Raw genomic sequence first — 112085 nt, forward strand, 5'->3', positions numbered from 1 at the left:
CAACCGAGGCGCGCATTCTACAGCAGCCTCATTTGCTGTCAAGTGATTTTTTTAAGAAGTTTTCAAAGTTTCCTTTTTAACTTCAACCACTTGCGCTTCCGATCTCTCGTTAGCGGGAGGCGAATTCTACAGCGTTACACGCTGCTGTCAACACCTCTTTTCAACCGCTTTCGACCGAGAGGATCGAATCGTTAATAAGGCGAAAACTGACTGCCTTACCAACTGCTTCCGGCTTCGATGAACTGAAGCGTAACCGCTATCGAAAACTGCGTAACTCGTTGAATCTCAAGGAGTTTTCCGTTTCGACTGCGCCGGAAGTGGGGCGAATTATAGACCTGTAGAATCTGCCGTCAACAGTTATTTTCATAAATCTGTCATATCGGTCAGAAAAGCCCATAAAAGCAAAGGCCGGCCCCAAGGGGCCGGCCTTTATCGCTTCACTCTTACAGGCTAGGAAAGGCGAACTGCGAAGCTTCGTGGCTGGCGCGTTGCGGCCAGCGCTGGGTGATCGCCTTGCGACGGGTATAGAAACGCACACCATCGGGACCGTAGGCATGCAGGTCACCGAACAGTGAACGCTTCCAGCCACCGAAGCTGTGATAGGCCACAGGTACCGGCAGCGGCACATTGACGCCCACCATGCCCACTTCGATCTCGTCGCAGAACAGACGTGCCGCTTCACCGTCACGGGTAAAGATGCAGGTACCATTGCCGTACTCGTGATCATTGATCAGTTGCATGGCCTCCTCCAGGCTGTTGACCCGGACGATGCATAGCACCGGCCCGAAAATCTCTTCCTTATAGATGCGCATCTGCGGGGTAACGCGGTCGAACAGGCAGCCACCGAGGAAGAAGCCGTCTTCATGACCGGCTACGCTCAAACCACGACCGTCCACCACCAGTTGCGCACCTGCGGCCACGCCGTCTTCTACATAACCACTGACCTTGTCACGCGCCTGGGCGGTAACCAGCGGCCCCATGTCCAGGCCACAGGAAGTACCGGCACCAATCTTCAGCGCCTTGATCTGTGGCACCAGCTTGGCCACCAGGGCATCGGCCACCTGGTCGCCCACGCACACGGCTACCGAGATCGCCATGCAACGCTCACCGCATGAACCGTAGGCCGCGCCCATCAACGCACTGACGGCGTTATCCAGGTCGGCATCCGGCATCAGCACCGCGTGGTTCTTCGCCCCGCCCAGAGCCTGAACGCGCTTGCCGCGCTTGGTGCCTTCGGCATAGATGTACTCGGCAATCGGCGTCGAACCGACAAAACTCAGCGCCTTGACTTCCGGTGCCTCGATCAGCGCGTCCACCGCAGTTTTGTCACCGTGCACCACGTTCAGCACGCCCTTGGGCAGGCCGGCTTCATGCAGCAACTCGGCAATCAGCAGGGTCGAGCTTGGGTCACGCTCAGAAGGCTTGAGGATGAAGCAGTTGCCACAGGCGATCGCCAGCGGATACATCCACAGCGGCACCATGGCCGGGAAGTTGAACGGGGTAATGCCGGCCACTACGCCCAGCGGCTGGAAGTCGGACCAGGCGTCGATGTTCGGGCCCACGTTACGGCTGTACTCGCCCTTGAGGATTTCCGGCGCGGCGCAGGCGTATTCGACGTTCTCGATACCGCGCTTCAATTCGCCAGCAGCATCTTCCAAGGTCTTGCCGTGCTCTTCACTGATCAGCTTGGCAATACGGGCTTCGTTCTGCTCCAGCAATTGCTTGAAGCGGAACATCACCTGGGCGCGCTTGGCCGGTGGCGTATTGCGCCAGGCCGGGAATGCCGACTTGGCCGAGTCGATGGCTTGCTGGATGGTTTCACGGCTGGCCAGCGGCACTTTATGGATCGCCTGACCGGTGGACGGGTTGAATACGTCGGCGCTGCGACCGTTGTCGCTTACCAGCTCACCGTGGATCAGGTGTTGAATCAGACTCATGCGGGGACTCCTGAAAGAGGGAAAGCGCAGGCGCGAAACACTTCGCGCCCGCTTCTATATAAGAAGGATCGAATCAGTCGAGCTTGCTCAGCACTTCGCCAACCGCGTCGAACAGGCGATCGAGGTCCTGCGGCTTGCTGTTGAAGGTTGGGCCGAACTGCAGGGTGTCGCCGCCGAAGCGCACATAGAAACCGGCTTTCCACAACGCCATGCCAGCCTCGAACGGACGCACGATGGCATCGCCATCACGGGGTGCAATCTGGATCGCGCCAGCCAGGCCGAAGTTACGGATGTCGATCACGTTCTTCGTGCCCTTGATGCCGTGCAGTGCATTCTCGAAATGCGGGGCAACCTCGGCCACGCTCTGCACCAGGTTTTCCTTCTGCAGCAGGTCCAGTGCCGCCAGGCCCGCAGCGCACGCCACCGGGTGCGCCGAATAGGTGTAGCCGTGGGGGAATTCCACTGCGTACTCGGGTGTCGCCTGGTTCATGAAGGTCTGATAGATCTCGGAGCTGGCAATCACCGCGCCCATGGGGATCGCGCCGTTGGTGACCTGCTTGGCCACGCACATCAGATCCGGCGTCACGCCGAAGCTGTCAGCGCCGAACATCGCACCGGTACGGCCGAAGCCGGTGATCACTTCGTCGAACACCAGCAGGATGTTGTGCTGATCGCAGATTTCCCGCAGGCGCTTGAGGTAACCCTGTGGCGGCACCAGCACGCCAGCGGAGCCGGCCAGAGGCTCGACGAAGACCGCGGCAATGTTGGAAGCGTCATGCAGTTCGATCAGTTTCAGCAGCTCATCGGCCAGAGCGATACCGCCCTGCTCCGGCATGCCACGAGAATAAGCGTTGCTGGCCAGCAGGGTATGGGGCAGGTGATCGACATCCATCATCGCCTGGCCGAACAACTTGCGGTTGCCGTTGACGCCACCGAGGCTGGTGCCGGCGATATTCACCCCGTGGTAGCCACGGGCACGGCCGATCATCTTGGTCTTGGTCGACTGGCCTTTCAGGCGCCAGTAGGCGCGCACCATCTTCACTGCGGTATCGGCGCACTCGGAGCCGGAGTCAGTGAAGAACACGTGGTTCAGGTTGCCCGGGGTCAGGTCGGTGATCTTCTCGGCCAGCTGGAACGACAGCGGGTGGCCGTATTGGAAGCCTGGGGAATAGTCCAGGGTGCCCAACTGCTTGGCGACCGCTTCCTGGATCTCCTTGCGCGAGTGACCGGCACCGCAGGTCCACAGACCGGACAGCGAGTCATAGATCTTGCGGCCCTTGTCGTCCACCAGCCAGCTACCTTCGGCGCCGACGATCAGGCGCGGGTCGCGCTGGAAGTTGCGGTTGGCGGTATAGGGCATCCAGTGAGCGTCGAGCTTGAGCTGGCTGGCCAGGGACTGAGGGGCGGTTTCCGGCATGTTCATGAGCAAAACCTCGCAAGGCAATGAAGCGGCGTAGGAATGAAAAGCGTTGTTGCAGCTAAGTTGCCACGGCTATAAAGTCGGTGAAATCCAACTTTAATAACCTTCAGTCTGGCATCTACTAAACTATGAGCAGCCGTCGAGCCGACCCGCTGGCGCAAGTCAGCGACTTTGATATCCGCCTGCTGCGGATCTTTCGCAGCGTGGTGGAATGCGGTGGTTTCTCCGCGGCGGAAACCGTGCTCGGCATCGGCCGCTCGGCCATCAGCCAGCAGATGAGCGACCTGGAGCAACGGGTCGGCCTGCGCCTGTGCCAGCGCGGGCGCGCCGGGTTCTCCCTGACCGAGGAGGGCCGCGAGGTCTATCAGTCGACCCTGCAACTGCTCAGTGCCCTGGAAAGCTTCCGTACCGAGGTCAACGGCCTGCACCGCCACCTGCGCGGCGAATTGATCATCGGCCTCACCGACAACCTGGTGACCCTGCCCCACATGCGCATCACCCACGCCCTGGCGCAATTGAAGGAGCGTGGCCCGGACGTGCAGATCCAGATCCGCATGATCGCCCCCAACGAAGTCGAGCAAGGGGTGCTCGACGGCCGCCTGCATGTCGGTGTGGTGCCCCAGGCCAGTGCCCTACCCGGCCTGGAATACCAGCCGCTGTATGACGAACGCTCGCTGCTGTACTGCGCCGTGGGCCACCCGCTGTTCTATGTGGATGACCGGCAACTGGACGACCAGCGCCTCAACGACCAGGACGCCATCGCCCCGACCTTTCGCCTGCCAGCCGAGATCCAGGCCCACTACCAGGCGCTGAATTGCACCGCCAGCGCATCCGACCGGGAAGGCATGGCGTTCCTGATTCTCACCGGCCGCTACATCGGCTACCTGCCGGACCACTACGCCAGCCTCTGGGTGCAGCAGGGCCGGTTGCGCGCCCTCAAGCCCAAGTCACGCTTCTACGACCTGAGCCTGGCATCGGTCACGCGCAAGGGCCGGCGCCCTCATTTGGTGCTCGAAAGCTTTCTGGAAAGCCTGGCGGCAACCCGCTAGAGCGTCTCCACTCACCAGCAAGGCCCCGTATTAAAAGGCCCGCACCGCAAAACAGAAAAAATAACCTGAGCACCTGGACAGCTTTTTGCAAAGACCTCGGCACCTTGAACCCCAGCCCGAGCTCCACGCCATGCAGCCAGATGCTTCCCGCCCCAGCGAACTGATCTACGGCCTCGACGATCGCCCGCAACCCCTGCCCGCGCTGCTGGCAGCCCTGCAGCATGTGCTGGCCAGCTTTGTCGGCATCATCACCCCACCACTGGTGATTGGTTCGGCCCTGGGCCTTTCGGCGCACCTGCCGTACCTGATCAGCATGGCGCTGATGGTCTCCGGGGTCGGCACCTTTATCCAGGCTCGGCGCCCCTGGGGCATCGGGGCCGGCATGATCTGCCTGCAAGGCACCAGCTTCGCCTTCCTCGGCGCCGTACTGTCGGCGGGGTTCCTGGTCAAGCAACGGGGCGGCAGCCCGGAAGACATCCTGGCGATGATCTTCGGCGTGTGTTTCTTCGGCGCGCTGGTGCAGATCGTCCTCAGCCGCTTTATCGGGCGACTGCGCCGGGTGATCACCCCGTTGGTGACCGGCATCGTCATTACCCTGATCGGCATCAGCCTGATCAAGGTCGGCATCACCGACCTGGGCGGCGGCTTCAATGCCGCGGACTTCGGCGCCCCGGGCAATCTCGGCCTGGGCCTGCTGGTGCTGCTGACCATCATTCTGCTCAACCGCAGCAACACCCCGTGGGTGCGCCTCAGCGCCATCATCATCGGCCTGGCCCTGGGCAGCCTGGCGGCCTGGTTCAGCGGCAAGCTGGTGCCCCAGCCGCTGCCGGACCTGCCGTTGATCAGCCTGCCCCTGCCCTTCAGGTACGGCTTCAGTTTCGACTGGAGCGCCTTTATCCCCGTAGCCCTGATCTACCTGATCAGCACCCTGGAAACCGTGGGAGATCTGACCGCCAACTGCATGCTGGCGCGCCAGCCCATCAGCGGCCCTTCCTATATAAGCCGGCTCAAGGGCGGGGTCCTGGGGGACGGCGTCAGTTGCATGATCGCCGCCACCTTCAGCGCCTTCCCCAACACCACCTTCGCCCAGAACAACGGGGTGATTCAGTTGACCGGTGTGGCCAGCCGCTTCGTCGGCCTGTACATCGGCCTGATCCTGTTCTGCCTGGGCCTGTTCCCGCTGATCGGCGCGCTGCTGCAACAGATCCCCAAGCCGGTACTCGGCGGTGCCACCCTGGTGATGTTTGGCAGCGTCGCCGCAGCCGGGGTACGGATCCTCGCCCAGGCCCCGCTGGACCGGCGCAGCATGCTGATCATCGCCACTTCGTTCGGCGTCGGCCTGGGCATCGCCGCGCAACCGAACCTGCTGCACCTGCTGCCCAAGGTGGTGCAGAACCTGTTCGATTCGGCGATCACCAGCGGCGGCCTCACCGCCTTGCTGATGAGCCTGCTGTTGCCGGAAAGCAAGGGCGCGGCGAATGACGCAAATCCGATTCCGGAAAACGACACCCTGAGGGCCCACTGAGGCTTTTGTAGCGCCAAGGCTTGTCTGATCCACGTGGGTGCGCTATCAACGCACAGGTTGCACCCACAGACTTGCTCGGAAACCTCCATGACCTTTGAAGTCCCCGCCCACAGCGCTCCTCACCCCGGCAAACCCGCCAGCCGCATTCGGCAGAAGAATGAAGAGGCCATCCTCCAGGCCGCCGAGGACGAGTTCGCCCGTCACGGTTTCAAAGGCACCAGCATGAACACCATCGCGCAGAAGGCCGGCCTGCCCAAAGCCAACCTGCACTACTACTTCACCAACAAGCTGGGGCTGTACATCGCGGTGCTGAGCAACATCCTCGAACTCTGGGACAGCACCTTCAACACCCTCACCGCCGAAGATGATCCGGCCGAAGCCCTGTCCCGCTACATCCGCGCCAAGATGGAATTCTCCCGCCGCCAGCCGCAAGCCTCGCGGATCTTCGCCATGGAGATCATCAGCGGTGGCGAGTGCCTGAGCGAGTATTTCAGCCAGGACTACCGCGCCTGGTTCCAGGGCCGCGCCGCGGTGTTCCAGGCCTGGATCGACGCCGGCAAGATGGACCCGGTAGACCCGGTGCACCTGATCTTCCTGCTGTGGGGCAGCACCCAGCACTATGCCGATTTCGCCACCCAGATCTGCCGCGTCACCGGGCGCACCCGGCTGACCAAGCAGGACATGGAAGACGCCGGCAACAACCTGATCCGCATCATCCTCAAAGGCTGTGGCCTGACACCTGCACTGAAAGACTGACCCCCATGCCCTTTACCCTGGCCGGCCTTTGCGAATACCGCGAGGAAATTCGCAAAAGCCGCTTCATCACCTTTGCCGCGCCCATCAGCAGCGCGGCCGAGGCCCAAGCCTTCATCCAGCAGTACAGCGACCTCAACGCTTCGCATAACTGCTGGGCGTGGAAACTCGCCGACCAGTACCGCAGCAACGACGACGGTGAACCCGGCGGCACCGCCGGGCGACCGATCCTCGCGGCCATCGAGGCCCAGGACTGCGACCAGGTGGCGGTGCTGGTGATCCGCTGGTACGGCGGCATCCAACTGGGCACCGGCGGCCTGGCCCGAGCCTATGGCGGCGGCGCCAACAAGTGCCTGCAAGGCGCCGAGCGCATCGCCCTGGTCAACCGCGTACCGCTGCGTTGCGCCTGCAGCTTCAGCGAACTGGCGCTGGTCAAGCTGCGGGTTGCCGAACTGGGTGGGCTGCTGGTCCAGGAAGACTTCACCGCCAACGGCGTAGAGCTGCAACTGGCCCTGGGCGAAGAGCAGATCGATACCCTGCAGCAACAGCTGGCGGACCTCAGCCGCGGGCGCATCCTTTTGCAGCGCTGAAGGCACCAACCCGGCCCGGGCCACCTTGTGCATAACCCGCAAGGGCCCCGGGCACTTGCCCACATCTACTGTGCACCCGACTGTGGATAAGCTGAGCACATAGCGCTGTAACCCTTCTGCAACGTGGCTTTGCGGGCTTTGTTCATTTTTTGTCCAAAGCGTCCCCAAGAAGCTTTTTTCCACAGCGAAACAGCCACTTAAGCCGGTTGATCGCAGTTCACGGGCAAGCCAGTGGTGCTGATGCCCAAGCGCCGCTCTTGCACACAATTACTGTGGAGCAAGCTGTGGATAACCCGTGCAAGGCTGCTCCAGCCCCTGATTGCGCAGGGTCTGCAGGCAACTGATCATTTTCTGCGCAACGGCCTGGGGACAAAAACAGCGCCTTTTCAAACACCTTGCCCCGAAGTGGTGCCAGGACCCTGGTCCTGTCAGCCAGGCAGGATGCCGCCCGGGAGCGCTTCACCGGCTTTCCTGACCCACTGGCCAGGAAATTGCTTTATCCACAGGCACAACTCCCAGAAGCCGAGCCTGTCATGTCCAATCACCCTGCACCCAGCAGCCAGGCACCACGCCTGCAACTGCGCCGGATCAGCAAACGCTATCCCGGCTGCCTGGCCAACGACGCCATCGACCTGAACATCGCTGCGGGTGAAATCCATGCATTGCTGGGCGAAAACGGCGCCGGCAAAAGCACCTTGATGAAGATCATCTACGGGGTGGTCCAGGCCGATTCGGGGGAACTGCTCTGGCAAGGACAGCGCCAGCTCATCGACAACCCGGCCCAGGCACGCAGCCTGGGGATCGGCATGGTGTTCCAGCATTTCTCGCTGTTCGAAACCCTCAGCGTGGCGCAGAACATTGCCCTGGCCATGGGCGCCGGCACCGGTACGCCGAGCCAGCTGGAAGGCAGAATCCGCGAGGTTTCCCAGCGTTACGGCATGGCCCTCGAACCCCAGCGCCTGGTGCACAGCCTGTCCATCGGCGAACGCCAGCGGGTGGAAATCGTCCGCTGCCTGATGCAGGACATCCGCCTGCTGATCCTCGACGAGCCGACCTCGGTCCTGACCCCGCAGGAGGCCGACGACCTGTTCGTCACCCTGCGCCGGCTGGCCGACGAAGGCTGCAGCATCCTGTTCATCAGCCACAAGCTCGCCGAGGTGCGCGCCCTGTGCCACAGCGCCACGGTGCTGCGCGCGGGCCGGGTGGCCGGGCACTGCAGGCCGGCGCAGTGCTCGGATCGCGAGCTGGCGCGGCTGATGGTGGGGGACGCGGCGGCGATGATCACCGACTACCCGAAAGCCCGCGGCACGAACGACTTCCTGCGCCTGGACAACCTCAGCTGGGACAACCCCGATCCTTTCGGCTGCTCACTGAAGAACATCGACCTGCGCCTGCGCAGCGGCGAGATCGTCGGCATCGCCGGAGTCGCCGGCAATGGCCAGGACGAACTGCTGGCCCTGCTCAGCGGTGAACAGCGCCTGCCCCGTGGCGAAGCCGAACGTATCTGTTTCGCCGGCCAGGGCGTGGCTCATCTGTATCCCGACGCCCGACGCCAGCGCGGCCTGGCTTTCGTTCCCGCCGAACGCCTGGGCCACGGCGCGGTGCCGGAACTGAGCCTGGAGGACAACGCCCTGCTCAGCGCCTTTCAACAGGGCCTGGTGCGCCACGGGCTGATCCAGCGACGCAAGGTGCGGGAACTGGCCGAGCGCATCATCCAGCGGTTCGGGGTCAAGAGCGCCGGTTCCCAGAGCCCGGCCCGCAGCCTGTCCGGCGGCAACCTGCAGAAATTCATCCTGGGCCGCGAGATTCTCCAGCAGCCTCGCCTGCTGATCGCCGCGCACCCGACCTGGGGCGTGGATGTAGGGGCCGCCGCCACTATCCACCGGGCACTGATCGCCTTGCGCGATGCCGGCGCGGCGATCCTGGTGATCTCCGAAGACCTGGACGAGCTGTTCCAGATCAGCGACCGCCTCGCTGCCCTGTGCGCTGGACGCCTATCGCCCCTCAAGGCCTGCGCCGACACCTCGCCGGTGGAGGTTGGCGGCTGGATGGCCGGCCACGCCGATTCCCTGCCCTCACCCGCTGCCCTGGCGATTTAACGGAGCTGTCCATGCTGCTTTCACTCGAACCCCGTGGCCGCCAGTCGCGGCTGATGCTCTGGTGCTCGCCACTGCTGGCGGCGCTGCTGACCCTGGGCTGCGGTTCCCTGCTATTCATGGCCCTGGGGCATGACCCCTGGCTGACCTTGCACACCCTGCTGATCGCCCCGGTCAGCGACTTGTATGGCGTGTCCGAGCTGCTGGTCAAGGCGCTACCTATCCTGCTCTGTGCCCTGGGCCTGGCGGTGGCCTACCAGGCGCGGGTGTGGAACATCGGCGCCGAGGGCCAATTGCTGCTCGGGGCCCTGGTCGGCAGCGCCCTGGCGGTCAATCTCATCGAACTGCAAAGCCGCTGGGCGCTGGTGCTGATCCTGCTTGCCGGAACCCTGGCCGGGGCCGCCTGGGCCGGGCTCACCGCCTGGTTGCGCACCCGCTTCAACGCCAATGAAATCCTCACCAGCATCATGCTCAACTACATCGCCCTGAACCTGTTGCTGTACGGCGTGCATGGCCCGTTGAAAGACCCCGCCGGGTTCAACTTTCCCGAGTCGGCGATGTTCGGCGACGCCAGCCGCCTACCGCTGCTGATGGAAGACGGCCGGGTCCACGCCGGGGTGTACTTCGCCCTGCTGGCCCTGGTGGCGGTCTGGGTGCTGCTGCAGAAAAGCTTTGTCGGCTTCCAGATCAGGGTGCTCGGCCTGGACCAGCGTGCCGCCGGCTTCGTCGGCTTTCGCCAGAAGCGCCTGGTCTGGCTGGCGCTGTTGACCAGCGGTGCGCTGGCAGGGCTGGCCGGGGTCTGCGAAGTCGCCGGCCCCATCGGCCAACTGGTGCCCCAGGTGTCTCCCGGCTACGGCTACGCGGCCATTACCGTGGCTTTTCTCGGCCGCCTGAACCCCATCGGCATTGTGTTTTCCAGCCTGCTGATGGCGTTGTTGTACATCGGTGGCGAGAGCGCGCAGATGAGCCTCAACCTGCCCCAGGCCATCACCCAGCTGTTCCAGGGAATGATGCTGTTCTTCCTCCTGGCCAGCGACGTGCTGATTCTTTATCGCCCGCGCCTGAACCTGCGTTGGGTGCGCCGTAACGCCAGCGCCACTGCTACCGCCGGAGCCCTGTGATGGATATCGATCTGCTGAGCAATATTCTCTACGCCATGGTCCGCTGCGGCACCCCCCTGCTGCTGGTGGCCCTGGGGGAACTGATCTGTGAAAAGAGCGGCGTCCTCAACCTGGGGCAGGAAGGCATGATGCTGTTCGGCGCGGTGATAGGTTTTATCGTCGCCCTCAACAGCGGCCATTTGTGGCTCGGGGTGCTGCTGGCGATGGCCGCCGGGATGCTGCTGGCGGCGCTGTTCGCCCTGGTGGCCCTGGTGTTCACCGCCAACCAGGTGGCTACCGGGCTGGCGCTGACGATCTTCGGGGTCGGCCTGTCGAGCTTTGTCGGCGCGGCCTGGGTCGGCAAGCCCCTGGCCGGCTTCGAACCGCTGGCGCTGCCGCTGCTGAGCGAAATCCCGCTGATCGGCCGCATGCTGTTCGCCCAGGATTTGCTGGTGTACCTGTCCTTCACCCTGTTCGCCCTGGTGGCCTGGGTGGTGCTCAAAAGCCGGGTCGGCCTGATCATCCAGGCTGTCGGCGAGAACCCCGACGCCGCCAGCGCCATGGGGCTTCCGGTGCTGCGGGTGCGCACGCTCGCGGTGCTGTTCGGCGGCGCCATGGCGGGGCTGGCCGGGGCCTACCTGTCCCTGGCCTATACCCCGATGTGGGCCGAGAACATGAGCGCCGGACGCGGCTGGATCGCCCTGGCGCTGGTGGTATTCGCCAGCTGGCGGGTGTGGCGGCTGCTGCTCGGCGCCTACCTGTTCGGCCTGGCGAGCATCCTGCACCTGGTGGCCCAGGGCCTGGGCCTGGCGATTCCTTCCAACCTGCTGGCGATGCTGCCCTATGCCGCCACCATCCTGGTGCTGGTGCTGCTATCCCGGGATGCCTTGCGCACCCGGCTGTATGCACCGGTGTCCCTCGGCCAGCCGTGGCAGTCGGGACACTAGATGGCTGCCGGGGCCTTACCGGCAGCCGCTCGCACCGCCAGCAACTGGACCACGTACCAGGCCTGCTCGAAGAACAGGATCACCCCGATCAATGCCGTGGCTGCGTGAGCCAGGGCGGGGTCCACATAGATGTCGCTCCATCGATTCAAGGAGCGCGCAGGCCAAAGCCTGGAGTATGCTTCAGGGTCAGCCCTTTCGAGCCCCATGCTTGCACATCGGAGAACCGGGCCAGTTGCGCCCCGTGCTGCAACTGCGACTGGGGCAAGCCTGTCCATTGAATCCGTGATCCTCACTTATCAAGGAACCTCATCATGTCCACGGCAAAAACCGCACTGATCATCGGCGCCTCCCGGGGCCTGGGCCTCGGCCTGGTCCAGCGCCTGCTGGAAGACGGCTGGCAGGTCACCGCCACCGTGCGCAACCCGCACAAGGCCGAGGCGCTGCAAGCCCTGGGCAAGGTGCAGATCGAGCAACTGGACATGGACGATCAGCAAGCGGTGATTGCCCTGAGCCAGAAGCTCAAGGACCAGGTGTTCGACCTGCTGTTCGTCAACGCCGGGGTCAAGGGCCCGGACAACCAGTTGCCGGGGCAGGCGACCCTGGCCGAAGTCGGCCAGCTGTTCTTCACCAACGCCGTGGCGCCGATCAACCTGGCCCAGCGCTTCGTCGGGCAGATCCGCAAGGACAGCGGCGTGCTGGCGTTCATGAGTTCGGTGCTGGGCAGCGTGACCATGCCCGACGCGCCGGAGCTGGCCCTGTACAAGGCCAGCAAGGCCGCGCTGAACTCCATGACCAACAGCTTCGTGACCCAGTTGGGGCAGAAGCTCACCGTGCTTTCGCTGCACCCGGGCTGGGTGAAGACCGACATGGGCGGCGAAGGCGCCGATATCGATGTGCAGACCAGCACCCGCGGGCTGATCGCCCAGGTCAATGCCTACACCGGCAAGGGCGGTCATCACTTCGTCAACTACAAAGGCGAAACCATCCCCTGGTAAGGCCGCGGCTGCCCCAGGCAGCCCTTGCACAGGCCAGCAAAGGCTCTGGAACGGGGGGCAAAATGCAAGTTTTGTCCCCCGGCAAATCTTTCGCTAGACTGCGCACCTCGCCCCTTGCGGCGACCCTGGATCAGCAGACAGGGCATCACTGAGCTGGCTAACCTGAACCCACTTTCAGAGGAGCCGGCAACCATGCCTGCGACCCGTACCTGGTTAAAAAATCCCCTGGCCATCTTCACCGGCAATGCCCTCGACGCCCGTGGCGGCCTGGTGCTGCAAGACGGCCTGATCGTTGAAGTGCTGGGCCTCGGCCAGCAACCTGCAAGCCCCTGCCAGCAGGTCTTCGATGCCCGCGAGCACGTGCTGCTGCCGGGCCTGATCAACACCCACCATCACTTCTATCAAACCCTGACCCGCGCCTGGGCGCCGGTGGTCAACCAGCCGCTGTTTCCCTGGCTCAAGACCCTGTACCCGGTCTGGGCCCGGCTGACCCCGGAAAAACTCGCCCTGGCGACCAAAGTGGCACTGGCCGAACTGCTGCTCTCCGGCTGCACCACCGCCGCCGACCATCACTATCTGTTCCCGGACGGCCTGGAAAACGCCATCGACGTGCAAGTCGAAACCGTGCGTGAACTGGGCATGCGCGCCATGCTCACCCGCGGCTCGATGAGCCTTGGCGAAAAGGACGGCGGCCTGCCACCGCAACAGACCGTGCAGGAAGGCCAGGTGATTCTCGACGACAGCCAGCGCCTGATCCAGCAGTACCACGAGCGTGGCGACGGTGCGCAGATCCAGATCGCCCTGGCACCGTGCTCGCCGTTCTCGGTGACCCCGGAAATCATGTCGGCCAGCGCCGAACTGGCCAACGGGCTCGATGTGCGCCTGCACACTCACCTGGCCGAGACCCTCGACGAAGAAGACTTCTGCCTGCAGCGTTTCGGCCTGCGCACGGTGGATTATCTGGACAGCGTCGGCTGGCTCGGTCCGCGCACCTGGCTGGCCCACGGCATCCACTTCAACCCGGATGAGATCGCCCGCCTCGGCCAGGCCGGTACCGGCATCTGCCATTGCCCGAGTTCGAACATGCGCCTGGCGTCCGGCATCTGCCCCAGCATCGAGCTGACCGATGCAGGGGCGCTGTTCGGCTTGGGCGTGGACGGTTCGGCGTCCAATGACGCCTCGAACATGATCCTCGAAGCGCGTCAGGCGCTGTACATCCAGCGCCTGCGTTACGGCGCCGAAAAGATCACCCCGGAGCGTGTACTGGGCTGGGCGACCCAGGGGTCGGCAAGCCTGTTGGGCCGTACCGACATCGGCGAACTGGCGGTAGGCAAGCAGGCAGACCTGGCGTTGTTCAAGCTCGATGAACTGCGTTTCTCGGGTAGCCATGATCCGGTTTCAGCGCTGCTGTTGTGCGCTGCGGATCGAGCGGACCGGGTCATGATTGGCGGCAAGTGGCGGGTGATTGATGGCCAGATCGAAGGGCTGGATCTGAAAAACCTGATCGCCGATCACAGCCAGGCGGCCCGGCAACTGATCGCCGGCACCTGATCTTTGGCGCCCACGGCGAGGGAGTGTATCCCTCGCCTGTGCGTTGAACGGTATCAGAGGGAGGAAACATGTTAGTTTGCCGCCCTCATCCGAACCGTTATAGGGACATTACGTGAAACAAAAGCACGGACTGGCGCTCTGCGTCGCACTGCTGATTTCGGGCTGTGGGAAACAGGAGGTTGCAGGCCCCGCCAGCAAAGTGCTGTCACCTGAAAAAGTTGCAGACATTGCTTCGACCATCAGCCGCAGATACCCGGACCTGTCCCCGCAAGTCCGCGATGCGGTGCTCAACACCGTCGTGCGTTCGATGGACAACATGGTGCTGATCGAAGGTGGCGAATTCCAGATGGGGGATTTCGGCTGGCCCCGTGGCTTCGACCCACAGGCGTTGTGCCAATGGCCCTGTGGCGTGGACCCGGCCAACATGGAACGGATCAGCCTCGACATCGATGACGACTTCGTTCACCCGGTCAAATTGAGCAGCTACTACCTGTCCTCGCTGCAAACCACCTTGGGCGATTTCGATCTGTTCTTCCTGGCGCAAGGCAGGCCGCAATTCGACGCGGCACTGCGCAAACGCGAAGACATGAAACACCTCTACCAGGAAAACCTGCCCGCCCCGGCGTCTCGAAAATGGCAAGAGGCCAAGGATTATTGTGGCTGGCTTGCAGACCTCAGCGGCTATGCCGTGGATCTTCCGACCGAGGCCCAATGGGAATATGCCGCGCGCAACCGTGGCCAGCCGGTGATGTTCGCGACCGACAACGGCAATCTGGACTATGGCCGCAACTTTCCGGCGCCTGACGACAACGAAACCTTCGCCGTGGACAGGTTTGTGCCTAACCCGCTGGGCCTCTACAACCTCACCGGCAATGCCAGTGAATGGGTCAACGACTGGTACGACAAACACTACTACCGCGAATCTCCCGTGGAGAATCCGCAAGGGCCTGAAACAGGCATTTATCGAGCGCAACGGGGCGCCAACAACAAGTTTGCCAACGACCCGACCTTTTCTCCTTCGGCCAGCACCGTCCGCCGTTGGCGTTGGGGAGCACTCGCGGCCTGGAATGCCCCCGGGGTCAGCTTTCGCTGCGCTATCCAGTCGGCGCAACCCCTTTAAAGACCGAGCAGCGACAGCATGATGAAGGTCGCAAACAGCACGAAGTGAGTCATGCCTTCTATGGCATTGGTTTCACCGTCGTTAAGGTTGATCGCGCTGACGATCAGGGTGATGAACACCATCACCGTTTGCACCGGGGTCATGGCCATCTGGAAGGGCTGGCCGGTGTACAAGGCCATGGCCTCCATCACCGGCACCGTGAGGATCACCGTCGACAGGGAAGCGCCCAGGGCCACGTTGACCACCGACTGCATGCGGTTGGCCAGGGCGGCGCGCAGGGCGGTCAGGATTTCCGGCGCGGCGGAAATCGCCGCCACCAGGATCGCCGTGATCACCGGCGGTGCGCCCGTGCCTTCCAGGCCCAGGTCCAGGGTCTTGGACATCACCTCGGCCAGGGCGCCGATTACCACCACCCCGAACACCAGGATGCCGATGCTCCAGGCCAGGTTGATGGCATGGGGCTGTTCCTGGGCCTCTTTATTGCGGCGTTTTTCCGGGTAGCTGTAGCTGAAGAAATAGCTGTGCGGCCCGACCTGCATGCGCAGGAACAGGGTATAGAGCACCACCATGGCGCCGATGGTGAAGGCCGAGTAGACCTTCCAGTCGGCCTCGGGGATGAACTCCGGCACCACCATCGACACGCCCATGGCGGTGAGGATCATCACGCTGTAGGTACGCGCCGAGTCGTCGTTGTAGGGCTGCTCGCCATGCTTGATGCCGCCCATCAGTGCGGCCAGGCCGAGGATGCCGTTGATGTCCAGCATCACCGCCGAGTAGATGGTGTCGCGCACCAGGGTCGGCGAGGCTTCGTTGCTCATCATGATCGCCAGGATCACCACTTCCACCAGCACCGCGGCCAGGGTCAGGATCATGGTGCCGTAGGGGTCGCCGACCTTTTCCGCCAGCAGTTCAGCGTGGTGGGCGACGCGCATCGAAGCCATGACGATAAAGCCGATCAGCACCAGCCCGGCGCCCAGGGCGATGCCCTGGCCACTGCCCAGCAACAGATGTTCAAGCGGATAGGCGGCCACGGCGGCCAGCAGCGCAAGCAGTAGAAACTTTTCTTGCTTGAGGGAATTGAGCATTGCAGTCCTTTGACGGGAATAAAAACGAGTACAGGAGATGACTGAAAGACTGCACCAAGTCACTAACGTTTCGTTACATGTTAGTGCACCAGCCCCAGGCTCCGCGCACCGGGATGGGTCTTGAACAGCCCTTCGCCGGCAAGCGGACTCCTGCATTCCAGCTCCGTAGGAGCTGCTTGCCAGCGAAAAGCGCGCCCCAAAGCCCCCGTAGAAACCACCTCGCCGGCGCAACGGCCATCTTTGTTGTCCTCTTGGTCAGCTATTTGCATTGCCCTCCAGTGCTTGCCGCCCCAGCCCCCCACAACAAGATGGAGCTCCATTTCATGCATACACGCCCGTTGCACAAGTTGCTCTGCACCCTGGCCGCCGCCATCGGCCTGAGTGCCAGCCTTACCGCCAGCGCCGCCGATCCGCTGAAGGTCGGTTTCGTCTACATCGGCCCCATAGGCGATCACGGCTGGACCTATCAGCATGAACAGGGGCGCAAGGCCCTGGTGGAAAAATTCGGCGACCAGATCAAGACCAACTACGTGGAGAACGTAGCCGAAGGCGCCGACGCCGAGCGGGTGATCCGCAACATGGCCAAGGACAACTACGACCTGATCTTCACCACCTCCTTCGGCTACATGAACCCCACGCTGAAGGTCGCCAGGCAATTCCCCAAGGTGACCTTCGAACACGCCACCGGCTACAAGCAGGACAAGAACCTCGGTACCTACCTGGCGCGCACCTACGAGGGCCGCTATGTGGGTGGTTTCCTCGCGGCGAAGATGACCAAGAGCAAGAAGATCGGCTACGTCGCCTCCTTCCCCATTCCGGAGGTGATCCGCGACATCAACGCCATCCAGCTGGCCCTGAACAAGTACAACCCGGGCACCGAGATCAAGGTGGTGTGGGTCAATTCCTGGTTCGATCCGGGCAAGGAAGCCGACGCCGCCAATGCCCTGATCGACCAGGGCGCCGACGTGATCTTCCAGCACACCGACAGCCCGGCGCCGATCCAGGCCGCGGAACGGCGTGGCGTGTACGCGGTGGGCTATGCCTCGGACATGGCCCACTTCGGCCCCAAGGCGGTGCTGACCTCCATCGTCAACAACTGGGGCCCGCACTACATCCAGGCCACCCAGGGGGTGATGGACCACAGTTGGAAACCCCAGGACTACTGGGGTGGGCTGAAAGAGGGTACGGTTGAACTGCCCCTCAGCGACCTGCTGCCGGCCCCGGTGAAAACCGAGGCCGAACAGATCATCGCCAGCATCAAGAGCGGCGAGTTCCACCCGTTCACCGGCCCGATCAAGGACCAGGCCGGGGTCGAAAAAATCGCCGCGGGGGTCAGCGCCAGCAATGCCGAACTGGCCTCGATGAACTACTACGTCGAAGGCCTGAAGGCGGACATCCCCAAATAATCTGGTCGTCGCTGTCGGAGCATCCGCCAGCGACGACGGACCGCCAATCAGGATGGGAGCATTTTCATGAATCAACTGCCGATCATCGATATCAGCCCGCTGTATCAGGATGAGCAGCAAGGCTGGGACAGTGTCGCCAAGCAGATCGACCGCGCCTGTCGCGAATGGGGCTTCTTCTACATCAAGGGTCACCCGATCAGCGCACAACGCATCGAGCAATTGCTGAGCACGGCCAAGCACTTCTTCGCCCTGCCCAGTGTTGAAAAACTCAAGATCGATATCACCCAGAGCCGTCACCATCGCGGCTACGGCGCCATCGCCACCGAGCAGTTGGACCCAAGCAAGCCCAGCGACCTCAAGGAAACCTTCGACATGGGCCTGCACCTGCCGGCCGAGCACCCGGACGTGCTGGCGGAAAAACCCCTGCGCGGGCCCAACCGCCACCCCGACCTGCCCGGCTGGCAAGCCCTGATGGAGCAGCACTACCAGGACATGCAGGCCCTGGCCCAGACCCTGCTGCGGGCCATGACCCTGGCCCTGGGCATCGAACGTGATTTCTTCGACCGCCGCTTCCAGGACCCGGTGAGCGTGCTGCGGATGATCCACTATCCGCCGCGCCACACCGCCAGCAGCGCAGAGCAGCAAGGCGCCGGCGCCCACACCGACTACGGCTGCATCACCCTGCTCTACCAGGACGCCGCTGGCGGCTTGCAGGTGCGCAACGTCAAGGGCCAGTGGATCGACGCCCCACCCATCGACGGCAGCTTCGTGGTCAACCTCGGCGACATGATGGCGCGCTGGAGCAACGACCGTTACCTGTCGACCCCGCACCGGGTCATCAGCCCGCTGGGGGTGGACCGCTACTCGATGCCGTTCTTCGCCGAGCCGCACCCGGACACCCGCATCGAATGCCTGCCCGGCTGCCAGGACGCGGAGCACCCGGCCAAGTACCCGGTGACGACCTGCGCCCAATTCCTGCTCTCGCGCTTTGCCGATACCTACGCCTATCGCCGGGAGCTGGAGCAGGCCTGACCGCCCCCCCGGTCAGGTTTTGCCGAACATTTGCGCCGCCAGATGTAGAATGGCGGCTTTTTCGGGCCCGGTGAAAACCTGGCGAAAGCCGCAAGCCACAGCCAGTTCCCCACAGAAGGGCACGGCCCTAGCAGCGCATCACTCTCGCAGCGCCCGCCTGCACCTGATGAGACGACACCATGTATGACTGGCTGAACGCCTTGCCCAAGGCCGAGTTGCACCTGCACCTGGAAGGTTCCCTGGAACCGGAACTGCTGTTCGCCCTGGCCGAACGCAACAAGATCGCCCTGCCCTGGAGCGACGTCGAGACCCTGCGCAAGGCCTACGCCTTCAACAACCTGCAGGAATTCCTCGACCTGTACTACCAGGGCGCCGACGTGCTGCGCACCTCCCAGGACTTCTACGACCTGACCTGGGCCTACCTGCTGCGCTGCAAAGAACAGAACGTGATCCACACCGAACCCTTCTTCGACCCGCAGACCCACACCGACCGTGGCGTGCCGTTCGAAGTGGTGCTCAACGGCATCGCCAGCGCACTCAAAGATGGCGAGCAGCAACTGGGCATCACCAGCGGCCTGATCCTCAGTTTCCTGCGCCACTTGAGCGAAGAAGAGGCGCAGAAGACCCTCGACCAGGCGCTGCCGTTTCGCGATGCATTCGTCGCCGTGGGCCTGGACAGTTCGGAAATGGGCCACCCGCCGAGCAAGTTCCAGCGGGTATTCGACCGTGCGCGCAGCGAAGGCTTCCTGACCGTCGCCCACGCCGGTGAAGAAGGCCCGCCGGAGTACATCTGGGAAGCCCTGGACCTGTTGAAGATCCAGCGCATCGACCACGGTGTACGTGCCTTCGAAGACGAGCGGCTGATGCAGCGGATCATCGACGAGCAGATCCCGCTGACTGTGTGCCCGCTGTCCAACACCAAGCTCTGCGTGTTCGACCACATGTCCCAGCACAACATCCTGCAAATGCTCGAGCGCGGGGTGAAGGTCACGGTCAACTCCGATGACCCGGCCTACTTCGGCGGCTACGTCACCGAGAACTTCCACGCCCTGCACACCGACCTGGGCATGACCCAGGACCAGGCCCGGCGCCTGGCACAGAACAGCCTGGATGCACGGCTGGTCAAGCCGTAACGGCCTTCGCCGGCCAGCCGGCTCCTACACGAATCTGTAGGAGCCGGCTGGCCGGCGAACAGGTCCCCCCCGTCTCTATCAGCTCCCCGCCTCGCTCAACTCCTCCAGGGTCTTGCCCCGGGTTTCCATCCCGAACAGCCAGACCACCCCCGCGGCAATCACGAAGCACGCCGCCCCCAGGGCGAATACGCCGCCCTGCCCGGTCAACGGAAACACCAGCCCGGTCACCAGCGGCCCCAACAGCGAACCGATGCGCCCCACCGCCGAAGCGAACCCCGAGCCCGTGGCCCGGGCCGACGTCGGGTACAACTCGGGGGTATAGGTGTAGAGCACCGCCCACATGCCGAACAGGAAAAACTGCATCAGCAGCCCGGTGCCGATCAGCAGGCTGACGTTGCCGCCAAAGACCGCGCTCTGCCCGTAGAAGAAGGCCATGACCCCGCCGCCAAGCAAGGTCACGATGCACACCGGCTTGCGCCCCCAGCGCTCCACCAGCCAGGCGGCCATGAGGAACCCAGGAATTCCGCCCAGGGAAATCAGCACCGTGTAGTACACCGACTGGGTCACCGCAAAACCAGACTGCTGGAGCAAGGCGCTGAGCCAGGACGTCAGGCCGTAGAAGCCCAGCAAGGCGAAGAACCACAGGCTCCAGATCATCATCGTGCGCTGGCGATAGAGCGGCGACCAGATCTGCTTCAGTGCCGAGAAAAAGTGCCCCGGCGCACTCTCGATACGCGGCAGGTGCAGCGGCTCCGGCAATTGCGCCGTGCCCAGGGAAGCGCGCACCTTGTCTTCGATGCCACACAGCACCCGATCCGCATCGGCGTGGCGCCCGGCCTGTTCCAGCCAGCGCGGTGACTCGGGAATGAAGAAGCGGATCACCAGCACGAACACCGCCGGTACTGCCAGCACCAGGAAGATGTCACGCCAGCCGATCAGCGGCAGGAGGAAATACGAGAGCACCCCGGCGGCGACGAAACCCAGGGGCCAGAAGCCGTCCATCAGGGCGATGTAGCGCCCGCGACGCTGGGCCGGAATCATCTCCGAGAGCATCGACTGGGCGATGGGAAACTCCATGCCCATGCCGATCCCCAGCAGCACCCGGAACAGGGTCAGGCTGTCCACGCTCTGGGCGGTGGAACACAGGTAACTGGCCACGCCCCAGAGCACGATGCTCCACTGGAACACCGGCTTGCGCCCATAGCGGTCGGCAAGCATGCCCGACAGCGAGGCGCCCAGCACCATGCCGAAGAAACTGGAGCTGGCCAGCAGGCCGGCCTGGGCCGAACTCAGGCCAAACTCGGTTTTGATCGAGCCGAGGAGGAAGGTCATCATCGCCAGGTCCATGGAGTCGAAGAAAAACGCCAGGGCGATGATGATGAAGATCACCCGGTGATAGCCGCTGATGGGTAGCCGTTCCAGGCGCTCTGCGGCGCTGTATTCCTGTATGCCCATGCCCGTTCCCCCCGGTTGAATGCTTGACCGCCCGAGTGTGCGGGATCGAGGCCGGGGCTGATTGCCGAGGGCGACCTGTTCGCGTCCACCAGCGACGCCGAGGGCACGGTGCCCAGGCTCGCCGGCAAGCCGGCTCCTATCGCGGGCGTTGCGCGCTGATCTGCGCGCAACGCTCCTGGAGCAGGTCACGCAGTAGTTTCACCGGTTTGCTCAGGTGCGCCCGGTGGGTGCACAGCAGGTTCAGCGACGCGCCTTCGCAGCGCAGTTCCGGCAGCAGTATCTGCAGGCGGCCGGCCAGCACATCGGCGGCCACATCCAGCCAGGACTTGTAGGCAATCCCCTCACCGGCCACGGCCCAGCGCCGCACCACATCGGCGTCGTCGCTCAGGCGGTCACCACTGACGGTGAGGCTCACCTCGCGCTTGCCGTCATGAAAGCTCCAGAGGTCATGAGCCCGGCTGTCGAGCATGTACAACAGGCAGTTGTGCTGGGCCAGTTGCTCCAGCTGGCGCGGCTCGCCGTAGCGGGCCAGATAACGGGGGGCGGCGCACAGCACCCGGCGGTTGTCCGGAGCCACTGGCAGCGCCACCAGGCTGGAGTCCTCCGGTTCGCCGTAACGCAGGGCAATGTCCACCGGCTGGCGGAACAGGTCGGCAATCCGGTCCCCCAGCAGCAGGCGCACGCTGAGCTTGGGATGCTCACGCTGGAACTCGTCGAGCCAGGGCAACAGCAGATTGCGGCCAAAATCCGAAGGGGCAGAAAGCTGCAACACGCCACTGACCTGATCCTGACCGCTGGCCAGCAGGCGCCGGCCTTCATCCAGGTTGCTCAAGGCCGCCCGGGCGTATTCGAGAAAGCCCTCGCCCTCGGCGGTGAGCCGCAGGCTGCGGGTGGAACGGGCCAGCAGCCGTGCGCCCAGGTGTTCCTCGATGCGCTTGAGGGCAGCGCTGGCCACCGCAGGCGACAGGTCCATGACCCGGGCCGCCGCCGACAGGCTGCCCAGGTCTGCGGCACGCACGAACAACTGCAGGTCATCGAATCGCAGCATGAGGTCTTCCTGGATTATCAAAAAAATATTGAAAGAGCCTGCTCTTTTAGCCGGTTTTATCCTCGGGAGAAATAGCCAATCATCCCTCCCATCGCCCAGCACCTGAGGAAGCCCACATGTCCCAAGCCTTCACCGCGATTGCCACCCTGATCGCCAAGCCCCAGCAGCAAGACGTTCTCAAGCGCGAGCTCAGCGCCCTGGTCTCGCCCAGCCGCGAGGAAAGCGGTTGCCAGTACTACGAGCTGCACCAGGATGCCGAGCAACCGGGCACCTTCTACGTGCTGGAGCGCTGGGACGATGAAGCAGCCCTGGAGTTTCACAACAACACCGCGCACTTCCGGCATTTCCTCCATCAGACCCGCGAGGCGATCGAGCACTTCGAGCTCAAGCGCCTGCAGTTGATTGTCTGAGCCTTTTTTCCCTACTCATCATCAGGAACTCAACATGAAAGCCATCGCCTATTACGCTTCCCTGCCCATCGACGATCCCAAGTCCCTGCAAGACATCGAGCTGCCCGAGCCCGTGGCCGGCCCTCGCGATCTGCTGGTGGAAGTCAGGGCCATCTCGGTCAACCCGGTGGACACCAAGGTGCGCCAGAACGTCCAGCCCGAAGGCGGCGCAGCCAAGGTGCTGGGCTGGGACGTGGCCGGGGTGGTCAAGGCCGTGGGCAGCGACGTCAGCCTGTTCAAGGTCGGTGACCGGGTGTTCTACGCCGGCTCCATCGCCCGGGCCGGCGGCAACAGTGAGCTGCACACTGTGGATGAACGGATCGTCGGCCACATGCCCAAGAGCCTGGACTTCGCCGCGGCCGCCGCCCTGCCGCTGACCGCGATCACCGCCTGGGAGCTGCTGTTCGAACGCCTGCAGATCAGCCAGGAGCCGGCTGACAAAGGCCAGAGCCTGCTGATCGTCGGCGCTGCCGGCGGGGTCGGTTCGATCCTCACCCAACTGGCCCGTCAGCTCACCGGCCTCAAGGTGATCGGCAGTGCCTCCCGCGAACAGACCCAGGCCTGGGTCCGCGAGCTGGGCGCCCATGCGGTGGTGGACCACAGCCAGCCACTGAGCGCCGAACTCCAGCGCATCGGCATCGACCAGGTGACCCACGTCGCCAGCCTGACCCAGACCGATGCCCACCTCGACCAACTGGTGGAAGCCCTGGCACCCCAGGGTAAGCTGGCGCTGATCGACGATCCGAAAAGCCTCGATGTGACCAAGCTCAAGCGCAAGAGCCTGTCGTTGCACTGGGAGTTCATGTACACCCGTTCGCTGTTCGAAACCGCCGACATGCAAGAGCAGCACGTGCTGCTCAACCGGGTCGCCGAACTGATTGACGCCGGCACCTTGAAGACCACGGTCGGTGAGCACTTCGGCCAGATCAATGCAGCCAACCTGCGCCGCGCCCACGCCCTGCTGGAGAGCGGCAAGGCTCGCGGCAAGATCGTCCTCGAAGGTTTCTGAGGCGTTAACGAACGGCATCCGGCACCGGTAAAAGGTGCTGGCTGCCGTCAGTCCGAGAGTTGATTCCGGTCATATTTGTGACCGTATTCGGGTCTACACTGGGGGCCCTTGCAGCGCAGTCTTTTACCGTTAGGAGGTCAGCAATGAAGATCCTGATAAAAGAATTGGCACACCCCCAGGGCTCTCAATGGCAGGTACGGCTCGACCAGCATGTGGTGACGTTCCGCAGCGAGGCCGAAGCCCGGGCCTTCACCCAGACCCTGCAAAGCCGCCTGCAAGCCCCCCACCCGATTCCCCAGAGCCAGCGCGCCACCGGCTGACTCAGAGCTCGGCAGCCTTCAGCGCCCGGGCATTCTGCAAGCGCCGGGTCATGACCGCCATGCTCACCGCCAGCACACCGCACAGGCTGATGACCATGGCCATCGGCATGGCGCTGCCGTCATGCAGCACACCCACCAGGTATGCCGCCCCTGCCGCCACGCTGAATTGCAGGCAACCGAGCATCGCCGAGGCGCTGCCGGCCCGTGCGCCCTGACCATTCATGGCGCAGGCTGCGGCATTGGGAATGATGCAGCCCAGGCTGGCGATACACACGAACAGCGGCAGCAGCAGCGGCCAGAGCGCACTGGTGTGCAAGGCGCTGACGCCGAGCAGGGCCAGGCCCGCTGCCAGGTAGATCCACACGGTGCGCGCCAGCAGGAACGCCGGGCCACGCTTGGCCAGCAGGCGCGCATTGATCTGCGCAACCAGGATGAAGCCCCCGGCATTGATCCCGAAGAACCAGCCGAAGTGCTCGGCTGGCACGCCGTAGAGCTTGATGAAGACAAAGGGCGAACCGGCAATGTAGGAAAACATCCCGGCAATGGCGATCCCGCCGGTCAAGGCGTGGCCAAGAAATACCCGGTCCGACAGTAGCAGGCCATACTGGCGCAGCGCCCCGGACAGAGGCAGGCGCGGGCGGGTGGCCGGCATGCTTTCCGGCAGGCCCAGGGCCACTGCCAGCCCGGACAGTGCACTGAACACCGTGAGCATGATGAAGATCGACTGCCAGCCGTAGAGGTTGACCAGCAGGCCGCCCAGCATTGGCGCCAGGATCGGGGCCAGGCCCATCACCAGCATCAGTTGGGAGAAGACCTTGGCCGAACCCACCGCATCGCACTTATCGCTGACCACCGCCCGGGAAATCACCATCCCGGCGCATCCGCCCAGGGCCTGGACAAAGCGTGCGCCGATCAGCCATTCCAGGTTCGGCGCATAGGCGCAGGCCAGGGAGGCCAGCGTGAACAGGCCCACCCCCGCCAGCAGCGGCAGGCGCCGGCCAAAACGATCGGCCACCGGGCCATAGGCCAGCTGGCCGATGGACAGGCCGAGGAAGTAGGCGGCCAGGGTCAGCTGAACGTGTTTTTCATCGGTGCCGAAAGCCAGGGCCATCGAGGGGAAGGCCGGCAGGTAGAAGTCGATGGCCAGCGGGCCGAAAGCGCTCAGAGCGCCGAGAATCAGGATTGTGCGGAGGTTCATGGCATCCAAACGAGCGTTGGTCAGCGGTCGCACAGTCTAGCCGCGCTTGGACGCCTTGAACATTCCGATAGGTCGCTAACTATATAAAAAGGCTCAGGCAACCTTGACCGCGTAGCCTTCCTCGCTGATCAGGCTGATCACCTCATCGCTGGACAGGCGGCTCTCGACCCCGACTTCCTTGGCCGCCAGATCCACCCGCACGGTGGCCGCCGGGTCCTTGCTTTGCAGCGCCTGGGTGATGGCACGCACACAGTGACCGCAGGACATGCCTTGAACGTTGAATACTTGCATTGCGTTTCTCCTGTATTGGGTTGGAGCAAGTCTTGTCCTTGCCACCATGGCAAGGTCAAGTTCCGGATTGATCTGCCGGGCTGGAAATCGGCGGCGCGCTCGGCCAAGCTGCACGTCTTACGACATCACAGCGGGAGATTCAGCCATGCGCTGGTCAACTTTCAGCCTCGTCGGCCTCCTGGGCCTGTTCGCGGCAACCCCATCGGCGCTGGCCGCCGGAGAGGACTACGGCGTGCTGATCATTTCCAGGGAGCGGCTGGAAGTCGCCACGTCCTGCGAAATCGGCCTGTACATCCAGGACCAGCTCGCCGGCCGGCTGTTCCAGGAACAGAGCGCCTCGTTCAACCTGCCGCCGGGCAAGGTTTCCCTGCGCCTGAAACTGCTGCCAGGCCAGGCCCCGGGCTGCAATGCCGGGTTGCTTGCCCCGAGTTCCCAGGACATCAGCCTGCGGGCTGGCGATGTGCTGAAGTTCCGCATCGCCATGAACGCCTCGGGCATGTACCTCAAGCCCGCCGCCCTGGAATACTGACACCCCGCCCCCTGCCGAGCTCCCGGGGCCTGTCGTTCGCGCACTGCGAGCAGCCCCTGGGACAAAATGAAGCACCCGTGCGATGCCCCCTTGACCTTGCCTGCGTGGCAAGGTTGATCCTGTAGGCAACATTCACAGGGAGCGTCGCCATGCCTGAATCAACCACTTTCGACCTGCCGATTGCCGGCATGACCTGCGCCAGTTGCGCCGGGCGCGTAGAGCGTGCCCTGGGCAAGGTCGCCGGCATTCGCACGGTCAGCGTCAACCTGGCCACGGAACAGGCTCGGGTCGAAGCACCGCAAGACAGCCTGCCGGCCCTGCTGGAAGCCGTGGAAAACGCCGGCTATAGCGTGCCGGTGCAAGCCGTCGAACTGAGCATCGGCGGCATGACCTGCGCCACCTGCGCCGGGCGAGTCGAACGCGCCTTGAACAAACTCCCCGGCGTCCGCAGCGCCAGCGTCAACCTGGCCACCGAGCGTGCCCATGTCGAACTGCTGGGCCAGGTCGACCCGACGCTGCTGATCAATGCCGTGACCCAGGCCGGCTACTCCGCCAGCCTGTGGCAGGCCGAGCAGAAACAGGGCGACGAGCAACAGCAGAACCTGCGACGCGAGCGCTGGAGCCTGGTGCTGGCCATCCTCCTGGCACTGCCCCTGGTGCTGCCGATGCTGGTGCAGCCGTTCGGCCTGCACTGGATGCTTCCGGCCTGGGCCCAGTTCGCCCTGGCCACCCCGGTGCAGTTCATCTTCGGTGCACGCTTTTATGTCGCGGCCTGGAAGGCCGTGCGCGCCGGCAGCGGCAACATGGACCTGCTGGTGGCCCTGGGCACCAGCGCCGGCTATGGCCTGAGCCTGTACGAGTGGGCCACCGCCGCCGCGGGCAGCATGCCGCACCTGTACTTCGAGGCCTCGGCGGTGGTAATCGCCCTGGTGCTGCTGGGCAAATACCTGGAAAGCCGCGCCAAGCGCCAGACCGCCAGTGCCATCCGCGCCCTGGAAGCCCTGCGTCCGGAGCGGGCGATCCAGGTCATCGACGGCCGCGAACAGGAAGTGGCGATCAGCGCCTTGCGCCTGGGTGACCTGGTGCTGGTCAAGCCCGGCGAGCGCTTTCCGGTGGACGGCGAAGTCATCGAAGGCCAGAGCCACGCCGATGAAGCGCTGATCAGCGGCGAGAGCCTGCCCGTGCCCAAGCAACCCGGCGACAAGGTCACCGGTGGCGCCATCAACGGCGAAGGCCGGCTGCTGGTGCGCACCCTGGCCCTGGGGGCGGAAACCGTGCTGGCGCGGATCATTCGCCTGGTGGAAGACGCCCAGGCCGGCAAGGCACCGATCCAGAAACTGGTGGATAAAGTCAGCCAGGTATTCGTGCCCACTGTCCTGGTGCTGGCGCTGATCACGCTGGTGGGCTGGTGGCTGTACGGCGCACCGCTGGAAACCGCGGTGATCAACGCCGTGGCGGTGCTGGTGATCGCCTGCCCTTGCGCCCTGGGGCTGGCCACGCCCACGGCGATCATGGCCGGCACCGGCGTGGCGGCCCGCCACGGCATCCTGATCAAGGATGCCGAAGCCCTGGAGCGGGCCCACGAAGTCAGTTCGGTGGTCTTCGACAAGACCGGCACCCTGACCTCCGGCACCCCGCGCATCGCCCATATGCAGGCGGTGGAAGGCGATGAAAACAGCGTGCTGCAACTGGCCGGTGCCCTGCAGCGCGGCAGTGAGCACCCTCTGGCCAAGGCGGTGTTGGACCTGTGCCAGGAACGCCAACTGCCGGTGGCTGACGTCAGCGCCAGCCAGTCCCTCACCGGGCGAGGCATCGCCGGCACCCTGGAGGGCCGCCAACTGGCCCTGGGCAACCGCCGCCTGCTGGAAGAAAGCGGCCTCAACCCCGGCGATCTGGCCCAGGCGGCCAGGGACTGGGAACACGAAGGCCGGACCCTGTCCTGGCTGATCGAGCAGAGCCCGCAATCCCGGGTGCTGGGCCTGTTCGCCTTTGGCGACACCCTCAAGCCCGGCGCGTTGCAGGCGGTGCAGCAACTCAATGCACGGCATATCAGCAGCCATTTGCTGACCGGCGACAACCGCGGCAGCGCCAAGGTGGTGGCCGACGCCCTGGGCATCACCGACGTGCACGCCGAAGTGCTGCCGGCGGACAAGGCGGCCACGGTGGCCGAGCTGAAAAAGACCGGCGTGGTGGCCATGGTCGGGGATGGTATCAACGACGCCCCGGCCCTCGCGGCGGCGGACATCGGCATCGCCATGGGCGGCGGCACCGACGTGGCCATGCATGCGGCCGGCATCACCCTGATGCGCGGCGATCCACGGTTGATCCCGGCGGCCCTGGAAATCAGCCGCAAGACCTACGCGAAGATCCGCCAGAACCTGTTCTGGGCCTTCGTCTACAACCTGATCGGCATCCCGCTGGCGGCCTTCGGCCTGCTCAACCCGGTGCTCGCCGGGGCGGCCATGGCGCTGTCCAGCGTCAGCGTGGTCAGCAATGCGCTACTGTTGAAAACCTGGAAACCCAAAGACCTGGAGAACGCCGAATGAACATCGGCCAAGCAGCCCGAAAGAGCGGCCTGAGCGCCAAGATGATCCGTTACTACGAGTCCATCGGCCTGCTCAAGCCCGCCCATCGCAGTGACAGCGGCTATCGCCTGTATGGCGATGACGACCTGCACAGCCTGGCCTTCATCAAGCGCTCCCGGGACCTGGGGTTTTCCCTGGAGGAGGTGGGCAAGCTGCTGACCCTGTGGCAGGACCGGCAGCGGGCCAGCGCCGATGTGAAGGCCCTGGCCCGCCAGCATATCGACGAGTTGAACCAGAAGATCCGCGAGCTGGCAGGGCTGCGCGACACCCTGCAGGACCTGGTGGAGCACTGCCAGGGCGACCACCGCCCGGACTGCCCGATCCTCAAGGAACTGGCCTCGGGCAGTTGCTGCGGATCCTGAGCCTGTGACCTGCCGGCCCATGTAGCCGCTGCCGAGCCCTGGACGAGGCTGCGAAAAGACCCGCCGGGCCTTGCTTGGCGATCTCCCGCCAGACCTCGGCGCCCTCAAGATCCCTGCGTCCCTTCGGGCCGTGCGCAGCCTTCGGCAGCGGCTACAAGATGCAAGGTGCAAGGTGCAAGGTGCAAGGGGCCCAGGGGCCGGGTAGTTTGCGGGAATGAAAAATCCGGCCAAGGCCGGATTTTTTTATGGCATCACTGCATCCAGGGCGGAGGCGGTGGTTCTTCGGATTTGCCCGGCGGCGCATCATCCGCCGCGCGTACTGCCTGGCGACGCTCCTCGTCCAGGCGCGCCGCTTCGATCTCGCGGATCACGCTGCCGACATCCGCCAGTTCTTCGGGGTCGTCGAACTCGCCGGTCAGCACGCTGCCCGGATGCAAGGTGCCAGCCTCGTACAGGGCCCACATTTCCTTGGCATACCGAGTGCCCTTGAGTTCCGGGGCAAAACGCCCGAAATAGGACGCCATGTTGCCGACGTCACGCTCCAGCATGCTGAAGGCATGGTTGTTGCCGGCAGCATCCACCGCCTGGGGCAGGTCGATGATCACCGGGCCATCCGGGGTCAGCAGCACGTTGAACTCGGAAAGGTCACCGTGCACCAGGCCGGTACACAACATCAGCACGATCTGGGAAATCAGGAAGGCGTGATATTCACGGGCCTGGTCCGGTTCCAGCACCACATCGTTGAGCCGCGGCGCCGCATCGCCGTACTCGTCGGCCACCAACTCCATCAACAGCACACCTTCGAGGAAGTCGAACGGCTTGGGCACCCGCACCCCGGCATTGGCCAGACGGAACAACGCCGCCACTTCGGCATTCTGCCAGGCGTCCTCGGTTTCCTTGCGCCCGAACTTCGAGCCCTTGGCCATGGCCCGCGCCTGACGGCTGTTACGAACCTTGCGCCCCTCCTGATACTCCGCCGCCTGACGGAAACTGCGTTTGTTCGCCTCCTTGTAGACCTTGGCGCAACGTAGCTCGTTGCCGCAGCGCACCACATACACAGCTGCCTCTTTACCACTCATGAGTGGGCGCAGCACCTCGTCTACCAGACCGTCTTCGATCAGCGGTTCAATGCGTTTTGGAGTCTTCATCAGCTTTTATTGTGGGTCCCTTGTTACCAAACACGCGAAAGTCACTCGTTATACGGCAATCCTCCCACGACGGGAAAGGGCTGCCGACCACCGAGCGACAGCAATGCACTCAATGTGCCAGATCAATCCATCGACGCCGCCAAGGATCATAGCCGAGACGGCGTCCGCAACCGTCCATCAGTGGCACTCAGGCCAGCCCCTTCGCGGGCCTGCCCTCGGAAGTTTTTTTCTGCCTGCGGCTCAATATTGCCCGGCGCCAGCCGAAGCCCTCAGAGAGACAGGGAGTTTGTCCGACAATCCAATAAAGACGTCAGCCACCGGCCAAGGTTCGATCGCCGCGGGCTCGACTTCACCCCAGGGATGCAATAAGCGTCATCTTTCAAGCTGCCGATAAATCCGCGAGTCGCCTGCACTTCGTGGTCTTACAAAAAACTGGAGCGCGGATGAACATCAAACAGAAATTGACCTGGGCCTTTGCCGTCATCGCCAGCCTGCCCGTGGTGCTGGTAGCCACGCTGGTGGTGATCAACCTGCGCAGCGAGGCCGAAAACACCTTCGTCGACGGCAGCGGCCGCGAGATCCGCCAAGTGGCCAACGCCATGCAGCTGTTCTTCGAAGGCATCAGCCAGAACATCGATTACCTGGCCGCTCAACCCTTGATCACCCAGGCCGGCGACAACCTCAAGACCTGGATGAGCGCCGATGCCGCGAAGGCCCCGGAAGGCGAGCAGGACAAACGAATCTTCGAGCTGTTCGCCGCCATGGCTGCCAGCCATCCTGCCTATTCCTATGTGTCCTATGGCGTGAGCAACGGCGGATACGTCTCCTGGCCCGCCGACCTGAAGCTGGCCAACTACGACCCCCGCGTACGCCCCTGGTACAAGACCGCCCAGGCCAACCCGGGCAAGACCCTGCGTACCGAGGCCTATTACTGGGCCAGCGACGATGCGGTGCTGGTCAGCACCGTGCGCTCGCTGGCCAACCAGTTGGGGCCCCAGGGCGGCGTGGTCGCAGTCGACGTGTCGCTCAAGCAGCTCACCGAGATCGTCAAACAGATCAAGCTGGGCGAATCGGGCTACCTGATGCTGATGGAAAACAACGGCACGGTGCTGGTGGACCCCAAGCAGCCGGAGCACAACTTCAAGGCCCTGGGCAGCCTCGGCGAGGGGTACGCGCAACTGGCCAAGGCCGGCAAGGGCCTGGTGCAGGTGGAGCTGGGCGGCGAGCACTACATGGCCAACGTCTGGCCTTCGGAGCAACTGGGCTGGACCTTCATCGGCCTGATCAAGCAGAACGAAGTCATGGGCGCGGCCACCCAGCTGACCTGGATCATCGCCGGTATTGCCGCGATCCTGGCGGTACTGTTCGCAGTGCTCGGGGCGAGTTTCGCCAGCCTCATCGTGCGGCCGATCCGCGGCGTGGCCAGTGGCCTGGAAGGCATTGCCCAAGGCGAAGGCGATCTGACCCGCAGCCTGAATATCCGTGGCAGCGACGAAACCGCGCAGTTGGCCAACTGGTTCAACCAGTTCCTGGCGGCAATCCGCAACCTGATCCAGAGCATCGGCCAGGCCGCGCAGAAGATCCTCGCCACTTCCCACAGTTCGACCCAGGTCTCCAGCGACATGGCCGAAGCCGCCGGGCGCCAGCGCGAAGCGGTGGACATGGTGTCCACCGCCTTCCACGAAATGGTTGCCACCGCCAACGAAGTGGCCCGCTCCTGCAGCCAGGCCGCCGAGTCGGCGGACAGCGGCCAGCGCCAGGCCCGGGAAGGCCAGCAGCAGATCGATGACGCGGTGCACAGCGTCGATCGCCTGAGCCAGGAGATCGAACAATCGGCGCAGTCGATGCAGCAACTGGAACGCGACAGCACCGACATCCAGTCGATCCTCGGCACCATCCGCTCGATCGCCGAGCAGACCAACCTGCTGGCGCTGAACGCGGCCATCGAGGCCGCCCGGGCCGGGGAGCAGGGTCGCGGTTTTGCCGTGGTGGCCGACGAGGTGCGGGCCCTGGCCAAGCGTACCGCCGACTCCACTGCCGAGATCGACGGGCTGCTGGGCAACCTGGCCAAACGCACCAGCGCCGTGACCCAGCAGATGCACGCCAGCCTGGAAGTGTCCCAGCAATCGGTGAACCGCATCGGCCTGGCGCGCAACAGCTTCGGGCAGATCCGCGAATCGGTGGACGTGATCCGCGACATGAACACCCAGATCGCCACCGCCGCCGAAGAGCAGCATCAGGTGGCGGAAGACATCAACCGGCACATCAGCCAGATCCATGGCGATGCGCAACTGGTGGCGGAACTGGCGAACTCGGCGCGCCTGGACTCCCAGAGCCTGGCGGGGCTATCCAATGAGCTGGACGCCCTGGTACGGCGCTTCAAGACCTGAAGACGCTTTCGCCGGCAAGCCGGCTCCTACGGATGGGCAGTATTTCTGTGTAGGAGCCTGCGTGCCGAGGAAAGCCACGAACCTCAGCGCTCGATGATCGCCGTCACACCCTGGCCGCCCGCGGCACAGATGGAAATCAGCCCGCGCCCCTGCCCCGCCACACTCAGCAGCTTCGCCAGGTTGGCGACGATGCGCCCGCCGGTGGCGGCAAACGGGTGCCCTGCCGCCAGGGAACTGCCTTTGACGTTGAGCCGGGCGCGATCGATGCTGCCCAGAGGTGCCTCCAGGCCCAGCCTGGCCTTGCAGTACTCGGGGTCTTCCCAGGCCTTGAGAGTGCACAGCACCTGGGCGGCGAAGGCTTCGTGGATCTCGTAGTAGTCGAAGTCCTGCAGGCTCAGGCCATTGCGCGCCAGCAAGCGCGGCACGGCGTATACCGGGGCCATCAACAGGCCCTCGGCGCCGTTGACGAAATCCACCGCCGCGGCCTCGCCGTCGCGCAGGTAGGCAAGAACCGGCAGGCCCCGCTCCCTGGCCCACGCTTCACTGCCCAACAGCACCAGCGAGGCGCCATCAGTCAGGGGCGTGGAGTTGCCCGCCGTCAGCGTGCCGCTGGCGCTACGGTCGAAGGCCGGCTTGAGGCTGGCGAGCTTTTCCAGGGTCAGGTCCGGGCGCAGGTTGTTGTCCCGGGTCAGGCCGAGGAAGGGAGTGATCAGGTCGTCCTGCCAGCCTTCGGCGTAGGCGGCGGCCATTTTCTGATGGCTTTCCAGGGCCAGTTGATCCTGATCGGCGCGGGCAATGTTCCAGGTCTTGGCCATCTGCTCGCAGTGCTCGCCCATGGACAAGCCGGTGCGCGGCTCGCCATTGCGCGGCAGTTCCGGCTTGAGGTGATGGGGCCGCAGTTGCAGCAGGGTCTTGAGCTTGTCGCCGGTGCTCTTGGCGCGGTTGGCCTGCAACAGGATCTTGCGCAGGCCTTCGTTGACCCCGATCGGCGCATCCGAAGTGGTATCCACCCCGCCGGCGATGCCGCAGTCGATCTGCCCCAGGGCGATCTTGTTGGCCACCAGCAGCGCCGCTTCCAGGCCCGTGCCGCAGGCCTGCTGGATATCGTAGGCCGGGGTGGTGGGCGAAAGCCGCGAGCCGAGGACGCATTCGCGGGTCAGGTTGAAGTCCCGGGAATGCTTGAGCACCGCACCGGCGGCCACCTCGCCAAGGCGCAGGCCGTGCAGGTTGTAGCGCTCGATCAGGCCCTCCAGGGCGGCGGTGAGCATCGCCTGGTTGCTGGCGGTGGCATAGGGGCCGTTGGAACGGGCGAAGGGGATGCGGTTGCCGCCGATAATCGCGACGCGACGCAGCTGTGTCATGGAAAGCTCCCTATTCTTTGAGTGCGACTGCGGTGGGTACCTCCTCCAGCGTAGGAGGGATCTGGCCGATCGAACGACCCAGGGCCATTCATGGTCCACACTTTGAACCCCAACCTTCGGAGTGCGTTCCATGTCTGACCGTTATATCGACTTCGCCAACTCGTCCATCGGCCAGCGCCTGGTCGGGGCTCTTGGCCTGCCGTCGCCGGTACGCCTGGAGCGCTGGCAAGCCGGTCGCCTGCGGCCTATCGAAGGTGCGCTGTTGCTCGGCGGCGGCGCGCTGGCACAACAGGTGGCCGCCCTGGCGCCGCGCCTGACCGATGGCATCTACAGCTATGGCGCCGACCCGTCCCTGGCCACCCCCTGGATTCCGGGCCACGGGCCCAGGCTCAAGGCCGTGGTGTTCGACGCCAGCGAGCTGCTGCACACAGACCAGCTCAAGCAACTGCGGGAATTCTTCCAGCCACTGCTGAGAAACCTCGAGCCCAGCGCCCACCTGGTCATCCTCGGGCGCGCCCCGGAAACCCTTGACGAGCCCTTCGCCGCCAGCGCCCAGCGCGCCCTGGAAGGCTTCAGCCGCTCCCTGGCCAAGGAACTGCGCAACGGCGCCACCCTGCAATTGCTGTACGTGGCAGCCGGAGCGGAAGAACAGCTGGAAGGCGCCTTGCGCTTCTTTCTCTCGCCCAAGAGCGCCTACGTTTCCGGGCAGGTGATCCGCTTGCAGCCCTGCGCGCCCCAGGTCCAGGACTGGAGCCGCCCGCTGGCCGGGCGCAAGGCCCTGGTCACCGGCGCCGCCCGCGGCATTGGTGCGGCCATCGCCGAAACCCTGGCCCGGGACGGCGCCCAGGTCCTGCTGCTGGACGTGCCCCAGGCCAAGGCCGATCTGGAAGCCCTGGCGGCCCGTCTCGGCGGCCGCGCCATCTGCCTGGACATCTGCGCCGAAGACGCTCCGGCACAGTTGATCGAGCAACTGCCGGAGGGCATCGACATCCTGGTGCACAACGCCGGCATCACCCGGGACAAGACCCTGGCCAACATGACCCCGGAATACTGGGACGCGGTGCTGGCGGTGAACCTCAATGCGCCCCAGGTGCTGACCCAGGCCCTGCTGGACAGCGCACGCTTGCACGACCATGGCAGGGTGATCCTGCTGGCCTCCATCAGCGGCATCGCCGGCAACCGCGGGCAAACCAACTACGCCGCCAGCAAGGCCGGGCTGATTGGCCTGGCCCAGGCCTGGGCGCCGCTGCTGCACGCCCGGGATATCAGCATCAATGCCGTGGCGCCGGGCTTCATCGAGACCCAGATGACCGCCAAGGTGCCCTTCGCCCTGCGCGAAGCTGGAAGGCGCATGAGTTCGCTGGGCCAGGGCGGCCTGCCCCAGGACGTTGCCGAAGCGGTGGCCTGGCTCGGCCAGCCGGGCAGCGGCGCCGTCAGCGGGCAGGCACTGCGGGTCTGCGGGCAAAGTCTCTTGGGGGCCTGAAAATGACTGCACACTGGCACGAACTGAACCTTCCCGCGTCCCTGCCGCCGCTGTTTCTCAGGGCAGCAATGCGCCGACGGATCAACGGCACGCAGTTACCCGAATACGGCCTGCGCTGCTGGATCAGCCTGGCCCCCGGGCAACTGGCGGCTTACCGCAAGGTCTGCGGCTTTGCCGATAACGGCTTGCTGCCCGCGACCTACCCCCATGTGCTGGCGTTTCCCTTGCAGATGCAGTTGCTCACTGCCCGGGACTTCCCATTTCCACTGCTGGGGCTGATTCACCTAGGCAACAGGATTCGTGTGTTGCGCCCCATGGGCAATGTCAGCAGCGTTCGAATCGGGGTCCAGGTGTGCAACCTGCAACCCCACGCCAAAGGCGCAACATTCGACCTGGTGACCACAGTGGACGATTTGCTGGGCCCCCTCTGGGAAGCGCAAAGCCGCATGCTCTGCCGTGGAGTCAAGTTGGCGGGAGAACCTCCCAGCCAACACCTGCCCAAAGCCGACAACCTCGGCGAAGTCGCCTGCTGGCGCGCCGAGCGCGATATCGGCCGGCGCTACGCCAGGGTTTCCGGCGACTACAACCCGATCCACCTGAGCGCCTGGAGCGCCCGGCTGTTCGGCTTTCCCCAGGCCATCGCCCATGGCCTGTGGAACAAGGCGCGCACCCTGGCAGCCCTGAGCGAGCATCTGCCAGCGGCGAACATCGAAGTGACGGTGCAGTTCATGAAGCCCGTGCTGCTGCCCGGCGAAGTGCGCCTGCTGGCCAGTGCCGGGGGTTCAAGCGGAGAACTGCAGTTGCTGGGCAGCGGCGAGTTGCAGCATATGCTGGGCAACTGGCAGCCCATCGCCTGAGGGGCCTCAGCTCCGGCGGATCAGCACCACCCCGACGACGATCAGCAGCAATCCGGCAATCTTGCCGAGGCTGACCGGCGCTTCCCGAAACCCCACCCAGCCAAAGTGGTCCAGCGCCAGAGCCATGCTCAACTGGCCGGCCAGCACCAGCGACATGAATAGCAGGGCGCCGACCCGCGGCCCGGCAAAGGCGGCCGTGGTAATGAAGAACGCCCCCAGCAGGCCGCCGCACCAATGCCACCAGGTCAGGCCCTTTAGGGCTCCCAGGGTCGGCATTTCGCGCTGCAGCAGCACCAGCACCAGCAGCGCCGCGGTGCCGACGAAAAAAGAGATCAGGGCCGCAGCCAGCACCCCGCCGACCTGCTTGGCCAGTTGACCGTTGATTCCGGCTTGCAGGGCGAGAAAGGCCCCGGCAACAAACGGCAGGCACAGCAGCCACCACACAGGCGTCAGCATATTGAGCTCCAGAGAGTTTTGGGCGGCGCAGTATAAACCAGGCCCCCCCAATCCCCCTGCCAGCCACTAAACATCAGCGTGAAAGTGCAAGTACCGCGAGCTCAGCACAAAAACAGCCTATTAATTGTGTGTATATAACTTTAGTTGAACGAGCACTTTCCAAAGACACCACAAAACTTCAAATCATTGTTTTAAAACAATTACTCTCACACTAGAAACGCCAACCAATACTTTGAGACTAGCTACTTGTAAATCAATTAACCGAACAAAATAAGTCATTAATACCAAGTTCATAATTGTTCAATTCATTCCCTGCGCCTTTTATGTAGATAACGGACGAAGGTATCTCCAGCGCAAGAACTGGAGAGCTATCGAAAACAACGAACGTTGTAACAGGTGCAAGGAATACCAGACATGAAAACTCAATTCGGATGGAAAGCGTTAACGGCAATAACCATGATCCTGACCCTCAGCCTGGCAGGTTGCAGCGGCGGTGGTGGCGGTCATAAAAGTGGTGGCAGCAGTTCGCCAGCCGGTGGCGGTGGCGGCACTGGTGGCGGTACCGACGGAGGTACAGGTGGTACCACTTCGACCCTGACCACCAGCTCCCTGGTATCCGACCTGGGCACCACCGTCAGCGGCGTCGGCAATGGCGTGAGTGATCTGGGCAACTCCCTGGCTGCCGTGCCCCTGGTCGGCGGCGTGGTACAAAGCGCCGTCAACACCACCGGCAATGTGGTGGATACCGTAGGCGAAGGCCTGACCAACGGCCTGGGCAAACTGGGCACCGATCCCAAGGCCCTGAGCAAGACCACTGCCACCGTCGGCAATGTGGTCGGCGATGTGGGCACCGGGGTCACCGACCTCAGCGGCAAACTGGCCACCACCACCCAGAGCGTTCCGGTGGTCGGCGGCGTGGTGACCAAAGTTGCACCGGTTCTTGGCGGCGTCGGTACCCGGGTCACCATGCTCGGCAATACCCTGAGCACCGTCACCAGCAGCGGCCCCCTGGGCACCCTGACCGATGGTGTGGGCGACAAGGTACTGGTGCCGGTGGTCAGCCTGGCAGAAGGCGTGACCGGCAAGGTCGGCAGCGCCACGGGCCTCGGGGCACCGGTCAAGGGCCTGCTCAAAGGCGTCGCCGATGCCGTCGATGACACCGGCGATAAAGTGACCGACGCCGGCAACGGCAATCCGGTGACCGACCTGCTGGGCAACGCCCTGAGCAACGCCAGCAACGCAGTGGGCACCGCTGGCGGCTACGTCGACAAATCCGCCGGTGGCAGTGGCAGCGGTAGCGGCACAGGTGGCGGTACTGGCCTTGGCGGCACCGGGCTGCTGGAAGTGGTCGGCGGCGCCGTGGCCAACCTGGGCAACGGCCTCAATACCGGCAACACCAACGGCACCGTCAGCGCCGGCGGCACCACCGGGGCCGCGGCCGGGAACTTGATCGCCTCGGTTGGCGGTGCCCTGGGCGGCAGCGGTACACCCAACCTGGTAGTCACCGCACCACTGGCCAGTGTTGGCGTGAACCTGGGCTCGGCATTGAATCCAGTTACCAGTTCGGTCACCGGGCTGACCCAGCAAGTGGGCGCAGCCAGCGGCCTCGGCGGCCCGGTCAGCGGTCTGCTGAGCCAGGTTGGCGGCGCGGTCAGCAACGTAGGCAGCGGTATCGCCGGCAGCACCGGCGGCAATCAGGTGGGCGGCGCTCTGGGTGGCACCCTCGGTGCGCTGGGCAACACCGTGGCTTCGGTCGGTGGCCTGGTCAACGGCGGCACAGCGCCCAGTGGCGGCCTGCTCGGTGGCCTTGGCACCAGCGCCAGTGGCAGTGCCTCTGCCGGTGCGGGCCTCAATGGCGGCCTGGGTGGCGTGCTCGGCGGCCTGACCGGCGCCCTGGGCGGCAACAAGAAATAATTTGCACCTGGCCGATTCGACGGCCTCACCTACAGCGCCTACGCTTGGTTGAGGGCGAGAGATTCTCATGAGTCTCTCGCCTTTTTGTTTATCCAGAGACAAGCATCCAGAGCCAGATCGTGGCCAAGACCCGAGCGGCAACTGGAGCCAGGAACTTTCTACACCGCTGCGGCTCGACCATGGAGTGTCCTATGCGCACGTTGGCCAGTTTGTTGTTAGTTGGATGCTGTACCTCCGTTTACGCCGACTCCCTTCCGCGCTTTCTCAACAGCAATGACAGCATCAACAACCTGCCCCAACCCAACCTGCCGGTGGATGCCTACCGCCCGGCTACCCCGCAACTGCAACTGCCCGAGCAGCCCACTGCGCCGCAAGGTCAGCAGCCGCTGATGATGGGCACCAAGGTCACGGTGCGCCAGGTGCAGATCGAGGGCGGCACGGTCTACCCCCTGGAAGAACTGGCAGCGATCTACCAGCCGCTGATCGGCCACGAGGCCAGCTTCGGCCAGTTGATCGAAGCCACGCGCAACATCACCCGGCGCTATCAGAATGACGGCTACCTGCTGTCCTACGCCTTCATGCCACAGCAGAACTTCGACCAGGGCGTGCTGCGGGTGGTGCTGGTGGAAGGCTACATTCGGGACTACCAGTTGCAGGGCGATATAGGCCCGGTATCCGCTTACCTGGACAAACTGGTGAGCAAGCTCAAGGCCGAACGCCCGCTGACCCGCAAGACCTTCGAACGCTACACCACACTGATGAGCAAGGTTCCCGGGGTCACCCTGCAGGCGGTAGTGCCGCCACCGGGCACTACCGACGGCGCAACCCAACTGGTGGCCGTGGCCAGCCGCAAGGCCATCGCCACCACCCTCAACAGCACCGACGACAACCGCAACGGCCTGCAGGCCCTGGTGGGCATCACCAGCAACTCGCAGACCGCCTGGGGCGAACAGCTCAGCCTCAGCGGGCTGTTCCCGCCGGGCCACGACAAGGAACACTACTACCGCCTGGACTACAGCCAGTTGCTGGGTTCGGAAGGCACGCAATTGAGCCTCTATGGCGCTCGCTACCGCGCCGACCCACGGAGCAACGTGCAGCTGGACAACGGGATCGAGCTGGAGCCCCATCGGGAGAACGACCGCTTTTCCATCGGCGTCAGCCACCCTTTCATCGCTTCGCCCAATGAAATGCTCACCGCCGGCACACGCCTGTATGCGGTAAATGACAAGACCCGTTATCGGGTCAGCAACAGCCCGCTGACCCTGGAAGAAAAAACCGACATCCGCGCCCTGGCGCTTGAGGCGGACTGGAGCAAGTCCGATCCGCGCCAACTGCGGATTCTCAGCGCCGGCCTGTATCGGGGCCTGGACAGCATGGGCGCCGAGACCAACAACAGCCTCTATGATCTGGATTTCTTCCGCCTGCGTCTGGCCGGGGTACAGAGCGATCGTTTCCTGGACAATTGGCAAGGCGTGCTTTCCGCCGCCTGGTACTGGAGCAACGACAACCTCCCCGACAGCGAGCGAGCGTCCTTTGGCGGGCAGAACTTCGCTCGCGGCTATCCCGATGACCAGGCGACCGGGGACAAGGGCTGGGGCGTGGCCTACGAAGTGAACTACAGTTTCAACCGCGAGGGGCCCTGGGTGCGTGTGCTGCAGCCCTATGTGGTGCTGGACCGCTCCAAGACCTGGTTCAACCAGCTGCCGGTCAGGGGCAGCAGCCTGTCATCCGCCGCGGTCGGTTTGCGTTTCGGTGATGCCAAGCACTACAACATCGCCCTGGAAGCGGCCAAGCCGATGTCCGATGAAGCCCTCGACACCTACAACCGCAAGCCGCGCTATACCTTGAGCTTCAGCTATCAACTTTGAGCATCCGGATGACTGAGACCCGCTTTCGAGCGGGTCTTTTTTTTGCCGCCAGGACAGCACCGGCCAAACCCTGGGGTCAGGGACCAACGATATGCAGCCGGGGTTCGGGAAACAGATTGTTGAGGGTTTCCAGCAGGCGCACGTGGTAGATCGGCTTGCGAAACAGGTCCAGGACCTGCAGCCGCAGCAGGTCGCTGACGTCATCCATGTCGGCATGCCCCGACATGACGATCACCGGCAGGTGCTGGCGAGCGGTGTGCTCGCGCAGGCGCTTGATCAGCGACAGGCCGCTTTCCTCGGGCATGCGCAGGTCAGTGATTACCAGGGCGATATCCGGATGCCGGGTGAGGTGGTCCAGGGCAAGTTTCACCGAGGTGGCAGTGAAGCAGCAGAAACCCTCGCCTTCGAGCAGTTCGGCAAGCTCCAGCAATGCATCCTCTTCGTCATCGACCAGAAGAAGTTGCTGACGTGAGGATGGGGAAGTCATGGACGGTACCCTGGTGTGAACTTCATGCAAGTGGGTGAACGCTGCCAATGCACAGCCGGCCGAGCGGAACCCAACCACCAGCAGGCCTTTGGTTAGGCAAACCACAGGCCTGCACGAGACCCGGATGGCTGGAAGGTCGGGCGATCACAGCCCTGCGGCTGCTCAGCTGGGCCCCTCCATGCTCAAGGGGTAGGACGGGTGACGGTGGCGCCTCCGAGGTTAGTCAGGATGTTGTTGAAAATGGCCAGAACACGATCACCCAGGGGGGTGACGAACGCCACGACCACAACGGCCACCATGGCCACGACAATGGCGTACTCGATGGCGGATGCGCCTTCGGTGCGGTCAAAAAACTGGCGCGCCCTGAGCAACAAGTATTGAAAAATCATCCTAGCTCTCCTTGCGCCGCAAGGCGCCGTTGGAACAGCACCGGGCAAATTCCCCGGCGCCACCTGAGCATTGTCAACAAAGACCGGCCCAGCAACTGTAAGAACTGATTAGTCAGTAAGTATTAATTGGAAGGTAGGCGCCAAAAAACCTGCCCATGTGGACAGACTCATACCTTTGTTAGCTATTTTTGGGTGAGTTAATGGCATTTCGTCCTAGCTCAACTACCTTCACATAGCGAAATAGTTGCATGTTCATAGCTGCCTGATTGCGAAATTAACTCGTTTGGAATCACGGGCTGGTAGTGCAGCAGGAAAGGGAGAGCCTTCATGAACAGTCGCCTCACCATGGGTCTGGCCGGACTTCTTCTGGTAGGTGCGGTGTTTTTCGGTTACTGGGGCCTGGTACTCAGTCGCAAACCCGAACCAGCACCACCGGTTCAACCCGTGGCGCCCAGTGTCGTCGAACCAACCACCACCAGCGCAGAAGACCAGACCCGCCAACCGGTGGTCGTGCTGGTGCGCGATGTGCCGCCCTTCGTGCCCCTAGCCGCCGCCGATCTGGCGCTGGAAAAACTGCGTACCGCGCCGGCCGGCAGCCTCAGCGCCATCAGCCAGGCGGTGGGCCGTACACCCTGGCGGCAGTTGAATGCCGGCACCTGGCTCAATGAGCAGAGCTTCAGTACCGGCGGCGCCCTGGCGCGGATGATTCACAGCGACGAACGAGCCCTGGCGGTCGCGGTCGACGAGGTGATCGGCGCCGCCGGGCAACTGAGCCCGGGGGACTATGTCGATGTCGTGCTGTTCCTGCGCCAGGACACCAGCAACCCGCAGCAGTCGGCACAGATCGCCGTGCCCGCCATGCGCGTGCTGGCTGTCGGCGAACAGCTGGGCCTGGCCAATGACGGGCAGCCCGCCTCCCCCGGGTTGAGCAACGAAGAAAAGCTCAAGCAGGACCAGCGCCGGCTGAATGCGCGCACGGTGGTCCTGGCCGTCCCCGAACAGCTCTTGAGCCGGCTGATGCTCGCCACCCAGGTCGGAGTGCTGCGCCTGGCCGTGCGCAGCAGCGAGGAACAGCGCCTGGCCCATTATTGGGCCGGCAACGAAGAAGCCCGCGAGCACCTCGATGCCGCCAACAGCAACCTGTTCCAGTTCACCCAGCTTGCCCTGGGCAGCGCCCCGCGCGCACCGGCCGCCCAAGGTGGCGCCGCACGGTCGGCGGTGGAAGTGATCCGGGGCAACCAAGTCACTCAACAAACTCCCTGATTGAGCAAGGATGCACTACATGCGCAGTCGTTCCATGCCACTGTTCTCCGCACTGCTGACCCTGAGCTTGGGCCCGCTGCTCTGCACCCAGGCCCTGGCTGCGGCGGTGGCAGGCTGTTCGAGCCTGGCACCGTTGCCCGCGGTGCTGGAGATCGGCGAAGGCTTGCAGCAGGAGCTGCAATCTGCGGTGGCCATCACCCGCCTGGCGGTGGGCGACCCGAAGATCGCGGACGTCCAGACCACCGGCAACAAAGCCTTCCTGCTCACCGGCATGGCGCCCGGCGCCACCAGCCTGATGGTCTGGACCGCCTGCGCCAGTACCCCACGCCAGAGCATGGTGTTTGTCCAGGGCCGGGCCACCGCCGACATGAGCACCGGCCGCCTGCCGGCCAGTGACGATCCACTGCTGCCCAGCCAGGTGCAGACCGACATCCGCTTCGTCGAAGTCAGCCGCACCAAGCTCAAGGAGGCCAGCGTTTCGATCTTCGGCCGCGGGCACAACTTCCTGTTCGGCGCGCCCGGCACCGCCCCCGTTACCAGTGGCACCTCCGGCAGCGTGACCCCGACCTTCGGCGGCCGCCGGACCAACATCCCGCTGGACAACGGCACCTTCAACATCGGCTTCGGCAACGGTCGGGTGCTGACCCTGATCAACGCCCTGGAAGGCAGCGGCTTCGCCTACACCCTGGCCCGCCCGTCCCTGGTGGCCCTCAGCGGCCAGAGCGCAAGCTTCCTGGCCGGAGGCGAAATCCCCATCCCGGTGCCCAGCACAGGCAGCAATAGCGTGACCATCGAATACAAGGAGTTCGGTATCCGCCTGACCCTCACGCCCACCATCGTCGATCGCGGGCGTATCTCCCTGAAGGTTGCTCCGGAGGTCAGCGAACTGGACTACAGCAACGCCGTGACCATTGCCGGAACCCAAGTCCCGGCGCTGACCATCCGCCGCACCGATACCAGCATTTCCCTTGCCGACGGCGAAAGCTTCGTCATCAGCGGCCTGATCAGCACCAACAACAGCTCTCAAGTGAACAAGTTTCCAGGGCTGGGGGACATTCCGGTGCTCGGTGCCTTCTTTCGCGACACCACGATCAATCGCGAAGAGCGTGAACTGCTGATGGTAGTGACCCCGCACCTGGTCCAGCCCCTGGCCGCCGACGCCAAGCTGCCGGCCCTGCCCGGCGAACGGCTGCGCAACTACGACCCGAACTTCTACCGCATGTTCTTCCTCGAGAACGGCAACTTCGACAAGCGCAGCGGGTTGTCGCAATGAACCAGGACCTGAGCCAGACGTTTCTCGCCATCACCCGCAACAGCACCGACCTGGAGTGGCTGCAAGGCGCCCTGGCGCCCCTGGGCCAGGTCGTGGGTGCCGATGGCAGTCTCGACGAGCTGCTGGCACTGGTGGATGTGACCTTCGCCAACCTGGTGTTCGTCGGCCTCGATCGCGAACACGTGGTGGCCCAGGCCGCCCTGATCGAAGGCGCCCTGGAGGCCAAGCCGATGCTGGCGATCGTCGCCCTCGGTGATGGCATGGACAACCAGCTGGTGCTCAATGCCATGCGCGCCGGCGCCCGCGACTTCGTCGCCTACGGCTCGCGCTCCAGTGAAGTCGCCGGGCTGGTCCGCCGTCTGAGCAAACGCCTGCCGGCAGTGACACCCAACACGCAACTGGGCGGCCTGACCGTGCTCTATGGCGCCCAGGGCGATGGCGACGGCGCCCTCCTGGCCAGCCACCTGGCGCTGGTGGTGCAGAAGAGCGGCCAGCAGACCCTGCTGCTGGACCTGGGCCTGCCCCGGGGCGACAGCCTGGCGCTGCTGGGCCTGGAAAGCTCGTTCCACTTCGGCGACGCCCTGCGCCACCTGCGGCGCCTGGATGCCACACTGATCGACAGCGCCTTCACCAGCGCCGAGGCGGGCCTGCGGATCCTCGCCTACGCCAGCCACGACGCGCCTCTGGAGCACACCAGCGCGGCGGAGCTGTACATGCTCCTCAGTGCCTTGCGCCAGCACTTCCAGCACATTGTGGTGAACCTTGTCGGCCAGCCGGACAGCGAGGCCCTGCGTACCTTCGTCAGCCATTGCGACAAGCTGCTGTGGTGCACCGACCAGAATGTGCTCGACTGCCGGCGCAACCTGGCCGTACTCAATCACTGGCGTGAAAAAGGCATGAAACTCGAGCATGCGCGCTTGCTGGTCGACCGCTACCTGCGCACCGTGGCACCGGATTCCGAAACCCTGGGCAAGACCTTCGGCCTGGAGGTGATCGCGGTGCTGGCCTACAGCCCCGAGGTGCGCCTGAACGCCAAGAACCAGGGCGTTACCCTGTTCGAACTGGCCCCGCGCGAGGCCCTGACCCAAAGCCTGCGTACCCTGGGCGAGCGGCTGGCGAAACGCTCCCAGGGCCTGCCCAAGCCCAAGGCCGGCTGGCTCAATCGCATCATGGGGGGCAGATGAGCGGCGAAAAACTCTTTGGCGCACCACCCCGCGCAGGCGCCGGCAACAGCGACCACGAAGGCCTGAAGCTGGTGCTGCATCGCTACATCATCGATGCCATCGAAGAGTCGGGGAAAAACCTGCTGGAAAGCTCCCGGCAGAACCTCTCGCAATTCGTCACCGACAAGGTGGCGGAGTACATCGCGCGCATGCACCTGGCGATCTCGCGCTATGAAATGGAGCGGCTGGCCGAGGAGATCGTCGACGAGCTGACCGGCTTCGGCCCCCTGGAAGTGCTGTTGCGCGATCAGGCGGTGACCGAGATCCTGGTGAACGGCCCGCATCGGGTGTTCGTCGAACGTGAAGGCGTGCTGCACCAGAGCGACCTGCGCTTCATCGACGCACACCATGTGGAGCGGGTGATGCAGCGGATTCTCGCGCCCCTGGGCCGACGCCTCGACGAGTCCTCGCCGATGGTCGATGCGCGCCTGCCGGACGGCAGCCGGGTCAACGCGATCATCCCGCCCATCGCCCTGGACGGGCCCTGCCTGTCGATTCGAAAGTTTCGCAAGGACATGCTCAAGAGCAGCGACCTGATTGCCATGCAGACCATCGACCTGGCGATCTTCGAATTCATCCAGGAAGCGGTGGGCAAGCGCTGCAACATCCTGATCAGCGGCGGCACCGGCACCGGCAAGACCACCCTGCTGAACATCCTCAGCCAGTTGATCAACCCCCATGAACGGCTGGTCACCATCGAGGACGTGGCCGAACTGCAGCTGGGCCACCCCCACGTGGTCCGCCTGGAAACCCGCCCGCCCAATGCCGAGGGGCACGGCGAGGTGAAAGCCAGCGACCTGATCCGCAACGCCCTGCGGATGCGTCCGGACCGGATCATCCTCGGCGAGATCCGTGGTGTGGAAGTACTGGACGTGTTGACCGCAATGAACACCGGCCACGACGGCTCCATGAGCACCGTGCACGCCAACAACGCCCAGGATGCCCTGCTGCGCCTGGAAACCCTGGTGGGCCTGACCGGCCGCCAGATCGCCGAGCGCACCCTGCGGCAGATGATCTGCGCCGCCCTGGATGTGGTGATCCAGTTGACCCGCATGCCCGATGGCCGGCGTTGCGTCAGCGAAGTCGTGGAAGTGGTGGGCATACGTGACGACATCTACGTCACCAACACCCTGTTCCGCCTGGATCGTCGTACCGGCTTCGGCTTCCTGCGCGAGGCGATGAACCCTGCGGGTGACAAACTGCGCCGCGAAAGCGGGCTGGGCGTCAATTGAACCGGCGAGGTGGCCCATGATCGGTCTGCTGTTTACCTTGATCTGCCTGCTTCTGCTGGGGCTTTCCGGCTGGCTGTTCTACCACAGCGTGCGCAAGACCGAGCGGGAACGAGTGCTCAACCGCCTGGCCGAAGGGCAGCCCGACCTGACGCCGCAACGCACCTCCTGGGGTGGCCTGGAGCGCGCGTTCGCCCGGGCCGGCCTGGGCCAGCCCAGCGAGCGCCTGGGCCTGTGGCTGGCGGTGTGGGTGGTGCTGATGCTGCTGGGCTATGTGCTGGCGAGCTGGCTCGGCCTGTTGGGCGGCATCCTCCTGCCACCCCTGCTGCTGCGGCTGTATATCGCCTGGCTGTATCAGCGCCGGCTCAAGCGCATGATCGAACAACTGCCGGCCTTGCTCGATCACAGCGTGCGCAGCCTGAAGTCCGGGCGCACCCTGGCGGACGCCGTGCTGGGTGCCATCGAGGCCAGCAACGACCCGCTGAAGAACGCCATGGGCCGCATCCAGCGCAACGTGCAACTGGGGGTCAACCTGCCGGACGCGGTCAGCGATTTCGCCGAGTTCTACGAGCAGGACGAACTGCGCATGTTCGCCCTGGGCCTGAAGGTCAACCATCGCTACGGCGGCAACGCCAGCGAGTTGCTGGAAAACCTGATCAAGCTGATCCGCGAGCGCGAGCAAGGGGCGCGGCAACTGAGCGCGATGACCGGGGAAACCCGCATGACCGCCTGGGTCCTGGGGACCCTGCCGCTGTTGCTGGTGGGCTACTTCATGCTGACCAACCCGGGCTACATGCTGGGCATGTGGCACGACTCCGCGGGGCAGAAAATGCTGATCACCGCGGTGTGCCTGCAGATCTTCGGCTGCCTGGCCCTTTGGCGCATGTTGAGGAGCATCTGAAATGCTGGTTCTGGCCGCTGCACTGATGTTTCTCGGGGCGTTGCTGCTGCTTGGCAACGGTGTGCTGGAACAGCGCCGGCGCGAGCGCCAGATCGCCCAGCGCTTGCAGGGCAACATGACCCGCGACAGCCGCCTGGGCAACTGGCTGCGACTGCTGGGCGACAGCCGCTTCGGGCAGCGCGCGGTGAGCATGGACAGTGAAACCCAGACCCTGCTCAACCGTCTGGGCTGGCGCCGCGCCAGAGAGCGCTCACTGTTCGCCGCCAGCCAGATCGCCACGCCGGTGCTGGCCGTGTGCCTGGTGATCTTCATCCAGGAAGTGGCCTTTGCCCAGGCCCAGAGCAAGTGGCTGGTGCCCATGCTGGCACTCGGTGCCGGCTACCTGCTACCCAAGCGCGCGCTGGCCTACGCCGCCAAGCGCCGGCAGAAGCACATCGCCCTGGAGATTTCGACCTTCATTCCCTTGCTGCGCATCCTGTTCGAGTCGGGCATGGCAGTGGAACAAGCGTTACGCGTACTGAGCAGCGAAGCGCAAAAGCTGCTGCCGGAACTGACCCAGGAACTGCGCCTGATCCTGGCCCGTGTCGACTCGGGGCTGGAACTGGGCCATGAACTCAACCAGACCGCCACCCTGCTGGCGGTGGACGAGTTCACCGACACCTGCGTGATTCTCCAGCAACTGATCCTGCAGGGCGGCGGGGCAATGAAATCGCTGCAGGCGCTCAAGCAACTGCTGGACGACCGGCGCCTGACTCGCCTGCAGGAATACATCTCGAAAATGTCCGCAAAAATGTCGGTGGTGATGATGCTGTTTCTCTTCCCCGCCCTGTTGATCGTGCTGGCCGGGCCAGGCTTCACCGCCATCGCCCGGGCCTTCGCTTCCTAAGAGGGAACCTGATGAAAGCCATGATTGTCGTTGCCAGCCTGTTGCTGCTCGGAGGATGCGCCAGCAACGGCCAGACGCCCTGGGCGGCCCTGACCAACTCCAGCAGTTGCGCCAAGCTCAGCTCCGAGCAGGAACTGGCAGTGAACCTCGCCGACGAAATGGCCACCGATGGCAAGTTGCACGCCAGCCTGGCCAACCTGCAGAACCTGCCGGACAACCTCGCCGAGGTGCGCGTACGCAAGGCGCGAGTCTATCGGTTGCTAGGCCGCAGTGAGGCCGAACCCTTGTACCGCAGCCTGCTGGGCTCTTGCCTGGCGGCCGAAGGCGAGCACGGCCTGGGGCAGTTGGCGGCGGCCAGGGGCGACAACGGCCAGGCCCAGGCGCACCTGCAACGGGCCGCGCGCCTGGCACCGACCAATGAAAGAATCCGCAATGACCTGGGGGTGGTCTACCTCAACCAGTTGCGCATCGAGGATGCGCGCTTCGAGTTCCTCACCGCCATCGAGCTCAAGCAGTCCGAGCCCCTGGCGGCCATCAACCTGGTGACCCTGTTGCTCTACCAGGACAACTGGCAGCAGGCCGCGCAAGTGGTCAGCCAGGCTAGCCTGAACCCGCAGCAGTTCGCCCAGGCCCAGGCCCGCGCCGAAGAGCTCAAGACCCCGACCGCCCCGCGCGCCAAGGTGACCCAGGTCGCCAGTGGCGCTACCACCTTGCAGCCAGATGCCGCACCCGCCAAGGAGCGCTGATGATGAAACTTCCGATGTTCTATTGCACTGCCCTGCTGACGCTGCCCCTGGCCGCCCAGGCCATCGAGGCCGGCCCTGCTTCGCCCCAGCAGCAGGAAACCGAAGCCTGGCTACTGTTGCAGAACCGCAACCTGGCGTCCTCGCCCCAGCCTCAGACGGCCACGCCCACCGAACGCGAGCTGGCGCTGCAGCGCTGGCTGAAGAAATACAAATACGAGATCCCGGACCTGTACGACCCGGACGCCGGCGGCAAGGTGGAAACCAAGTAGGGGAAAGCCCGCAACCGGCGGCGAACGGCTCGCCGCCGCAGGCTCAGTGGGCAGTCACCCGCTGGCGCAGCCCGGAATTGCTCGGTGACAGGGCCAGGGCCAGCTGTGTGCGGTTATGCATGTGGGTCAGGCGCAGTACCTGGGAGACATACAGCTTGACGGTGTTTTCGGTGATCCCCAGCTCGCAGGCAATCTGGTAGTTGGTCTGGCCCTTGCCCACCAGTCGGGCCACATCCAGCTGCCGTGGCGACAGCTGGTTGAAGATGGCCGGGATCTCGATGGCATCCGCTTCGCCGGCGCCTTCGCCCCGGGGCTCTTCGCTGCGGCTGGTAGCCGGGCTGCGCCGGACCTTGTCCAGGTCCTGGTACAGATCATCGATGGATTCGGAAAGAAACTGCAGCTTCTGGTTGAGGTGCCCCAGGTGCAGGTTCTTCTGCCGCTCCTGCAAGGCGACCTCCTGACGCTGCAGGCCTTCGAGGAGTTCGTCCAGGTCGATGGGCTTCTGGTAGTAGTCGGCGATGCCGGCGCGCAGGGCCTTGATCACGTCCTGCTTGTCGGACTGCCCGGTGAGCATGATGGCTTCGAACACCCGCTGCTTGCCGGCCATCCGTTGCAGTTCCTGGACCAGCTGAATGCCATCCATATCGGGCATGTGCAGATCGCAGAGCACCAGGGAAATTTCCGGGTCCCTGTTGAAGCACTCCAGCGCCTGGCGGCTGGATTGGCAAGGGACACAACGGTAACCGCTGCTTTCGAGGAACTCGCAAAGCTCTTCGACAATCAGGGGCTGATCGTCGACCACGAGCACCTTCATCTGTGAGGTGAGCTTGTTCACGTGCTACTCCGTGCGGGCCAATCGCCGATTGGCCACTCCTGTGCTGCCACGCATGATCCGGGCAGCCACGACTTAAAACCTAGACCTACTTTCCGACTATGTACATAGCATTAATGGGTCCGGCGACTAGTGGATCACGCTCACAGTTAAGACCATTCCAGCCAGGACAAAGGGGGCAAAAGGGTATTTTTTTGACCCCCTCCCAGCGCGTCCTGCCACGGGGGTATCAAGTGCTTGTTTCTGCTGGGGCCAGAGCCTGAGCACAAGCAGCCAGAGCAGGCTGCACAGACCGGCGGCGATGAACGTCCCCAGCAGATACAGGGGGCCGGAGGCCAGTCCCAGGGCCGCCATCAACTTGACGTCGCCGGCGCCCATTCGTCCGCTGGCGTAGCCGGGCAAGGTGAACAGCAACGCCAGCAACAACGCCCAACCGCCCTGGCTCGCGCCGGCCCCCAGCCAGGTCGTGCCGCTCCACAGCAGGTAGACCGTCGCCAAGAGCGCGGCGCCAAGAGTCAAGCCATTGGCAATATGCCGCTGACGCAAATCCTGCAGCGCACAGATTGCCAACCAGACCCACAAAACCCAGAAATGCATCAGCCAGAACGGTCCCTTTTGCCGGAATGGTCCTATGCTCAATGGACATAGTGGTTGTCAGGGTAGACGCACTCATGAAACCGGGCCTCCCTAGAAAGCAGAAAGGCGCTGTGGCGATCGAATTCGCCGCGGTGTTCGTGATCTTTTTCGCGGTGTTCTACGGTCTTGTCAGCTACAGCCTGCCGCTGCTGATGATGCAGTCGTTCCACCAGGCCACTGCCGAAGCGGTGCGTCGCGCGGTGATGGTCGACCCCAATACCCCGAACTACGCCACCACGGTGCAGAACCTCGCCAACAGCGTGGTGCAGACCCAGACCCAGTGGATTCCCCCGCCCTTCAACTTCGCCGCCACCGACTACAGCGCGGTGTACAGCGCCGGGGTGCTGACGGTCTCGGTGAACTACCCCACCAGCAAGCTGAACCAGGTGCTGCCGCGGCTGGTGCTGCCGGGAATCGGCCCGGTACCCAGCCTGCCCACCACCCTGACCGCTAGCTCGAGTCTGCAATTTTGACCTCTGGCGACAAGCTGCTCGGACGTCTACTGGGCCGCCAGGCGCTTCCCGCCGCCCCGCCGCACAGCCCGCTGCCGCCCCAGGCGGTGGGCCTGCAACTGGTACTCGATCAACAGGGGCGCATCCTCAGCAGCCATGGGCCGCTGCGCCACAGCCTGATCCAATTGCCTCCCTCCCACGAGCCACCACACCTGCTGGACTACGTATTGCCCGGCAGCGTCCTGGCCCTTGAGGGCGGCCCTGCCGACTGGAGCGGCCAGGTGCTGGACCTGGACCTGCGCGGCGCCGGCGGCCAGCCCCTGCACCTGCGCGGTTGGGTCCAGCGCTGGGGACAGGAATGGCACCTGCAACTGCTGGATATCGGCGACCTGGTCCAGCAGCGGCAACAGGCCCTGGAGCGCGAGCAGTGCCGGGTGTTTGCCGCCCAGGCCAGCGAACAGTTGCGCCTGTGCAACCTGACCCGCCTGCCGGACGTGCTCCACGACCAACTCACCGACCTGGCCCGCTATTGGCACATTCCCTGTCTCGGCCTGGCCCTGCTCGACGATCAGGAACAGGGCTGGGTGATCCACAGCTGCTACAGCGCCCATGACGCCCCGCGCCTGTGGCAGGAAGGCCAGGCTCTGGGGGCCGGCCTGGACAGCCTGAGCGGCAACACCCCGCAGCACCTGAACCAGATCCAGGGCCTCAACGAACACCCGCGACTGCAAGGCATCTTCGGCCATCGCGAAGGCTTCCTGGTGCCGTACCGGGATGATCACGGCGTCGCCGCCTGGCTCTTGTGCGGCTGCTACGCAGTCCAGCAGCATGCCCCGTACCTGCTGGATCGCGACTGGCTGATGCTCGCCGCAGCCCTGGCCGGGCCCTTGCTCAGCCGCCTGCGGGAGCATCGCCATCACCTGCACCTGGAACGCCTGGAGGCCCTCCAAGGGCTGCTGGGCGCCGGCTGGTGGGAGCTGTGCCCGGACACCGCCGAAATACTGCTGGCCAGCCGCCTGGCCGCCAGCCTGCACCTGCCCGAGGATGGCGCTCGCCTGAGCGTGCAGGCCTGGCTGGAACTGATTCATCCCGCCGACCGCGGCGAACTCAGCAGCCGCCTGCAGGAACTGAAACTGGGCAAGCCGCTGCTGCTCAATGTGCGCCTGCACGAGCCCGACCCCAGCGCCCCCCAGCGCTGGCATCGCTTGCAGGGCCAGGCCCTGGGCCGAGGGGAAAGCCAACGCCTGGTGGGTTTCATGCTGGACATCAGCGACATCAAGAACCAACAGCAGCAGGCCGCCGCCGCCCATGCCCGGCTGGACAACCTGATCGCCAGTTCACCGGCGGTGATCTACGTCCAGCGTTACCAGGAAGGCGCCTTGCAGCCGAGCTTTTTCAGCGCCAGCCTGCAACCCCTGCTGGGCTGGAGCCTGGCGGACTGCACGGCGCAGCCCCTGGCGGAGTGGGTGCACCCCGACGACCGCGACCTGTATTTCCAGCGCTGCCGCCAGTTGCTGCGCGAAGGCAGTGTGCATACCCGCTATCGGCTGCGCGATCGCCACGGGGCATACCACTGGGTGCTGGACGAAGCCAAGCTGCTGCGCGACGACCTGGGGTTGCCGGTGGAAGCCGTCGGCCTGTGGCTGGACGTCACCGAGGCAACCCTGGCCGCCGAGCAGGTGCGCCAGAGCGAAGAGCGCTATCGGATCCTGGTGGAAGATTCGCCGGCGATGATCTGTCGCTATCGCCCGGACCTGACCCTGACCTTCGGCAACCGGCCGCTGGCGGCCTACCTGGAATCCGCCCCCGAGGAACTGCCGGGCAGCAATCTGGGGCAGTGGCTGTCCGCCGAACAGCGTGAAGGCTTCGAGCGCCGGCTCAAGCTGTTGAGCCCGGAATATCCCGTGAGCACCGCCGAGATCAACCTGCAATTGCCCGGGCGCGAACATGCCTGGTGGGTGTGGTCGGATCGCGGAGTGTTCGATGAACAGGGGCAACTGCTGGAAATCCAGGCCGTGGGCCGCGACAACACCGAAGTCCGGCGCGCCCAGCAGCAACTCACGCAAAGCGCGAAAATGGCCACCCTGGGGGAAATGGCCACCGGGCTTGCCCACGAGATCAACCAGCCGCTCAACGTGATGCGCATGGCCATCGTCAACGTGCTCAAGCGCCTGGGCAATGGCGACGTGCAGATCGACTACCTCACCGACAAGCTCAAGCGCATCGACGCCCAGGTCCAGCGTGCGGCCCGGGTGGTGGACCACATGCGGGTGTTCGGCCGGCGCTCGGAAGTGGAACAGCAGCCGTTCAACCCGGCCCACGCCATCGAAGGCACCCTCTCGCTGCTGGCCGAAGGCATGCGTGGCAAGGGTCTGGAGTTGCGGATCAGCGAGCTGGGGTTCGAGGTCCAGGTGCTGGGGTTTGTCGACCAGTTGGAGCAGGTATTGATCAACCTGCTGGTCAATGCCCGGGACGCCCTGCTGGGCAAACAGGAAAAGCAGCACGGTTTCAAACCCTGGATCGCCGTGTACGGCCAGCGCGACGAGCAGTGGGTACGCCTGTGGGTCGAGGACAATGGTGGCGGCATCGACCCGCGCCTGCTGGAGCGGATCTTCGAGCCGTTCTTCACCACCAAGCCGGTGGGCATCGGCACCGGGCTCGGGCTGTCGGTGAGCTATGGCATCGTGCAGAACATGGGGGGCCGCCTGAGCGTCAGCAACAGCCAGGACGGCGCGCGCTTCTGCATCGAACTGCCGATCGCCGAGGCAGATCAGATCACCAGGTAGGCCTTGCCGGTCTGCCCGCAGGTGAGGTTGGCCCCCACTTCCACGTCCATCAGGTTGATCCCCAGCCCCGACAGCAGGTTATTCAGCAGAGGGTCCAGCAGCGGGCTCAGGAGCCCGGTGATCAACGGCGTGAGCAGGTTGCTGACCCCGCTGATGGCCGAAGCCAACCCCGTGACAATGGCCCCCAGCGGGTTGTTGTTGACCGGCTTGTAGACGATCAGGTTGATGCCGGCCAGGGTGCCCGCCAGGCTGTTGACGATGTTCGTGGTCGGGGCCGCCGTCTGGTAAGTCGGGGTCTGGTTGACGTTGGGTGGTATCGGAAACGGCGACGCCGAGCTGGAGAACACCAGATCCTGGGTATTCTGCGCCACGCTGGTGTTGACCATCACCGCGATGCCGCCGCCCGCGTAGTGCACCACCGGGTCGCAGCGCCCCGGCAGGACCAGGAACTGGTAGCAGGTGCGTATGCCCAGGTCCACCAGCGGCAATGGCTTCACCACGGGCTCGGCGGCAGACGAAAAGGCATTGGCCGGGTCGATCTGGCCGACCTTCAAGTCGGCGATGGAACTGATGGCATGGGCGGTCAGGCTCTTGGTCCCGCTGTTGTTCACCGGGCAGCTGTAGTCGGTGACATAGGCAATCGCGCCCCCCGCGTCCAGGCTCAGGTCGATCTCCGATGAGGAGGCGATGGCCGGGTATAGCTGTTCGCACCCCGCCCCCAGCAGGCATAACGCCGAACCCAGGGTCGCCACCAGGTTCAGGCTCAGCAGGCTGTTCAACACCGGGGTCAGCGGCGCCACCAGGTTGCCCACCGCGGTGCTCAACCCTGAAACCAGCGGCAGGGACAGATTGACCCGCACCAGGGTCCGTACCTGCGCGGTGCGCACATAGATCCGGTTGGCGCCCGTGGGATCGGCCTTGGCCAGCGCCGGATTGCCGATGGCCGACAACTGCGGCGGCTCGATGACCTTGGCCTGCACCGTGATATTGGCCAGCCCCAGCACGTTGATCGGCAAGGTCGCCGCCACCGCGCTGTTGCTGTTGGACAACTGGATCACCGCCTGCAACAGCTGGAACAGTTGCAGGTTGGCATCCAGGGCGGTGCTGGGCAGGCCGGTCTGCAACTGCAGGATATCTCCCAGCTTCAAGGGCGCGGCATTGATCGCGGCAACCTGCAGGTTGCCCAGGGCGGTCAGGATGTCGGCCGTGGCGCCATTGGCCTGGACCACGGTGATCGCCGCCTGGATCAACTGCGTCACGCTGGTGGTGGTGTTGAGCAACTGGGTGTAATTGCCAGCGGCCACCCCCAGATTGATCGCCAGTTGGTTGAGGTAGCTCAGCAGGTTGATGTTGGTGTTGAGCAAGCCGTTCCAGCCCGCCGCGCTGAGGCTCAGGCTGCCCCCCAGCATCCCGCCCACCAGTGGGTTGAGAATGCTCGATTGCGCGGTACTGACGGTGCCCAGGGTGCTGCGAATGCTCAACTGCGCCACGGTAGGCGTCGGCGCCGCGGCAACGGCCGTGGCGCTGAGCTGGGTGGTGAGGTTGATCGGCCCCGGTGTGAACAGGGCCGCCACCCCCGATGCCACGCTGATGGGCACGGTATGGGTGGCGATCACCCGTATCGCCACCGCTTGTGCAGGGTTGGCAGTGAAGGTCCGCAGGCCGTTGGCCCCGGTGGTCAGGGAACCGCAGGCAGTGCTCAGGCTACTGCCGGTGGCTACGGTGAAGCCGTTGCGGGTTGCGTTCTGGCCGGCGTAGGCGGCGGCCGTCAGGCCGGCCTGACAGGTGCCGCCACGGCTGACGGCCTCCAGCGCGGCGTTGTCCGCCACGCGCTGCAACTTGCGCTGTTCCATGTAGAGCCGACCGCTGTCCACTACCAGCAACATCAGCAACAACGCCAGGCCGAAGGTCACCGCCGCCATCAGGCCAATGGCCCCGCGCTGACGGGCCGGGCCGTAAAACCGCTTCAGGGGAGACATCGGGGCACTCCTTTACCGGCTCGCAGCCGAGCGCTATCTCCATCGATGAAAGCAGTGTAGTCAAAGGCCGTGGCAGATGCCGGCCGGGGCGCAGGGGCGCCGGACTGGCGGCAGCAGGCAGGGCCGCACACCCTGTGCCGCCCTGCCCGGTCGAAGGTTTCAGTGGGGCGGGTAGTTCTGCAGGATGCGCATCACCGTAGTGCGAACCGCGGCGCTGCGATCTGCCGGGTTGGGCGAGCTGCTGAGCATCTGCTCGTCGCTGCCGCGCCACACCAGCTTGCCGTCCTTGCCGTCCAGCAGGTCGATCTGGATGGTTGCCACCTTATAGGTGATGTTGCGGGTTTCGTTGTACATCGGCCCGCCCCAGTAGCCATTCCACGGCCCACCCCAACCACCGCCATAGTTGGTGGTGACCTGCTGCTGGCGGTCCTCGACGATCAGGTACGCCTGCACATTCAGATCGGCCCGGGCACCGCCCTGGGCCGGACGCAGGCCGCGCTGGTCCAGTTGCTCGGCCACCGCCTGGCGGATGCGCTGTTCGGTCAAGTCGCTCTTGATCCGTGGATCATCCGGCCGGTATTGCAGGGCGGGTTCTTTCCAGTTCCAACTGCGATAGGCGCCAAAGTCCCGGCTGGCGTCGAAGTCATGATTGACCTGGTTGGCGGCGCAGGCACTGAGCAAGGCGGCACACACCAGTAGAGCGATTCGATGGAACATGCTGTTTCTCCGCTTGAAGACAAAAACCGGGGGCGATCCTAACTGGGAGGATAGGTCGCCATTGCCTTTTGCACCGCCTCACGCAAGGCATCGGCCCGCTCGCCGAGGCTGCCGCGGCTGCTGGTCTCGGCGCTGGCGCTCCAGACCGGCTGGCCACTGGCGCCGTCATACAGGTTGACCCGCACCACCACCACTTCCACCTCGTAGGTGCGCACCACCGGCACGCTGCCGTACATGCCGTAGCCCGGGCCATAACGGTTATAGCCGCCGTAACCGCCATACCCGTAGTCGTCCTGGACCTGGCGCAGGCGTTTTTCCAGGTGCAGGTCGGCGCTGACCCACAGGTCCGCCGGCCGGTTGTCATGCACAGGGCGCAAACCCTGCTGATCCAGGGCATTGCTGACTGCCTCGGCAATCTGCGCCGAGTCGGCCCAGGCCGAACCGCTGGGCAGGCGGCCATTGAGCCAGGCCCAGTTGCGGTAGCGGCCATAGTCCCGTTGCGGCGCCGGGTAGGCGCTGCGGTCAAAGGTGTTGGCCGCTTGCGGCGGGGCCGGCGGCAGCGGGTTGGAGCTGGCGACATAGGGGTTGCTGCCCTGACAGGCGGCAAGCCCCGAACACAGGAGGATCAGACCCAGGCGGTGTTTCATTGCACACTCCGTTAGACCGGCCGGCACAGCCAATGCAGATAACGCCCAAGCCCGGCGAAACTTGGGTGTCGACGGTGAGCCAGCTCCATTTCCAGCAGATCCGTCAGCTCGGCACGGGCCTGGAACTCCACCGGCATGTAATCGTGGAAAACCCGCACTCCGCTCTGGCTTTCGACTCGCCACAGGCCCTCAAGTTGCGCCGCCAGCTCGCGAGGATCAAGGGGCTGTTGCGGGGTCAGGCTCTGTTTCTCGCCGGCCATGTCGTTCTTGCGCATCTTGCGGAAGTGGCCCTTGAGCAGGTTGCGGTAGACCAGTGCGTCGCGGTTGTAGAAGGCCAGGGACAGCCAGCCATCGGCGGCGGTCAACTGATGCAGCACCGGCAGGATCGCGTGGGGTTCGGCCAGCCATTCCAGCACCGCGTGGCACAGCACCAGGTCGTAGGGTTCGGTCAGTTGCCCCAGCAGTTCCTGCCAGGGCGCCTGGATGAAGGTGGCCTGCTGCCCGGCGTCGGCAAAGCGCTGGCGGGCGCCTTCAAGCATGGGCGCGGCGGGCTCGGCCAGGGTGACCTGGTGCCCGCGCTCGGCCAGCCACAAGGACATGTGCCCCAGCCCGGCGCCGATATCCAGCACCCGCAGTGGCCGCTCGGGCAGCGCTTCCTTGAGATCGGCCTGAAGCACCGCCAGGCGGATCGCGCCTTTGGCGCCGCCATAGATCTTCTCGGCGAAACGGGTCGCCAACTGGTCGAAATGCCGGTCGCTCATGAGCAGAACCGCCGTTCGCTGTCCGCCAGCTTGCTGCGTACCACCTGGTCCATGTCCAACCCCAGCTCGCTGCACAGCAACAGCAGGTAGAGGACGATATCCCCCACTTCCTGGCCGGCATGGGCCAGCTTGTCTGCTGGCAGTTGCCGCGACTGGTCCTCGCTCAGCCACTGGAAGATTTCCACTAGCTCGGCCATTTCGACGCTGGCGGCCATGGCCAGGTTCTTCGGGCTGTGAAATTGCCGCCAATCGTTGCGGTCACGAATGGCGTGCAGGCGTTGGGTCAGTTGCTCTAGGTTCATCGGGGTCTCCTGAAGGCGTATAGCTTCCGGGGGATGGGCGTGGGACGCAAGAGCGCTTTCGCCGGCAAGCCGGCTCCTCCAGAATGCGCAACCCCCGGCAGCTTCTATGCTTAACAGGGAACTCGCCACGGGTGTTCATGGCCCAAGCTTGAGCTCGGGCACTCGGCCCATCTTTCATCAGGACGCGCACATGCAGGTAGAAAGTTTCTTCGAATGGCTCGGCCAGGCCATCGGCTCGGTGATCCGCTTTATCGTCGACCTGCTCAGCGGGTTGTTCAATACCCTGACCCACGCCGGGGGCAACTTTGTCGACGGCCTGTCCCGCGCCCTGGGCATGGACACCTCGATCGTCAGCATCATTGCCCTGATCATCGGCCTGATGTTCCTGTACTCGGCGATCCGCGCCTTCATGCGAGCCTCGATCATCCTCGGCATCATCTGGCTGGTGCTCGGCCTCTGGCTGCTGAGCTGGATCATCCACTGATCCCCCCGCACTAACCCCCGGCGCCCGCGGGCGCCGGGTACAATGCCCGCTCTCGCAAGGAGCCTGCATGCCCCCCCTGATTTCCGATTGGCGTCACCGCCCCACCCATCGCCGCGTCTGGGCCCTGGCCGCGCCGATGATCCTGTCGAACATTTCCGTGCCCCTGGTAGCGCTGGTGGACAGCACGGTGATCGGCCACCTGCCCCACGCCCACCAGCTGGGCGCCGTGGCGGTCGGTGCCAGCCTCTATACCTTCCTGGCCTGGGCCATGGGCTTCCTGCGCATGGGCGCCACCGGCTTCGCCGCCCAGGCCGCCGGGCGCGGCGACGGGGCGGCGCTGCGGCAGATCCTGCTCCAGGGCTTGATACTGGCCATGGGGCTGGCGCTGCTGCTGGGCGCCATAGGCGTGCCCCTGAGCGGCGCGGCGCTGCACCTGATGCAGCCCTCGGCGGAGCTGGACCAGATGACCCGGAGCTTTTTCCACACCCGCCTGCTGGGCCTGCCCGCGGCCCTGGCCAGTTTCGCCCTGGTGGGCTGGTTTCTCGGTACCCAGAACGCCCGGGCACCGCTGGCCATCCTGCTCAGCACCAACATGCTGAACATCGCCCTCAACCTGTGGTTCGTCCTCGGCCTGGACTGGGGCGTGGTGGGCTCGGCCCGGGCTTCGGTGATCGCCGAATGGAGCGGCGCGCTGGTCGGCCTGGCCATGACCCGGCCGGCCCTGCGGGCCTATCCGGGGCAAATCGCCTGGGCGGCATTGCGCCGCTGGCAGAGCTGGCGCCCGCTGCTGGCGGTCAATCGTGACATCTTCATCCGCAGCCTGGCCCTGCAATCGGTGTTCTTCCTGATCACCGTGCAAGGCGCCCGTCTGGGCGATGCCACAGTGGCGGCCAATGCCCTGCTGCTCAACGGCCTGCTGCTTACCGCCCATGCCCTCGATGGCCTGGCCCACGCAGTGGAGGCCCTGTGCGGCCACGCCATCGGCGCCCATGACCGCCCGGCCCTGCGCCGCTCGCTGGTGGTAGCCGGTGGCTGGTCGCTGCTGGCCAGCCTGGGGTTCGCCGTGCTGTTCCTGCTGGGCGGCCACCTGTTCATCGAAATGCAGACCGATATTCCCGACGTGCGCCAGACCGCCTTTACCTACCTGCCCTACCTCGCCGTACTGCCGTTGATTGCGGTCTGGAGCTACCTGCTGGACGGCCTGTTCATCGGCGCCACCCGGGCCCGGGAAATGCGCAACGGCATGTTGCTGACCGTGCTCCTGCTGCTGCCTTTTGCCTGGGCGCTGCAAGGCCTGGGCAACCACGGCCTGTGGCTGACGTTCCTGCTGTTCATGTTCCTGCGCAGCCTGACCCTGGGCGCCTTCGCCTGGCACCTGCAGCGCCGCGACCGCTGGTTCGCCGAGGCTCGCTGAACCTCGTGCCCGCAGGCCGCACAGCCTGAATTGCGGGCAAAAAAAACCCACCGCAAGCGGTGGGTTTCCAGGGTTCGCCGGGGCTGTCAGGAAGACAGGTAGGACGAACGGGTCAGGCCCAGGCGCAGCGCATCGAGGAACTGAGTGCGCTCGGCGGCACTGATCTTGGCGCTGGCCACCTTGTCGCGGTAGTGAGTCATCAACTCCTCCGGCGACAAGTGCACGTAGCGCAGCATGTCTTCGATGGTGTCGTGGGTCTCGATCCCGGCGTGGTACACGCTGCCGTTGGCCCGCTGGTAGATGTTCACCGAGTCGGTGTCGCCGAACAGGTTGTGCATGTCACCGAGGATTTCCTGGTAGGCGCCCACCAGGAAGATCCCCAGCAGGTAGTCCTCGCCCTCGTTGAGGCCGTGTACCGGCAGGCTGGTCTCGATGCTCTGCTCGTCGACGTACTGCTTGATCTTGCCGTCGGAGTCGCAGGTCAGGTCCTGCAGCACCGCGCGGCGCAGCGGCTCTTCGTCGAGGCGGTGCAGCGGCAGGATCGGCAGGACCTGGCCGATGGCCCAGGTGTCCGGCAGGCTCTGGAATACCGAGAAGTTGCAGATGTACTTGTCGGCCAGCTTGTCGTTGAGCTCGTCCAGCACCTGGCGGTGGGAACGCTGGCGCGCCTTGAGCGAGTTGTGCAGGCGCCGGCATACGGCGAAGTAGCACTGCTCGGCCAGGGCTTTCTCGGCCAGGGTCAGCTTGCCGTCGGCGTACTGGGCGGCCACGTCGCTCATGTAGTGAGTGGCGCGCCAGTAGGTTTCGGTGACCATTTCAATGTCGGTCGGGCCCAGCAGGTCCACCAGCCATTGCACGGTTTCCGGCAGCTCCTGCTTGTTGTCGATCTGCGGCACGTCGTCGTTGTGCTTCTCGACGTCGGTGACCTGCACCACCAGCATGGCGTGGTGGGCGGTCAGGGAGCGGCCGCTCTCGGAGAAAATGTGCGGGTGCGGCAGGTTCTGCGCGTCGCAGAATTCCTTGAGCATGCCCACCACCACGCCGGCGTAGTCGTCCATGTCGTAGTTGATCGAACTGGCGTTGCGCGAGTGGGTGCCGTCGTAGTCCACACCCAGGCCGCCGCCGACGTCGATGTGGTCCACCGGCAGGCCGAGGTTGCGCAGCTCGCCGTAGTAGCGGATCGCTTCCTTGAAGCCGTGCTGGTAGTCCGCCAGGTTGGCGATCTGCGAGCCCATGTGGAAGTGCAGCAGGCGGATGCCCTGGTCCAGGCCGGCGGCGCGGAAGCGCTCCACCACCGACAGCAGTTGCGCCGCCGACAGGCCGAACTTGGACTTTTCACCACCGGTGTCGGCCCACTTACTCGAAGCCAGGGACGACAGGCGCACCCGCAGGCCCACCTGTGGCTTGACCTTGAGGGACGCCGCTTCCTCGATCACCAGGCCCACTTCGGACTCTTTCTCGATGACGATGAACACGTTGTGGCCCAGCTTCTGGCCCATCAGCGCCAGGCGGATGAACTCGCGGTCCTTGTAGCCGTTGCAGACAATGGTGCCGCCCTTGGGCGCCAGGGCCAGGACCGCCAGCAGCTCCGGCTTGGAGCCGGCTTCCAGGCCGATGGAAACATTCTGGGTGGCGATGATGTTCTCGATCACCGCTTCTTGCTGGTTGACCTTGATCGGGTACAGCGCGGTGTACTTGCTCTGGTATTCCAGACGCCCGATGTTGGCATCGAAGGCACCGGTCAGCTGGCGCACGCGGTCCTGGAGGATGTCCGGGAAGCGCACCAGCAACGGCAGGGACAAGCCGCTCTTGCGCAGCTCCTCGACCTGTTCGAACAGATCGATGGGCAAGCTGCTCGGGCCGTTCGGACGAACTTCGACGCGACCGGCGTCATTGATCGCGAAATACCCGGCCCCCCAATGGCGAATCCCGTAGACACTGCGGCTGTCCGCAACTGTCCATTGGCTGCCATCGTCTTTACGTGTGCGTCGTACGGACATCGAAGTCCCCTATAAAGAAGTCATAGAGCGCCGCCCCACTCCAGGGCTGGCGCAGTCTAAAGAATGAAAATGACGATTAGCCTGCAAGCGCAATAGACCGCGCCCGCCGTGCCGAGTTTAGAAACCGTTCATGAACAGGCTCTGTGAAAACCATGGAGACGACGCCGGTGTCCTGAGCGAATCAAGACAGGGTCCGGTCACAGGTGGTTTTCACAGAGGCTGCTAGCCGCCGGACTTCTTCGCCTTGAAACCGTGCTTGACCAGTTCCGCCAAGAGTAGCTCGACATGGTCGCCCTGGATTTCGATGACGCCGTCTTTCAGGGCGCCGCCGGTGCCACAGCGTTTCTTCAGCGTCGTGGCCAGCTCCTTGAGGGCATCTTCGGCCAGGGGCACGCCGGTGATGGTGGTCACCGTCTTGCCGCCACGGCCCTTGCTTTCGCGGCGCACGCGGGCAATGCCGTCGCCGGCCGGGATCACGGTTTGTTTGCAGATACAGGCGGCTACCGGCTGGCTACAGTCCGGGCAATGTCGACCTGCGTCGGTGGAAAATACCAGGCCACCAAGGGCGGCGAAGGATGCGGCTTTTTTGGCCACCGGCAATCCTCTTGGGAGGACAAAGACTGATCGAAGCACATGGCGGTGCCATCGACCGCGAAGCCCCACTCAGGCAGGGGCAGCGCTACTGAACCAGGGCAGCCTGGTTCAGCTTGAAAAGTCGCGCAGTGTAACGGCAAAAAGCCCGGTTGCTAAGAGCCAATCAGCGCCAATTTATGCAACTTTAGCGACGCCGTGCCAGATAGCGCTGCAGGGCAGCCAGGGAGTCCGGGCAATAGGGCTTTTCGTGGATTTCCCGCAGCACCTGATCCAGTGGCATGAAGTGCGCTTCGAGGACTTCTTCCGGCTGCAGGCGCAGTGGACCGTCCCACACGGCAGAGAACGCCGAACACCAGAGACGGTTGCCGGTATCCTCGAAAAAGAAGTGATCATGGGCGGTCAGTTCGACCCCGCTCACCCCCAGTTCCTCTTCCAGCTCCCGGGCGGCGGATTCGGCATAGCTTTCAGTCGCCAGGACCATGCCGCCGGCGGCGACGTCCCAGTAGCCCGGGTAGATGGCCTTGCTCAGGGTTCGCCGGTGCACGCACAGCTCACCGGCGGAGTTGAACAGCATGATGTAGGTGCCACGCCCGATCAGGCCGCGCTCGCGCAACTCGGAACGGACCATGGCACCCAGCAACTGGTCTTCGCCATCGACCCAGGCAATCTGTTCTGCATCGGAGGCGGCGCGGTGGGCCGCCTCTTTGTCGGTTGCGACCATGGATCAGCCTTGATTGAGCAATTGACGCAAGTCGATGACCGCCGCGTTGGCCCGGGAAATATAGTTGGCCATCACCAGCGAGTGGTTGGCCAGCACGCCGAAGCCGCTGCCATTGAGAATCATCGGGCTCCAGACCGGCTCCTGGGACGCTTCCAGTTCGCGAATGATCTGGCGCACGCTGACGGTGGCGTTCTTCTTCGCCAGCACATCGGCGAAGTCCACCTCGATGGCCCGCAGCAGGTGCGACAGCGCCCAGGCCTGGCCACGGGCTTCGTAGAACACGTTGTCGATCTGCATCCACGGGGTTTCCACCACTTCTTCATCAACCTGCGGGCCCTGGCCCGGGGCCGGCACTTCGGTCTTCAGAGCAGTATTGAGCTTGACCCGGCCGACGCTGGCCGACAGGCGCTGGGACAGCGAGCCCAGGCGCGTGCCAACGTCACCCAGCCAGTTGTTGAGGTTGTCGGCGCGGGCATAGAACTGCGCGGTCTTCTGGTTCGGATCGGACAGACGCGCCTGGTAGCGGCTCAGGGAGTTGATGCCTTCCTGGTACTCCGATTCGCTGGACGGCAGGATCCAGCTCTTGTTGTCGAAGTTGAAGCGCGGCTCGGCCTTGGCCAGGTCGGCGTCTTCGGCGGACTGCGACTGGGAACGGGCGAAGTCTTTGCGCAGGGCACGGGTCAGGTCGCGGACCTGGACCAGCACGCCGTATTCCCAGCTCGGCATGTTGTCCATCCACAGCCCCGGTGGAAAACGGTCGTTGGAAATGTAGCCACCCGGCTTGTCCAGCAGGGTGCCGACCACGGTCTTCAGGGTTTCCACGGTGGTGTAGCCCACCACCATCTGTCGGCCTTCCTTCTCGGCGGCGATCTGGGCGTTCTGCTGGACGGGGAACAGCGCCGGCTCCTGGCTCCAGTACCAGCCCAGGGCACCGGTGACCAGCAGATACAGGCCCAGCAAGGTGGCCAGGGCACGACTGAACAGCAGGCCACCGAAATAGCTGCGTGTCGCCGACTTGGGTTCGGCAGCACGATCTGGCGCGCTGCCTGCGCGATTCTTCCAATCCAGCATGGCTATGTCCTTTCAATCACTTGAGTTCATCGGTTCGACCACAACCCTACTCCATCGTGCCTTGCCTTGACGGGATAAATCTTCCGGCAAATGCGCGCCGCGCAAAGATTGCGAATCAGCTGGCCACTATAAATGAAGCACAGTCCGGAGCCTACGCGACCAGTCGGTCAGGAACTGAATAACGTCGCTTTGCACATTATTGACGTACGACACTCATGGGACACAAAAGTGGTGCTAGCATAGAGCCACCAGTCGATCTCAGCATGCACCCTAACTAGTAGTCAGGATATGACCGAGCCAGAAGACCCCAGCCGTGAGCGCCTCAAGCACCACTTTGCCCAGCGGGTAATTCATCAGGCACGTCAGATTCTTGAGATATGGCAGCGTCTGCAACGCAGCGAATGGTCGACCACCGACATGTCGGAGCTGTGCGAGGCCAACCTGCGCCTGCTTCGCTTCGCCGAACGTTTCGAACAACCCGAACATACCCAGCTGGCCCGCAGCATCAGCCAGTCCCTGGAAGCGGTGGACGCCAACCGTGGCCGCCTCAGCAGCAACCTGATCACCGACCTCAACCGCCTGATGCAGCGCCTGTCGCGCACCGGGCTGCGCCACGGCGACCAACTGGAACAGACCTTCCTGCCGCCCCTGCGCAAGCCGATCTACGTGATGCTGCAGGACCACGACCGGGCCGAGCGCCTGGCCAAGCAGTTGGAATTCTTCGGCCTCAGCGCCCAGTCCCTGGACAGCATTCCGGCCTTTCGTTCGTCCATGGTCGAACGCCTGCCGGCGGCCATCGTCATCGATGTGGATTTCTGCGGTGCCGGCATGGGCCTGACCCTGGCCGCCGAGGCCCAGGTCGGCCTGGAGCAGAAACTCCCGCTGCTGTTCTTCAGCCTGCATGAAACCGACACCCCGACTCGCCTGGCGGCAGTACGCGCCGGCGGCCAGGAGTTTCTCACCGGCACCCTGGAAGCCTCCAGCCTGCTGGAAAAAATCGAAGTACTGACCTGCGTCGCCCAGTACGAACCCTATAAAGTGCTGATCATCGACGACTCCCGGGCCCAGGCCCTGCATACCGAGCGCCTGCTCAACAGCGCCGGGATCGTCACCCGCACCCTGATCGAACCGATCCAGGCCATGGCCGAGCTGGCGGACTTCCAGCCGGACCTGATCATCCTCGACATGTACATGCCGGCCTGCACCGGCACCGAGCTGGCCAAGGTAATCCGCCACAACGACCGCTACGTCAGCGTGCCGATCATCTACCTGTCCGCCGAGGACGACCTGGACAAGCAGCTGGACGCCATGAGCGAAGGCGGCGACGACTTCCTCACCAAGCCGATCAAGCCCCGGCACCTGATCACCACCGTGCGCAACCGCGCGGCCCGGGCGCGCAACCTCAAGGCGCGGATGGTCCGCGACAGCCTCACCGGCCTGTACAACCACACCCATATCCTGCAACTGCTGGAAGACTGCAGTTTCCGCGCCCGTCGCGAGGGCAAGCCGCTGAGCTTCGCCATGCTGGATATCGACCACTTCAAGCGGGTCAACGACAGCCACGGCCACCCCATGGGCGACCGGGTGATCAAGAGCCTGGCGCTGTTTCTCAAACAGCGCCTGCGCAAGACCGACTTCATCGGCCGCTACGGCGGCGAAGAATTTGCCATTGTCATGCCCGACACCGACCAGGACGCCGCGTGCAAGGTTCTGGACGAAATCCGCCAGCGCTTTGCCGAGATCCACTACCCGGCCCAGCCCCAGGACCTGTGGTGCACCTTCAGCGCCGGGGTGGTGGAAATGCAGGAGGATTCCGACAGCCTGATGATGGCCAGCCAGGCCGACGAAGCCCTGTACCGAGCCAAGCATGGCGGGCGCAATCGAGTCCAGGCCGCGCGATCAAGTCAAAGTGCCATCTTTTCATCCGAATCCACCGATTCGGTCATAACCTTGTAATACAAACGCAATAAATTCAGGCGCTTACCATTTAAGCCGTTGGTAGAGCCCCGATGCGCCTGAAGCTGCTGACCAATCTCAATACCCTGCTGCTCGTTGCCGTTTGCCTCGCCCTGGGGGCGACGCTGTGGTGGTCGCAACGGGCCCTGGAACGCCCCTATCTATTAATGGAGCGCTACCTGGGGCTGTCCCAGCAGTTTCAGAACCAGGTGGCGCGCAATATCGAAGACTACCTGGCCAGCGGCGATGCCCTGCGCCTGAGCAGTGCGGCCCAGGCCCTGGAAACCCTGCAGGGCGAGCTGGGCGAACTGCCGCCACCGCTGGCGCAAAGCCTGCGCCCGAGCCTGGCCAGCCTCGACGACTTCAGCAAGACCGACCTGCTGGCCGCCGGCAAGCTGGCAGGCGATCCCCAGGCCCTGCTGTTGCAGGCCGAACGCGAGCTGGGCGCCAACCTGGAGCAGCTCAGCCAGTACGCCAGCGGGGCCAGGAGCGCGGAAGCGGCGAACTACCTGCCTTTATTGCTCACCGCCTCCCAGCACCTGGGCAAGCTCTCCCTGGCCCGGGACAAGCTGGTGAGCAGTGGCCGCAGCGAGCTGGCCGCCGATGTGGAACGGGAAGTGAACAGCATCCGCGCCCAGGCCGATCAGCTCGAAGCCCTGCCTTTATTGGGCGTGGCCGCCAGCAGCGAATCGGGCACCGATGATTTCGCCGCCATGATGGGCCTGGAAAACACCGAGAAAGCCGCCGCCGAAGATGCCGGCATAGGCTTCAAGCGTGAACTCAACAGCCTGCTCAGCCGCTATCCGGCAGAACTGCAACGCACCCGCGAGCAGATCCAGAAGCGCGCCGACCTGAGCGCCGCAACCCTGCTGAAGATCAACGCCGTGCGCCAGGCCATCGCCGAACTGGAACCGGCGGTACGGGCCCAGCACGGGCAGATCCAGGGCGAAGTGCGGCTGATGCAGGGGCTGATGATCGGCCTGATCCTGTTGATCGCCCTGGTGATCGACACCTTGCAGCGCAAGCTGGCGCGGGTTCTGACCAACCTCGCCCCGGCGCTGTCGACCTGGGCCGAAGGCGACTTCAGCCGACCGATCCAGCTGGGCAAGACCAACCGCGAGCTGCATGACATCGAGGAATCCCTGAACCGCCTGCGCGCCTACCTGGTGGACCTGGTGGGCACCATCCGCCAGAACGCCGAACAAGTGGCCGGCAGCAGCCGCGCCCTGGCCGACCTGAGCAGCGGCCTGCACAGCGGCGCCGAGCGCCAGGCCGGCGACACCGCACAGATCCGCGATGCCCTGGGCGAACTGGAAGCCACCATCCAGCAGGTCGCCGGGGACGCCAGCCAGGCCGCCGACGCCAGCCGCAGTGCTGGCCTCGCCGTGCAGCAGGGGCAGAAAGTCATAGGCCTGAGCCTCACCGGGCTGCACGCCCTTGTCGGGGAAGTCCAGGGCAACGCGCAGATGATCGAACACCTGGCGCAGGAATCCGCCACCATCGGCGGCGTGCTGACGGTGATCCGCTCCATCGCCGACCAGACCAACCTGCTGGCCCTCAACGCCGCCATCGAAGCCGCCCGCGCCGGGGAAATGGGCCGCGGTTTTGCCGTGGTCGCCGAAGAAGTGCGCTCCCTGGCCCAGCGCACCGCCGGGGCCACCGCGGAGATCCAGACCCTGATCGCCGGCCTGCAGGCCGCAGCCCAGCAATCGGTACAAGGCATGCGCGCCCAGGTCGAACACGCCGAGGCCACCGCCGGCCAGGCCCAGGCCGCCGATGGCGCCCTGGACGAAATCGTCGGGGCGATCCAGACCATCGCCGATACCGCCGTGCGGATCGCCGATGTCACTGCCCAGCAGAGCGGCGCGGTGAGCGAAATCCGCGATCACAGCGAACGCATCCACCAGTTGGGCGGCGACAACCTGCTGCGCATCGGCGAAGGCCGGGCCCAGGGCGAAAACCTGCTGGACCTGGGCGGGCAATTGCATACGGCAGTCCAAGCGTTCCGTGTCTAGGCTCTGAAACGGGCGCGCAAACCACAACCCACCGCCATCAGCGACGAAACGGGCGACAAGAAGCACGCCCCCCTTTCTTGAGGGCAAATGACCGGATTTAATCTGTCGGTCACATATTTTGCGCAAACATCGGTCATCGTGCTGGCTATTGCAGAGAACTGGACAGTCATAAAGTCTTTCCGGCATAGTCGCCGGGTTCTGACAACAGCCCCCGATAACAAGGAACAACCGATGGCCACCCTACTGGTTCTTCACGGACCCAACCTGAACCTGCTCGGCACCCGTGAACCGGGGGTCTACGGTGCAACCACCCTGGCCCAGATCAACCAGGACCTGGAGCAACGGGCCCGTGATGCCGGGCATCATCTGCAGTACCTGCAGAGCAATGCCGAGTACGAATTGATCGAGCGCATCCATGCCGCCCGCGATGAAGGCGTGGATTTCATTTTGATCAATCCAGCAGCTTTTACGCATACAAGCGTCGCATTACGTGACGCGCTGCTGGCGGTGAGCATCCCATTCATCGAAGTGCATTTGTCCAACGTGCACAAACGCGAACCTTTCCGTCATCACTCCTACTTCTCCGATGTTGCGGTGGGAGTGATCTGCGGCCTTGGCGCCAGCGGTTACCGACTGGCCCTGGAGGCCGCCCTAGAACAGCTTGAACGTCAGGCAAACGCTTGAACGACAAGCGATAAACGCCCCTGACCGACCCTTGGGAGTTGATGATTCATGGATATCCGTAAAGTTAAGAAACTGATCGAACTGCTGGAAGAGTCCGGCATCGACGAGCTGGAGATCAAGGAAGGCGAAGAGTCCGTACGCATCAGCCGCCACAGCAAGACTCCAGCCCAGCAGTACTACGCACCGGCTCCGGTTGCCGCTCCAGTGGCTGCGCCTGCCGCTGCCGCTCCTGCTGCCGCCGCCGCTCCTGCAGCACCGGCCGCACCCGCGCTGAACGGCACCGTGGCCCGTTCGCCAATGGTCGGTACTTTCTACCGCAAGTCTTCGCCTACCTCGCCAGCCTTCGTTGAAGTCGGCCAGAGCGTGAAGAAGGGCGACACCCTGTGCATCGTCGAAGCGATGAAGATGATGAACCACATCGAAGCTGAAACCAGCGGTGTGATCGAGTCCATTCTTGTCGAAGACGGCCAGCCGGTTGAGTACGACCAACCGCTGTTCACCATCGTTTGAACCGCGGAGAGTCTTTGATGTTGAAGCCTGCGAAGTTGGAAAAAGTCCTGATCGCCAACCGCGGCGAAATCGCCCTGCGGATCCTGCGTGCCTGCAAGGAAATGGGGATCAAGACCGTAGCCGTCTACTCCAAGGCCGACAAGGAGCTGATGCACCTGGGCCTGGCAGACGAATCGGTATGCATCGGCCCTGCGCAAGCCGCGCAGTCCTACCTGCACATCCCGGCCATCATCGCGGCCGCTGAAGTCACTGGCGCCACGGCGATCCACCCTGGCTACGGCTTCCTCGCGGAAAACGCCGACTTCGCCGAACAGGTGGAAAACTCCGGCTTCGCCTTCATCGGCCCGAAAGCCGAGACCATCCGCCTGATGGGCGACAAGGTTTCCGCCAAGCACGCCATGATCGCGGCCGGCGTACCGACGGTTCCAGGTTCCGACGGCCCGCTGCCGGAAGACGAGGAAACCGCCCTGCGCATCGGTCGTGAAGTCGGCTACCCGGTGATCATCAAGGCCGCCGGTGGCGGTGGTGGTCGCGGCATGCGCGTGGTGCACAAGGAAGAAGACCTGATCGCCTCGGCGAAGCTGACCCGCTCCGAAGCCGGCGCGGCGTTCGGCAATCCGATGGTCTACCTGGAGAAGTTCCTGACCAACCCACGTCACGTGGAGGTCCAGGTGCTGTCCGACGGCCAGGGCAATGCCATCCACCTGGGCGACCGCGACTGCTCGCTGCAGCGTCGGCACCAGAAGGTCCTCGAAGAAGCGCCGGCACCGGGCATCGACGAGACCGCCCGCCAGGAAGTCTTCGCCCGCTGCGTCAAGGCGTGCATCGACATCGGCTACCGTGGCGCCGGCACGTTCGAGTTCCTCTACGAGAACGGCCGCTTCTACTTCATCGAGATGAACACTCGCGTGCAGGTAGAGCACCCGGTATCGGAAATGGTGACCGGTATCGACATCGTCAAGGAAATGCTCAGCATTGCCGCCGGCAACAAGCTGTCGTTCACCCAGGACGACGTCGTGATCCGCGGCCACGCGCTGGAATGCCGGATCAACGCCGAAGACCCGAAAACCTTCATGCCAAGCCCAGGCACGGTCAAGCATTTCCATGCCCCGGGCGGCAACGGCGTGCGCGTCGACTCGCACCTGTACAGCGGTTACGCGGTTCCACCGAACTACGATTCGTTGATCGGCAAGCTGATCACCTACGGGGCCACCCGTGACGAAGCCATGGCGCGCATGCGCAATGCGCTGGACGAAATCGTCGTCGACGGGATCAAGACCAACATCCCGCTGCACCGCGACCTGACCCGTGACGAAGGCTTCTGCAAAGGGGGGGTGAACATTCACTACCTCGAGCACAAGCTGGCCGAGCAACACTGATCGGCACCCGCCACACCGACAAGGCCGCTTTCGAGCGGCCTTGTCGTATCCGCCGCCGCCCTGCAGGAGCGAGCCTGCTCACGAACCGCGCAGCGGCCATTCCCTGATCAACCGTCCTTGCGACCAAGCACAGGGTATCCCCCTCGCTCCCAAGGGGCGTCTCGCGTAAACTTGCGCGCTTCTCGCGGCCCACTAGGCTGCACATCACATATTTTCAAAGGTGCCCGCCATGCCTTGGCTGCAAGTCCGTCTCGCCATCAGCCCAGAACAAGCCGAAACCTACGAAGACGCTTTTCTTGAAGTCGGTGCCGTCTCGGTCACCTTCATGGACGCCGAGGATCAGCCGATCTTCGAACCTGAACTGAACACCACCCCGCTCTGGTCCCACACCCATCTGCTGGCCCTGTTCGAGGGCGGCACCGAAGCCGCCAGCGTACTCGCCCACATGGAGCTGCTGACCGGCGGCCCGCTGCCCGAGCATCACAGCGAAGTCATCGAAGACCAGGATTGGGAGCGCAGCTGGATGGACAACTTCCAGCCCATGCGTTTCGGCCAGCGCCTGTGGATCGTTCCCAGCTGGCACGCCGCGCCGGAGCCCGAGGCCGTGAACCTGCTGCTGGACCCGGGCCTGGCCTTCGGCACCGGCACCCACCCGACCACCGCCCTGTGCCTGGAATGGCTGGACGGCCAGGACCTGAAGGACTGCAACGTGCTGGACTTCGGCTGCGGCTCGGGGATCCTGGCCATTGCCGCCCTGTTGCTGGGCGCCAAACAGGCGGTGGGCACCGACATCGACGTGCAAGCCCTGGAAGCCTCCCGTGACAACGCCGGGCGCAACGGCATTGCCGACGAGCTGTTCCCGCTCTACCTGCCCGAGCAACTGCCCCAGGAGCAAGCCGATGTACTGGTGGCCAACATCCTGGCCGGGCCACTGGTGGCCCTGGCGCCGCAGCTTTCGGGGCTGGTCAAGTCCGGCGGGCGCCTGGCGCTTTCCGGCATTCTTGCCGAGCAGGGCGAGGAAGTCGCCGCGGCTTATGCCCAGGACTTCGATCTGGACCCGATCGCCACCCTTGATGGCTGGGTGCGCATCACCGGCCGTCGGCGCTAGAATGGCCGCCTGCATAATCCGGATGGCCGCATGACCGACAGTTTCGTCACCCAGTGCCCGCATTGCCAAACCCGCTTCCGCGTCAGCCATGCCCAGTTGAGCGTGGCCCGTGGAGTGGTTCGCTGTGGCTCCTGCCTGCAGGTGTTCAACGCCGCACGACAGTTGCTCGAGCAGCGCGCGGCCAAGGAAGCTGCCACCTCGAAAGCCGCTGCCAAACCCGTAGCGCCACCGGCTGCTCCCGCAGCGACCGTGGCGCCGGCACCGGCGGCACCGGAACCGGATCTGCCACCCCCCGCGGCCCCTGCCGCTCCTCAGCGCGCCATCAGCCAGAAGCAATGGTCGGCCGCCGAGATGGACCTGGATCACCTGGACCTCGATGAGGAACTGGCCAAGCTCGAACAGCGCGAAATCCAGCCAGCCAAGGCCTTTGGCCAGGAACGCGAGCACAAGGAAGGCAGCCTCAGCGCCCGGCGCGATACCCAGGACGCCGACGAGGCACACTGGCCGGACGGACTGTTCGGCAGCGCCGCCGAACGGGACGACAGCGAGCCTTCGCCCCCCAAGGTGCAACCGGACGACGCCGAACCCAGCGCCGAACCACCCAAGCCCAGCCGCACCGAACCGTCGCTGTCGTTCAACCTCGCGGACCTGGACGACGAACCCCAGGCGCCCAGGTTGCGCCTGGACGATGACCTGGAACCTCACTCGCCTGCCAACCCGGACGACCAGGACGACGAGCCCGCCGTCTCCGGCAAGAAGCGCCGAGAGCGCAACGAGCCCGGGGTCAAGGAAGAGGTGCTGCTGGACCTGGTGGACGACCCGCTCCACCTCGACTGGCAGAAGCGCCGCTCGCCCTGGGGCAAGCGCCTGCTCTGGCTGCTGCTGATCCTGCTGGCCGCCGGCGGCCTGGTGGGACAATACGTCGCCTATCACTTTGATGAGCTGGCCCGCCAGGACCAGTACCGCCCCTGGTTCCAGCAACTGTGCCCGGAATTCGGCTGCACGGTACCTTCCCGGGTCGACATCGCCCGGATCAAGAGCAGCAACCTGGTGGTACGCAGCCATCCGGAATTCAGCGGCGCCCTGGTGGTGGACGCCATCATCTATAACCGCGCGCCCTTCTCCCAACCCTTCCCGCTGCTTGAGCTGCGCTTCGCCGACCTCAACGGCCACCTGATCGCCAGCCGCAGCTTCAAGCCCGGGGAATACCTGGGCGGTGACTTGCAGGATGCGGCGGAAATGCCGCCGCAGACTCCGATTCACATCGCCCTGGATATTCTTGACCCCGGCCCGAAAGCGGTGAACTACAGTCTGAGTTTCCACTCGCCTGAGTGAATCGGCTGCACAAGTTCACGGACGACTCTGGATTAACGACAGTTTTATGACTGTTTCGCCTGGATTGCTCCCAGGACGTTACAGAAGAACTGTTCAGATTTTATCCAATTCAGCCTTTATCCGGTCATCGAGAGCGGGTATCATGCCAACCCTTTTTCGAACTCTCATGATCCGGCCCCACAACAGGGAAGTCCTATGTCGGCGGTACGCATCGGCCCATATACAGTGCACAACGGTTTGATTCTCGCCCCGATGGCGGGAGTTACAGACCAGCCCTTTCGTCAGCTTTGCAAGCAATTGGGCGCGGGCCTTGTAGTCTCGGAAATGGTCACCAGCGACATGAGCTTGTGGAACAGCCGCAAATCGCGGTTGCGCATGATCCACGAAGGCGATCCCGAGCCCCGCTCGGTGCAGATTGCCGGGGGTGATGCACAGATGCTGGCAGACGCCGCCCGCGCCAACGTCGAGTTGGGCGCACAGATTATTGATATCAACATGGGTTGCCCGGCCAAGAAGGTCTGCAACAAGGCCGCCGGCTCCGCGTTGCTGAAGGACGAAGCCCTGGTCAACGAGATTCTCCAGGCAGTAGTGGCCGCTGTGGATGTACCGGTCACCCTGAAGATCCGCACCGGCTGGGACCGGGAGAACAAGAACGGCCTGACGGTGGCGAAGATCGCCGAGCAGGCCGGCATCACGGCACTGGCGGTCCATGGTCGGACCCGGGCCGACCTGTACACCGGTGAAGCCGAGTACGACACCATTGCCGCGATCAAGCAGGCGATGTCGATCCCGGTCTTTGCCAATGGCGATATCGACTCGCCGGAAAAGGCCCGGCGGGTGTTGCACGCCACCGGCGCCGACGGGCTGTTGATCGGCCGGGCCGCCCAGGGGCGGCCATGGATTTTTCGTGAGATCGAACACTTCCTCAGTACCGGTGAAACCCTCCCGGCACCGGAGCTGTTCGAGGTGGAACGTATTCTGCTAGAGCACCTGGCCGCGCTGCATGCCTTCTATGGAGAGGTCATGGGCGTACGCATTGCGCGCAAGCATGTGGGCTGGTATCTCGCAACCCTGCCGGGCGCCAGGGAGTTTCGCGCCCACTTCAATCGTTTGGAAGATACGGAAGCACAATGCGCCAACGTTCGTGAGTTCTTTGCCGGACGTTACAAGAGCCTGGAAACAGGGGACGGAGAGGGGGTGGCCGCATGACGATGATGACCGAGACTTTAGTGAGTGGAACAACACCCGTGAGCGACAACGTGAATTTGAAACAGCACCTCAATACACCCAGCGAAGAAGGCCAGACCCTTCGCGGGAGTGTCGAGAAGGCGCTGCACAATTATTTCGCCCACCTTGAGGGCGCTGCCGTCACGGACGTGTACAACCTGGTGCTCTCCGAAGTCGAGGCTCCGTTGCTCGAAAGCGTGATGAACTACGTCAAGGGCAACCAGACCAAGGCCAGCGAACTCCTGGGTCTGAACCGCGGTACCCTGCGCAAGAAACTCAAGCAGTACGATTTGCTGTAAGCATTCAATCAAACCAGAAAGGCGCCCGCGTAAAAAACGGTCGCCTTTTTTGCTGACTCCTTTGCTTTTGATGGAAATTGAGATGACCGACCAGACTACCCGCCTGCCGATCCGCCGCGCCTTGATCAGTGTTTCCGACAAGACCGGGATCCTCGAATTCGCCAAGGAGCTGGAAGCCCTTGGTGTGGAGATCCTCTCCACCGGCGGGACCTTCAAACTGCTGCAGGACAACGGCGTGTCCGCAGTGGAAGTCGCGGATTACACCGGTTTCGCGGAAATGATGGATGGCCGGGTGAAGACCCTGCACCCGAAAATCCACGGCGGTATCCTCGGCCGTCGCGGCATTGACGACGCCATCATGAACGAGCACGGGATCAAGCCGATCGACCTGGTCGCGGTCAACCTCTACCCGTTCGAAGCCACCATCAACAAGCCAGGCTGCGACCTGCCGACCGCCATCGAGAACATCGACATCGGCGGCCCGACCATGGTCCGCTCGGCGGCCAAGAACCATAAGGACGTGGCCATCGTGGTCAATGCCAGCGACTACGCCGGCGTCCTGGAAAGCCTCAAGGCCGGTGGCCTGACTTACGCCCAGCGCTTCGACCTGATGCTCAAGGCCTTCGAACACACCGCTGCGTACGACGGCATGATCGCCAACTACATGGGCACCGTGAACCAGGCCGCCGAAACCCTCTCGACATCCGGCCGCAGCGAATTCCCGCGCACCTTCAACAGCCAGTTCATCAAGGCCCAGGAAATGCGCTACGGCGAGAACCCGCACCAGAGCGCGGCGTTCTACGTTGAGGCCAAGCCTGCTGAAGTCGGCATCGCCACCGCGACCCAACTGCAAGGCAAAGAGCTGTCCTACAACAACGTGGCCGACACCGACGCCGCGCTGGAATGCGTGAAGAGCTTCGTCAAGCCGGCCTGCGTCATCGTCAAGCACGCCAACCCGTGCGGCGTGGCGGTCAGCCCGGACGCTGAAGGCGGTATCCGCCAGGCGTACGAACTGGCCTACGCCACCGACACCGAATCGGCCTTCGGCGGCATCATCGCCTTCAACCGCGAGCTGGATGCAGCCACCGCCAAGGCCATCGTCGAGCGTCAGTTCGTCGAAGTGATCATTGCCCCGAGCGTCAGCGAAGAAGCCCGCGCCATCGTCGCTGCCAAGGCCAACGTGCGCCTGCTGGCCTGCGGCCAGTGGTCGGCTGAGCGCGCTGCGGCCTGGGATTACAAGCGCGTCAACGGCGGCCTGCTGGTACAGAGCCGCGACATCGGCATGATCAGTGCCGATGACCTGAAAGTCGTGACCAAGCGCGCCCCGACCGAGCAAGAGATCAACGACCTGATCTTCGCCTGGAAAGTCGCCAAGTACGTCAAGTCCAACGCCATCGTCTACGCCAAGAACCGCCAGACCATCGGTGTCGGCGCCGGCCAGATGAGCCGCGTGAACTCCGCGCGAATCGCCGCCATCAAGGCCGAGCACGCCGGCTTGCAAGTCGCCGGTTCGGTCATGGCCTCCGATGCGTTCTTCCCGTTCCGCGACGGCCTGGACAACGCCGCCAAGGTCGGCATCACCGCAGTGATCCAGCCCGGCGGCTCGATGCGTGACAACGAAGTGATTGCCGCGGCCGACGAAGCGGGCATTGCCATGGTGTTCACCGGCATGCGCCACTTCCGTCACTGATACGACAACGGTCGCACTGACACCGGCATCTGCTGCGTTGGAGCCCACCTCGATGATGCTCATTGCCAACAGGCAACTGCGCTCATCGAGGTGGGCTCCGCCTTGCATCTACCACTGTCATTGCAACCTCCTGAGGCGTCCAGCTCTTCAGGTTCCAAAACAGAATTAGCGTCATCCGAGGTTTTTGAAATGAATGTACTGATCATTGGTAGCGGCGGTCGTGAACACGCTCTGGCCTGGAAAGTCGCTCAGGACCCACGGGTTCAGAAAGTGTTCGTCGCCCCAGGCAACGCCGGCACCGCCATCGAGGCCAAGTGCGAGAACGTCGCCATCGACGTCCTGGCCCTGGAGCAGCTTGCAGACTTTGCTCAGAAGAATGTGTCCCTGACCATCGTCGGCCCGGAAGTGCCGCTGGTGGCTGGCGTGGTCGACCTGTTCCGCTCCCGTGGCCTGGACTGCTTCGGCCCGACTGCCGGTGCTGCGCAGCTGGAAGGTTCGAAAGCCTTCACCAAGGATTTCCTCGCCCGCCACAAGATCCCTACTGCCGACTATCAGAACTTCACCGAGATCGAGCCAGCCCTGGCTTACCTGCGTGAAAAAGGCGCCCCGATCGTGATCAAGGCCGACGGCCTGGCCGCCGGCAAAGGCGTGATCGTGGCCATGACCCTGGCCGAAGCCGAGGAAGCGGTGCGCGACATGCTCGCCGGCAATGCCTTCGGCGACGCCGGTTCCCGCGTGGTGATCGAGGAGTTCCTCGACGGCGAGGAAGCCAGCTTCATCGTCATGGTCGACGGCAAGAACGTGCTGCCCATGGCCACCAGCCAGGACCACAAGCGCGTCGGCGACGGCGACACTGGCCCCAATACCGGTGGCATGGGCGCCTACTCCCCGGCACCGGTGGTCACTTCAGAAGTGCACCAGCGGGTGATGGACCTGGTGATCTGGCCCACCGTGCGCGGCATGGCCGAGGAAGGCAACGTCTACACCGGCTTCCTCTACGCCGGGCTGATGATCGACAAGGCCGGCAACCCGAAAGTCATCGAGTTCAACTGCCGCTTCGGCGACCCGGAAACCCAACCGGTGATGCTGCGCCTGCAATCGAGCCTGGTGCTGCTGGTGGAAGCTGCCCTGGCCCAGGCCCTGGACAAGGTCGAAGCGCAGTGGGACCCACGCCCGAGCCTGGGTATCGTCCTGGCGGCAGGCGGCTATCCTGGTGACTACGCCAAGGGCGCGGCCATCACCGGCCTGGACGCCGCGGCAGCACTGGAAGGCAAGGTGTTCCACGCCGGTACCGCACTCAAGGATGGCCAGGTCGTGACCTCCGGCGGCCGGGTACTGTGCGCTACCGCCATGGGTGACAGCGTCGACGCGGCTCAGCAACAGGCCTACCGCCTGGCGGCCGAGATCGACTGGCAGGGCTGCTTCTACCGCAAGGACATCGGCTACCGCGCCATTGCCCGCGAGCGCGGCCAGGAGTAAGGCTGTCGTTGACCCCGGCAAGGGCACACGCCCTTGTCGTGCGGTCATTACGCCGCGCATAGTTATAATCAGGCATCAACCAACGAAGGGATTTCGCCGTGCGCTGGCTCAGGATTGCCCTAGGCTTCACCGTCACCTTGCTGACCCTGCTCTGCTTGAACCCGGCCCTGGCCGCTCAAGGCAGTGGCTGGGCGGTTTTGCTCGACGAACAGGCCGACCTGCAGCTCAGTGACATCCGCTCCCCGCGCTACACCAACCAGTTCAGCCCGATCGAGCTGGACAAGCTCACCGCCGCCGAGCCCGATGGCGCCCTGTGGCTACGCTTCAAGCTGCAACCGGGAACCCATGAGCAGATCCTGCGGATCTTCGCCCCCGACCTGTCCCACCTGAACCTCTACGTGCTCGAAGGCGACAAGCTGATCGAGCAAGTGAACACCGGCTCCGGCACGTCGCAGGCGCAAAAGCCCCTGCCCAGCAGCGACTTCATGCTGCCGCTGCCGCAAAGCGCCAAGCCACTGGACGTCTATGTACGCCTGGTGTCCGAACACGAGCTGCGCCCCTTCATCACCCTGCAATCGGCGGTGATGGGCGCGGCCGACCAGAGCCAGACGCTGATCTACGGCCTGCTCTTCGGCTGCCTGGCGATGCTGATCCTGCACAACCTCACCCGCTTCGCCTACACCCGTTCGCGCAGCAGCCTGTGGCTGGCAGCCTGCGAAGGGCTGCTGACCCTCAGCCTGCTGATGCTGCTGAACCTGTTCGGGCCCTGGCTCCCGGCCTGGGAAGCCCTGCAGACGCCGGGGGCCTATATCGCCCTGCTGCTGACCGCGCCCTGCGGGATGATGTTCGCCTACCGCTTCTTCGCCCCCCTGGGCGCCCATCCACTGAACCGCCTGCTGCTGGGCAACATCCTGCTGATCAGCCTGTTCGGCCTGTTGCTGCTGTTCGTCGATACCCTGCCGCTGAACATCATCACCTACGGCCTGGTGGCCCTGGCCGGCCTGAGCATGCTGTTCGTCGGTGGCTATCACTGGCACAAGGGCTATCGCCCGGCGCGCCTGTTCGTCGCCGCCATGGTGATCTTCAACCTCGGCACCCTGGTGATCCTGCCGGCCCTGCTGGGGCTGACCCTGGTGGCCCCGCAAGGCCTGATCGTCACCCTCTTGAGCGTGGTGTGCATCGCCGGGCTGCTGATGAGCATTGCCCTGGGCGAGCGCCAGCGCAACATCACCGAGAACCGCTTCAGCGTCAGCCGCGACCTGGCCGCCAGCACCGCCGAGGTCAATGCCAAGGCCGAGTTCCTGGCCAAGATCAGCCACGAGATCCGCACCCCGATGAACGGCGTGCTGGGCATGACCGAGCTGCTGCTGGGCACCCCGCTGTCGGTCAAGCAGCGCGATTACGTGCAGACCATCCACAGTGCCGGCAACGAGCTGCTGACCCTGATCAACGAGATCCTCGACATCTCCAAGCTGGAGTCCGGGCAGATCGAACTGGACGATGTGCAGTTCGACCTCAACGCCCTGATCGAAGACTGCCTGAGCATCTTCCGGGCCAAGGCCGAACAGCAGAACGTCGAGCTGATCAGTTTCATCCAGCCCCAGGTGCCACGGGTCATCAGCGGTGACCCGACACGCCTGCGCCAGGCCCTGCTGAGCCTGTTGGAAAATGCCCTGAAGAAGACCGATGAAGGCGAAGTGCTGATCGTCGTCGCCCTCGACGAGCGCAGCAGCAAACCGCGCCTGCGCATCGCCGTGCAGGACAGCGGCCAGCCGATGGAGGCCGAAGAGCGCGAAGCCCTGCTGCACACCGAGCTGCACAGCAAGAACTTCCTCGCCACCACCCGCCTGGGGGGCAACCTGGGGCTGGTGATCGCCCGTCAACTGATCCTGCTGATGCATGGCGAGTTCGGCATCAAGAGCGGCACCAACCAGGGCAGCACCCTGTGGCTGACCCTGCCCCTGGATGCCGAGCGCCTGGAACACCCGACCGCCGACCTCGACGGCCCCCTGCAGGGCGCGCGGGTACTGGTGGTGGACGACAACGACACCTGCCGCAAGGTGCTGGTACAGCAGTGCAGTGCCTGGGGCCTGAACGTCAGCGCCGTGCCATCGGGCAAGGAAGCCCTGGCCCTGCTACGCACCAAGGCGCACCTGCGGGACTACTTCGACGTGGTATTGCTGGACCAGAACATGCCCGGCATGACCGGCATGCAACTGGCGGCGAAGATCAAGGAAGACCCGAGCCTGAACCACGACATCCTGCTGATCATGCTCACCGGCATCAGCAATGCGCCGAGCAAGGTGATTGCACGCAATGCCGGGATCAAGCGCATCCTCGCCAAGCCAGTGGCCGGCTACACCCTCAAGACCACCCTGGCGGACGAACTCAATCAGCGCGACAAGGCCCCCGCCGCCCCCTACAACCAGCCGGCGCACGCTGCCCAGGCCCCGGCGCCAGTCACCGTGCCCAGCGACTTCCGCATCCTGGTGGCCGAGGACAACAGTATTTCCACCAAGGTCATCCGCGGCATGCTCGGCAAGCTCAACCTGCAGCCCGATACCGCCAGCAACGGCGAGGAAGCCTTGCAGGCAATGAAAGCCAACCGCTACGACCTGGTACTGATGGACTGCGAAATGCCGGTGCTCGACGGCTTCTCCGCCACCCAGCAACTGCGCGCCTGGGAAGTCGGCAACCAGCGGGTGCGTACCCCGGTGGTGGCGCTCACCGCGCACATCCTCGCCGAGCACAAGGAGCGCGCGCGCCAGGCCGGCATGGATGGGCACATGGCCAAGCCCGTGGAGCTCTCGCAACTGCGAGAACTGGTGGAACACTGGGTGACCCAGCGCGACCTGCGCGAGCGCAGCACCGCGCACACCAGTTGAGCCGACAGGCTCTGCGGCGCCTGTTAAACTCTCGCTCGCCCTCCTTTAGTCGTGAGCTCCCACCATGCTCCACGTGCTGTTCAGCGTTTACCTGAAGATGCTGGTGCTCTACAGCCCCTTCTTCGTGCTCTCGTGCTTCATCAGCCTGACCCGCGGCTATTCGCTCAAGGAGCGCCGGCGCCTGGCCTGGAAAGTGGCCCTGGCGACCCTGGTCTCCAGCATCCTGCTGTACCTGTTCGGCCGGGTGATCTTCGGCGTGTTCGGCATCACCGTTGACGCCTTCCGCATCGGCGCCGGCAGTGTGCTGTTCATCTCAGCCCTGGGCATGGCCCAGGGCAAATCGGCGGTGCAGACCGACAACGTGCAGCAGGACGTGACCATAGTCCCGCTGACCATTCCCCTGACCGTGGGCCCGGGCACCATCGGCGCCCTGCTGGTGATGGGCGTCAGCCAGCCGCACTGGGACGACAAGCTCACCGCCATCCTCAGCATCGCCCTGGCCAGCCTCACCGTGGGGGTGGTGCTGTACCTGTCCAACCGCATCGAACGCATCCTCGGCGACCAGGGCTTGCAGATCGTCAGCCGGTTGATGGGACTGTTCGTCTGCGCCCTGGCGGCGCAGATCATCTTCACCGGGGTCAGGGGCTACCTGGTCCCTTAGGGCCCCGGCCACCCTCCCATCAAGCGACAGGCAACGGAATGCAGACTCTTCAACGACCCACTGGCACGGGCCCCGCCGCCGCGCGCGCCCTGCGCCTTGCGCAGATCGGGCGCGGCCTGGCCTGCCTGCTGGCCGGGCTCCTGCTCATGCCCCTCCCGACACTGGCTGGCGAATCGCCCCAGGCCAAGCTCGAGGCCTGGCTGAACAAGACCAGTGAATCCATTGAGCGCTTTGGCGACTTCAAGGTGTACCACCGTCGGGACGGCAGCAGCCCCCGGGAAATCACCTACAAGGGCCAGCTCTATCGGCCGCTGAACGCCTGGCAGATCACCGATGTAAAACCCAGCGGGGCGACCCGGGGCGGGCAACCGGTACTGCTGGCCACCACCATCGAATGGATGGGCGTCGGCACGGTGCTGATCGCCGTGCAGAACGACACGCCCCTGGCCCGCGTCCTCAGCCCGGTCAAGAGCAAGAGCGAACCCGACTGGGGCCAGCCGCAACCCGGACGCAGCGACCTGCTGCTGTTTCCCGAGGGCGCGCGGGCCCTGGTGCCCTCCACCGGGCAAGTGCTGTGGTTCGACGAGCGGCTGCCCGGCTGGGGGTTCTCCCACTACGCCATGCTGGTGTCGGTGTCGCCGGACAACAGCAGTGCTGCGTTCCTCGGCAAGGAAGGGCTGCTGCTCAGTTCGGCGGAGCAGGGCGTGTATGCCCAGTTGCCGATCAGCAAAGAGCTGAACCTGAGCCAGCTCTGGCCCCTGTTCAACCAAGCCGGCGACCGCGCGCGAAAGGCCCTGGACGAAGGCCGGCGCATTGACCAGAGCCGCCTGCATCACGCCTTGCAGGTGGACTGGGTCGGCCGCCAGTTCAGCTGGCAGCAGGTGCAGGGAAGCTGGCAGCTCAAGGGGCTGGGCCTGAACTCCAGCCCGCTGAAAAAGGAGCATTGAGTGATGACCGTTCTACGTCCATGGCCCGCCCGACAGCTGCTGCGCCTGACTACGGCCATGGTGCTGGCCGGTTGCGCCAGCCATGGCAGCGAGCAACCCAGCGATATACGCACCGAGCACGCCCAGGCCTCAGACGCGGTGCTGGAGTTTGAAGTCAGCTTCGCCAAAGCGCCGGACTACAAGCCTGAAACCCGCGGCCCCTATGCATCCAGCCAGTACGTGAAGATCGAGGGCGCACCGGCCCTGGAGATTCCCTTCTACCAAAAGGGTATCGGCTTCGAACTGGGCGTGGTGGGTGACCCGCGGGCGCTGCTGGCCCTGCCCTACCCTTCACCCAAGGCCGACTCATCGAGCAAGAACCTGCGGGTCATCGGCCAACGCCTGGACAGCACCCGCTACCGTTTTGTAGTGCTGCCGCTGTCGGGCTGGAACAGCCTCGACAGCTTCGAGGTGGCCTTCGCCCACAACGGCCGGCGCGAGGCCATGACCTTCACCTACAGCACGCAAGTGGCCTGCAACAGCAGCTTTGCGGTGACGACGCCGACCTACGGTTTCGCTATGTCGGTGGCGGCGCGCTTTCCCAAGGGCGTCCAGGGTTGCCTCAAGGCCTGTGATGCACGCCCCGAGTACGCCGGGCAATGCGCCTACAACTCCGGTTTTCGCCAGGTCTCGAACCTGTAGAAAACCCCTTCCAGCAGGAGCAGGAACCACCCAATGCCCTACAGCGCCGATGCCGCTTTCATTCAGGAACAATGGCTGGGCGGGTGTTTCCCCCGGGAAAACACCCTGGTACTCGGCAGCGGGTTCTACTGCCTGTTCGACCTGCCCTATGAACATCCCCGGCTGATCAACAACGTCTGGATGCCGGCCCTGGACTATCCCCAACAGGATGAGCCTGACTTCGTCACCACCCTGGGCTTGTGCACCGACGGTCCACAGTCGTTCTATGCCCGGGGTGGGGAGACGGCAGGCTACGGCGGCGATGGCTTCCTGGCCTTGCAGGAAAAAGGCTCGGATGCACTGATCTGGCTGATTGCCCTGCGCGACACCAACCCCTTCAACCGAGTAGAGATCCAGGACCAGTACCTCCATGGCGAATCGACCTCCGGGGTCAGGGTACGAATACCCATTCAGCGCCCTGACCAATTGACCCTGACCTGGCCCTGAACCGCCCCCTCGAAAAGCCGAGCCCCCATGGAAAAACTCACCGCCAACGCAGCCATCGACCTTCTGAGCCGCCACAGGTTGCCCGGCCTCGACGCCGCCGCGCGCTTCTCCCACCTCCTGAACTGGTGGGGAATAGACAGCGACGACCTTGAATTCGCGGCACTTGCACCCAGCCTGCAACAACAGATCCTGACCCAACCGGAGCCCCCGCAAGAGGTGCAAGACCCACGCTACGACGCGCTGCTGCTGATCGCCCTGCGCGCCGAATATCGCGGCGTGACCCACCTGTACCTGAGGCGCTGCCTGCGTGAAGCCGGGCTGGGTGACTACACCGTCAGCGCGAACATCGAGTGCCTGGAGGCCTGCCCCTGCTGCGGCTACCTGACCCTGGGCGCACGAGGCGAATACGAGATCTGCGACCTGTGCCACTGGGAAGACGACGGCAGCGAAGCGCTGGATGTGCCGAGCGGGCCGAACCATAAAACCCTGGGCCAGGCCCGGGAACAATTCACCCGCGACATGAACCATCTGCCGCTGGACAAATGGCCGCGCGCCACCGAGTACCCTGCATGATTCCAGCGCCACTGATTGCCCTGATCGAAGCCCAGCCCCGCTACCGCCCGCTTCCTGAAAGCGCCGAGGTCACCCTGGCGCTGGAAGCCCTGGGCATTGCCCCGGACAGCGAGTTCGCACAGATCTACCTGGCCTGCCACCCCGCCGATTTCAGCAGCCGCGCCAGCGACGAAGTGCTCCTCGACATTGCCGGGCCCGGCGAGGAAGTTCGCATGGGCACCGAGTTCATCCATGAGGTCTGGGAGCTGCCAGAGAACTTTGTGGCCTTCACCTCATTGCAAGGCGAAGGCGGCTACTTGCTGGACAAGGACAGCGGCGGCGTCTGGGATTTCGACCTGGGCGACTGGGAAGCTTTCGTCGCCGGCCGCATCCCCGCCAGATGGGCCGGCTTCTTCGAATTCATCACCTGGCTGCTGACCGCCGAACCCAGCGACTCCTAGAGGGGTTTATTGCCGTACCAGCGCGGGGTGTACACCCAATCGCCGCCCCCGGCCCGGGGGAAGACGCAGGTGGTGGAGGAGCCCACCAGCACCATGGTGCGCATGTCCACCTGCTCCGGGGTCAGTTCGCCCAGGGTGATGACCCGCAGGGTCTGGCCCGGGCGGCCAATGTCGCGCCCCAATACCACAGGGGTTTGCGGCGTACGGTGCTGGCGCACGATCTCCAGGGCCCGGCCCAGTTGCCAGGGCCGCGAACGGGAAATCGGGTTGTAGAAGGCCAGGACCAGATCCGCCTGGGAGGCGAGGTCCAGGCGCTTCTCGATGATGTCCCAGGGCTTGAGGTTGTCCGACAGCGACAGCACGCAGAAATCATGACCCAGGGGTGCACCGGCCTGGGCTGCGGTGGCCAGGGAGGCGGAGACGCCCGGGAGGATCTCCAGGTCGACGCTGTGCCAGGCCGGGTCGCTGGATTCGTGCAGGGCTTCGAGCACCGCCGCGGCCATGGCGAACACTCCCGGGTCGCCGGACGACACCACCACCACCGAACGGCCCTGGGCCGCCAGCTCGAAGGCGTGACGGGCGCGCTGCATCTCTTCGCGGTTATCGGTGCAGTGCATCACCTGGTCGGCGCGAAACGGACCGGCCATGCGCACGTAGGTTTCATAACCGAGAATGTCGTTGGCCCGGGCCAGTTCGGCTTTCACTGCCGGCACCATCAGCTCGGCGGCGCCAGGGCCGAGGCCGATCACGGCAAGGCGCCCACGGGGGCGACCAATCTGCTCCGGGTCCAGGGGCTGGCTGGCCACAGCAATGGCGATGTCCTCGCCCACCTTCAGCGGCGGCAGCAATTGCGGCACGGCCTGTTGCGCCAGTTCGGCGACACTGTCGGCGGCCGGCAGGAAACGCAACGGTACGCCCAGTTGCGCTGCTGCCTGGTGCAGGGCACGGTCGGCCATGTCGCGGTCAGCGGCCAGCAGGCACGCCACCGACTGCACCGCGATGCGCGCCTGATGCAGAGCCTGGCGGATGTGGGTGGCCAGGTCGCTATCAGCTTCGCCGGCAAGCCGCTGCCCACGGCAGGCAACCAGCACGCTGCGGGGGTAGATCAGCAGCTCATTGGCCACGGGCTCGCGCTCGGCGGAACCGACCCGGATGGTCAGGCGGGCCTGGTCGTTCTCGGGCAGCTTCGCCGCAGCCAGCCAGGGTGCTGCGCCTTCGATGCGCACGCTTTCGCCACCCAGCAGGTCGGAGACGAACCGCTTGCCCAGCTCCAGGTCACCCAGGGCATAGCCACTGGGCGGGTTGAGCAGGCAGGTGCCGAAGCGCAGTTCACCGCTAGTGGTAATAGCCGCGGCCACTCCAAGGCCCGCAGCGATTTCCCGGGCCATGACGTTGACGCCGCCCAGGCCGCCCAGCAGCGGCACCACGGCGCTGCCGTCTTCGGCCACCGCCAGCACCGGCGGCTCGGCGCCCTTTTCCAGCAGCAGCGGCGCCAGGGTGCGGATCACGATGCCGGCCGCACACAGGGCGATGATGGGCGTGTCCTGCTGATAGAGCTGGCGCAGGGTCGCGCCGAATTCGTGGTAGACCCGGTCGGCGCCTTCGACCCGTTCCGCCAGACCGTGGATCAACGAGTCGGGATACAGCCGCTGGATCTGCCGTGCGGTGTCGAGGCTGCCTTGGCCAAGGATGACGATGGCCGGAGTTGAACGGGCCATCAGCCTTGCCACCTTTCGCCGGGAACGATGATCAGCGAGAAGTACGGCGAGGACATCGGCTCCACGTCATCCAGCGGCACGATCTTCTGGTTGGCCATGGTGGCGCGCTCGACGTACAGCGCACGCCGCGCCAGCCCCAGTTCTTCCAGGACCTGGCGCACCTTGGGGAAGTTGCGTCCCAGCTTCATCACCACCGCCGCATCGGCGTCCGCCAGGCGACGCTTGAGTTCCTCATGGGGCAGCACCCCGGAAAGCACCGACAGGCTCTGGTTGCGATACACCAACGGCGCGCCCAGCACCGAAGCGCCGCCCAGCATCGAGCACACCCCCGGCACCACTTCGGCCTGGTAACGCTCGGCCAGCCGGTCGTGCAGGTACATGTAGGAGCCGTAGAAGAACGGGTCGCCTTCGCAGATCACCGCCACGTCGCGGCCGGCGTCCAGGTGCTGCGCCAGCTCCTCGCTGGCGCTGTCGTAGAAGTCGCTGATCACTTGTTCGTAGGACAGCGGCGCCGGCAGCACCTCGGTGGTGACCGGGTACACCAGGGGCAGCAGGGTCTGGGCCTGTTGCAGATGCCCTTCGATGATGCCGAAGGCATTGCCCTTCTTGCCCTTGGCGACGAAGTAGGCCACCACCGGTGATTCGCGCAGCAGGCGCAGGGCCTTCAGGGTAATCAGTTCCGGGTCACCGGGGCCCACGCCAAGGCCGATCAAACGTCCGGGCTGCTGCATCATTCGACCTCCGTGGCCAGGGCATTGACCGCTGCCGCCGCCATGGCGCTGCCGCCCAGGCGGCCCTGCATGATCACGAAGGGCACCCCGCGGCTGTCGGCGGCGAGCATCGCCTTGGATTCGGCGGCGCCGACGAAGCCCACCGGGAAGCCGAGGATCAGCGCCGGTTTCGGCGCGCCCGCATCGAGCATTTCCAGCAGGTAGAACAAGGCGGTGGGCGCGTTGCCGATCACCACCACGCTGCCTTCCAGGTGCGGGCGCCACAGCTCCAGGGCCGCAGCGGAACGGGTGTTGCCCAGCTCCCGGGCCAGCGCTGGCACGCTGTCGTCGCGCAGGGTGCAGATCACCTGGTTGTTGGCCGGCAAGCGGGCCCGGGTAATACCCTCGGAAACCATGCGCGCATCGCAGAGAATCGGCGCACCGGCCGCCAGGGCATCGCGCCCGGCCTTGCCGGCGCCCTCGGAAAACTGCAGGCCGTCGACGGCCTCGACCATGCCGCAGGCATGGATCACCCGCACGGCGAGTTTCTCCAGGTCGGCGGGAATGCGCTCCAGCCGGGCTTCTTCGCGAATGATCGCGAAGGAGTTGCGATAGATCTCCTGACCGTCGCGGATGTAATCAAGCATCAAGGTTGCTCCGTGGGCGGGCATCGAGCAATGCCTCTGCCGCTTCAATAGAAAGGTTGCGTGCGTGCAGCGTGCCGAAACCCGGCAGCGCTGCATCGCGCAAATACAAGTCATAGCGCCCTGGGGCCACCGCCAGCAGGGTGGCCGGCGCCACATGAGCGGCGGCGCAGGAACGCGGGCAGGCGGACAGGTGCACATCCAGTTGGCGGCCATGGCGCTGGAGCAGTCCTGCCAGTTGCAGGGCGTCGCTTTTGGTGTCGGCCAGGGCCTTGCCGCAACCACTGGAACCGGTGCAGGCAATCAAGTGAGCCAAGGCCTGTTGCGGGCTGCACAGCAGGCCCAGTTGCTCCAGGGCGGCAGTGGCCGCCGGCGCATCCGCCGCGGCGATCGAGGGCAGCAGCAGGCTCTGCCAGGGGGTCAGGCGCAGGCTGGCGTCGCCGTACTCTCGGGCCAATTGCGCCGCGCCCTTGAGCATGGCCGGATCGAGCCGCCCCAGGGGCGTGCCCGCGCCAACATAGACCTGCCCGGAAGCAGCCTGTGGATAAGTACCGATGTGCAGCCCGGCATCACTGGTCTGGCGCCGCCAGCCACCGATATTCAACAGCGGCCGGCTCAGGCGGGGCTCCAGTTGAGCGAGGAAATCCTCCCGCGACATGTCCATCAGCAGGTGACGCATGCGCGTCTGTTCCGGCCGCGCCAGGTCGAGAAACAACTCCAGCACGGCCACCAGCAGCTCGTGGCCCTGGTCCTGCGCCACCGCCGCCAGGGGTTCATCCACCGGGCAGCCAGCCAGGCCGAACGCCAGCAGCCCCTGGCCGTCGCGCTCAAGGGCCGACAGCCACAGGTCATGGTGATGTTCGAGCATGGCCAGGGCTTCGCCACCGTCGAGCTGTACGGCGAACTTGGCCGACAGTTGGTGAAAGCGCGGATGGCCCTGCAAGGTGTCGAGAATCTGCGCGGCCAGGGGTCGGGTATCCATCAAGCACTGCCGATCGATCCCGGCGCAGGGGCTGAGCATCAGGTTGCGCACATCGTCACCGGCGGCAGTAGTCGGCCCAAGCCCGGCAGCCAGCAGTGCGGCGATCAGTGCCTGATGCTCCGGGCCGATGCCGCGAATCTGCAGGTTGGCGCGGTTGGTGGCCTCGATCACGCCACCGGCGTAAGTCTGCGCCGCCTCGGCCACTGCCACGGCCTGCTCCGCGCTGATGACGCCGCCAGCCAGCTTGATCCGGCAGATGCCACCGTCCAGCGCCGGGACGATGCGCAGTAACCCCGGGCAGGCCGAGGGGCGGATGGCAGTGGACATCGAGCGTTCGTTCAAGGGGGTGACCGGCCGTGTGGGAAAAGCGCTTCGTCAGCGAAGGCGCGGTATTATGCCTGCTTTGTCCGAAGGCATGAAAAGCCTGCCTGTCGGAACAACAGGTTTTGCGTTCGAGGAATAGAGATGTCGCCCTGGCTGACAGTAGTGGGAATCGGTGAAGACGGCTTCAAGAGCCTTGGCAGAAATGCCCGGCACGCCCTGCTGGGCGCATCAAAGATCGTCGGCGCCCAACGCCAGCTGGACCTGCTGCCACCCTGCATCCGTGGCCAGCGCCAGCTGTGGCCCAGCCCGTTTTCCCTGGAGCCGGTGCTGAGCCAGCGTGGTGCTGCAGTCTGCGTCCTGGCCAGCGGTGACCCCATGCTGTTCGGCGTCGGCGCCAGCCTGGCGCGGCAGCTGCCCGCAGAGGAAATCCAGGTACTGTCCTTTCCTTCGTCCTATTCCCTGGCGGCTGCGCGCCTGGGCTGGCCTTTGCAGGAGGTGATCACGCTCTCTGTGGTCGCACGGCCGATCAGCGCACTCAGCGCCCAACTGTCCGGCGGGGTACGCCTGCTGGTGCTGAGCAATGACGGCCACAGCCCGGCCGCCATCGCCGGCCTGCTGCGCGAGCGCGGTTTCGGCCCGAGCCGGATCAGCGTGCTGGAACACCTGGGCGGCCCCCTGGAGCGGCGCATCGACGGCACCGCCAATGACTGGGCCGACCCGGCAATCGCCGACCTCAACCTGCTGGCCATCGAATGCCTGGCCGAAGCCAGCACCCCGCGCCTGTCGCGGCTCGCCGGCCTGCCGGACTCGGCCTTTCGCCACGACGGCCAGTTGACCAAGCGCGACGTGCGAGCCATGACCCTGGCGCGCCTGGCACCGGTGCCCGGCGAGCTGCTCTGGGACGTGGGTGCCGGCAGCGGCTCCATCGGCATCGAGTGGATGCGTACCCACCCCAGCTGCCGCGCCCTGGCCATCGAGGCCGACGACGGCCGCCAGCAATTGATCGAACACAACCGCGAGGTACTCGGCGTGCCCGGGCTGCAACTGATACGCGGCCGCGCGCCCCAGGCACTGGCCGGGCTGGAACGCCCGGATGCGATCTTCATCGGTGGCGGCGTGACCCGCGAAGGCGTGCTGCAGGCCTGCTGGGAACAACTCAAGCCCGGCGGGCGCCTGGTGGCCAATGCCGTGACCCTGCAAAGCGAAATGACCCTGATGGACTGGCGAGAACGCCACGGCGGCGAGCTGACCCGCATCCACATCGCCCAGGCCCAGCCACTGGGAGAGTTCGACACCTGGCGCCAGGCCCTGCCGATCACCTTGCTGGACCTGCACAAGCCCCGGGACCTGCCATGAACCTTGCAGGTGCGGGCTTGCTCGCGAATACGTCCGCCCAAGAGACCGAAGTGCGCCCTTGGCGAGCAAGCTCGCCCCTGCGAGGGCTGGGGCATGCGTGAAGAAACAGCGGAACAGCCCGCGCCCCTGCGCAGCGGCCTGACCACCGGCAGTTGCGCCACCGCCACCAGCCTGGCCGCCGCGCGCCTGCTGCTCGAGGGCAGCAATGCCGATGCGGTGCAGATCATCCTGCCCAAGGGCAAGCAGGTGCAGATGCGCCTGGAATTCTGCCGCCACACCGCCGACGGCGCCGAAGCCGGCACTATCAAGGACGCCGGCGACGATCCGGACGTGACCCACGGCGCCCTGCTGTACTCCCGGGTGCGCCTGACCCCTGAACCGGGCATTCGCTTCGTCGCCGGCCAGGGCGTCGGCACCGTGACCCGCCCCGGCCTGGTGCTGGCGGTGGGCGAGCCGGCGATCAATCCCGTACCGCGCCGGATGATCGGCGAGCACCTGCAACGGCTCGCCGAAGAACGGGCCTACCCCGGCGGTTTCGAGATCACGGTGAACGTCGAGGGCGGAGCGGAACTGGCCCTGAAAACCATGAACCCGCGCCTGGGGATTCTTGGCGGGCTGTCGATCCTGGGCACCAGCGGCATCGTCCGGCCCTTCTCCTGCGCGGCCTACATCGCTTCGATCCATCAAGGCATCGACGTGGCCAAAACCAATGGCTACCTGCACATCGCCGCCTGCACCGGCAACGCCAGCGAGGACACCATGCGCCGGGTCTACGAACTGCCGGAAATCGCCCTGATCGAAATGGGCGACTTCGTGGGTGCGGTGCTCAAGCACTTGCGCAAAGTACCGGTGGATAAACTCAGCCTGTGCGGCGGCTTCGGCAAGATCAGCAAGCTGGCCGCCGGGCACATGGACTTGCACAGCCGCCACTCCAGTATCGACCTGCCGCAACTGGCGCAATGGGCCGCCGATGCGGGGGCCGACCCGGTCCTGCAACAGGCGATCCGCCAAGCCAATACCAGCCAGCAGGCATTGGCCATGGCCAGCGCCGCCGGAGTCGCGCTGGGCGATGCGGTCTGCCGGCACGCCCTGGATTTCGCCCGCAGCGTGGTGCCGCCCCAGGTCCAGGTAGAGGTCTTTGCCATCGACCGCCAGGGCGGCATCGTCGGCCACGCCGGAGGTTTCCAATGACCCGTATCCTGCTGCTGGGCGGGGTCACCGAGGCCCTGGCCATCGCCCGCACCCTGGGCCCGGAACATATCTACAGCCTGGCCGGGGTCGGTCGGGTGCCCGGTGACCTGCGGTGCCAGGTACGGGTCGGCGGCTACGGCGGCGCCGAGGGCCTGGCGCGCTTTATCCGCGAGCAGCGGATCGGCCTGCTGCTGGATGCCACCCACCCCTACGCAGCACAGATCAGCGCCAATGCCGTGGCCGCCGCGAAGAGCGCTGGCGTGCCCTGCTGGGCCTTGCGGCGCCCGGCCTGGCAGCCGCAACCGGGTGACGACTGGCGCGAGATCGACGGCTGGGCGCAACTGGTGGAGGCCCTGCGCCCCTTCAAGCGGCCACTGTTCACCCTGGGCCGCGAGCCCCTGCAGCACCTGGATGAAATTCCCCCCGGGCAATTCTGGACCCTGCGCGCCCTGGAGGCCTGCCCGGGCAACGAGCACTGCGAAGTCATAGGTGCCCGCGGGCCGTTCCTGATCGAAGACGAGCGGCAGTTGTTCGCCCGCCGGCAGATCGACGTGCTGATCAGCAAGAACAGTGGCAGCAGCGCCACCGAACCCAAGCTGGAAGTGGCCCGCGAGCGCGGGCTGCCGGTGCTGGTCCTCAAGCGTCCGGACCTGCCCGAAACGGATCGCAGTTTCAGCAGCACGGCCCAGTTGCTGCTGGCCCTGGGCTTGCCGGATAAAGCCTGACAGACAAAACCATCGCGCCCCACAGCAACATGGGAAACCCCTGGCAGCGCGCGCCAATTCCTTGCTTTAGCCTTCCTTGAACAGCCTCAGTGACGCCGGCGCCGGGCAGGACCGCCTGTCGCTTCACTGGGTTTTTCGCGGACAAATGGGTTGCCGCGACGTATCCCAAGGAATACATTTTCCATGTTCGTTTTCGAGCAGACTCCTGAGTTCAGCCGCTGGCTGCTGAACCTGAAGGACCCGCAAGGGAAAACCCGTGTACTGGCCAGGATCCGCGCCGCACAGCTGGACCGTTTTGGCGACTGCGAACCTGTGGGCGAAGGCGCCCACGAGATGCGCATCCACCGCGGCCCGGGTTACCGGGTGTACTTCTCGCGCCGCGGCAAAGTGATCTACCTGCTGTTGATCGGCGGCGACAAGGCCACCCAGAAACGCGATATCCAACGGGCCAGGCAACTGGCCTGCGACCTCAAGAGCGAGGGCTGAAACATGCGCACCCCAGTGACCCGCTTCGACGCGGCGGAGTACCTCAAGACCCCTGACGACATGGTCGCCTACCTCGACGCCTGCTTCGAGGAGGACACCGGCGACGGCGTGCTGATCCGCGCCGCACTCAACGACATCGCCCGTGCCCGCGGCATGACCCAGGTCGCCCGTGACACCGGCCTGGGCCGCGAAAGCCTGTACAAGGCCCTCGGCAGCCAGGGCAACCCGGAGTTCGCGACTATCATCAAGGTGATGAAGGCCCTGGGGTTGAAGATCAACGTCAGCAACGCCTGAACCGCTCCTGCGACACCACACCGCACACGGTGTTTTTTTACTTATCCACAGCGATCAGGCTAAATACCCGCCTGATCGCTCAACCGACGGATCGCCCACCATGTCCCGACAACGGCTCGCATTTGCCTGGATCGCCTGCTTCGCAGTGCTGTTCAACATGCTTGCCATGCCGCTTTCCGGGGCCATGCAGCGCAACGATTCGGGGCTGGACGAGCAACTGCTGTGGGGCAGCTTCTGTTCCTCCACCGGCACCAAGCTGGTGGCCATTTCCCTGGGCAAGCTCGACCAGCAAGCGCCACAGAACGACGACCATTCCACCATGCAGCACTGCTGGTGCTGCTCCGGCTCGCCGCCGCTGGTGGCTTTGCCCGGGCACGTTCCCCAGCTGTCTTTCACCCGCTTCGCAGTCCAGCCGGGCGCACCGCAACCGCAGGTAGAACGGCTCACCCTGCGCCAGCAATGGCCCAGCCTGAACCCCGGTGCCCCGCCTCTGGCATGATTCCCTTTCGCAAGTGATCTGCGTCTTTGAATCGTTCTGGAGAACTCACATGTCCAAACCATCCCTGGTCAAGCAATCCCTGCTGCTGGCCGCACTGCTACTGCCTGCCTGTTTCGCCACCGCCCACGACTACAAGGCCGGTGACCTGCAGATCGCCCATCCCTGGTCTCAGGAACTGCCGCCGAACGCGCCCACCGTGGCCGCGTACTTCGTGGTGCACAACCCGGGCAAGAGCGCCGACACCCTGCTCAGCGTCGACTCGCCGATCGCCGGCAAGGCCGAGCTGCACGAGCACGTCAAGCAAGGCGACATGATGAAGATGCAACAAGTGGCCAAGGTGGCGGTGCCCGCAGGTGGCGAGGCGACCTTCGCCCCCATGGGCTACCACGTGATGTTGCTGGAGCTCAAGGACCGCAGCCTGCTCACCGACGGCAAGCGTTTCCCGCTGACCCTGCACTTTGAAAAAGCCGGTGACGTCACGGTCGAAGTGGCGGTGCAGAAGCAGGCGCCGGACGCCATGCAAGGGCATATGCACGCCCAGTAAGCACTGACCGGCCCTCACCGTGAACGCCCCGCACGCGCCTGGCCGCAGGCGGTCCGTGCCGCGCCGCGACTCGTCTGGAGTCCGCCGCGGCAGCTGGATCAGCCTGTTCGCCATGCTGATGATCTTTATCGGCCCGCTGATTTCCCAGTCGATGCCGATGGATCACGCGATGCCGATGAACATGTCCGTTTCCATGGACATGGGCGACGCTGCGCCCGGCTGCCACGGTGAAAGCCCGCACCACGCACAGAAGGGCAGATCCCAGGGCGAAGAGCATGTGCTCTGGGAAAAATGCGGCTATTGCAGCCTGCTGTTCAATTGCCCGGCACTGCCTTCGGCGCTGTCGTTCGCCGCTCTGTTCACGCCGCCCACACCGTATTTCCTGATCCCCGCCACGCGCCTGGGCCACGCCCGGCAGACCGTGTTCCCCGGCGCCCTGACCCGCGCCCCACCGTTCCTCGCCTGAGTCTTCAGCTCATCTCACACGGCCGGCTGTCAGCGCGACAGACGCGTACCTGCGGCCGTGTCATTCAAGACCGAACGATGGAACATCTATGTTTTCTGCCGACTCTCGCCTGGGCGTTGCCCAGCCACTCAAGACCTTCGCCCTGAACCCTGCGCGCCAGCACTTCAACCGCGCCCTCGTGGTCCTCTGCGGCGCTCTGCTGACGCCCCTGGCGCTAGCCGACGATGCCGCAACGGACCACTCCCGGCACAGCACCGAACTGAGCCCGACGGTGATCACCGCCATCGCCCCCAGCTCGCCCCTGACCGTGGTCACCAACCCCAAGGACCCGCGCCAGCCGGTGCCGGCCAGTGACGGCGGCGACTACCTCAAGACCATTCCCGGCTTTGCCCTGGTGCGCAACGGCGGCACCAACGGCGACCCGGTGCTGCGGGGCATGTTCGGCTCGCGGCTGAACATCCTCACCAACGGGGGCATGATGCTCGGCGCCTGCCCGGGCCGCATGGACGCGCCGACCTCTTATATCTCTCCGGAAACCTACGACCGGCTGACCGTGATCAAGGGCCCGCAGACCGTGCTCTGGGGCCCGGGCGCCTCGGCCGGCACAGTGCTTTTCGAGCGCGAACCGGAACACTTCGGCGAACTTGGCACCCGGGTCAATGCCAGCCTGCTGGCCGGCTCCAACGGGCGCTTCGACAAGACCCTGGATGCCGCTGCCGGTGGCCCCCTGGGTTATGTGCGGGTGATCGGCAACACCGCCCACGCCGACGACTACCGCGACGGCAACAATGACACCGTGGCCTCGCGCTACGACAAGTGGAACGGTGACGTGGCCCTGGGCTGGACCCCGGACGCCGACACCCTGCTGGAACTCACTGCCGGCAAGGGCGATGGCGAAGCCCGCTACGCCGGGCGCGGCATGGACGGCTCGCAGTTCAAGCGCGAAAGCCTGGGCCTGCGTTTCGAGAAGTCCAACCTTGGCGAGGTGCTGGACAAGGTCGAGGCCCAGGTCTACTACAACTACGCCGACCACGTGATGGACAACTACAGCCTGCGCACCCCATCCGGCACCGGAATGATGGCCGGCCCCATGGCCTCCAACGTCGACCGTCGCACCCTCGGGGCGCGGCTCAAGGCCACCTGGCGCTGGGCCGACCTGCAACTGATCGGCGGCCTGGACGCCCAGACCAACGAACACCGCAACCGCGCCAGCAGCGGCATCGACACCTACAAGGAGCTGCCCCGTACCAAGGACGCCGACTTCCACAACTACGGAGCCTTCGGCGAGCTGACCTGGTACGCCGCCGAGCGTGACCGGATGATCACCGGCGCGCGCCTGGACCGCGCCTCCGCCAAGGACTACCGGCAAAGCATCGGCTCGGGAATGATGACCCGCCCCAACCCCACCGCCGGCGACACCCGGGCCGATACCCTGCCCAGCGGCTTCGTGCGCTACGAGCATGACCTGGCCGACAGCCCGACCACGCTCTACGTCGGCCTTGGCCACACCCAGCGCTTCCCCGACTACTGGGAGCTGTTCTCGCCGAAAATGGGCCCGGCCGGCTCGGTGAACGCCTTCGATTCGATCAAGCCGGAAAAGACCACCCAGCTCGACTTCGGCCTGCAATACCAGGGTGAAGACCTGGAAGCCTGGGCCTCGGGCTACATCGGCCAGGTGCGCGACTACATCCTCTTCGACTACAACTCGAAAATGATGGGCATGAGCACCTCTCGGGCCGAGAACATCGACGCCCGGATCATGGGCGGCGAACTGGGCGCGGCCTACAAGCTGACCTCCAACTGGAAAGCCGACGCGACCCTGGCCTACGCCTGGGGCAAGAACAGCAGCGACGGCAAGGCCCTGCCACAGATGCCGCCGCTGGACGCGCGCCTGGGCCTGACCTACAGCGAGGACGACTGGAGCGCCGGGGCCTTGTGGCGCGTGGTCGCCGCGCAGAACCGGGTGGACCTGAACAAGGGCAACGTGGTCGGCAAGGACTTCGGCAAGAGCGGCGGCTTCGGCGTGTTCTCCCTCAACGGCGCCTACCGGGTGACCAAGAACCTCAAGCTCAGCACCGGGGTCGACAACCTGTTCGGCAAGGCCTACGCCGAGCACCTGAACCTGGCGGGCAATGCCGGCTTCGGCTATCCGGCGACAGACCCGCAAGCCATCAAGGAACCGGGGCGCACGCTCTGGACCAAGGTTGACCTGAGTTTCTGATGCCCCTTCGCCGGCACGCCGTCTCCTTGTCGCAGGAGCCGGCTTGCCGGCGAACAGCCCCCATAAGAAAAGATCCACAGCCCTGCGGAGCCTTCCCCGATGAACCGACCCAAAGTGTCTTTCTACAACCTGGCCTGGCGCTGGCATTTCTACGCCGGGCTGTTCGTCGCCCCCTTCATGGTGATGCTGGCCCTGACCGGCATCGTCTACCTGTTCAAACCGCAGCTGGACCCGCTGATGTACCCCAGCCTGCTCAAGGTGCCTGCCGCCCACCACAGCCTCAGCGCCGATGAGCTGTTGCAACGGGTTCAGGCCGCCTACCCCCAGGGCCATATCAAGCAGTACCTGCCCCCTGTGGATGCCGAGCGCAGCGCGCAGTTCGTGGTGCAGCACAAAGGCCAGGAACTCAATGTATTCATCGACCCCTACCACGGCGACGTGCTCGGCGAGCAGGATGCCAAGGGCAACCTGCAGGCCATGGCCCGGGCCATCCATGGCGAGCTGATGATCGGCACCCCGGGTGATCGGCTGGTGGAACTGGCCGCGAGCTGGGGCATTGTCCTGGTGGTCTCGGGCCTGTACCTGTGGTGGCCGCGGGGTAAGTCTTCGGCCGGAGTACTCTGGCCACGCTGGAGTGCCCGCGGCCGCCTGTTCTGGCGTGACCTGCACGGTGTGCTGGGTTTCTGGGGCTCGGCCTTCCTGCTGCTGATGCTGCTCAGCGGCATGACCTGGACCGGCTTCTGGGGCAAGCAGTACGCCGACCTGTGGAACCGCTTTCCGGCGGCCATGTGGAACGAGGTGCCGACCTCCGACCAGCAGGCCGGAGAGCTCAACAGCGCCAGCCGCCAGACCGTGCCCTGGGCCCTGGAAAACACCCCCATGCCGATGTCCGGCGACCACGCCGAGCACATGGCCCACAACGCCGGCAATACCGCTGCGGCCGTCCCCGCCATCAGCCTGCAGGCGGTGCAGGACATCGCCCGTCAGCGCCAGGTCGAAGCGGGCTACAGCATCACCCTGCCGAGCACGGCGACAGGGGTATTCACCATCGCCGTATTCGCCGACGACCCGCGCCACGACGCCACCCTGCACGTCGACCAGTACAGCGGCCAGGTGCTCGCCGATGTGCGCTGGAAGGACTACAGCAACGTGGCCCGGGCCACCGAGCTGGGAGTGATGCTGCACGAAGGCAAGATGTTCGGGCGCTTCAACCAGATCCTGGTGCTGGTGGTGTGCCTGATGATCCTGCTCGGCGCCGTGAGTGGTCTCATCATGTGGTGGCAACGACGGCCCCAGGGCCGGCTCGGCGTACCACCGCTGCGCCACGACCTGCCACGCTGGAAGACCGCAATGCTGGTCATCGGCCTGCTGGCCCTGGCCTTCCCGCTGGTGGGGGCTTCGCTGGTCGTGGTCTGGCTGCTGGACCGCCTGCTGCTATCGCGCTGGAACCGTGATCCTGAATCAGCCTCATCTTCAACATGAATCAGCCGAGATGCGCATTCCAGAGGGCTCTGTACACTCCGCGCGCTTCAGTTGCGCACAGTTATAATGTTACTTTATAACGCTTAGTGTAAGATCCCCGCCCGCAGCCTCATCCGCTGCGGGCAACCCTCTGGAAAAAGTGATTCACCGTCCCGATGAACAAGTACCTGCTGCCCAGCCTCTGCCTGATGGCCCTGACTTCCCCGGCCCAGGCCGACGGCTCCGCCCTGACCCTGCCCACCGGCACCATCTCCGCCGCTGCCGGCGAAGCCGACGACAGCATCCGCCTGGCCACCCCCACCAGCGCCGGTTCGCGCCTGGGCCTGAGCGCCCTGGAAACCCCGGCCAGCACCGACAGCCTGAGCGGCGATCGAATCCGCGCCCGGGGCGATCGGAGCATCCAGGACGCGGTATCGCGCAGCGCCGGCATCAGCCGCACCGGCACCCCGGGCGACGGCGGCACCGCGCTGTCGGCACGGGGCTTTACCGGGCAGAGTTCGGTGATGCAGCTGTATGACGGCAACCGCATGTACACCGGCATGGGCACCGTGACCTTCCCGGTGGACACCTGGGCGGTGGAGCGGGTCGACGTGCTGCGCGGCCCGGCCTCGGTGCTGTACGGCGAAGGCGCCACCGGAGCGGTGATCAACACCGTCCCGAAAAAGCCGTTCAGCGGCGAAATCGAAAACCACCTGCGCCTGGGCTACGGCTCCTTCGATCGCCAGCAGCAGGCCCTGGACAGCGGCGGCTCCCTGAGCGACACCCTGAGCTACCGGCTCAACCTCAACCGCGAGCGCAGCAACGGCTGGATCGACCGGGGCGATTCCTCCGGCGACTTCGTCAGCGCTGCCCTGCGCTGGCAGGCCCGTGACGATCTGGCCTTCACCCTGGCCCACGACTACGGCGACCAGAACCCGATGAACGACTTCGGCACGCCGCTGATCGACGGGCGTTTGCACAAGAGCCTGCGGGACAAGAACTACAACGTGCGCAATGACAAGCAGCACTACAACGACCAGTGGACCCGCCTGACCAGCCAATGGCAGATTTCCGACAACCTCAGCGCCAGCAACGAGCTGTACTACCTCAAGGCCCAGCGCCGCTGGCAGAACGCCGAGAACTACAACTACGATCCGGCCAACCGGCAACTGACCCGCAGCGGCAACTTCGGCATCGGTCACCAGCAGGAACAGGTCGGCGACCGCCAGACCTTCACCTTCAAGCACTCACTGTTCGGCCTCGACAGCCAGACCCTGACCGGGGTCGACTACAACCGCATCCGCTTCCACATGAAGAGCAACTCGCCCTTCACCGACAGCTTCAGCAACGGTCAGCCGGTGGACCTGTACCACCCGGCCCCGGACGACTTCGCCAGCGACAGCCCCTACCGCGACCAGTTCAAGACCACCACCAGGCAGATGTCGGTGTTCGCCGAAAACCGCCTGCAGCTCAGCGAGCGCTGGTCCCTGGTGAGCGGTGTGCGCCGCGACTACGTGCATATTGATCGCGATGACTTGAAGGACGACAGCCGAAGCGACAAGACCCTGACCGGTAACAACTGGAAGGCCGGGCTGGTGTTTGCGGTGACCCCGGACACCTCCCTCTATGGCCAGTACTCCACCAGCACCGACGGTGTCGGCGGGCTGATTTCCCTGAGCAAGAGCCAGCAGCAATTCGACCTCTCCAGCGCCAGGCAGACCGAGATCGGCCTCAAGCAGATGTTCTGGGACCAGCGCGGCGAATGGACCCTGGCGGCCTATCACATCGTCAAGAAGAAGCTGCTGACCGATGTCCCGGGCGACCCGGACCTGAAACAGCAGGTGGGCCAGCAATCCTCCAACGGCCTGGAAGCCAGCCTGGACCTGCAACTGCCCCGCGCCTGGCAACTGCAGGCCAACGCCGCCATCGTTCGCGCCCGGTACGACGACTTCCAGCAGGACGTCGACGGCGTGCAGGTCTCCCGCGACGGCAAGCGCCCGGTGGACGTGCCACGGCGCACCGCCAACCTGTGGCTGAGCAAGGCCCTCGACGATGACCTGCGGGCCGGCGCCGGAGTGCGCTACGTAGACGCACGCTACGCCGACATGGCCAACCGGAATCAGTTGCCCAGCTACACCGTGGTGGATGCTGCGCTGTCGTGGAAAGCCCTGCCTAGCACCACCCTGGGCCTGCAATTGAACAACCTGTTTGACCGCCAGTACGCGCAAAGCCAATACAATGACGGCCAGCAATGGATACTCGGCGAGCCGCGCTCGTTCTTCGTCACCGCTGACTACACCTTTTAACCTCACCTGCGGCCACCGCGCGGGGACCACACGGATACGGCATGACCTCGCTGAACCTCACCAACCTGGCCTGGACACCCCTGGGCCAGGGCCACTGCCACCACCAGTTCCAACTGCGTGAGGCCAGCCTGCAGGTGGCGGCCGGCGAGTTCGTCGGCCTGATCGGGCCCAACGGCAGCGGCAAGACCAGCCTGCTGCGCTGCGCCTATCGCTTCAGCAAGCCGCAGCAGGGCGAGGTGCAGCTTGAGCATCAGAATGTGTGGAAGCAGTCGCCGCGCTGGTGCGCGCAACGCATCGCCGTGGTCCTCCAGGAGTTTCCCGACGCCTTCGGCCTGACTGTGGAAGAGGTGGTCGCCATGGGCCGCACCCCGCACAAGGGCCTGTTCGACGGCGACACCCAGGACGACCGGCGCATCGCCCGCGAGGCCCTGGAATCGGTGGGCCTGCTGGGCTTCGAGGACCACGCCTTCGCCACCCTGTCCGGCGGTGAGAAACAGCGGGTGATCCTGGCCCGCGCCCTGGCCCAGCAACCCCAGTTGCTGATCCTCGACGAGCCCACCAACCACCTCGACCCGCGCTACCAGCTGGAGTTGCTGCAGCGGGTCAAGCGCCTGGGCATCGGTACCCTGGCGAGCATCCACGACCTGAACCTGGCCGCCGCCTTCTGCGACCGCCTGTATGTCCTCGACCACGGGCGCATCGTCGCCAGCGGCACGCCCGGCGAGGTGCTCACCGTCGAGTTGCTGCGCAACGTCTTCGGCGTCGAGGCGCTGATCGACGCCCATCCCCTGTCCGGCTACCCACGAATCACCTGGATCACCCAACCATGACCTTGCGCTCCCTGCTTCGCTCCAGCCTGTTCCTGGCCCTGTCTCTGGGGGCCGCCCAGGCCTTCGCCGAGGCCACCCATTACCCGCTGACCATCACCAGCTGCGACCGCGAAGTGACCTTCAAGCAAGCACCGAAACATGCCCTCAGCCATGACATCAACATGACCCAGATGATGCTCGCCCTGGGGCTCAAGCCACGCATGGTGGGCTACAGCGGGATCAGCGGCTGGAAGGCCGTGACCCCGCAGATGAGCGCCCTGCTCGACGGCCTGCCGGAACTGGCGGCCAAGTACCCGTCGGTGGAAACCCTGCTCAATGCCAACGTCGACTTCTTTTTCGCCGGCTGGGACTACGGCATGCGCGTGGGCGGCGACCTCACGCCACAGACCCTGGCGCCGCTGGGGATCAACGTCTACGAGCTGACCGAGTCCTGCGCCTTCGTGATGAAGCGCCCGGCCGCCAGCCTCGAGGACACCTACACCGACCTGCGTAACCTCGGGCGGATCTTCGACGTGCAGGATCGCGCCAACGCCCTGATCGCGCAGATGCAGGAGCAGGTGGCCCAGGTACAGAAGGACCTGCCCAGGGACAAGCCGCGGGTATTCCTCTATGACAGCGGCGAAGACCGGGCCATGACCTCGGGCCGCCTGGGCATGCCCCAGGCCCTGATCGACGCGGCCGGCGGGCGCAATATCCTCGATGACGTCGACGCCAGCTGGACCCGGGTCAACTGGGAAACCGTGGTCGAGCGCAACCCGCAGGTGATCGTGATCGTCGACTACAGCGAAGTCAGCGCCGAGCAGAAGCAGCAGTTCCTGCTGAACAACAAGGCCCTGCAAGGAGTCGATGCGATCAAGAACCAGCGCTTTATCGTCATCCCCTATGTGCAGGCCACGCCGGGCATCGACAACGTGCTGGCGGTGGAAACCCTGGCCAAGGGTTTCCACGGCGAATGACCAGTCCCCGCTATGCCGCACTGTTGATGGCCCTGGGCGCCCTGCTGCTGGCGTCCTGCGTGGTGTCCCTGGGCTTTGGCCCGGCGCGGGTGCCGGTGGAGGTGGTGGGGCGCATTCTGTTGCACAAGGCCCTGGGCCTGGGCGTTGTGGACTGGAGCCCGGGCCAGGAGCACATCGTCTGGCTGATCCGCGTGCCGCGCATGCTCCTGGGGGCCCTGGTGGGTGCCGGGCTGGCACTGATCGGCGCGGTGCTGCAGGCGGTGACCCGCAACCCGCTGGCCGACCCGCACCTGCTGGGGGTGACCTCCGGCGCCACCCTCGGCGCGGTGATCGTGGTGCTGCACCTGGGCCAGGTCATCGGGCTTTTGACCCTGCCCCTGGCGGCCTTTGTCGGCGCCCTGCTGAGCATGGCGCTGGTGCTGGGGATCGCCGCCCGCAACGGCCGCCTGGACAGCGACCGGCTGTTGCTGTGCGGGGTGGCGGTGTCGTTCGTGATGATGGCCGCGGCCAACCTGCTGCTGTTCATGGGCGACCACCGCGCCAGCTCCGCAGTGATGTTCTGGATGCTCGGCGGCCTGGGCCTGGCGCGCTGGGAACTACTGGCGATCCCCGCCGCCAGCGTGCTGCTGGGGCTGGTGTTGCTGCTGGGCATGGCACGCCCGCTGAACGCCCTGATGGCCGGCGAGCAGACCGCCGTGACCCTGGGCCTGAACGCGCGCAATGTGCGCCTGAAGGTGTTCCTGATTGCCTCGCTGATGACCGGAGTGCTGGTGTCCATCAGCGGCTCCATCGGTTTTGTCGGGCTGATGGTGCCGCACATTGCCCGGCGCCTGGTGGGCGCCGAACACCGCCGGCTGCTGCCGGTGTGCGTACTGCTGGGCAGCGTGTTCCTGGTCTGGGTGGATGTGGCTGCGCGCACCCTGATCGCCCCCGAGGACCTGCCCATCGGCGTGGCCACCGCGGCCATCGGCGGGGTGTTCTTCATCGGCCTGATGCGCCGCCGCTGACTGTGCCCGCCTCTGTAGGAGCCGGCTTGCCGGCGAAGGCGCCCGTAGGCCTTGTGCCAGGTTCAAGGGCCTCTTCGCTGGCCAGCCAGCTCCTACAATCGTCGCCCTTGCTTTAAGATCGCGCGCTTGGATCTCTCAGGATGAGTCTCATGTTCAGAACCGCACTCTTGGCCTTGCTGCTCGGCACCTCCCTTGGCGCTGTGGCCGACACCTCTGTCGACGTCTCGAAAATCTACGGCAACATCCAGATCGTCAACAGCTTCCCCGACTACAAGGTCAAGGTGGTGAACTCCTTCCCCGACCTGAAGGTGAAGCAGGTCAACTCCTTCGCCGACGCGCCGGGCAAGTGGAAAATCGTCAACAGTTTTCCCGACTACAAGATCCAGATCGTCGACTCCTTTCCCGACTTCACCATCAAATATGTCGATTCCTTCCCGGGCGTGAACTGAAGCCACCCCCAGGCCACGGCTGCCGCCCAGCGGCAGCACCACAATGACGCACCCCGACGCACCAGCCCCTTGCCCAAGCCTCGTCTTGGGGCATCACCTCCCCCGCCCGCGCCGTTAAAGCGACGTTTTCATGCCTTGCGCCGACTCGGCACACCCCTTGCAAAACAGCCCTTCAGCAGTCCGCATCTACCACCTGAAAAATCAAGAGTTCATGGAGATCGCACAATGAAGCGTCGTAGTTTGCTCAAGGCTTTCACTCTCACGGCAAGCATTGCCGCGATGGGCATGACCTGGACCGTCCAGGCCGCCGAAACCATCAAGGTGGGGATCCTGCACTCGCTGTCGGGCACCATGGCGATCTCCGAAACGTCCCTCAAGGACATGGCGCTGATGACCATCGACGAAATCAACGCCAAGGGCGGGGTCAACGGCAAGCTGCTGGAGCCGGTGGTGGTGGACCCGGCCTCGAACTGGCCGCTGTTCGCCGAGAAGGGCCGCCAGTTGCTGACCCAGGACAAGGTGGCGGTGGTATTCGGCTGCTGGACCTCGGTGTCGCGCAAGTCGGTGCTGCCGGTGTTCGAGGAGCTCAACGGCCTGCTGTTCTACCCGGTGCAGTACGAAGGCGAAGAGATGTCGCCCAACGTCTTCTACACCGGCGCCGCGCCGAACCAGCAGGCGATCCCGGCGGTGGAATACCTGATGAGCGAGGACGGCGGCAGCGCCAAGCGCTTCTTCCTCCTGGGCACCGACTACGTCTACCCGCGCACCACCAACAAGATCCTGCGTTCGTTCCTGCACTCCAAGGGCGTGGCCGACAAGGACATCGAAGAGGTCTACACCCCGTTCGGCCACAGCGACTATCAAACCATCGTCGCCAACATCAAGAAGTTCTCCGCCGGTGGCAAGACTGCGGTGATCTCCACGGTCAACGGTGACTCCAACGTGCCCTTCTACAAGGAACTGGCCAACCAGGGCCTGAAAGCCACCGACGTGCCGGTGGTGGCCTTCTCGGTGGGCGAGGAAGAACTGCGCGGCATCGATACCAAGCCACTGGTGGGCAACCTCGCGGCCTGGAACTACTTCGAGTCGGTGGATAACCCGGTGAACCAGAAGTTCGTCGCCGCCTGGAAAGCCTACGCCAAGGCCAAGAACCTGCCGGGCGCGGACAAGGCGGTGACCAACGACCCGATGGAAGCCACCTACGTCGGCATCCACATGTGGGCCCAGGCCGTGGAGAAAGCCAAGTCCACCGATGTCGACAAGGTTCGCGAGGCCCTGGCCGGGCAGACCTTCGCCGCCCCTTCGGGCTACACCCTGACCATGGACAAGACCAATCACCATCTGCACAAGCCGGTGATGATCGGCGAGATCCAGCCCGACGGTCAGTTCAACGTGGTCTGGCAGACCGAAGGCCCGATCCGTGCCCAGCCCTGGAGCCCGTTCATCCCGGGCAACGACAAGAAGCCGGACTACGCGGTCAAGAGCAACTGATCCGAACCTGACGCCTTCCCCGTAGGAGCGAGCTTGCTCGCGACGAGGTCCGCAGGACCTCCAACGAAAACCGCCCGGCTGGCCGCTGCGCGGATCGCGAGCGAGCTCGCTCCTACAGGTTATCCGGGCGCTTTCAAGGACACCGATATGCCCACTGCCCTCTACCGTTTGATCCTCGCCGGCCTGCTGTTACTGCCATGGACGGCCCAGGCCGGGGATGCCGAAGACTTCGTCGCCGGCAACTCCGGCGAGCAGGCCCGGCTCCTGGAAACCTGGGCCGCGCAGCCCGACCCGGCGCGCCTGGAACTGCTCAACACCCTGCAGCAGGGCCAGTTGAACATCGCCGGCGAAAGCAGAACCCTGCGCCTGAACAACCGCCTGCGGGGCCTGATCGACAGCGCCCTGGCCAGCCACCAGTTGCTCGCCAGCGACGCCAACAGCCGTCTGGCCGCCGCCCGCCAACTGCAGAAAAGCGCCAAGCCGGCGCAACTGAAATTCCTCGATGCCCGACTGGCCGCCGAGCAAGCCCCCGACGTGCACGATGCCCTGAGCCTGGCCCTGGCCAACCTGCAACTGGTGGACAGCGACCCGGCGGTGCGCCTGGCCGCCGTGCGCCTGCTGGGGGAAACCGGCGACCCGCTGGCCCGCACCCGCCTCGAAGGCCTGCTCGAACCCGGGGTCGAAGCCGATGCCGCGGTACGCACCGCGGCCGAAACCAGCCTGGCCCAGGTCAAGCGCAAGCTACTGGTGGGCGAAGTGCTGGGCCAGGCCTTCAGCGGCCTGTCCCTGGGTTCGATCCTGCTACTGGCGGCCCTGGGGCTGGCCATCACCTTCGGCCTGCTGGGGGTGATCAACATGGCCCACGGCGAGATGCTGATGCTCGGCGCCTACGCCACCTATGTGGTGCAGTTGCTGTTCCAGCGCTACGCCCCGCAAGCCATCGAGTACTACCCACTGCTGGCGCTGCCGGTGGCGTTTTTCGTCACCGCCGGGATCGGCATGGCCCTGGAGCGCACGGTGATCCGCCACCTCTACGGCCGGCCCCTGGAAACCCTGCTGGCCACCTGGGGCATCAGCCTGATGCTGATCCAGCTGGTGCGCCTGCTGTTCGGCGCGCAGAACGTCGAAGTGGCGAACCCGGCCTGGCTGTCCGGCGGCATCCAGGTGCTGCCCAACCTGGTACTGCCCTACAACCGCATCGTGATCATCGCCTTCGCGCTGTTTGTCGTGGTGCTCACCTGGCTGCTGCTGAACAAGACCCGCCTGGGCCTGAACGTGCGCGCGGTGACCCAGAACCGCAACATGGCTGCCTGCTGCGGCGTGCCCACCGGGCGCGTGGACATGCTCGCCTTCGGCCTCGGCTCGGGCATTGCGGGCCTGGGCGGCGTGGCCCTGAGCCAGATCGGCAACGTCGGCCCGGACCTGGGCCAGAGCTACATCATCGACTCGTTCCTGGTGGTGGTACTCGGCGGGGTCGGGCAACTGGCCGGCAGCGTGCTGGCGGCCTTCGGCCTGGGGGTGGCGAACAAGATCCTCGAACCGCAGATCGGCGCCGTGCTCGGCAAGATCCTGATCCTTGCGCTGATCATTCTGTTTATCCAGAAACGCCCGCAGGGACTCTTCGCACTGAAAGGACGGGTGATCGACTGATGAATCAACCACTGCTCATTACCGCCACCCAGAAAGCCGGGCCCAGGGTCACGATCACCGTCGGGGCGTTGCTGCTCCTGGTGCTACTGGCCCTGCCGCTGCTGTCGCTGCTACCGGCGGACCACCCGCTGCAGGTCTCGGCCTACACCCTGACCCTGGTGGGCAAGATCCTCTGCTACGCCATCGTCGCCCTGGCCCTGGACCTGGTCTGGGGCTACGCCGGGCTGCTGTCCCTGGGCCACGGCCTGTTCTTCGCCCTGGGCGGCTACGCCATGGGCATGTACCTGATGCGCCAGGCCGCCGGGGATGGCCTGCCGGCCTTCATGACCTTCCTTTCCTGGAGCGAACTGCCCTGGTACTGGGCCTGCACCGAGCATTTCCTCTGGGCCCTGTGCCTGGTGGTGCTGGCCCCGGGGCTGCTGGCCCTGGTGTTCGGCTTCTTCGCCTTCCGCTCGCGGATCAAGGGCGTGTACTTCTCGATCATGACCCAGGCCCTGACCTTCGCCGGGATGCTGCTGTTCTTTCGCAACGAGACCGGCTTTGGCGGCAACAACGGCTTTACCAACTTCCGCAGCATCCTGGGCTTCGGTATCACCGAACCGGGCACTCGGGCGGTGCTGTTCCTGGCCACGGTGGCGCTGCTAGTGGGCAGCCTGTACCTGGGCTGGCGCCTGGCCCGAAGCAAGTTCGGCCGGGTGCTGACGGCCCTGCGCGACGCCGAGAACCGCCTGATGTTCTGCGGCTACGACCCGCGCGGCTTCAAGCTCTTCGTCTGGGTCCTGAGCGCCGTGCTGTGCGGCCTGGCCGGGGCCCTGTACGTGCCCCAGGTGGGCATCATCAACCCCAGCGAAATGTCCCCCACCAACTCCATCGAGGCCGCCGTGTGGGTCGCCCTGGGCGGGCGCGGCACGCTGATCGGCCCGCTGCTGGGGGCCGGTGTGGTCAACGGCATGAAGAGCTGGTTCACCGTGGCCTTTCCCGAATACTGGCTGTTCTTCCTCGGTGCGCTGTTCATCGTCGTGACCCTGTACCTGCCCAAGGGCGTGATCGGCCTGCTGAACAAACGAGGTGAACAATGAGAGTCACAGCAACGGCGGACTTCATGCTCGAACCCATTCTCGACACCAACAAGGACGCCGGCACCAGCCGCGACGCCATCGGCCTTGGCCACGCCGCCGGCAAGGGCCTCAACACCCGCCACGGCACCATCCTGACCCTGGAGGACATCAGCGTCAGCTTCGATGGTTTCAAGGCGCTCAACGACCTCAACCTGTACATCGGTGTCGGCGAGTTGCGCTGCATCATCGGCCCCAACGGCGCCGGCAAGACCACCCTGATGGACGTGATCACCGGCAAGACCCGCCCCTCCCGGGGCAAGGCCTGGTTCGGAGAAACCCTGGACCTGACCCTGATGAGCGAAGTGCAGATCGCCCAGGCCGGGATCGGCCGCAAGTTCCAGAAACCCACGGTGTTCGAGGCCCTGAGCGTGTTCGAGAACCTGGAACTGGCGCAGAAGACCGACAAGTCGGTGTGGGCCAGCCTCGGGGCACGCTTGAGCACAGAACAGCAGGACCGCATCGCCCAGGTGCTGGAGACCATTCGCCTGAGCCCTTCGGCCCAACGCCAGGCGGGCCTGCTGTCCCACGGCCAGAAGCAGTTTCTGGAGATCGGCATGCTGCTGATGCAGGACCCGCAACTGCTGTTGCTGGACGAACCGGTGGCGGGCATGACCGACGCCGAGACCGAATTTACCGCCGAGCTGTTCAAGACCCTGGCGGGCAAGCACTCGCTGATGGTGGTGGAACACGACATGGGCTTTGTCGGCTCGATTGCCGACCACGTCACCGTGCTGCACCAGGGCAGCGTGCTGGCCGAAGGCTCCCTGGAACAGGTGCAGGAAAACGAACGGGTGATCGAGGTGTACCTCGGCCGTTAGCGCAACCGTCGTTCGCCGGCAAGCAGGCTCCTACCCCTCCCGCAGGAGCTGGCTGGCCAGCGAAGACCACCCCGCAATCCCCACAAAATTCGAGTACCCGACCATGCTCCAAGTCGACAAGCTGCACCAATACTACGGCGGTAGCCACATCCTGCGCGGCCTGAGCTTCGAGGCCCGGATCGGTGAAGTCACCTGCCTGCTGGGGCGCAACGGCGTGGGCAAGACCACCCTGCTCAAGTGCCTGATGGGCCTGCTGCCGGCCAAGGAGGGCGCGGTCAACTGGGAGGGCCGGGGCATCACCGGCTACAAGCCCCATCAGCGCGTCCACGCCGGGATCGCCTACGTGCCCCAGGGCCGGGAAATCTTCGGCCGCCTGACCGTGGAGGAAAACCTGCTGATGGGCCTGGCCCGCTTCCCCGGCTCCCAGGCCAGGGAAGTGCCGGCCTTCATCTACGAACTGTTCCCGGTGCTGCTGCAGATGAAGCAGCGCCGTGGCGGCGACCTCTCCGGCGGCCAGCAGCAACAACTGGCCATCGGCCGGGCCCTGGCCAGCCGCCCGCGCCTGCTGATCCTCGATGAGCCCACCGAAGGCATCCAGCCCTCGGTGATCAAGGAGATCGGCGCGGTGATCAGCAAGCTCGCGGCCCGGGGCGACATGGCGATCCTGCTGGTGGAGCAGTTCTACGACTTTGCCGCCGAACTGGCCGACCAGTACCTGGTGATGTCCCGGGGGGAAATCATCCAGCAGGGCCGCGGCGAAAATATGCAGGCCGAGGGTGTACGCGGCCTGGTTACGATCTAATCTGTAGCCTCCTAACGATAACGACCCAGCATGAACCTACCTGCCGCCACCGCCCTGTTCACTCCCAGCTGGCACGCCGAACTGGAGCTGGCCTATGCCCGTTGCGGTGCCACCACGCGCCCGGTGCTGCGCCGCCACCTGGGCCCGCTGCGGGTGCAGAAGCACCTGTATGCCGAAGGCCCCGAGGTTTGCCAGCACATCATCGTCCACCCGCCCGGCGGCATTGCCGGCGGTGATCGGCTGGCCATCAGCGCCCGGGTCGACAGCGGTGCCTGGGCCCAGTTGACCAGCCCCGGGGCAGCCAAGTGGTATCGCGCCACCGGCCCGGCCAGCCAGGCCCTGAACCTGCAGATAGCGCCGGGCGCGACCCTGGAGTGGCTGCCCCAGGAAACCATCGTCTTCAGCGCTGCCCAGGCCGAGCTCACGACCCGCATCGAATTGCAGGGCGATGCCCGGCTGTTCTACTGGGACATCATTGCCCTGGGTCGCCCGGCCAGTGGCGAGCGGTTCGAGCAGGGCCATTTCCAGGCCCACCTGGACCTGTACCGCGACGGCCGGCCGCTGTGGCATGAACGCCAGCGCATCGGCGGTGGCGACGGCCTGCTGGATTCCCCCATCGGCCTGGATGGCCAGCCGGTGTTCGCCACCTTGCTGGTGACCGGTGAAATCGACGGCGAACTGCTGGAACGCTGCCGCGCCCTGGCGCACCCGGTACGCGGCGACCTGAGCCAACTGCCGGGCCTGCTGGTGGCCCGCTGCCTGGCCAGCGAAGCTCTGCAGGCCCGGGCCTGGCTGATCGAGCTGTGGCGCCTGCTGCGCCCGGCGCTGCTGGGCCGCGAAGCCAGGCCACCCAGAATCTGGAACACCTGACCCCCATGCCCTTTTCCACTGCACCTTTTTCTACTGCCTGACAACGGATTGACCACGATGGATCTGACCCCACGCGAAAAAGACAAGCTGCTGATCTTCACCGCCGGCCTGGTGGCCGAGCGGCGACTGGCCCGCGGCCTCAAGCTCAACTACCCGGAAACCATGGCCTATATCTCCGCGGCGCTGCTCGAAGGCGCCCGGGACGGGCAGACCGTGGCCGAACTGATGCACTACGGCACCACCCTGCTCAGCCGCGAGCAGGTGATGGAAGGCATCCCGGAGATGATCCCGGACATCCAGGTGGAAGCCACCTTTCCCGACGGCACCAAGCTGGTCACCGTTCACCAACCCATCGCCTGAGGCCGTGCCATGACCTATCGCATCCGCGATGCCCTGCATGCCGACCTGCCGGCGATCCGCGACATCTACAACGACGCCGTGCTCAACACCACGGCGATCTGGAATGAGCAACCGGTAGACCTGGGCAACCGCCAGGCCTGGTTCAGCGCACGCCAGGCCCAGGGCTATCCGATCCTGGTGATCATCAACGCCGAGGAGCAGGTGCTCGGCTACGCTTCCTTCGGCGACTGGCGGCCTTTCGACGGCTTCCGCCACACCGTGGAACATTCGGTCTATGTGCGCAGCGACCAGCGCGGCAACGGCCTGGGCCCGCAGTTGATGGCGGTGCTGCTGGAGCGCGCCCGGGGCTGTGGCAAGCACGTGATGGTGGCCGCCATCGAGAGCGGCAACAGCGCCTCGGTCCGTCTGCATGAGCGCCTGGGGTTCATCAGCACCGGGCAGATGCCTCAGGTGGGCACCAAGTTCGGGCGCTGGCTGGACCTGACCTTCATGCAGCTGATTCTCAACCCCGGGGCGCCACCGCCCGCCCCGCACAAGGAGTGAAATCTCGATGAACGCCGCCCAACTGCGCCTTGTCCATGGAGAAAGCTTTGCCCATTACCGTCAGGGACTGATCGAGTTGCTGCTGGACTCGGTGCAGCATGGTGCGTCCATCGGCTTCATGGCCGATCTCGACGACAGCCAGGCCCGCAGCTACCTCAGCAGCGTGCAGGCCGGGGTCGAGGACGGCAGCCTGCTGTTGTGGGTGGTGGTACGCGACGAGAAAGTCCTGGCCAGCGTGCAACTGGCCCTGTGCATGAAGGCCAACGGGCGCAACCGCGCCGAGGTGCAGAAACTCCAGGTCCTGCACAGCGCCCGCCGCCGCGGCCTGGGCCAGCAGTTGATGAATGCCCTGGAACAGGCCGCCCGCCAGCACAAGCGCGGGCTG

106 protein-coding genes (1 of these 106 running past the window's edge) are annotated in these 112085 nt (G+C 64.9%); 78 read left to right on the forward strand and 28 right to left on the reverse strand.

All coding sequences use genetic code 11. The features are described from left to right. Positions 1–443: 443 nt before the first annotated feature. On the reverse strand, positions 444–1937 hold the full coding sequence (locus BLS75_RS24910) for a CoA-acylating methylmalonate-semialdehyde dehydrogenase (RefSeq protein WP_011059103.1): 1494 nt from the start codon (positions 1935–1937) through the stop codon (positions 444–446). A 73-nt stretch (positions 1938–2010) separates the two neighbouring features. After that, positions 2011–3360: an omega-aminotransferase AptA gene (locus BLS75_RS24915; protein WP_011059102.1), complete on the reverse strand. Its 1350-nt coding sequence runs from the start codon at positions 3358–3360 to the stop codon at positions 2011–2013. A gap of 125 nt (positions 3361–3485) precedes the next feature. Here BLS75_RS24915 and BLS75_RS24920 point away from each other — a divergent pair, with 125 nt between their 5' ends. The 7 genes from BLS75_RS24920 (at position 3486) to BLS75_RS24950 (ending at position 11417) form a co-directional block, all read left to right on the forward strand. After that, on the forward strand, positions 3486–4406 hold the full coding sequence (locus tag BLS75_RS24920; RefSeq protein ID WP_011059101.1) for a LysR family transcriptional regulator: 921 nt from the start codon (positions 3486–3488) through the stop codon (positions 4404–4406). Positions 4407–4536: 130 nt separating this feature from the next. After that, positions 4537–5931, forward strand: a complete 1395-nt coding sequence (locus tag BLS75_RS24925; protein WP_065364940.1) for a uracil-xanthine permease family protein — start codon at positions 4537–4539, stop codon at positions 5929–5931. 87 nt (positions 5932–6018) lie between these two features. After that, positions 6019–6687, forward strand: coding sequence for a TetR/AcrR family transcriptional regulator (locus BLS75_RS24930; RefSeq protein WP_047283792.1), 669 nt, complete (start codon positions 6019–6021; stop codon positions 6685–6687). Positions 6688–6692: 5 nt separating this feature from the next. Further along, entirely contained in the window at positions 6693–7274 is a 582-nt protein-coding gene (locus BLS75_RS24935) for an IMPACT family protein (RefSeq protein WP_019092788.1), read from the forward strand. A 533-nt stretch (positions 7275–7807) separates the two neighbouring features. Next, positions 7808–9373: an ABC transporter ATP-binding protein gene (locus BLS75_RS24940; RefSeq protein WP_072451970.1), complete on the forward strand. Its 1566-nt coding sequence runs from the start codon at positions 7808–7810 to the stop codon at positions 9371–9373. Positions 9374–9384: 11 nt separating this feature from the next. Next, positions 9385–10491 (forward strand): ABC transporter permease, encoded by a 1107-nt coding sequence (locus BLS75_RS24945; RefSeq protein WP_072451971.1) that lies wholly within the window; start codon positions 9385–9387, stop codon positions 10489–10491. Next, positions 10491–11417 (forward strand): ABC transporter permease, encoded by a 927-nt coding sequence (locus tag BLS75_RS24950; protein WP_019092790.1) that lies wholly within the window; start codon positions 10491–10493, stop codon positions 11415–11417. Before BLS75_RS24945 ends, BLS75_RS24950 begins: the two co-directional genes overlap by 1 nt. Here the strand turns inward: BLS75_RS24950 and BLS75_RS32435 are convergent. Beyond that, the gene (locus BLS75_RS32435; RefSeq protein WP_176876770.1) at positions 11414–11566 is read right to left on the reverse strand and encodes a hypothetical protein; all 153 of its coding nucleotides are present in this window, start codon (positions 11564–11566) and stop codon (positions 11414–11416) included. The two genes, BLS75_RS24950 and BLS75_RS32435, sit on opposite strands and share 4 nt — an antisense overlap. A gap of 162 nt (positions 11567–11728) precedes the next feature. Between BLS75_RS32435 and BLS75_RS24955 the strand changes: the two genes are divergently transcribed. From BLS75_RS24955 to BLS75_RS24965, 3 genes are all read left to right on the forward strand, one after another. After that, positions 11729–12412 carry an SDR family oxidoreductase gene (locus BLS75_RS24955; protein ID WP_011059094.1) on the forward strand — a complete coding sequence of 228 codons (684 nt, stop codon included), beginning with the start codon at positions 11729–11731 and terminating at the stop codon, positions 12410–12412. Between the two features lie 192 nt (positions 12413–12604). Then, the gene (locus BLS75_RS24960; protein WP_072451972.1) at positions 12605–13963 is read left to right on the forward strand and encodes an 8-oxoguanine deaminase; all 1359 of its coding nucleotides are present in this window, start codon (positions 12605–12607) and stop codon (positions 13961–13963) included. 112 nt (positions 13964–14075) lie between these two features. Continuing rightward, the gene (locus BLS75_RS24965; protein ID WP_072451973.1) at positions 14076–15083 is read left to right on the forward strand and encodes a formylglycine-generating enzyme family protein; all 1008 of its coding nucleotides are present in this window, start codon (positions 14076–14078) and stop codon (positions 15081–15083) included. On the opposite strand, the gene BLS75_RS24970 is transcribed toward BLS75_RS24965, so the two are convergent. Continuing rightward, positions 15080–16168, reverse strand: coding sequence for a calcium:cation antiporter (locus BLS75_RS24970; RefSeq protein ID WP_011059091.1), 1089 nt, complete (start codon positions 16166–16168; stop codon positions 15080–15082). The genes BLS75_RS24965 and BLS75_RS24970 overlap by 4 nt on opposite strands. Positions 16169–16491: 323 nt before the next feature. Between BLS75_RS24970 and BLS75_RS24980 the strand changes: the two genes are divergently transcribed. From BLS75_RS24980 to BLS75_RS24990, 3 genes are all read left to right on the forward strand, one after another. Beyond that, entirely contained in the window at positions 16492–17574 is a 1083-nt protein-coding gene (locus BLS75_RS24980; protein ID WP_011059090.1) for a BMP family ABC transporter substrate-binding protein, read from the forward strand. 66 nt (positions 17575–17640) lie between these two features. Then, positions 17641–18606, forward strand: coding sequence for a 2-oxoglutarate and iron-dependent oxygenase domain-containing protein (locus BLS75_RS24985; protein ID WP_015634027.1), 966 nt, complete (start codon positions 17641–17643; stop codon positions 18604–18606). A 179-nt stretch (positions 18607–18785) separates the two neighbouring features. Then, entirely contained in the window at positions 18786–19739 is a 954-nt protein-coding gene (locus BLS75_RS24990; protein WP_011059088.1) for an adenosine deaminase, read from the forward strand. A 78-nt stretch (positions 19740–19817) separates the two neighbouring features. Here the strand turns inward: BLS75_RS24990 and BLS75_RS24995 are convergent, their stop codons facing one another. Continuing rightward, a complete protein-coding gene (locus tag BLS75_RS24995; protein WP_041115768.1) occupies positions 19818–21194 on the reverse strand; it encodes an MFS transporter in 1377 nt (458 codons plus the stop codon). Positions 21195–21330: 136 nt separating this feature from the next. Then, positions 21331–22242 (reverse strand): LysR family transcriptional regulator, encoded by a 912-nt coding sequence (locus tag BLS75_RS25000; protein ID WP_011059086.1) that lies wholly within the window; start codon positions 22240–22242, stop codon positions 21331–21333. 116 nt (positions 22243–22358) lie between these two features. On the opposite strand from BLS75_RS25000, the gene BLS75_RS25005 reads away from it, so the two are divergent. From BLS75_RS25005 to BLS75_RS32440, 3 genes are all read left to right on the forward strand, one after another. Beyond that, on the forward strand, positions 22359–22652 hold the full coding sequence (locus tag BLS75_RS25005; RefSeq protein ID WP_015634025.1) for a putative quinol monooxygenase: 294 nt from the start codon (positions 22359–22361) through the stop codon (positions 22650–22652). Between the two features lie 34 nt (positions 22653–22686). Then, entirely contained in the window at positions 22687–23700 is a 1014-nt protein-coding gene (locus tag BLS75_RS25010; RefSeq protein WP_072451975.1) for a zinc-binding alcohol dehydrogenase family protein, read from the forward strand. A 143-nt stretch (positions 23701–23843) separates the two neighbouring features. Next, positions 23844–24020, forward strand: coding sequence for a hypothetical protein (locus BLS75_RS32440; protein WP_015634024.1), 177 nt, complete (start codon positions 23844–23846; stop codon positions 24018–24020). Position 24021: 1 nt separating this feature from the next. Here the strand turns inward: BLS75_RS32440 and BLS75_RS25015 are convergent, their stop codons facing one another. Both BLS75_RS25015 and BLS75_RS25020 read right to left on the reverse strand, forming a co-directional pair. After that, the gene (locus BLS75_RS25015; protein WP_072451976.1) at positions 24022–25218 is read right to left on the reverse strand and encodes a multidrug effflux MFS transporter; all 1197 of its coding nucleotides are present in this window, start codon (positions 25216–25218) and stop codon (positions 24022–24024) included. A 93-nt stretch (positions 25219–25311) separates the two neighbouring features. After that, a complete protein-coding gene (locus BLS75_RS25020) occupies positions 25312–25509 on the reverse strand; it encodes a heavy-metal-associated domain-containing protein (RefSeq protein ID WP_011059081.1) in 198 nt (65 codons plus the stop codon). Between the two features lie 145 nt (positions 25510–25654). Here BLS75_RS25020 and BLS75_RS25025 point away from each other — a divergent pair, with 145 nt between their 5' ends. The 3 genes from BLS75_RS25025 to cueR all read left to right on the forward strand — a co-directional run bounded on the left by BLS75_RS25025 (position 25655) and on the right by cueR (position 28985). Continuing rightward, positions 25655–26038 (forward strand): hypothetical protein, encoded by a 384-nt coding sequence (locus BLS75_RS25025; protein WP_011059080.1) that lies wholly within the window; start codon positions 25655–25657, stop codon positions 26036–26038. Between the two features lie 149 nt (positions 26039–26187). Then, a complete protein-coding gene (locus BLS75_RS25030; RefSeq protein WP_072451977.1) occupies positions 26188–28584 on the forward strand; it encodes a heavy metal translocating P-type ATPase in 2397 nt (798 codons plus the stop codon). Further along, positions 28581–28985: a Cu(I)-responsive transcriptional regulator gene (cueR, locus tag BLS75_RS25035; protein WP_011059078.1), complete on the forward strand. Its 405-nt coding sequence runs from the start codon at positions 28581–28583 to the stop codon at positions 28983–28985. Before BLS75_RS25030 ends, cueR begins: the two co-directional genes overlap by 4 nt. 251 nt (positions 28986–29236) lie before the next feature. On the opposite strand, the gene BLS75_RS25040 is transcribed toward cueR, so the two are convergent. Further along, positions 29237–30133: a PA4780 family RIO1-like protein kinase gene (locus BLS75_RS25040; RefSeq protein WP_011059077.1), complete on the reverse strand. Its 897-nt coding sequence runs from the start codon at positions 30131–30133 to the stop codon at positions 29237–29239. Positions 30134–30576: 443 nt separating this feature from the next. On the opposite strand from BLS75_RS25040, the gene BLS75_RS25045 reads away from it, so the two are divergent. Further along, positions 30577–32523 (forward strand): methyl-accepting chemotaxis protein, encoded by a 1947-nt coding sequence (locus BLS75_RS25045; protein ID WP_011059076.1) that lies wholly within the window; start codon positions 30577–30579, stop codon positions 32521–32523. Between the two features lie 83 nt (positions 32524–32606). Here the strand turns inward: BLS75_RS25045 and BLS75_RS25050 are convergent, their stop codons facing one another. After that, positions 32607–33884, reverse strand: coding sequence for an acetyl-CoA C-acetyltransferase (locus BLS75_RS25050; protein ID WP_011059075.1), 1278 nt, complete (start codon positions 33882–33884; stop codon positions 32607–32609). Between the two features lie 130 nt (positions 33885–34014). Here BLS75_RS25050 and BLS75_RS25055 point away from each other — a divergent pair, with 130 nt between their 5' ends. Both BLS75_RS25055 and BLS75_RS25060 read left to right on the forward strand, forming a co-directional pair. Next, a complete protein-coding gene (locus BLS75_RS25055) occupies positions 34015–35367 on the forward strand; it encodes a 3-oxoacyl-ACP reductase (protein WP_072451978.1) in 1353 nt (450 codons plus the stop codon). 2 nt (positions 35368–35369) lie between these two features. Next, a complete protein-coding gene (locus tag BLS75_RS25060) occupies positions 35370–36224 on the forward strand; it encodes a MaoC family dehydratase (protein ID WP_072451979.1) in 855 nt (284 codons plus the stop codon). 6 nt (positions 36225–36230) lie between these two features. Here BLS75_RS25060 and BLS75_RS25065 read toward each other — a convergent pair whose 3' ends face one another. Beyond that, positions 36231–36680 (reverse strand): DMT family transporter, encoded by a 450-nt coding sequence (locus BLS75_RS25065; protein ID WP_072451980.1) that lies wholly within the window; start codon positions 36678–36680, stop codon positions 36231–36233. Positions 36681–37094: 414 nt separating this feature from the next. Between BLS75_RS25065 and BLS75_RS25070 the strand changes: the two genes are divergently transcribed. Beyond that, positions 37095–38594, forward strand: a complete 1500-nt coding sequence (locus BLS75_RS25070; RefSeq protein WP_072451981.1) for a collagen-like triple helix repeat-containing protein — start codon at positions 37095–37097, stop codon at positions 38592–38594. Positions 38595–38785: 191 nt separating this feature from the next. Continuing rightward, complete coding sequence (locus BLS75_RS25075; RefSeq protein ID WP_072451982.1) at positions 38786–40462, forward strand: ShlB/FhaC/HecB family hemolysin secretion/activation protein; 1677 nt, start codon at positions 38786–38788, stop codon at positions 40460–40462. 76 nt (positions 40463–40538) lie between these two features. Here BLS75_RS25075 and BLS75_RS25080 read toward each other — a convergent pair whose 3' ends face one another. Together BLS75_RS25080 and BLS75_RS25085 are read right to left on the reverse strand one after the other, a co-directional pair. Beyond that, positions 40539–40949: a response regulator gene (locus tag BLS75_RS25080; protein ID WP_011059069.1), complete on the reverse strand. Its 411-nt coding sequence runs from the start codon at positions 40947–40949 to the stop codon at positions 40539–40541. A 182-nt stretch (positions 40950–41131) separates the two neighbouring features. Beyond that, positions 41132–41338: a Flp family type IVb pilin gene (locus BLS75_RS25085; RefSeq protein ID WP_065364927.1), complete on the reverse strand. Its 207-nt coding sequence runs from the start codon at positions 41336–41338 to the stop codon at positions 41132–41134. A gap of 327 nt (positions 41339–41665) precedes the next feature. On the opposite strand from BLS75_RS25085, the gene cpaB reads away from it, so the two are divergent. The 8 genes from cpaB to BLS75_RS25125 are packed head-to-tail and all read left to right on the forward strand — an operon-like array spanning position 41666 to position 49128. Then, positions 41666–42601 (forward strand): Flp pilus assembly protein CpaB, encoded by a 936-nt coding sequence (cpaB, locus tag BLS75_RS25090; protein WP_072451983.1) that lies wholly within the window; start codon positions 41666–41668, stop codon positions 42599–42601. A 19-nt stretch (positions 42602–42620) separates the two neighbouring features. Continuing rightward, on the forward strand, positions 42621–43874 hold the full coding sequence (locus BLS75_RS25095) for a type II and III secretion system protein family protein (protein ID WP_053148923.1): 1254 nt from the start codon (positions 42621–42623) through the stop codon (positions 43872–43874). Continuing rightward, on the forward strand, positions 43871–45058 hold the full coding sequence (locus BLS75_RS25100; RefSeq protein WP_011059065.1) for a CpaE/TadZ family protein: 1188 nt from the start codon (positions 43871–43873) through the stop codon (positions 45056–45058). Before BLS75_RS25095 ends, BLS75_RS25100 begins: the two co-directional genes overlap by 4 nt. Continuing rightward, complete coding sequence (locus BLS75_RS25105) at positions 45055–46329, forward strand: TadA family conjugal transfer-associated ATPase (RefSeq protein WP_072443995.1); 1275 nt, start codon at positions 45055–45057, stop codon at positions 46327–46329. Before BLS75_RS25100 ends, BLS75_RS25105 begins: the two co-directional genes overlap by 4 nt. 16 nt (positions 46330–46345) lie before the next feature. Continuing rightward, entirely contained in the window at positions 46346–47227 is an 882-nt protein-coding gene (locus BLS75_RS25110) for a type II secretion system F family protein (protein ID WP_072451984.1), read from the forward strand. A 1-nt stretch (position 47228) separates the two neighbouring features. Next, on the forward strand, positions 47229–48113 hold the full coding sequence (locus BLS75_RS25115) for a type II secretion system F family protein (protein WP_011059062.1): 885 nt from the start codon (positions 47229–47231) through the stop codon (positions 48111–48113). A gap of 11 nt (positions 48114–48124) precedes the next feature. Next, entirely contained in the window at positions 48125–48859 is a 735-nt protein-coding gene (locus BLS75_RS25120) for a tetratricopeptide repeat protein (protein WP_072451985.1), read from the forward strand. After that, entirely contained in the window at positions 48859–49128 is a 270-nt protein-coding gene (locus BLS75_RS25125) for a DUF3613 domain-containing protein (RefSeq protein WP_072451986.1), read from the forward strand. The genes BLS75_RS25120 and BLS75_RS25125 overlap by 1 nt, the downstream gene beginning before the upstream one ends. Positions 49129–49171: 43 nt before the next feature. Here BLS75_RS25125 and BLS75_RS25130 read toward each other — a convergent pair whose 3' ends face one another. After that, positions 49172–49963, reverse strand: a complete 792-nt coding sequence (locus BLS75_RS25130; protein ID WP_072451987.1) for a response regulator transcription factor — start codon at positions 49961–49963, stop codon at positions 49172–49174. A gap of 126 nt (positions 49964–50089) precedes the next feature. After that, positions 50090–50557: an A24 family peptidase gene (locus BLS75_RS25135; RefSeq protein ID WP_072443991.1), complete on the reverse strand. Its 468-nt coding sequence runs from the start codon at positions 50555–50557 to the stop codon at positions 50090–50092. Positions 50558–50631: 74 nt separating this feature from the next. Between BLS75_RS25135 and BLS75_RS25140 the strand changes: the two genes are divergently transcribed. After that, positions 50632–51069, forward strand: a complete 438-nt coding sequence (locus tag BLS75_RS25140; protein WP_011059057.1) for a TadE/TadG family type IV pilus assembly protein — start codon at positions 50632–50634, stop codon at positions 51067–51069. Beyond that, the gene (locus BLS75_RS25145; protein WP_072451988.1) at positions 51066–53834 is read left to right on the forward strand and encodes a PAS domain-containing sensor histidine kinase; all 2769 of its coding nucleotides are present in this window, start codon (positions 51066–51068) and stop codon (positions 53832–53834) included. Before BLS75_RS25140 ends, BLS75_RS25145 begins: the two co-directional genes overlap by 4 nt. On the opposite strand, the gene BLS75_RS25150 is transcribed toward BLS75_RS25145, so the two are convergent. From BLS75_RS25150 to BLS75_RS25170, 5 genes are all read right to left on the reverse strand, one after another. Then, positions 53819–55813 carry a pilus assembly protein TadG-related protein gene (locus tag BLS75_RS25150; protein WP_072451989.1) on the reverse strand — a complete coding sequence of 665 codons (1995 nt, stop codon included), beginning with the start codon at positions 55811–55813 and terminating at the stop codon, positions 53819–53821. The genes BLS75_RS25145 and BLS75_RS25150 overlap by 16 nt on opposite strands. A gap of 159 nt (positions 55814–55972) precedes the next feature. Further along, positions 55973–56530 carry a DUF4136 domain-containing protein gene (locus BLS75_RS25155; RefSeq protein ID WP_011059054.1) on the reverse strand — a complete coding sequence of 186 codons (558 nt, stop codon included), beginning with the start codon at positions 56528–56530 and terminating at the stop codon, positions 55973–55975. 38 nt (positions 56531–56568) lie between these two features. Then, positions 56569–57177 carry a DUF4136 domain-containing protein gene (locus tag BLS75_RS25160; RefSeq protein WP_015634003.1) on the reverse strand — a complete coding sequence of 203 codons (609 nt, stop codon included), beginning with the start codon at positions 57175–57177 and terminating at the stop codon, positions 56569–56571. Positions 57178–57188: 11 nt separating this feature from the next. After that, complete coding sequence (locus tag BLS75_RS25165) at positions 57189–57938, reverse strand: methyltransferase (protein ID WP_011059052.1); 750 nt, start codon at positions 57936–57938, stop codon at positions 57189–57191. Beyond that, a complete protein-coding gene (locus BLS75_RS25170) occupies positions 57935–58240 on the reverse strand; it encodes a MazG-like family protein (protein ID WP_011059051.1) in 306 nt (101 codons plus the stop codon). Before BLS75_RS25170 ends, BLS75_RS25165 begins: the two co-directional genes overlap by 4 nt. Positions 58241–58430: 190 nt before the next feature. Here BLS75_RS25170 and BLS75_RS25175 point away from each other — a divergent pair, with 190 nt between their 5' ends. Both BLS75_RS25175 and BLS75_RS25180 read left to right on the forward strand, forming a co-directional pair. Beyond that, the gene (locus tag BLS75_RS25175) at positions 58431–58724 is read left to right on the forward strand and encodes a hypothetical protein (RefSeq protein ID WP_011059050.1); all 294 of its coding nucleotides are present in this window, start codon (positions 58431–58433) and stop codon (positions 58722–58724) included. A gap of 67 nt (positions 58725–58791) precedes the next feature. After that, positions 58792–60138: an MATE family efflux transporter gene (locus BLS75_RS25180; protein ID WP_041115728.1), complete on the forward strand. Its 1347-nt coding sequence runs from the start codon at positions 58792–58794 to the stop codon at positions 60136–60138. Positions 60139–60224: 86 nt separating this feature from the next. Here BLS75_RS25180 and speA read toward each other — a convergent pair whose 3' ends face one another. The 4 genes from speA to BLS75_RS25200 all read right to left on the reverse strand — a co-directional run bounded on the left by speA (position 60225) and on the right by BLS75_RS25200 (position 64524). Then, positions 60225–62138 (reverse strand): arginine decarboxylase, encoded by a 1914-nt coding sequence (gene speA / locus BLS75_RS25185; RefSeq protein ID WP_041115725.1) that lies wholly within the window; start codon positions 62136–62138, stop codon positions 60225–60227. Positions 62139–62360: 222 nt separating this feature from the next. Beyond that, positions 62361–62732 carry a translation initiation factor Sui1 gene (locus BLS75_RS25190; RefSeq protein ID WP_015634001.1) on the reverse strand — a complete coding sequence of 124 codons (372 nt, stop codon included), beginning with the start codon at positions 62730–62732 and terminating at the stop codon, positions 62361–62363. A gap of 184 nt (positions 62733–62916) precedes the next feature. Next, positions 62917–63453 (reverse strand): NUDIX hydrolase, encoded by a 537-nt coding sequence (locus tag BLS75_RS25195; RefSeq protein WP_072451990.1) that lies wholly within the window; start codon positions 63451–63453, stop codon positions 62917–62919. A gap of 3 nt (positions 63454–63456) precedes the next feature. Then, the gene (locus BLS75_RS25200; RefSeq protein ID WP_011059045.1) at positions 63457–64524 is read right to left on the reverse strand and encodes a DUF2333 family protein; all 1068 of its coding nucleotides are present in this window, start codon (positions 64522–64524) and stop codon (positions 63457–63459) included. A 288-nt stretch (positions 64525–64812) separates the two neighbouring features. Here BLS75_RS25200 and gcbA point away from each other — a divergent pair, with 288 nt between their 5' ends. From gcbA to BLS75_RS25290, 18 genes are all read left to right on the forward strand, one after another. Further along, the gene (gene gcbA / locus BLS75_RS25205) at positions 64813–66480 is read left to right on the forward strand and encodes a diguanylate cyclase GcbA (RefSeq protein ID WP_015634000.1); all 1668 of its coding nucleotides are present in this window, start codon (positions 64813–64815) and stop codon (positions 66478–66480) included. Between the two features lie 53 nt (positions 66481–66533). Beyond that, complete coding sequence (locus tag BLS75_RS25210) at positions 66534–68495, forward strand: methyl-accepting chemotaxis protein (RefSeq protein ID WP_011059043.1); 1962 nt, start codon at positions 66534–66536, stop codon at positions 68493–68495. 231 nt (positions 68496–68726) lie between these two features. Beyond that, on the forward strand, positions 68727–69179 hold the full coding sequence (gene aroQ / locus BLS75_RS25215) for a type II 3-dehydroquinate dehydratase (RefSeq protein ID WP_011059042.1): 453 nt from the start codon (positions 68727–68729) through the stop codon (positions 69177–69179). A 48-nt stretch (positions 69180–69227) separates the two neighbouring features. After that, positions 69228–69689 carry an acetyl-CoA carboxylase biotin carboxyl carrier protein gene (gene accB, locus BLS75_RS25220; RefSeq protein WP_015633997.1) on the forward strand — a complete coding sequence of 154 codons (462 nt, stop codon included), beginning with the start codon at positions 69228–69230 and terminating at the stop codon, positions 69687–69689. Between the two features lie 17 nt (positions 69690–69706). After that, the gene (gene accC / locus BLS75_RS25225) at positions 69707–71068 is read left to right on the forward strand and encodes an acetyl-CoA carboxylase biotin carboxylase subunit (RefSeq protein WP_015633996.1); all 1362 of its coding nucleotides are present in this window, start codon (positions 69707–69709) and stop codon (positions 71066–71068) included. A 229-nt stretch (positions 71069–71297) separates the two neighbouring features. Further along, entirely contained in the window at positions 71298–72176 is an 879-nt protein-coding gene (gene prmA / locus BLS75_RS25230; protein ID WP_065364917.1) for a 50S ribosomal protein L11 methyltransferase, read from the forward strand. 30 nt (positions 72177–72206) lie between these two features. Further along, entirely contained in the window at positions 72207–73511 is a 1305-nt protein-coding gene (locus BLS75_RS25235; RefSeq protein ID WP_053148860.1) for a DUF3426 domain-containing protein, read from the forward strand. A 195-nt stretch (positions 73512–73706) separates the two neighbouring features. Next, positions 73707–74720 (forward strand): tRNA dihydrouridine synthase DusB, encoded by a 1014-nt coding sequence (gene dusB / locus BLS75_RS25240; RefSeq protein ID WP_072451991.1) that lies wholly within the window; start codon positions 73707–73709, stop codon positions 74718–74720. Further along, a complete protein-coding gene (fis, locus tag BLS75_RS25245) occupies positions 74717–75037 on the forward strand; it encodes a DNA-binding transcriptional regulator Fis (protein ID WP_003186237.1) in 321 nt (106 codons plus the stop codon). The genes dusB and fis overlap by 4 nt, the downstream gene beginning before the upstream one ends. A gap of 82 nt (positions 75038–75119) precedes the next feature. Continuing rightward, positions 75120–76727, forward strand: coding sequence for a bifunctional phosphoribosylaminoimidazolecarboxamide formyltransferase/IMP cyclohydrolase (purH, locus tag BLS75_RS25250; protein ID WP_011059036.1), 1608 nt, complete (start codon positions 75120–75122; stop codon positions 76725–76727). Positions 76728–76916: 189 nt separating this feature from the next. Further along, a complete protein-coding gene (gene purD / locus BLS75_RS25255; protein WP_011059035.1) occupies positions 76917–78206 on the forward strand; it encodes a phosphoribosylamine--glycine ligase in 1290 nt (429 codons plus the stop codon). Between the two features lie 98 nt (positions 78207–78304). After that, positions 78305–81091, forward strand: a complete 2787-nt coding sequence (locus tag BLS75_RS25260) for a hybrid sensor histidine kinase/response regulator (RefSeq protein WP_072451992.1) — start codon at positions 78305–78307, stop codon at positions 81089–81091. Between the two features lie 64 nt (positions 81092–81155). Next, positions 81156–81752: a MarC family protein gene (locus BLS75_RS25265; RefSeq protein WP_011059033.1), complete on the forward strand. Its 597-nt coding sequence runs from the start codon at positions 81156–81158 to the stop codon at positions 81750–81752. A 38-nt stretch (positions 81753–81790) separates the two neighbouring features. After that, positions 81791–82699 carry a hypothetical protein gene (locus BLS75_RS25270; protein WP_072451993.1) on the forward strand — a complete coding sequence of 303 codons (909 nt, stop codon included), beginning with the start codon at positions 81791–81793 and terminating at the stop codon, positions 82697–82699. A gap of 3 nt (positions 82700–82702) precedes the next feature. After that, on the forward strand, positions 82703–83380 hold the full coding sequence (locus BLS75_RS25275; protein ID WP_072451994.1) for a hypothetical protein: 678 nt from the start codon (positions 82703–82705) through the stop codon (positions 83378–83380). 33 nt (positions 83381–83413) lie between these two features. Continuing rightward, on the forward strand, positions 83414–83866 hold the full coding sequence (locus BLS75_RS25280; protein ID WP_072451995.1) for a hypothetical protein: 453 nt from the start codon (positions 83414–83416) through the stop codon (positions 83864–83866). A gap of 27 nt (positions 83867–83893) precedes the next feature. Further along, on the forward strand, positions 83894–84439 hold the full coding sequence (locus tag BLS75_RS25285; protein ID WP_065364912.1) for a CPCC family cysteine-rich protein: 546 nt from the start codon (positions 83894–83896) through the stop codon (positions 84437–84439). Beyond that, complete coding sequence (locus BLS75_RS25290; RefSeq protein WP_065364911.1) at positions 84436–84879, forward strand: SMI1/KNR4 family protein; 444 nt, start codon at positions 84436–84438, stop codon at positions 84877–84879. The genes BLS75_RS25285 and BLS75_RS25290 overlap by 4 nt, the downstream gene beginning before the upstream one ends. Here BLS75_RS25290 and cobJ read toward each other — a convergent pair. The 4 genes from cobJ to cobG are packed head-to-tail and all read right to left on the reverse strand — an operon-like array spanning position 84876 to position 89260. Continuing rightward, positions 84876–86597 (reverse strand): precorrin-3B C(17)-methyltransferase, encoded by a 1722-nt coding sequence (gene cobJ / locus BLS75_RS25295; protein ID WP_072451996.1) that lies wholly within the window; start codon positions 86595–86597, stop codon positions 84876–84878. The genes BLS75_RS25290 and cobJ overlap by 4 nt on opposite strands. After that, on the reverse strand, positions 86597–87328 hold the full coding sequence (locus BLS75_RS25300) for a precorrin-2 C(20)-methyltransferase (RefSeq protein ID WP_026020077.1): 732 nt from the start codon (positions 87326–87328) through the stop codon (positions 86597–86599). Before BLS75_RS25300 ends, cobJ begins: the two co-directional genes overlap by 1 nt. After that, the gene (locus BLS75_RS25305; protein WP_011059025.1) at positions 87328–87954 is read right to left on the reverse strand and encodes a precorrin-8X methylmutase; all 627 of its coding nucleotides are present in this window, start codon (positions 87952–87954) and stop codon (positions 87328–87330) included. The genes BLS75_RS25300 and BLS75_RS25305 overlap by 1 nt, the downstream gene beginning before the upstream one ends. Beyond that, positions 87947–89260, reverse strand: a complete 1314-nt coding sequence (gene cobG, locus BLS75_RS25310; protein ID WP_072451997.1) for a precorrin-3B synthase — start codon at positions 89258–89260, stop codon at positions 87947–87949. Before cobG ends, BLS75_RS25305 begins: the two co-directional genes overlap by 8 nt. A gap of 138 nt (positions 89261–89398) precedes the next feature. On the opposite strand from cobG, the gene cbiE reads away from it, so the two are divergent. From cbiE to BLS75_RS25430, 24 genes are all read left to right on the forward strand, one after another. After that, positions 89399–90613, forward strand: a complete 1215-nt coding sequence (cbiE, locus tag BLS75_RS25315; RefSeq protein WP_072451998.1) for a precorrin-6y C5,15-methyltransferase (decarboxylating) subunit CbiE — start codon at positions 89399–89401, stop codon at positions 90611–90613. A gap of 93 nt (positions 90614–90706) precedes the next feature. Then, positions 90707–91804: a cobalt-precorrin-5B (C(1))-methyltransferase gene (locus BLS75_RS25320; protein WP_072451999.1), complete on the forward strand. Its 1098-nt coding sequence runs from the start codon at positions 90707–90709 to the stop codon at positions 91802–91804. Further along, the gene (locus BLS75_RS25325) at positions 91801–92529 is read left to right on the forward strand and encodes a cobalt-precorrin-6A reductase (protein ID WP_072452000.1); all 729 of its coding nucleotides are present in this window, start codon (positions 91801–91803) and stop codon (positions 92527–92529) included. Before BLS75_RS25320 ends, BLS75_RS25325 begins: the two co-directional genes overlap by 4 nt. Before the next feature lie 183 nt (positions 92530–92712). Then, on the forward strand, positions 92713–93015 hold the full coding sequence (locus BLS75_RS25330) for a type II toxin-antitoxin system RelE/ParE family toxin (RefSeq protein WP_072452001.1): 303 nt from the start codon (positions 92713–92715) through the stop codon (positions 93013–93015). Between the two features lie 3 nt (positions 93016–93018). Then, positions 93019–93309, forward strand: coding sequence for an addiction module antidote protein (locus BLS75_RS25335; protein ID WP_072452002.1), 291 nt, complete (start codon positions 93019–93021; stop codon positions 93307–93309). Positions 93310–93409: 100 nt separating this feature from the next. Continuing rightward, positions 93410–93808 (forward strand): DUF2946 domain-containing protein, encoded by a 399-nt coding sequence (locus BLS75_RS25340; protein ID WP_072452003.1) that lies wholly within the window; start codon positions 93410–93412, stop codon positions 93806–93808. Positions 93809–93857: 49 nt separating this feature from the next. After that, on the forward strand, positions 93858–94352 hold the full coding sequence (locus BLS75_RS25345; protein WP_065364905.1) for a copper chaperone PCu(A)C: 495 nt from the start codon (positions 93858–93860) through the stop codon (positions 94350–94352). Between the two features lie 55 nt (positions 94353–94407). Then, a complete protein-coding gene (locus BLS75_RS25350) occupies positions 94408–94818 on the forward strand; it encodes a DUF2946 domain-containing protein (protein ID WP_065364904.1) in 411 nt (136 codons plus the stop codon). An 88-nt stretch (positions 94819–94906) separates the two neighbouring features. After that, on the forward strand, positions 94907–97039 hold the full coding sequence (locus BLS75_RS25355) for a TonB-dependent copper receptor (protein WP_072452004.1): 2133 nt from the start codon (positions 94907–94909) through the stop codon (positions 97037–97039). Between the two features lie 99 nt (positions 97040–97138). Continuing rightward, positions 97139–98521: a PepSY-associated TM helix domain-containing protein gene (locus BLS75_RS25360; RefSeq protein ID WP_072452005.1), complete on the forward strand. Its 1383-nt coding sequence runs from the start codon at positions 97139–97141 to the stop codon at positions 98519–98521. Between the two features lie 155 nt (positions 98522–98676). Continuing rightward, entirely contained in the window at positions 98677–100806 is a 2130-nt protein-coding gene (locus BLS75_RS25365) for a TonB-dependent receptor (RefSeq protein ID WP_072452006.1), read from the forward strand. A gap of 41 nt (positions 100807–100847) precedes the next feature. Beyond that, on the forward strand, positions 100848–101636 hold the full coding sequence (locus BLS75_RS25370) for an ABC transporter ATP-binding protein (RefSeq protein ID WP_053156130.1): 789 nt from the start codon (positions 100848–100850) through the stop codon (positions 101634–101636). Then, positions 101633–102592, forward strand: a complete 960-nt coding sequence (locus BLS75_RS25375) for an ABC transporter substrate-binding protein (protein WP_072452007.1) — start codon at positions 101633–101635, stop codon at positions 102590–102592. Before BLS75_RS25370 ends, BLS75_RS25375 begins: the two co-directional genes overlap by 4 nt. Further along, the gene (locus tag BLS75_RS25380) at positions 102589–103599 is read left to right on the forward strand and encodes a FecCD family ABC transporter permease (protein ID WP_011059011.1); all 1011 of its coding nucleotides are present in this window, start codon (positions 102589–102591) and stop codon (positions 103597–103599) included. Before BLS75_RS25375 ends, BLS75_RS25380 begins: the two co-directional genes overlap by 4 nt. Before the next feature lie 149 nt (positions 103600–103748). Continuing rightward, positions 103749–104048, forward strand: a complete 300-nt coding sequence (locus BLS75_RS25385) for a 7(1) septoil knot domain-containing protein (protein WP_015633974.1) — start codon at positions 103749–103751, stop codon at positions 104046–104048. A 225-nt stretch (positions 104049–104273) separates the two neighbouring features. Continuing rightward, positions 104274–105539, forward strand: coding sequence for an urea ABC transporter substrate-binding protein (gene urtA / locus BLS75_RS25390; protein WP_019094029.1), 1266 nt, complete (start codon positions 104274–104276; stop codon positions 105537–105539). Between the two features lie 147 nt (positions 105540–105686). Beyond that, positions 105687–107189 (forward strand): urea ABC transporter permease subunit UrtB, encoded by a 1503-nt coding sequence (gene urtB, locus BLS75_RS25395; protein ID WP_072452009.1) that lies wholly within the window; start codon positions 105687–105689, stop codon positions 107187–107189. Further along, positions 107189–108268 (forward strand): urea ABC transporter permease subunit UrtC, encoded by a 1080-nt coding sequence (urtC, locus tag BLS75_RS25400; protein WP_072452010.1) that lies wholly within the window; start codon positions 107189–107191, stop codon positions 108266–108268. The genes urtB and urtC overlap by 1 nt, the downstream gene beginning before the upstream one ends. Then, on the forward strand, positions 108265–109125 hold the full coding sequence (gene urtD / locus BLS75_RS25405; protein ID WP_011059006.1) for an urea ABC transporter ATP-binding protein UrtD: 861 nt from the start codon (positions 108265–108267) through the stop codon (positions 109123–109125). The genes urtC and urtD overlap by 4 nt, the downstream gene beginning before the upstream one ends. 103 nt (positions 109126–109228) lie before the next feature. Further along, entirely contained in the window at positions 109229–109927 is a 699-nt protein-coding gene (gene urtE, locus BLS75_RS25410) for an urea ABC transporter ATP-binding subunit UrtE (RefSeq protein ID WP_072452011.1), read from the forward strand. A 30-nt stretch (positions 109928–109957) separates the two neighbouring features. After that, complete coding sequence (locus BLS75_RS25415) at positions 109958–110797, forward strand: urease accessory protein UreD (RefSeq protein ID WP_065364898.1); 840 nt, start codon at positions 109958–109960, stop codon at positions 110795–110797. Between the two features lie 57 nt (positions 110798–110854). Then, the gene (gene ureA, locus BLS75_RS25420; RefSeq protein ID WP_011059003.1) at positions 110855–111157 is read left to right on the forward strand and encodes an urease subunit gamma; all 303 of its coding nucleotides are present in this window, start codon (positions 110855–110857) and stop codon (positions 111155–111157) included. A gap of 9 nt (positions 111158–111166) precedes the next feature. Continuing rightward, on the forward strand, positions 111167–111700 hold the full coding sequence (locus tag BLS75_RS25425) for a GNAT family N-acetyltransferase (RefSeq protein WP_072452012.1): 534 nt from the start codon (positions 111167–111169) through the stop codon (positions 111698–111700). Positions 111701–111707: 7 nt separating this feature from the next. Beyond that, positions 111708–112085, forward strand: partial view of a GNAT family N-acetyltransferase gene (locus BLS75_RS25430; protein ID WP_011059001.1) — the 5' portion only. It continues 156 nt past the right edge of the window; 378 of the gene's 534 nt are visible here — the first part of the coding sequence; its start codon is at positions 111708–111710; its stop codon lies off the right edge, out of view.

The organism is Pseudomonas sp. NFPP12, from assembly GCF_900103205.1.
GTDB lineage: Bacteria > Pseudomonadota > Gammaproteobacteria > Pseudomonadales > Pseudomonadaceae > Aquipseudomonas > Aquipseudomonas protegens.

Excerpts from the sequence above, each read along its gene's own strand:
- BLS75_RS24910 (WP_011059103.1), bottom strand. The coding sequence starts at position 1,937 with ATGAGTCTGATTCAACACCTGATCCACGGTGAGCTGGTAAGCGACAAC.
- BLS75_RS24915 (WP_011059102.1), bottom strand. The coding sequence starts at position 3,360 with ATGAACATGCCGGAAACCGCCCCTCAGTCCCTGGCCAGCCAGCTCAAG.
- BLS75_RS24920 (WP_011059101.1), top strand. The coding sequence starts at position 3,486 with ATGAGCAGCCGTCGAGCCGACCCGCTGGCGCAAGTCAGCGACTTTGAT.
- BLS75_RS24925 (WP_065364940.1), top strand. The coding sequence starts at position 4,537 with ATGCAGCCAGATGCTTCCCGCCCCAGCGAACTGATCTACGGCCTCGAC.
- BLS75_RS24930 (WP_047283792.1), top strand. The coding sequence starts at position 6,019 with ATGACCTTTGAAGTCCCCGCCCACAGCGCTCCTCACCCCGGCAAACCC.
- BLS75_RS24935 (WP_019092788.1), top strand. The coding sequence starts at position 6,693 with ATGCCCTTTACCCTGGCCGGCCTTTGCGAATACCGCGAGGAAATTCGC.
- BLS75_RS24940 (WP_072451970.1), top strand. The coding sequence starts at position 7,808 with ATGTCCAATCACCCTGCACCCAGCAGCCAGGCACCACGCCTGCAACTG.
- BLS75_RS24945 (WP_072451971.1), top strand. The coding sequence starts at position 9,385 with ATGCTGCTTTCACTCGAACCCCGTGGCCGCCAGTCGCGGCTGATGCTC.
- BLS75_RS24950 (WP_019092790.1), top strand. The coding sequence starts at position 10,491 with ATGGATATCGATCTGCTGAGCAATATTCTCTACGCCATGGTCCGCTGC.
- BLS75_RS24955 (WP_011059094.1), top strand. The coding sequence starts at position 11,729 with ATGTCCACGGCAAAAACCGCACTGATCATCGGCGCCTCCCGGGGCCTG.
- BLS75_RS24960 (WP_072451972.1), top strand. The coding sequence starts at position 12,605 with ATGCCTGCGACCCGTACCTGGTTAAAAAATCCCCTGGCCATCTTCACC.
- BLS75_RS24970 (WP_011059091.1), bottom strand. The coding sequence starts at position 16,168 with ATGCTCAATTCCCTCAAGCAAGAAAAGTTTCTACTGCTTGCGCTGCTG.
- BLS75_RS24980 (WP_011059090.1), top strand. The coding sequence starts at position 16,492 with ATGCATACACGCCCGTTGCACAAGTTGCTCTGCACCCTGGCCGCCGCC.
- BLS75_RS24985 (WP_015634027.1), top strand. The coding sequence starts at position 17,641 with ATGAATCAACTGCCGATCATCGATATCAGCCCGCTGTATCAGGATGAG.
- BLS75_RS24990 (WP_011059088.1), top strand. The coding sequence starts at position 18,786 with ATGTATGACTGGCTGAACGCCTTGCCCAAGGCCGAGTTGCACCTGCAC.
- BLS75_RS24995 (WP_041115768.1), bottom strand. The coding sequence starts at position 21,194 with ATGGGCATACAGGAATACAGCGCCGCAGAGCGCCTGGAACGGCTACCC.
- BLS75_RS25000 (WP_011059086.1), bottom strand. The coding sequence starts at position 22,242 with ATGCTGCGATTCGATGACCTGCAGTTGTTCGTGCGTGCCGCAGACCTG.
- BLS75_RS25005 (WP_015634025.1), top strand. The coding sequence starts at position 22,359 with ATGTCCCAAGCCTTCACCGCGATTGCCACCCTGATCGCCAAGCCCCAG.
- BLS75_RS25010 (WP_072451975.1), top strand. The coding sequence starts at position 22,687 with ATGAAAGCCATCGCCTATTACGCTTCCCTGCCCATCGACGATCCCAAG.
- BLS75_RS32440 (WP_015634024.1), top strand. The coding sequence starts at position 23,844 with ATGAAGATCCTGATAAAAGAATTGGCACACCCCCAGGGCTCTCAATGG.
- BLS75_RS25015 (WP_072451976.1), bottom strand. The coding sequence starts at position 25,218 with ATGAACCTCCGCACAATCCTGATTCTCGGCGCTCTGAGCGCTTTCGGC.
- BLS75_RS25020 (WP_011059081.1), bottom strand. The coding sequence starts at position 25,509 with ATGCAAGTATTCAACGTTCAAGGCATGTCCTGCGGTCACTGTGTGCGT.
- BLS75_RS25025 (WP_011059080.1), top strand. The coding sequence starts at position 25,655 with ATGCGCTGGTCAACTTTCAGCCTCGTCGGCCTCCTGGGCCTGTTCGCG.
- BLS75_RS25030 (WP_072451977.1), top strand. The coding sequence starts at position 26,188 with ATGCCTGAATCAACCACTTTCGACCTGCCGATTGCCGGCATGACCTGC.
- cueR (WP_011059078.1), top strand. The coding sequence starts at position 28,581 with ATGAACATCGGCCAAGCAGCCCGAAAGAGCGGCCTGAGCGCCAAGATG.
- BLS75_RS25040 (WP_011059077.1), bottom strand. The coding sequence starts at position 30,133 with ATGAAGACTCCAAAACGCATTGAACCGCTGATCGAAGACGGTCTGGTA.
- BLS75_RS25045 (WP_011059076.1), top strand. The coding sequence starts at position 30,577 with ATGAACATCAAACAGAAATTGACCTGGGCCTTTGCCGTCATCGCCAGC.
- BLS75_RS25050 (WP_011059075.1), bottom strand. The coding sequence starts at position 33,884 with ATGACACAGCTGCGTCGCGTCGCGATTATCGGCGGCAACCGCATCCCC.
- BLS75_RS25055 (WP_072451978.1), top strand. The coding sequence starts at position 34,015 with ATGTCTGACCGTTATATCGACTTCGCCAACTCGTCCATCGGCCAGCGC.
- BLS75_RS25060 (WP_072451979.1), top strand. The coding sequence starts at position 35,370 with ATGACTGCACACTGGCACGAACTGAACCTTCCCGCGTCCCTGCCGCCG.
- BLS75_RS25065 (WP_072451980.1), bottom strand. The coding sequence starts at position 36,680 with ATGCTGACGCCTGTGTGGTGGCTGCTGTGCCTGCCGTTTGTTGCCGGG.
- BLS75_RS25070 (WP_072451981.1), top strand. The coding sequence starts at position 37,095 with ATGAAAACTCAATTCGGATGGAAAGCGTTAACGGCAATAACCATGATC.
- BLS75_RS25075 (WP_072451982.1), top strand. The coding sequence starts at position 38,786 with ATGCGCACGTTGGCCAGTTTGTTGTTAGTTGGATGCTGTACCTCCGTT.
- BLS75_RS25080 (WP_011059069.1), bottom strand. The coding sequence starts at position 40,949 with ATGACTTCCCCATCCTCACGTCAGCAACTTCTTCTGGTCGATGACGAA.
- BLS75_RS25085 (WP_065364927.1), bottom strand. The coding sequence starts at position 41,338 with ATGATTTTTCAATACTTGTTGCTCAGGGCGCGCCAGTTTTTTGACCGC.
- cpaB (WP_072451983.1), top strand. The coding sequence starts at position 41,666 with ATGAACAGTCGCCTCACCATGGGTCTGGCCGGACTTCTTCTGGTAGGT.
- BLS75_RS25095 (WP_053148923.1), top strand. The coding sequence starts at position 42,621 with ATGCGCAGTCGTTCCATGCCACTGTTCTCCGCACTGCTGACCCTGAGC.
- BLS75_RS25100 (WP_011059065.1), top strand. The coding sequence starts at position 43,871 with ATGAACCAGGACCTGAGCCAGACGTTTCTCGCCATCACCCGCAACAGC.
- BLS75_RS25105 (WP_072443995.1), top strand. The coding sequence starts at position 45,055 with ATGAGCGGCGAAAAACTCTTTGGCGCACCACCCCGCGCAGGCGCCGGC.
- BLS75_RS25110 (WP_072451984.1), top strand. The coding sequence starts at position 46,346 with ATGATCGGTCTGCTGTTTACCTTGATCTGCCTGCTTCTGCTGGGGCTT.
- BLS75_RS25115 (WP_011059062.1), top strand. The coding sequence starts at position 47,229 with ATGCTGGTTCTGGCCGCTGCACTGATGTTTCTCGGGGCGTTGCTGCTG.
- BLS75_RS25120 (WP_072451985.1), top strand. The coding sequence starts at position 48,125 with ATGAAAGCCATGATTGTCGTTGCCAGCCTGTTGCTGCTCGGAGGATGC.
- BLS75_RS25125 (WP_072451986.1), top strand. The coding sequence starts at position 48,859 with ATGATGAAACTTCCGATGTTCTATTGCACTGCCCTGCTGACGCTGCCC.
- BLS75_RS25135 (WP_072443991.1), bottom strand. The coding sequence starts at position 50,557 with ATGCATTTCTGGGTTTTGTGGGTCTGGTTGGCAATCTGTGCGCTGCAG.
- BLS75_RS25140 (WP_011059057.1), top strand. The coding sequence starts at position 50,632 with ATGAAACCGGGCCTCCCTAGAAAGCAGAAAGGCGCTGTGGCGATCGAA.
- BLS75_RS25150 (WP_072451989.1), bottom strand. The coding sequence starts at position 55,813 with ATGTCTCCCCTGAAGCGGTTTTACGGCCCGGCCCGTCAGCGCGGGGCC.
- BLS75_RS25155 (WP_011059054.1), bottom strand. The coding sequence starts at position 56,530 with ATGTTCCATCGAATCGCTCTACTGGTGTGTGCCGCCTTGCTCAGTGCC.
- BLS75_RS25160 (WP_015634003.1), bottom strand. The coding sequence starts at position 57,177 with ATGAAACACCGCCTGGGTCTGATCCTCCTGTGTTCGGGGCTTGCCGCC.
- BLS75_RS25165 (WP_011059052.1), bottom strand. The coding sequence starts at position 57,938 with ATGAGCGACCGGCATTTCGACCAGTTGGCGACCCGTTTCGCCGAGAAG.
- BLS75_RS25170 (WP_011059051.1), bottom strand. The coding sequence starts at position 58,240 with ATGAACCTAGAGCAACTGACCCAACGCCTGCACGCCATTCGTGACCGC.
- BLS75_RS25175 (WP_011059050.1), top strand. The coding sequence starts at position 58,431 with ATGCAGGTAGAAAGTTTCTTCGAATGGCTCGGCCAGGCCATCGGCTCG.
- BLS75_RS25180 (WP_041115728.1), top strand. The coding sequence starts at position 58,792 with ATGCCCCCCCTGATTTCCGATTGGCGTCACCGCCCCACCCATCGCCGC.
- speA (WP_041115725.1), bottom strand. The coding sequence starts at position 62,138 with ATGTCCGTACGACGCACACGTAAAGACGATGGCAGCCAATGGACAGTT.
- BLS75_RS25195 (WP_072451990.1), bottom strand. The coding sequence starts at position 63,453 with ATGGTCGCAACCGACAAAGAGGCGGCCCACCGCGCCGCCTCCGATGCA.
- BLS75_RS25200 (WP_011059045.1), bottom strand. The coding sequence starts at position 64,524 with ATGCTGGATTGGAAGAATCGCGCAGGCAGCGCGCCAGATCGTGCTGCC.
- gcbA (WP_015634000.1), top strand. The coding sequence starts at position 64,813 with ATGACCGAGCCAGAAGACCCCAGCCGTGAGCGCCTCAAGCACCACTTT.
- BLS75_RS25210 (WP_011059043.1), top strand. The coding sequence starts at position 66,534 with ATGCGCCTGAAGCTGCTGACCAATCTCAATACCCTGCTGCTCGTTGCC.
- aroQ (WP_011059042.1), top strand. The coding sequence starts at position 68,727 with ATGGCCACCCTACTGGTTCTTCACGGACCCAACCTGAACCTGCTCGGC.
- accB (WP_015633997.1), top strand. The coding sequence starts at position 69,228 with ATGGATATCCGTAAAGTTAAGAAACTGATCGAACTGCTGGAAGAGTCC.
- accC (WP_015633996.1), top strand. The coding sequence starts at position 69,707 with ATGTTGAAGCCTGCGAAGTTGGAAAAAGTCCTGATCGCCAACCGCGGC.
- prmA (WP_065364917.1), top strand. The coding sequence starts at position 71,298 with ATGCCTTGGCTGCAAGTCCGTCTCGCCATCAGCCCAGAACAAGCCGAA.
- BLS75_RS25235 (WP_053148860.1), top strand. The coding sequence starts at position 72,207 with ATGACCGACAGTTTCGTCACCCAGTGCCCGCATTGCCAAACCCGCTTC.
- dusB (WP_072451991.1), top strand. The coding sequence starts at position 73,707 with ATGTCGGCGGTACGCATCGGCCCATATACAGTGCACAACGGTTTGATT.
- fis (WP_003186237.1), top strand. The coding sequence starts at position 74,717 with ATGACGATGATGACCGAGACTTTAGTGAGTGGAACAACACCCGTGAGC.
- purH (WP_011059036.1), top strand. The coding sequence starts at position 75,120 with ATGACCGACCAGACTACCCGCCTGCCGATCCGCCGCGCCTTGATCAGT.
- purD (WP_011059035.1), top strand. The coding sequence starts at position 76,917 with ATGAATGTACTGATCATTGGTAGCGGCGGTCGTGAACACGCTCTGGCC.
- BLS75_RS25265 (WP_011059033.1), top strand. The coding sequence starts at position 81,156 with ATGCTCCACGTGCTGTTCAGCGTTTACCTGAAGATGCTGGTGCTCTAC.
- BLS75_RS25270 (WP_072451993.1), top strand. The coding sequence starts at position 81,791 with ATGCAGACTCTTCAACGACCCACTGGCACGGGCCCCGCCGCCGCGCGC.
- BLS75_RS25275 (WP_072451994.1), top strand. The coding sequence starts at position 82,703 with ATGACCGTTCTACGTCCATGGCCCGCCCGACAGCTGCTGCGCCTGACT.
- BLS75_RS25280 (WP_072451995.1), top strand. The coding sequence starts at position 83,414 with ATGCCCTACAGCGCCGATGCCGCTTTCATTCAGGAACAATGGCTGGGC.
- BLS75_RS25285 (WP_065364912.1), top strand. The coding sequence starts at position 83,894 with ATGGAAAAACTCACCGCCAACGCAGCCATCGACCTTCTGAGCCGCCAC.
- BLS75_RS25290 (WP_065364911.1), top strand. The coding sequence starts at position 84,436 with ATGATTCCAGCGCCACTGATTGCCCTGATCGAAGCCCAGCCCCGCTAC.
- cobJ (WP_072451996.1), bottom strand. The coding sequence starts at position 86,597 with ATGGCCCGTTCAACTCCGGCCATCGTCATCCTTGGCCAAGGCAGCCTC.
- BLS75_RS25300 (WP_026020077.1), bottom strand. The coding sequence starts at position 87,328 with ATGCAGCAGCCCGGACGTTTGATCGGCCTTGGCGTGGGCCCCGGTGAC.
- BLS75_RS25305 (WP_011059025.1), bottom strand. The coding sequence starts at position 87,954 with ATGCTTGATTACATCCGCGACGGTCAGGAGATCTATCGCAACTCCTTC.
- cobG (WP_072451997.1), bottom strand. The coding sequence starts at position 89,260 with ATGTCCACTGCCATCCGCCCCTCGGCCTGCCCGGGGTTACTGCGCATC.
- cbiE (WP_072451998.1), top strand. The coding sequence starts at position 89,399 with ATGTCGCCCTGGCTGACAGTAGTGGGAATCGGTGAAGACGGCTTCAAG.
- BLS75_RS25320 (WP_072451999.1), top strand. The coding sequence starts at position 90,707 with ATGCGTGAAGAAACAGCGGAACAGCCCGCGCCCCTGCGCAGCGGCCTG.
- BLS75_RS25325 (WP_072452000.1), top strand. The coding sequence starts at position 91,801 with ATGACCCGTATCCTGCTGCTGGGCGGGGTCACCGAGGCCCTGGCCATC.
- BLS75_RS25330 (WP_072452001.1), top strand. The coding sequence starts at position 92,713 with ATGTTCGTTTTCGAGCAGACTCCTGAGTTCAGCCGCTGGCTGCTGAAC.
- BLS75_RS25335 (WP_072452002.1), top strand. The coding sequence starts at position 93,019 with ATGCGCACCCCAGTGACCCGCTTCGACGCGGCGGAGTACCTCAAGACC.
- BLS75_RS25340 (WP_072452003.1), top strand. The coding sequence starts at position 93,410 with ATGTCCCGACAACGGCTCGCATTTGCCTGGATCGCCTGCTTCGCAGTG.
- BLS75_RS25345 (WP_065364905.1), top strand. The coding sequence starts at position 93,858 with ATGTCCAAACCATCCCTGGTCAAGCAATCCCTGCTGCTGGCCGCACTG.
- BLS75_RS25355 (WP_072452004.1), top strand. The coding sequence starts at position 94,907 with ATGTTTTCTGCCGACTCTCGCCTGGGCGTTGCCCAGCCACTCAAGACC.
- BLS75_RS25360 (WP_072452005.1), top strand. The coding sequence starts at position 97,139 with ATGAACCGACCCAAAGTGTCTTTCTACAACCTGGCCTGGCGCTGGCAT.
- BLS75_RS25365 (WP_072452006.1), top strand. The coding sequence starts at position 98,677 with ATGAACAAGTACCTGCTGCCCAGCCTCTGCCTGATGGCCCTGACTTCC.
- BLS75_RS25370 (WP_053156130.1), top strand. The coding sequence starts at position 100,848 with ATGACCTCGCTGAACCTCACCAACCTGGCCTGGACACCCCTGGGCCAG.
- BLS75_RS25375 (WP_072452007.1), top strand. The coding sequence starts at position 101,633 with ATGACCTTGCGCTCCCTGCTTCGCTCCAGCCTGTTCCTGGCCCTGTCT.
- BLS75_RS25380 (WP_011059011.1), top strand. The coding sequence starts at position 102,589 with ATGACCAGTCCCCGCTATGCCGCACTGTTGATGGCCCTGGGCGCCCTG.
- BLS75_RS25385 (WP_015633974.1), top strand. The coding sequence starts at position 103,749 with ATGTTCAGAACCGCACTCTTGGCCTTGCTGCTCGGCACCTCCCTTGGC.
- urtA (WP_019094029.1), top strand. The coding sequence starts at position 104,274 with ATGAAGCGTCGTAGTTTGCTCAAGGCTTTCACTCTCACGGCAAGCATT.
- urtB (WP_072452009.1), top strand. The coding sequence starts at position 105,687 with ATGCCCACTGCCCTCTACCGTTTGATCCTCGCCGGCCTGCTGTTACTG.
- urtC (WP_072452010.1), top strand. The coding sequence starts at position 107,189 with ATGAATCAACCACTGCTCATTACCGCCACCCAGAAAGCCGGGCCCAGG.
- urtD (WP_011059006.1), top strand. The coding sequence starts at position 108,265 with ATGAGAGTCACAGCAACGGCGGACTTCATGCTCGAACCCATTCTCGAC.
- urtE (WP_072452011.1), top strand. The coding sequence starts at position 109,229 with ATGCTCCAAGTCGACAAGCTGCACCAATACTACGGCGGTAGCCACATC.
- BLS75_RS25415 (WP_065364898.1), top strand. The coding sequence starts at position 109,958 with ATGAACCTACCTGCCGCCACCGCCCTGTTCACTCCCAGCTGGCACGCC.
- ureA (WP_011059003.1), top strand. The coding sequence starts at position 110,855 with ATGGATCTGACCCCACGCGAAAAAGACAAGCTGCTGATCTTCACCGCC.
- BLS75_RS25425 (WP_072452012.1), top strand. The coding sequence starts at position 111,167 with ATGACCTATCGCATCCGCGATGCCCTGCATGCCGACCTGCCGGCGATC.